Origin of the sequence: Vibrio sp. MMG023, assembly GCF_021654215.1 — a bacterium.
Taxonomy (GTDB): Bacteria; Pseudomonadota; Gammaproteobacteria; order Enterobacterales; family Vibrionaceae; genus Vibrio; species Vibrio jasicida.
In genome coordinates this window covers 115,344-230,686 of sequence record NZ_JAKFZP010000006.1, presented here as the reverse complement: position 1 = coordinate 230,686, position 115,343 = coordinate 115,344, and the positions used below count along the sequence as shown (strand labels likewise).

Sequence of the window (115,343 nt, the reverse complement as noted above, 5' to 3'; positions counted from 1 at the left end):
CGCGCAGTTGATATCCACACTAATGAAATCGTTGCAGAAGTTGCTGAACACGGCAAGAAAGTGATGGTCGCGAAAGGCGGCTGGCACGGTCTTGGTAACACGCGTTTTAAATCTTCAGTAAACCGCGCTCCTCGTCAGAGAACGCTAGGTACTAAAGGTGAAATTCGTGAAATCCGTCTAGAGCTATTGCTATTGGCTGATGTTGGTATGCTTGGTCTACCTAACGCAGGTAAATCAACCTTTATCCGCGCAGTATCAGCAGCAAAACCAAAAGTAGCAGATTACCCATTTACTACGCTAATCCCAAGCTTGGGTGTAGTGAGTGTCGTACCTGAGAAAAGCTTTGTAGTTGCTGATATTCCTGGTCTAATCGAAGGTGCCGCTGACGGTGCTGGTCTAGGTATTCGCTTCCTTAAGCACCTAGAGCGTTGCCGCGTATTACTGCACATGATTGATATCATGCCGATCGATCAGTCAGACCCAATTCAAAATGCCCTAACCATCATTGATGAGCTAGAGCAGTACAGTGAAAAACTTGCTGGTAAACCTCGTTGGTTAGTCTTCAACAAGACTGATCTTATGCCGGAAGAAGAAGCGAATGAAAAGATCCAAGAGATCTTGGATGCGCTTGGTTGGGAAGATGAGTTCTTTAAGATCTCTGCAATCAACCGTAACGGCACTAAAGAGCTTTGCTACAAGCTAGCTGACTTTATGGAAAACCTACCTCGTGAAGAGGAAGAAGTTGCTGAAGAAGATAAAGTGAACTTCATGTGGGATGATTACCATAAAGATGCCATCGCTGGTAAAGATGTGATCACTGAAGAAGATGACGACGATTGGGATGACTGGGACGATGAAGAAGACGACGGTCACGTTGTTTACGTCCGTGACTAATCGCTAGTTATTTCATTAAGCCGCAATGTATATTGCGGCTTTTTTTGTATCTAAATCATGTTTAGACGATGTGTTTTACGGCACAATAATAAAATATACCCAAGTGACTTCAAGATGTAGGATTCAGAGCGGGGTCAATGACACCCTCCCAAGGGGGAGGTTACTTGGGTATAAATGGACTTAGGAAGTATTTATGACATCGGAAGCTATGCCGCCTGAAGAAGCTATGGCGGCGTCCAATCAAAGAGCCATTTCTCGGCTCGTGGCTCAAGCCGGGCAAATGTTATTAGCACACGGTGCAGAAAGTACGCTGGTGAGCGATATTATGCAGCGCATTGGGTTTGCGAGTGGCGTTAGCGATGTTGCTGTTGCACTGTCTGCCAATGCCTTGGTGGTCACAACGGTGATGGACGATCATTGCATTACTACCACAAGAAGCTGTGCCGATCGTGGAATTAACATGCGTGTCATTACGCAAATTCAGCGTATCTGTATCATGATGGAGCGCGGTTTACTCGATGTGAAAATGGCACAGAAGAAACTCAATACCATCAGCCCAGAGCGCTATAACCGCTGGTTAGTCGTATTTATGATTGGTCTTTCTTGTGCTGCCTTTAGTCATCTAGCTGGAGGAGATTGGGGAGTCTTCGGCATGACGTTCCTCGCCTCTGCTGGTGGTATGATCGTCAGACAAGAGATTGGGCATCGACATTTTAATCCTCTACTTAATTTCGCCGCCACAGCATTCGTCACAACGCTGATTTCCGCTCAAGCCGTGATCTTTGAAATTGGTAATTTACCTACGGTAGCAATGGCATCTTCGGTCCTGATGTTAGTACCGGGCTTCCCTCTGATTAACTCCGTTGCAGACATGCTTAAAGGCCACATCAATATGGGCATCGCGAGATTTACCATGGCAAGTCTACTGACATTAGCAACTTCACTTGGCATCGTAGCAGCGATGGAAGTCACCGGTATTTGGGGGTGGATGAGCTAATGAGTGTATTTGAACTCGCACTTGGCCTGCTGAATGATATGTTTTTTGCGGCGATTCCTGCAGTGGGTTTTGCCATGGTGTTTAACGTGCCACAGCGCGCTTTAGTTTATTGTGCCGTAGGTGGTGCGATTGGTCATGGCAGTCGCTATTTGATGATGCACTTTGGCTTGCCGATTGAGTGGGCGAGCTTTTTTGCTGCGACCCTTGTTGGCTTAATCGGCGTACATTGGTCGCATCGCTTTCTTGCTCATCCCAAAGTTTTTACTGTTGCAGCTTTGATCCCAATGGTGCCCGGTGTATTTGCCTTTAAAGCCATGATTGCTATGGTGGAGATAAACCACTTGGGTTATTCGCCAGAGTTAATTGCGACATGTATGGAGAACTTTCTTAAGGCGATGTTTATTATTGCAGGCTTAGCGGTTGGCTTGGCGGTTCCGGGGCTGTTATTCTATCGCCGCAGACCCATAGTATAAGGACCCAATATGATCATCAGCATGATTGCCGCGATGGCAGACAACCGTATCATCGGTAAAGACAACCAGATGCCTTGGCATCTTCCGGCAGACTTTGCATGGTTTAAGCGTTGTACAATGGGTAAGCCTGTTGTGATGGGACGTAAAACTTATGAATCAATCGGACGTCCTTTACCTGGCCGTTTGAATATTGTCATCAGCCGTGATACTTCACTTTCCATTGAAGGTGTCACGACTGTTACGTCGATTGAGCAGGCGCTTGAGGTTGCTGGTGACAGTGAAGAAGTGATGATCATTGGTGGTGGCGCGATTTACGCTGCATGCTTGGCAATAGCAAATAAGCTATATGTCACTCATATTGAAGCTGAAATCGAGGGTGATACTCAGTTCCCAGATTGGGGGAATGAGTTTAAAGAAACATACTCTGAAGCGTATCAAGCGGATGAAAAAAATGCGTATAACATGCGTTTCACCGTTCTAGAAAAGTAACCAGCTAGAATAAGAGAAGCACCGTCAATACGGTGCTTTTTGTTTTCTAGTCCGCTAATTCGAATTGTTAACTGAGTGCTTCTTGGGTGAAAACTTGCTTATCTTCCCAGCGAATCATAGTTAATGAGCCACCCCAAACACAGCCCGTATCAAGGCCAATAATGCTCTCTTCAATGTAGCCTTGCAGTGCTGCCCAGTGACCAAATAAGACCGCTTTTTCTAAAGGCACACGTTGTGGCAGTTTAAACCAAGGAACAAGCTCATCTTCTGAAACTTCTTGTGGTGGAAGTTTACAGTCCATATCCAAGCGGCCATCGGGAAAGCAAAAGCGCATACGGGTAAATGCATTGATGGTATAGCGATAGCGATCTAAGCCTGATAGAGATTCCTCCCAAAGATCAGGTTGGTTGCTGTACATATTTTCCAGTAACCAATGCAGTTGCTCACTCTGAATTATCGCCTCGACCTCACGTGCACATGCTCGAGCCGTCTGTAGATCCCATAAAGGTGAGATGCCCGCATGACACATAACGAACTCATCGTGTTCCGCCATGAGTGGTTGCTGTGCTAACCAAGTGAGTAGATCATCTTTATCTGGTGCGGAAAAGATAGGTGCGGTTTTATCTTTGTCCTTCACCTTCTTTAAGCCTTTAGAAACCGCCATTAGGTGCAGATCGTGATTGCCGAGGACAACTTTAGCGCTGTCGCCAAGGGATTTAACAAAGCGCAGTGTTTCTAATGACTTCGGCCCTCTTGCCACCAGGTCACCAGCAAGCCAAAGTTGATCGTGTTGAGTTGAGAAATTAACGTGTTCTAGTAACTGTTGCAGTTCATCGAAACAGCCTTGAATGTCACCAACGATGTAGGTAGCCACTGACTCTCCTGATTAATTTAGGACATTGGGAACAGCAAGTCGGAAAGGGTCTATTTCGGTGAGAAACTCTTGTCCCTTCTCATCCAACATCATGTAGTGTCCTTGCATGACACCTACTGGAGTTTCTAATGCAGTACCGCTACTGTAGGTGTATTCATCATTGCTAGGAATAAAGGGCTGTTGTCCGACAACACCTTCGCCTTCTACCGTCATTTGTTTGCCATTTGAATCCGTAATTAACCAGCGACGACTGAGTAATTGTACGGTTTGTTGGCTGAGGTTTTTGATGGTGATGACGTAGGCGAAAATAAAACGTTGCAGTTCTGGGTTGGACTGTTCTTCAATGTATTTGGTGTGAACTTGAATCTTGATGCAAGGTTGAATGACGTCCATGTGCACTCCTCGAAAAACGGATTATCTCAATAATAATAAGCCAAACCGCGAAGGGTTTGGCTCATCGTTTGAGTTATTGGTGCTGCGGGTTATCCGCAAGCCAGTTCGCCATGGCGACAAACTGTTGTAGCGTTAGGTTTTCTGGACGCATACTTGGGTTTACGCCCAACTCTTCCAATACTTCTGTACTCAATAGCGACTTGTAGCAGTTACGAACGGTCTTACGACGCTGGTTAAAGCCTTCGCGACATACGCGCTCCAACAAACGCAAATCTTTCGCAGGGTGCGGAAGGACTTCGTAAGGCACTAAGCGTACGACTGCTGAATCAACTTTCGGTGGCGGTACAAACGCTGTTGGTGGTACTTCTAGAACAGGTACAACTTTACAGTAGTACTGAGCCATTACCGTTAGGCGGCCGTAAGCCTTGCTGCCTGGGCCTGCGGCTAAACGGTTTACCACTTCTTTTTGAAGCATAAAGTGCATGTCTTGAATGTCTTTATGGAATTCAAATAGGTGGAACATCAATGGTGTCGAGATGTTGTATGGCAAGTTACCGAAGATACGTAGCTTGTTGTTTGGCTTCACTAACTGCGTGAAGTCAAAGCGCATAGCATCGCCTTCATGAATAGTCAGTTTGTCAGCTAACTCTGGATGGTTGCGTAGACGTTCTGCTAGATCTCGGTCGAGTTCAATAACCGTGAACTTGTCGACTTCGCGACCCACAGGTTCTGTAATTGCACCAAGGCCTGGACCGATCTCAACAAGGTTCTGGCCAGGTCTTGGGTTAATTGATGATACGATACCGTCAATAATGTATGGATCGTTCAGGAAGTTTTGACCAAAACGTTTACGCGCTTTGTGTCCTAAATGGACATCATTTCTCATTGTTTCTTCTCTACCAATTCTATCGCATGCGTGAGCGCTGTTCGGAAGCTCCCTGTATCCGCTTGACCTGTCCCTGCCAGTTCTAATGCAGTACCGTGATCCACCGAGGTTCTTATAAATGGTAGACCAAGTGTAATGTTTACTGAACGACCAAAGCCTTTGTATTTTAATACAGGCAACACTTGATCGTGGTACATACCTAAAACAGCATCAGCATCGTTTAAATACTTTTCATTGAAAATGGTATCTGCCGGCAAAGGGCCAATCAGATTGATTCCTTTTTCTTGTCGAATCTTTTCCAATGTCGGAGTGATGGTTTCGATCTCTTCGCGACCTAAACAGCCATCTTCTCCCGCATGTGGATTTAGCCCGCAAACATAGATGTTTGGTTGCGAGATGGCAAATTTTTCTACAAGATCTTTATGAAGAATATCGATGATTTTTTCTAATCGCTCTTCCGTAACGGCTTTTGATACGTAAGCCAGAGGAATATGCGTGGTGACGAGTGCCACTCGCAGTCCTTCAGTCGCTAACATCATCACGACCAATGGTGTATTGGACTTTTCAGCAAAGAATTCAGTGTGACCACTGAATGCAACACCTGAGCGATTTATCACCCCCTTATGTACAGGGCCGGTGACAATAGCATCAAATTCATCATTCATACAGCCCAAAGCGGCTCTTTCTAACGTTTTTAATACGTAGTGGCCGTTGGCTTCATTAAGTTGACCTGCAACCGCGGTTTCAGCGATTTCAATGTGGTCTACGATTAATGTGCCAGCTTGTTGCGCTTTTGGTGCTTCTTCTGGATTGTAATCAAACAGTTGAACGTCTATGCCGAGCTGTTTAGCTCTTTCTGCTAAGACATTCTTGTCTGCACAAACGACGATTTGGTGCGCCCAGTCTTCCTTTGATAAGGCCAGCACCAAATCAGGGCCGATCCCCGCAGGTTCCCCTGCGGTTACGACGATTCTTCGAATCGAATTAGTTGCCATCATTGTTATCCACGATTTCAACAAACGCGCTTGCTCGTAGTTCTTGCATCCATGCGCCTGCTTCTTCGTTAAACTTACGGTTGAAAAGAATGCGGTAGGCTTTGTTTTTCATTGCTGAGTCAGTGCGGTCAACTTGACGACGGTCTAAAACTTCAACAATGTGCCAGCCGTGTACAGTTTTGAATGGTTCACTGATTGAACCTACAGGCAATGTTTCAACTTGGTGTTTAAATTCTGGTACGTATAGGTCTGGTGTTTGGTAGCCCAGTTCACCGTCTTGTGCTGCAGAACCTGGATCTTGGCTGTATTGTGTTGCCAATTGAGCAAAGGTTGCTTCACCCGCTTTAATGCGACGAATGAATTCATTTAGCTGCTTCTTCGCACCATCATCACTTAGGATAACGGTCGGTTTGATCAGAATATGTCGAGCATTGACTTCTGTGACCGCGACTGTTTCTAGGCCTTTTACATCTTCTACTTTTAGGATGTGGAAGCCAATACCGCTGCGGAATGGACCAATGATGCTGCCTTTGTTTTGCATTTTGATTTGGTCTGCGAAGATAGTTGGCATTTCTTCTTTACGCATCCAACCCCAGTCACCACCTTGCAAGGCTTTTGGACCTTTTGAGTAGGTGTAGGCCATTTGCGAGAAATCCGCACCATCTTTCAATTTTTTCACTAATGCATTCGCTTCTGCTTCGACTTCTGACTTGTCTTTATCGTCAGAGAAACGCAATTGGATATGACCGATTTTGTATTGAACGGTTGCATTGGTTTCTGTTGCAAGTTGTTCTGCTAGGCTATCGACTTCCGCTGGGAGAATGTTGATACGACGACGTACAAGTGCATTACGAGCTTCAGACGCGGCGATCTCTTTACGAATTTGTTCGCGGAATTCAGAGTAGCTTAACCCTTCAGCTTGGACAGAGGCGGCAAGTTGCTCAACGCTTTGGTTGTTGTTACGAGCGATTTCTGCAATCGCTTGATTCAAGCGGTTGTCATCAATTCGTACGCCGATACGTTCAGCCTCTTGACCTTGAAGCGTATCAATGATCAGTTTCTCAACCACTTGGTCTTTCAACACGCTTGCTGAAGGTAAGCTCTTACCGCTCTGACGAGCATTAGCTTGAAGTGTTTTCATTGCAGTGTTGATGTCGCTTTGTAAAATCACACCGTCGTTGACGATAACAGCAACCTGATCAAGCTCTACAGGTGCAGCATTAACACCTAAAGAGAATAGGGTTGTGAAGATGATTGATTTCCAAATTTTCATTTAAAATTCCGTCAGTATTATAGAGTTGAGCGTCTTACTAGTAGTTAAGACGCTCAATTCGATTAATTGTTCAAATAGAATGGACGACCGTATTTGATCGCGTTGTCCGAACCATCAAGTTCTTTTTCTGCGGTAATCGCACGTTGATTGGTGGCAAAGCCTTGAATACCGAAGTTAACGCTGATGTTGTTTTCGTATTCTGGAGAAGCACCGTCGCTTCCGATTGCTTTGTCATCCCAGCCCAATAATTGGTTTGAGTAAGTTAGACCGAAGTACCAACAATCTGATTGGTAGCGGAGGCTGGCAAGCCATTCCATATCGATGTTTTCGTTTAAGTCGTAGTAGTACTGGCCGCTTGCCGACCAACTCGGGTTGAATTCATACGCGGCTACGATACCTGCTTGTGAAATACCTTTACGAGTGATTGTGTCGAGGTTTTCGAGAATGATCGTATCTTCAATGTATTCACGAGTAACGTAACGGTAGTTACCTTGAATGAAGCCACCGTTAAATTGGTATTCCAGAGTGCTGTTCGCCAACTGCATCGAGCTCAGGTCGATGTCATACTGGATACCACCGTGATAGAACAAGTAATCGTTGTAGTTGAAATCAGTTTCAACCGCCCATGATGAGTAGTTTGAGGTCTCATCCGGTAGGCTCGGATTATTGCTGATCTTGGTTTTCTTATCGAAGTAGTAGATCTGACCAAACGAAACGTTAAGACGTTCTTTGTAATCATCATCAAAGAAACGCGTACTTGCACCGTAGCTTAACTGGTTTGCTGACGCGATTTTATCGATACCACTGTATTTACGACTGCGGAATAGACCGTAGTAGTCAGTTTGCAGTAACGTCGTATCGTAGTTGTAGATGTTAGTTTGGTCTTCATCTGGTACATACAAATACTGAAGCTGTGGTTCCAATGTTTGTGTGTAGCCTTCTATCCAGCTGGTATCACGCTCCAAGTACATCTGAGCATGTGTGCGGAATTCTGGAATAACACGCGATACGGTCTCATCGAGTTGATTTCTTAGATCGGTGTCTGTTAAGCCACTCAGATCTTGGGAGTAGTAGGTCGATAATACGCGAGCTTCTGTGGTCCATGTCGCCCAAGAGTTTGATAGAGGAATCGTGAGGCCTGGCTCTACGTGCACACGAGTCGCGTCAGGCTTCGCTGTATCGTCAGTGTCAAAACGGCTGATCTGGCTCTTCACGTCAAAGTTGACGTAGTTACCCAAAAGTGGGGTGTAGTAGTTCAAGTCCAGCTGCGGCAATAGACGGTACGGTTGGTTTTCTTCTTTCAAAAGTATCTGGAAATCTCGGACAGACAAAGAGGCGTCCCAGAAGTCTGAACGGTACTGTACTTCGCCTTCTTGAAGCAATTGGCCGTCTTCTCGGTTACCAATGTCAGAATCCAGGTCACGGAAGTAGTCGATGTCACTCACTTTTGAGTAATCAACACTGACCACCCACTGTTTGTTGATGATGCCATCGTGTTTGAATTGGTAACCCCAACGAGATTCGTCCTCGTAGCGTTTGTCGCTGCTCATGTACTCGCCTTTGATTTCACCTTCACCCCAACCTTCGGTTAGGTAACGGAAATCAGAGTCAAGCTTGGTGCCACGTTTCTGCATGTAGAGCGGAGTAAGTGTCATGTCGTATTGCGGCGCGATATTCCAGTAGAAAGGAAGTTCAACTTCCATACCGTCGCTAGAGCCGTATGACATGGATGGGAATAGGAAGCCCGTTTTACGCGTGTCACCAATTGGCATCGTCATGTACGGCACGTAGAAAACAGGGACGTCCATGATCTCAAAACGTGGGTGATGTAACGTTGCCGTCTCTTCATCTTGATCAACATCGATGCCCGAAGCAACTAAGCGCCAAGAGTTGTCACCTTGAGGACAAGAGGTAATCGAACCATCTTCAAGTTCGTACACTGACTGACCAGTACGGGCGATGTACGCAGCGGTACCGCGACCTTGTTGGCACAAGAACTGGTAGTTGGTGTTTTCAAGCGAAAACGTATCTTGATTGATGTCGTTGGTAACACGATCTGAACGTGCTTTAACCTGACCGTCATTGAAGGTTACATTGCCTTCTGCCACGACCACGTTATCTTGTTGATGAAGCGTTACGCTATCGGCGGTGATTTTCTTTGGACCTTGCGTAACTTCTACGTTGCCAGAGTACTGAGCCTTATCGCCATTGATGGCTTGTAGACTATCAGCTTGAACAACCACTGGGGAATTAAGCGCGTCCTCCTCACCACTTGTCTCGACCAAACATTGATCTGTGGTGGGCATTTCCTGCACACTATCATGGATATTCGCTTCAGCTTGAGTGGTGGGTACAAACAAGGCGGTGCTGATAGAGGCCGCTAAACATGTGCGGGAGAAATGTTGCATTGAATTGAACTTTCCTGTGTCACTACTACTCGATGGCTATAGGGCTTGTTGTACCCTCGCTATATAGCCAAATGAATCAACTATAGTTTGCAATTATCCCAGAGCATGGATTCGCTGTGGCATAATGCCAATATAAAATAGCTGCAAAGATAAGCAGGCGAAATAGCCTGACCGTAATAAAACTAATTCCATTATCATAAAGGAAATCGTTGCGTCCGGCACTATAAGACCGCCGTCGTCGATAAAAATTCATTGATAGAGAACACATAATGCATATTTTTGGCAAAATCTTGGGTGCCTTTTTTGGCTTGTTACTCGGTGGCCCATTCGGTTTATTGTTTGGTCTATTTATCGGTCATCAATTCGATAAAGCACGTCGTTTAAGCCAAGCGGGTTTTTCGACGGGGGGCTTTGGTAAAGGTCCTAGCCAGGCACAACGTCAGGAAGAATTTTTTAAAGCTGCATTCGCAGTTATGGGACATGTGGCTAAAGCCAAAGGTCAAGTCACCAAAGAAGAGATTCAACTAGCGTCTGCGATGATGGACCGTATGAGTTTACATGGCGAGCAACGTCGTGCGGCACAAGAAGCGTTCCGTGATGGTAAAGAGAGTGATTTTCCGCTTGAAGATGTATTGGTTCGCGTGAAAATCTCTTCAGCAGGGCGTTTTGATTTATTGCAATTTTTCTTGGAGCTTCAGATCTCTGCTGCGTTTGCTGATGGCTCGATTCATCCGAGTGAACGTAATGTCCTGCATAAAATTGCCCGCGGTTTAGGTTTCTCTTCAGAGCAATTAGAGCGTCGCCTGCACATGCAAGAAGCCGCGTTTCGTTTTCAAAGCCAAGGTGGTTTCCATGGCCAGCAGCAGGGACAATACCAATCAGCTGGTTGGCAACAAGCTTCACAAGCGGATCAGTTGGCTGATGCCTACAAGATTTTGGATGTTAACTCAGATGCGGACAGTAAAACGGTGAAGCGTGCTTACCGTAAGTTGATGAATGAGCATCACCCAGATAAGTTGATGGCGAAGGGCTTACCACCTGAGATGATGAACGTCGCAAAAGAAAAATCGCAAGAAATTCAAAATGCTTACGATCTGATAAAGAAAGTGAAAGGTTTTAAGTAGTCGGACGTTTTCTATCAAGCTTCAAAAACAAAAAGGGCACTCAGTGCCCTTTTCTCGTTCTTATACTCAGCGTTTGGTTTACTGGTGTCCTTTTGCTTTTCGGTTATGGGAAGCCCAAAGCGTATTAGCCTATTAGTAACTTCTTTAGTTAGCTTGATTTAAGGTCCAATCGTATTCGTATTTCACTTTGCCAGAGAAGTTTTTGTATTGTGGTGCGTACTTTGCAATGTGTTTGAAGATTTGTTTTTCTCCACCAAAGTCCGTTGCAAACCAATCATAAATAGAAGACAGCTGTGCCGTGTTACCTTGGATAGATACGCCTTTGCTGCTGTTGATAAATGTTTTAGCGGCACTATCCAGTAGAGCTTGCGTGTTGTCAGCAGTGAATGCTTGAGACTGCAGGTTAGGGCATCCTAAGCTGGCACAGTTAACCGCGTAATGGGTTCTTGGGTCATTCCAAATCGGGCGCAAAATACGATGCTCAATATCGTTTAAAGTCAGATCCTTCCCATTGACCACGACCACATCATCCCCCCAAGGACCAAAGCTAAATAGCCCACCAAGTTTGGTAATCGACTCGACAGGATAGTTATCTAGGATTAAGTTGACAGTGATGGCGTTGTAAAGGTTTACCCAGTAGGCGTATTGCTCCGCTTGGTTGTACTGTAGAGGGCCGAGTTTTGCGAGCCTTTGGATGTACTGCTTTAACTTCGCTTTGTCGGAGGTCGTGACTTTGCTATAGCGAAACAAAGTATTCTCACCTTGTTCAACTAAATAAGCATCGAGCAGTTGTTGCCACTCTTGATGAGAAATCTTGGTTTGGCTAGCTTGATTCGATTGTTTCCAATACGGCCACAAATCCGATTTAGGTGCGGAAAATGTTGAGAAAGAAACGAGAGCACACAAGAGCAATAACAGACGCTTCATAGAGATACCTTTGGGTTAAAACCTTATTGATATTGTAGACCTGCATAAGGCGAAGTTTCTTTCTTGAGGCAATGAAAATAAAAGAAAAAAGGCTGGCATAAGCCAACCTTTTATTTGTTTAAATTGCGATTTTAATTAGCTTAAGAAGCTCGGGATCTTCGCTTCGTACTCGGCAATCTTATCTTCGTGTTGAAGGGTTAAACCAATGTTGTCCAAACCGTTTAGTAAGCAGTGACGACGGAACGAATCGATTTCAAAACCATATTCTTTGCCGTTGGCACGAACCACATTCGCTTCTAGGTCCACTTCCACTTCTGCGCCTTCGTTAGCCTCAACAAACTGGAAGATTTCATCCACTTCTTGTTCAGTCAAACGAACTGGCACCATTTGGTTGTTGATCGAGTTACCGTAAAAAATATCGGCAAAGCTTGGTGCGATCATCGCTTTGATGCCGTAATCCGCTAGTGCCCACGGCGCGTGTTCACGAGATGAACCACAACCGAAGTTTTCACGCGCTAGCAGGATAGAAGCGCCTTTGTAGCGAGGAGCGTTCATCACGAACTCTGGGTTCGGTTGTTCGCCAGCATCATCTAGGAATCGCCAGTCATGGAATAGGTGCTTACCAAACCCTAGGCGAGAGACCTTTTGTAGGAACTGTTTTGGAATGATGGCATCAGTATCTACGTTCGCTGCATCTAGAGGAACAACTAAGCCTGTGTGTTGTTTAAAACCTGACATCTGTTCTCTCCTTAACCTAATCCAACTCACGAATATCAACAAAGTGACCAGCAATTGCCGCTGCCGCTGCCATCGCAGGGCTAACCAAGTGGGTACGGCCATCACGGCCTTGGCGACCTTCAAAGTTACGGTTTGAAGTAGACGCACAGCGCTCATGAGGCCCCAAACGGTCGTTGTTCATTGCTAGACACATCGAACAACCCGGTAGGCGCCACTCAAAGCCCGCTTCTTTAAAGATGACGTCCAAGCCTTCCGCTTCTGCTTGCGCTTTTACTTGCTCAGAGCCAGGAACGATTAGCGCTTGAACGTGAGACGCGACTTTGCGACCTTTCGCCACTTCTGCGGCTGCGCGCATGTCTTCAATGCGAGAGTTGGTGCAAGAGCCAACGAAGACTTTATCGACGTTGTAATCAGAAAGTGCTTTGCCTGCTTCTAGGCCCATGTATGCCAATGCTTTTTCAGCAGAAGCTTTCTCTACTGGGTCGGTAAAGCTTTCTGGTGCTGGGATCGGTTGATCTACCGCGATCACTTGGCCTGGGTTAGTTCCCCAAGTGACTTGTGGCTTAATGTCTGCTGCGTTTAGCGTCACAACTGCATCAAACTGGGCATCATCGTCCGTTTTCAATGTCTTCCAGTATTCTACTGCTGCATCAAAATCGGCACCTTGAGGTGAGAATTTGCGGCCTTTGATATACTCGAATGTGGTTTCATCTGGCGCAATTAGACCGGCTTTAGCACCTAGCTCAATCGCCATGTTACACACGGTCATACGGCCTTCCATTGAAAGGTCTGTGATCGCTTCACCGCAGAATTCAACCACGTAGCCTGTTCCGCCAGCAGCTGTGGTTTCACCGATGATCGCAAGTACGATGTCTTTAGCGGTGATACCAGGAGTTACTTTGCCTTTCACTTCAATCTTCATCGTTTTAGCGCGGGCTTGTTTTAGCGTTTGAGTTGCTAATACGTGCTCAACTTCAGATGTACCAATACCAAAAGCGAGAGAGCCGAATGCACCGTGTGTAGCAGTGTGCGAGTCGCCACAAACAATGGTCATGCCCGGCAGGGTAATACCAAGCTCTGGGCCCATGACGTGCACAATGCCTTGGTATTTGTGGTTGATGTCGTAAAGCGTAACGCCAAACTCTTCACAGTTTTTCGATAGCGTTTCCATCTGGATACGAGCCATCTCACCGGATGCGTTGATGTCTTTGGTGGTTGTCGAAACGTTGTGGTCCATGGTGGCAAAAGTTTTGCTGACCTGACGCACTTTGCGACCTTTTTCACGCAAGCCGTCAAATGCTTGCGGAGACGTCACTTCATGTACCAAGTGACGGTCGATGTACAAGATTGGGTTTTCCCCTTCTGCTGCGACGGCAACGTGTGCGTCGTAGACTTTTTCGTATAGTGTTTTGCCCATTGTTTGCTTCCTTTCCTCGTTGCCTTTGCCGCAATAACTGCGTTAGCGACACCCATTTATCCAGTTATTTAGCGAACTAAACGCCTTAAGATAAATGGGCTTGCTGCCTTGCTATTGCACCAATGACTTAGAGGAAAGCCATTGGTTGACCGAGGATTTAGTATTTATTATGAATCTGTTTTGTATTAAGAGTTTAAGATGTACTCAGCGATTTTATCGCCCATCTCAGACGTCGAAAGTGCTGGGTTGTCACCAGCAAGGTCACCCGTTAGCTCACCCGCTGATAGTGCTTTTGAAACGGCCGTTTCGATGTCTTGTGCCGCCGTTTCTTCACCTAGGCTGTAACGCAGCATCAGTGCAGCAGATAGGATTTGTGCCACTGGGTTAGCGATGTTCTTACCTGCGATATCTGGCGCACTGCCGCCTGCTGGCTCGTACAGACCGAATTTGCTTTCGTTTAGGCTCGCTGATGGCAACATACCCATAGAGCCAGTGATCATCGCGCACTCATCAGAAATGATGTCGCCGAAGATGTTTGAACATAGCATTACGTCGAACTGTGCTGGGTCTTTGATAAGCTGCATGGTTGCGTTATCAATGTACATGTGTGACAGCTCAACATCTGGGTAGTCTTTTGCGATTTCTTCGACCACTTCACGCCATAGGATTGAGCTTTGTAGAACGTTCGCTTTGTCGATTGAGCACACTTTCTTGCGACGTAGACGAGCAGACTCAAAAGCGATTTTTGCAATACGTTCGATTTCGTAGCGGTGGTACACCTCAGTGTCGAACGCTTTCTCTGTTGGACCTTCACCTTCACGACCTTTTGGTTGGCCGAAGTAGATGCCGCCCGTCAGTTCACGGACAACAACGATATCAAAACCACGACCGGAGATGTCTGCACGTAGTGGTGAGAAAGCTTCAAGACCTGAGTGGATTTGCGCTGGGCGTAGGTTACAGAACAGTTGGAAGTGTTTACGTAGCGGCAGTAGGGCACCGCGCTCAGGTTGGTCGTTTGGTGGTAAGTGTTCCCACTTAGGGCCGCCAACTGAGCCGAATAGGACTGCATCAGACTCTTCACACGCTTTCACGGTGCTTTCTGGAAGTGGGCAACCGTGATTATCAATCGCAATGCCGCCCACATCGTGCTCGTCACGCTCAAACGCAATGCCGTGTTTCTTTTCGATTGCATCTAGCACCTTGTGTGCTTGCGCCATTACTTCTGGGCCGATGCCGTCGCCTGGTAAAACGGCAATTTTGTATGATTTGTCTGTCATGGTAATCCTTTAATTTTTCTAAATTTTTGAGTTTGTCTAAAACGAATTTGGTTGGAGCCTGAGTTGTGAGGCTCAAGCTCCAATGAATTAATCATTAAACCGTCGCAATTCTCTTTTGCTTCATCTCTTCAATCTTATCGGCACGATGAATGCTGTTGATAACGTGTAATAGCGCTTGGCCAGATGCTTCTACGATATCGGTAGAAACACCGGTACCGTGGTACTTACGACCTTTGTAGTTAGCGATGATGTCTGCTTGACCAAGACCATCTTCACCTTCGCCTTTTGCCGTTAGGTCGAACTTGTCTAGGACGATCTCGTAACCTGTCACGCGGTAGATACATTGGTATAGCGCATCAACTGGACCATTACCGACGGCAGCTTCACACATTTCTTCATCGCCACATTGCATTTTGACGCTGGTGGTTGCCATTACGCTGCCAGATTGCACGCTTAGGTAGTTCAACTTGTAGAAATCGTCTTCTTCGCGCAAGTTCGAGAAGTGCATTAGCGCTTCTAGATCGTAGTCGAACACCTGACCTTTACGGTCAGCAAGCTTCAAGAAGTCTTCGTACAACGCATCTAGGTTGTACTCTTCTTCTTTGTAGCCCATCGCGTCCATGTGGCTCTTAACCGCAGCACGGCCACTGCGACTGGTTAGGTTCAATGCTTGGTTCTTAAGGCCAATCGACTCAGGCGTCATGATCTCGTAAGTGTTTTTGTTCTTTAGCATGCCATCTTGGTGAATACCGGAAGAGTGGCTGAATGCGTTAGCACCAACGATTGCTTTGTTGCTCTGGATTGGCATGTTGCATAGTTGACTCACCAACTTACTGGTTCGGTGGATTTCGTCGTGTTTTAGACCCGTATGCACACCCATGAATTCTTGGCGCGTTTTTAGGATCATCGCGATTTCTTCAAGAGAACAGTTACCCGCACGCTCACCGATACCGTTGATGGTGCCTTCTACTTGGCGAGCACCCGCTTGAACAGCGGCGATAGAGTTAGCAACCGACATGCCCAAGTCATCGTGACAGTGAACAGAGATGATCGCTTTGTCGATGTTTGGTACACGGTTGAATAGAGTTTCAATGATGCCACCAAACTCACTTGGTACAGTGTAGCCAACGGTGTCTGGAATGTTGATGGTGCTTGCGCCAGCATCGATGGCTGCTTCAACCATGCGGCACAGGTTGTCGATTGGCGTACGACCTGCGTCTTCGCAAGAAAACTCAACGTCATCGGTGTAGTTACGCGCATGTTTTACGGCTTTTACGCCCATTTCTACAACATCGTCGTAGCTACGGCGTAGTTTGTCTTGAACGTGAACAGTCGAAGTTGAGATGAAAGTGTGGATTCGAAATGCGTCCGCGACTTTTAGCGCTTCAGCAGCAGCATCGATATCTTTCGCAACGGCACGCGAAAGGGCACAAACTCGGCTGTTTTTGATGTGTTTTGCAATGGTTTGTACGGATTCGAAATCACCTGGAGAAGAAACAGGAAAGCCCGCTTCGATAACATCAACGCCTAGCCTTTCCAGCGCATAGGCAATCTGCAGTTTTTCTTTAACCGTCAAGCTTGCTGACAACGCTTGTTCGCCATCACGCAATGTGGTGTCGAATATAATGACCTGATCGTTCATGTTTGCTTCCTTCATGATTTCTGCACTTTTCGCGCAATTTAATCGTTTACTTCCGGTATTTAGATATAAAAAAACCCGCATTTGCATGCGGGTTTCTTAGAAATTGGTGTGGTTATTTTTCTTCCACAGCCTACCCGCGCGAATTGGTCACGATCAGGAGGAGGCTAAGCAGGATAGAAAAACGTGCTGACATAGTTGTTAAGCATTCCACAAAATTAAGTTAACAAATTAGTACCGCACTCAATGGAACACGTCAACCCTAAAGTCCATTTTTTATTCATATCGGATGAGTGGATTTCTGTTAATGGCTTTTAGGAGGACTCAGACGTTGGCGGTTATTCGCAGCGTGAATCGTTTTTATTTTGCTCAGAGGGTGCGACTTTTCAGTCTCATAATAGCTTTAAATGCAGGTGTTTATTGCGCTTTGATACTAAGTGTAACAGTTTGTTTTTAATCTGATTAATTGTTTTTTGTTTCTTTGTTCTTTTCGAGCAAGTTCTTAATATTAGTTTTGTGAATGCCTTACGGTACATTAAGAGAAGGATTTAAAATGGAGGGCATATTAGTCAAGGAAGGTGAGTTATGTTCTATAAATCTCGGGTTGCACTGGCGATCAGTAGTACTTTGGTTTTGTCAGCCTGTGGTGGTGAAGACTCTAATCAACCAACGGTTACCGACAATGTGTTAACCGTTAAGGTGATTGATGGTTACATTCAAAGTGCGCAAGTATGGTTAGAAAGAAAAGACAGCGTTAACTACATTTTGGAAGATGGAGAAGTGAGTGGTACCACCGACGAAACTGGTACGGTATTTCTGGATCTCACACATATTGATGACATTAACAACTACCAACTCATTTCCTTCGCAGAAGCTGGGATTGCGATCGATTTGGATCATGGTAAGCCGATAGCTAAAGATCTGCTTATGACAGCTTATCAAGGCCGTGTTGTGACTCCTTTAACAACATTGGTTGAAGCTAAAGTGCGTATGGGATTGGCCAGTGCCAGCGAAGTCGATGCCTATCAGCAAGCAGTAAGCGAGGTTGCACAAGCTCTTGGGGTAAGTGAAGCTGCGGTGGTGGCTGACTATGTAGCTTCTCAAACTGAAGAAGCGAAGAAGGTGAAAAAAAGCGCCGTCTCTTTAGTCGCTTCTGGCGCAATGCCTGCTTCTGTTCAAGAGCTTGAACAAGCTCAAAACATCATCTCAGACTCAGAGCAAGTGAACCTCTTGGTTGAGAACGCGGCTGATGATCATATCGTAATTAAAGATCCTGAAACGGACGAGCTGACGCTGGTTTCTACTCATGACAGCGATGGCGATCTTGTCATTGATGCGCTTGATGCTTTTCCCAATGATAATACTGAATGGTATGACAGCGACGGTGACAAAGTAGGGGATAACCAAGACCTTTTCCCTCTCGACCCAAATGAGAACAAAGACACGGATAAAGATATGGTTGGTGACAATGCTGATGCCTTCCCTAACGATCCTTTAGAAACAAAAGACAGTGATAAAGATGGTGTCGGTGATAACAGTGATGTCTTCCCAACTGATGCATCCGAATCTAAAGACAGTGACAAGGATGGCGTTGGTGACAATAGCGATGCTTTTCCAAATGATCCATCAGAATCTAAAGACAGCGACAAAGATGGCGTTGGCGATAACAGTGATGCCTTCCCAAATGATGCTTTAGAGTTTAAAGACAGTGACAAAGATGGTGTTGGTGACAACAGTGATGTCTTCCCAAGTGATGCCTCTGAGTCGAAAGATAGCGACAAAGATGGTGTTGGCGATAACAGTGATGTCTTCCCAAGTGATGTCACAGAGTCTAAAGACAGCGACAAAGATGGCGTTGGTGATAACAGCGATGCATTCCCAAGCGATGGCACAGAGTCTAAAGACAGTGACAAGGATGGTGTTGGTGACAATAGCGATGCTTTTCCAAATGATGCATCAGAATCTAAAGACAGCGATCAAGATGGTGTTGGTGACAATGCCGATGCATTGCCAAATGACCCAACAGAAACGCTTGATACCGATGGGGATGGCATCGGTAACAATGCAGACAACGATGATGATGGCGATGGTTACTTAGATAGTGAAGACAACCAGCCTCTCGAAGCTCTAAATGTACCGAATACTTTAGCGCAGTGTATTGCCTCTTTGCCGGAAGGCCAGTTTGCAACAGTGGCTGTTGATGAAAGGCGAGATAGTAAGCTTTATGCTATTGAGCGTGAAATGATAAGCGGTGATATCCAACAGTTTTCTCGAGCAGAAGTCTTACTCGGTCAGCAATCTGGACTACCTAATGGATTGCTATCGGATCGAACTTTCCATGTTACCCAAGCGACTCTTGACTTTGGTGGGGCCGTTAGAGAATGGAGTCCGATTGCGGAGTTAGAGTATACCGATGTCGAAAGCGGTATACATTATGGTTTCCATGAAGCTTATTATCGTTGGTGGGGCTTTGTCCCGACGATTCAACAAGCTCATGACGTGGTACTTGATATCCCATTTGTTGTTGACTATGTGCGTATTAATAAATGGAACCCTAGTGCAGAATCACCAACCTTTAACCAAGATGCCAGTGCTCTGTTCTATAAAGGAAAAGACATTTTAAGTGTGGATGCTAATCTCATTGAAGTTTGTGTTTCTGGATATGAGGGCAATTATGCTCTTGTGAATAATGATGGAGATGATGAACCTGCGGCAGTCTATGTCTCGGAAGCAACGACTAATTACACCGCTAGCCAAGATCTGGTGGTGAAAAGTGAGCGCTCATACATGGAATATGCAGATGAGGCCAAAGTGACGCCTGTTTGGGGGTGGACGAACTACACCAAACAATTGGAAGGCTTCATTATCAATAATCAAGCCTATGGTAAAGACCCTGTGCTCTCAAGAATTCCTGAAGGCGAATTTGCTACTTTTGAACAATGTTTAGCGTCGCTGGAGCAAGGAGAGTATGTTGCTGAAGTTGGAGATGTTAATACTTATCGAATGCTGCGCTCTCGTTTCAATGAATTTGATGAGTATGTGGAACAGGAAGCGAATTACGAGTGGCACCTATTAGTGAATGAAAACTATCAGTGGAATGACATGAATGTTCGTCTGGAGCAACTGTTTGCGATTTTACTCGATAGTACCGCCTGGTTTAAAGAGCACTACCATCGTGGTCAAAACGGAGATTGGCTGGGCGTAGAAGGGTATGAGCCGAATAGTGATGTTGATATTAAATGGGGTTCTCGAACGACTAAGCAACTAGCGTGGAGCGAAAATGCTTATTATCGAATTCCTAATGTTACGTACAGTCAATTCTCAATCCATGATCCTTCCACTCAGTATGGCAGCGATAGTGATGACGACCAGCTCGTTGATTGGCGCACTGGTAACGTGATGTACAGCCAAACCTACGCGGGCAAGAAAACGATTAATTACGATGTGGACGGCCAGCAATATCAGGCTGAGGTATGCCAGCAGTTTAGCTACAGTACTTCGGAGTACTTTGATGAAGCAGGAACAAAGCTCAACGATATGACGGAATGGCAGCGACAAATCGATAGTTATGATAGCAAAGGTATTGTCCAAAGAGAGAGAAGCAACAATACTTGGTCTACGGAGGTTTGGAACCGAACTTCAACCAACCATTAACGAGTCGAAAAGCGGTTACTTTGGTAGCCGCTTTTTTTGCACACTTATTAGTGCGTGGAAAATTGTACTCGAGCAAGTCTTAATCATGAGAAGAGTAATAGAGAGAGAAGTTTTATACCGCACGCTTTGCGAGCTATCACACAAAGGGGTTAATTGATTAGCCTAATTCCATTAGAGCGTTTTATAGTAGAGCGGTTGCATGGATGGATTTTACAAGCAAATAGGTTGAGGATTGATGGATTTCGCGAAACAACTCGGACGTTCGACACTGGCGATAGCGGTACTTTCTCTGTCTGGCTGTCAGCTGCTTCAGCTTGGATCGGCTGAAGCAACGGCTTCTTCTGTGATGAGAAATGATCATGCCCAAAGTGTCATGGTGATTAATCATCAAATGGATCAGTATTTAAGTGAAGATGGGCGCGAGTCCTTTTTAAATCAAATGCTGGTGGCATTGGAATCAGATAACCGCGATAAGTTTAAAGGTAAAGACCCGGACACTTACACATGGTGGAAGATTCGTGTTCAGCCAAATCAATGGAAAGAGGCTGAAGTCAGCCGTCCCGTCGTTGAGGGTGTGGACACATCAAAAACGTTAGAGTTTATGGATGTCTCTTATCGTTCGAAAACCACACTTAACTTGCGATCTAATCCTAGCTTAGATGGAGAGAAGTTGGGGGAGCTAACAAAAGGTGAAGTGTTTAACGCGATTGCCAAAGTGGAAGGAGAACCTTGGTTGTTGGTTGAACAAAAAGGCCTGATCAGAGGTTATGTCCATAAAGACTATGCTCGCAGCAATGTCGTGAATCGCGATATTCTTTCTATCAAACCTAACCCTCTGTTAAGTGACGAAACTTCATCGGTAGATAAGCCAAAAGATAACGAGTTGTTCGGTAGTTACACCTGTCGTGATCTCAGTTACGAACTGACCAAAAATGGCAATATCACCACAGGCTCGCTTCGAGCCTGTCGCAAGCAGAGAAAAATCTGGTATATCGATGCGCCAGCTGAGAGCTCGGATCGATCGTAATTCGCAACGCCTATCATTTTGAATCTTCAGTGATACCAATATTGTGTCACTGAAGCCTATGCCTCTTCAGGCTTTTCCCCTCTCTCTCTGAAACATCATTTGTCATCAATTGTCCAAATTCTCGTCATGTAGCTGTCACTTTCAGCACCTACTTTTCATACAAAGGTATTGTCAAAGTAAAGGGAAGTAACATGCGAGCTTTAGAGACAATTTCACAGCCAATCGCCACTATCGCTAAGTTCGATTTGGCGTTTTCTAGTGTGTGCTTACAGCACCGTTTTAATCAGCAGGTCGCCAACATCAGTAAAGGGGTCTCACACAGCGGAGATGGGCACCTTTATGTTGTACTTGGTTTGTTAGCCTGGTTTTTAGATCAACAGCAAGGGCTGTGGTTTTTACTCGCTGGTCTGATTGCATTTGCTATCGAGCTCCCGATTTATTGGACGTTAAAGAACAGCTTTAAACGACGTCGGCCCGAAGAACTGAGCGCAATGCTTCCTGCTTTTATTACCCCTTCAGATCGCTACAGCTTACCTTCTGGACACACGGCTGCTGGTTTTGTGATGGCGACCATCATCAATCATTTTTACCCAGAGCTTGGAACTTTCGCCTTTGTGTGGGCGAGCTTAATTGGCACGTCGCGCGTTTTGCTCGGGGTGCATTTTTTCACTGACATCATCATTGGCGCTTTGTTAGGCGGCCTTTGTGGTTCTATTGCTTTGGCCATAGTAGGAGGCTAATGAATGAAAATCCTGTACGGTGTTCAAGGAACGGGAAATGGTCACATTGCTCGAGCGAGAGCGATGAGTGAGGCATTTAAAGCGCATGAAGTTCAGGTTGATTTTCTATTTTCAGGTCGTGAGCCAGAGAAATATTTCTCGATGGAAGCGTTCGGTGATTATCAGACGTGTCGAGGTTTTACTTTTATCACAGAGAAAGGCTCGGTAAATTACGCCAAAACGGTATTGAGCAACAATCTGATTCAGTTTTTCAAAGAAGTTCAGCAACTGGATTTGTCTCGCTATGACTTGGTTATCAATGATTTTGAGCCCGTTTCAGCTTGGGCGGCTCGTAAGCAAAACAAACCATGCATTGGCATCAGTCACCAAAATGCGTTCCGTTATCCAGTACCACTGAAAGGCGCGAGTTGGTTCGATAAGTCTGTCATTGAGCATTTCGCTCCTTCGCAGCATCATTTAGGGTTGCATTGGTATCATTTCGACCAACCGATATTACCTCCGATTGTGCATACGTTAGAAAACACCATGGATAACGACGACTTTGTTTTAGTGTATTTGCCATTCGAATCGATAGAAGACATCAGTGATTTGCTGTTTCATTTTAACCAACAGACGTTTGTTTGCTATCACCCTAACGTGATTGAGTGTGAGCGGATTGAGAATATCGAGCTGAGACCGCTGTGCCACACCAACTTCCAGCATCACCTTCAACGTTGCAGTGGTGTGATTGCCAATGGTGGGTTTGAATTGCCATCGGAGGCGTTGTCATTGGGCAAAAAACTTTTGCTCAAGCCACTCGCTGGACAATTTGAACAGCAGAGCAATGTTGCAACGTTAGAAGATCTTGGTCTAGCTACATCGATGGAGAGTCTGGATATTTCAATTGTTCGTCAGTGGTTGAAAGAGCAGCAAGCTGAAAGCGTTAAATACCCAGACGTAGCGAAAGCCATCGCATCATGGGTCTTGCAAGGTGCGTGGGACACACCAGAGAAGCTCTCTGAAGAGCTGTGGGAGCAAGTTGATTTTCCTAGCTACGTCTCCAATATATAACCCATTCATTTGTCTTTTCAATAACAGCAGTTTCTTTGCGAAGCTGCTGAATTTTTATGCCCTCAATATCATTTCTATTCACTGTGATTTTGCTGCCTCTTTAACTGATTTGTGCACTTTGTGAACCAAAGTATTGACGCTGGTTTTTGAAGTTAACTGCAAAGAATAAGTTGGGCAAATGAGTTGTGTGAGCCTTGTAGAATGTCATTAACGTGCTAAATAGGTTGTCAGAAATCTCTGATTTAGTCGTTTTATACTTTTTTATGTTTTTCTCAAGGTTATGATAATTAAAGGTTAAATACCTAATTGGCTAAAATTTAATGATTAAATATCAATCTAGTTGCGAAACCTTGATTGATTAGTTGATAGTACAGTTCAAGCCGGAAATATCCGGACGATAAATATAATACAAATTCGGTGTTCTATTCCTGAAAATGATCTGAATCCAGCCACGGTTGTTTGTGCGCACAGAGATTCTATTCGTTAAGAATTCATTGAACCAAATTGACGATTACAAAGAGGCGCACTCAATGTTAGATAAAAAAGACGCGATGAGCGCAATTGCTAGCTACCGTATGGAAAGCACATTGCGTGGTGTAGATTTAAACCTATTGACCGTATTTGATGCTGTGATGCAAGAGCAAAACATTACTCGTGCAGCGCACAACCTAGGCATGTCACAACCAGCAGTAAGTAATGCGGTTGCACGTCTAAAAGTGATGTTCAACGATGAGCTATTTATGCGTCAGGGTCGCGGTATTCAGCCGACTCAACGTGCTCGTCAACTGTTTGGTCCAATCCGCCAAGCACTGCAACTTATCCGTAATGAACTACCAAGCTCAGTATTCCAGCCAGAGTCTTCAACTCGTCTATTTAAGCTAGCGATTTGTAGCCCATGTGACATGCGTTTTGCACCTCGCATTATGGCGAACGTCAACGAGCAAGCGCCAAGCGTACAGCTTCACCTAGATGCGGAATTTGATCGTCTTCTATCTGAACGCATGCGCTACCAAGAAATCGACTTCGTAATCGACTACGCACGTTTCGATGACCAAGGTTTCTCAAGCACTGAAATCTTCAAAGATGAGTTAGTTGTGATTGCATCTAAGACGCACCCTCGTATTCAAGGTGGCGTATCCGCTGAGCAACTGATCAACGAAAAACACGCGAAACTTTCACGTGTACATGGTCAACGTAGTTTCTCTGAGCAAGCGTACCGTGAGCTTGACTGCCAAGCTGCGTACGAAGGTTCAAGCCTAAGCAACCTGCTATACGTAGTAAGCCAATCTGAACTTGTTACGATTGCACCACGTTGGATGGCTGAAAACGCAGTAAACAGCGATCAACTACAAATCCTAGATTTCCCGTTTGAAAACAAAGAAATCAGCGGTTACCTAAGCTGGCATGAATCAAGCGAGAAAGACAAAGGCCACATCTGGCTACGCGACCAGCTAATGATCACTTGTGGTGAAGTGGTTGCGCTTAAACAAGCTTAATTTATCGTCTGACTAACTGGTCAGACTGGATTTGTAATCATCAATTTTTACAATTCCTTGGCCCCGAGAGTACTCTGTCTCTCGGGGTCTTTTTATTTCTGCTAATTAATAACCGAAACAGCGACTTAAGTTGATTAAACCTTCAACAGTTAAAGACTTGCTATGCTCTCATTAGTGATAGTGCTCTCTTAATAATGATAAGTTTGATAATGGTCAGTTGCGTTTTTAGGCGTCGAGGTTACACTTGTGCGCTCAAATAGCTTACGCCTGTAAGCCAAAAGGTAATGTAGAGAATGGCCAAGTTAGATTTTCATATCGTTAAACGTATTCGTGAACAAATTGCGAAGGGTGGTACTCGTGTTGCACTCAAACATAAAGTGGGTGATGCATGGCAGGGTATTACTTGGGAGCAGTTTGGGCAGCAAGTAGATGCTTTGTCACTTGCACTTTTGGCTCAAGGATTGGGCGTTCAAGATAAGATCGGTATCTTCTCGAACAATATGCCGCAATGGACCATCGCTGATTTTGCAGCGCTGCAATTGCGTGGCGTAACTGTACCTATCTACCCAACCAACACAGCAGCGCAGTCTGCTTACATCATCGACAATGCAGACGTAAAAGTACTGTTTGTCGGTGAGCAGCCTCAATTTGACGCAGCCGTCAGCATCTTTGGCGAATGTCAGCAGCTAGAACTGATTGTCGCGATGTCGAATGACATTGAACTTGGCGAACACACGTTTGCAATGACGTGGGATGATTTCATCGCTAAAGGTGACGATAGTCATCAGAGCGAATTAACTTCTCGTTTAGAGCAGGCGCAAGAAGAAGATCTTCTTACATTGATTTATACCTCTGGTACCACGGGACAGCCAAAAGGTGTAATGTTGGATTACGCTAACATTTCGGCTCAGCTTGAAGGCCATGATGAGCGTTTAAGTTTAACGGAAGATGATGTGTCTTTGTGTTTCCTTCCGCTATCACATGTATTTGAGCGAGCTTGGACGTTCTATGTGCTCTACAAAGGCGCGACTAACTGCTACCTACAAGACACCATGCAAGTGCGTGATGCACTAAGCGAAGTGCGTCCTACCGTTATGAGTGCGGTACCTCGTTTCTATGAGAAAATTTTCTCTGCTATCCATGAGAAAGTATCCCGTGCTCCAATCCACCGTAAAGTGATGTTCACGTGGGCAGTTAACATGGGCGCGAAGATGGCGGCATGTCATCAAGAAAATCGCAAGCCATCGTTGATGCTGCGTAAGTCATACGCTCTGGCGGATAAACTGGTTCTGAGTAAGCTACGCGCATTGCTGGGTGGCCGTATCAACTTCATGCCATGTGGCGGTGCGAAGTTGGATGAGACGATTGGTCGCTTCTTTCACGCAATCGGTATCAACGTAAAGCTTGGCTACGGCATGACAGAAACGACAGCAACAGTTTCTTGCTGGGATGACCAATGCTTTAGTCCTGACTCTATCGGTATGGCAATGCCTGGCGCACAAGTTAAGATCGGTGAAAACAACGAGATCTTAGTGCGTGGTCCAATGGTGATGCGTGGTTACTACAAAATGCCAGAAGAAACCGAGAAGACTTTCGACGAACATGGTTTCTTGAAAACGGGCGATGCAGGTTACATTGATGAAAATGGCAACTTGTTCATTACTGACCGTATTAAAGAGCTGATGAAGACCTCAAATGGTAAGTACATTGCGCCTCAGGTTGTTGAAGGTGCGATCGGTAAAGACCACTTTATTGAGCAGATTGCTGTGATTGCCGATACACGTAAGTTTGTATCTGCGCTGATCGTACCGTGTTACGACTCGCTAGAAGAGTACGCAAAAGAACTGAACATCAAATATCACGACCGCGTTGAGTTGATCAAACACCACCAAGTGGTAGAAATGTTAGAGAAGCGCGTCAACGACCTACAAAAAGAGCTAGCGAAGTTTGAGCAAGTTAAGAAATTCAAACTGTTACCAAAAGCTTTCTCGATGGATGAAGGTGAATTAACACCGACTCAGAAATTGCGTCGTAAAGTGATTAACGATAAATACCAAGATGAAATTGAAGAAATGTACAACGAAAAGTCAGATAAAAAGTAACTTAAGCTGACTTAGATTTCAGATTGATGAAAAAATCCCCAGCTGGCTTGATTATGCCGTTGGGGATTTTTTTGTGCCCGTATTTCACACTTATTAATCCCCTTCTTGAAGGAGAAATTGTTCTTTTTGGTGATTTTTGGTGAAATTATTCACTTTATTTCTTCCTTTAGCATGGTCTTGATTCTAATTTGTGCTTATTGGTTAGTGCCTAATCCTAGTTTTGTTCTGATTTATAGCATCTTGTTTAAATTTTGACTCAACTCTCATTAGACCCGTTGATAATAAAACGTTACATTTGTTGTGTTACCTTGCGTTTTGTTATGACAAGCGCAGGACATAGCTGAAAAAGTGGAAGTATTTCTATTAGGCTACGAATAAGACCTAGACTATGTAAAACCAGCCCAATCCGTTGGCCTTACGGAGAGGAAAACTGGTAAGGAGAGCAATTATGACAGCAATGTTGTCAGGCGCAGAGATGGTAGTGCAATCTCTGATCGAAGAGAGCGTAGAGCAAATCTTTGGTTACCCTGGTGGATCCGTTCTGGATATCTACGATGCACTGCACGCAAAAACCGACCAAATTAAACACGTATTAGTACGACACGAGCAAGCTGCGACTCACATGGCCGATGGTTATGCTCGCGCAACCGGTAAGCCGGGCGTAGTGCTAGTATGTTCGGGTCCTGGTGCAACCAATACCATCACGGGTATTGCTACAGCGTACATGGACTCGATCCCAATGATCGTTATTTCAGGTAACGTGCCGAATAATCTTATCGGTAACGACGCCTTCCAAGAGTGTGACATTGTGGGTGTATCTCGCCCTGTCGTAAAACACAGCTTCTTGGTAAAAAAGGCAGAAGACATTCCTGAGACGATCAAAAAAGCGTTTTATATCTCGACAACTGGCCGACCTGGTCCGGTTGTGATTGATTTGCCGAAGGATATTTTGAATCCGCAAATCAAGCTTCCTTACGAGTATCCTGAAAACATCTCGATGCGTTCGTACAAACCAACGACCTCAGGCCATAAGGGCCAGATCAAAAAAGCGCTTAAAGCTCTAGTAGAGGCGAAGAAACCGGTTCTTTATATTGGTGGCGGTGCGGTGATTTCCGGTGCGCATGAGCACATTCAAACCTTATCCGATGAATTGAATCTGCCTGTTGTTAGCACTCTGATGGGTTTAGGTGCCTTTCCAGGAACGCATAAGAACTCGTTGGGAATGTTAGGTATGCACGGTACTTATGAAGCCAATATGGCGATGCATGAAGCCGACTTAATCTTTGGTATTGGTGTGCGCTTCGATGATCGTACGACGAATAACTTAGAAAAGTACTGTCCTAACGCGAAGATCATGCACATTGATATTGACCCGTCTTCGATTTCGAAAAACGTCAAAGTGGATCTTCCTATCGTAGGTTCTGCCGATAAGGTGCTCGCGACCATGGTTGGCTTGCTGAATGAGCAAAACAGCAGTAATGATACGCAAGCCATCGCTAAGTGGTGGGAAGACATCCAAGTATGGCGTGAGCGTGATTGCCTAGCATATGAGACCTCTCCGGAACGCATTAAACCGCAACAAGTAATTGAAACGCTGCACAAGCTCACCAATGGTGATGCTTACGTGGCATCGGATGTAGGTCAGCACCAAATGTTTGCCGCGTTGTACTACCCATTTAATAAGCCGCGTCGTTGGATAAACTCTGGCGGTCTTGGCACGATGGGCTTCGGCTTGCCTGCTGGTATGGGTGTGAAATTCGCGATGCCAGAAGAAGAAGTGGTGGTTGTCACTGGTGATGGCAGTATCCAGATGAACATTCAAGAATTGTCGACGGCAATGCAATACGACATTCCAGTGAAGATCATCAACCTAAATAACCGATTCTTAGGCATGGTAAAACAATGGCAAGACATTATTTACCAAGGTCGTCACTCTAACTCGTACATGAGTTCTGTTCCTGATTTTGCTGCAATTGCAGAAGCTTATGGCCACGTCGGTATCCGTATTGAAACGCCAGATCAACTTGAAGCGGGTCTACAAAAAGCGTTGGATATGAAAGATCGTTTGGTGTTTGTCGACATCAACGTAGATGAAACCGAGCACGTATACCCAATGCAGATTAAAGGCGAGGGTATGGACAAAATGTGGCTAAGCAAAACGGAGAGAACGTAATATGAGACACATTATTTCTTTGTTAATGGAAAACCAACCTGGTGCATTGTCTCGCGTTGTCGGTCTGTTTTCTCAGCGTGGTTACAACATTGAATCGTTGAACGTATCTCCAACCGATGATGAAACCTTGTCGCGTTTGAACATCACGACCAACTCTGATGAGATGCAATTAGAGCAGATTCAGAAACAACTGCATAAGCTTATTGATGTGCTTAAAGTTCAAGAGGTGACAGAGTTTGAACACATTGAGCGTGAGCTGATGATGGTGAAAGTGAAAGCGAGCGGCTTTGCGAGAGCAGAAGTGAAACGCACGGCTGACATCTTCCGTGGGCAGATTGTTGATGTGACCGCTTCTCAATACACCGTTCAGTTGGCGGGAACCAGTGAGAAGTTGGATGCGTTCATTCAAGCTATTTCAGAAGTGACTGAAGTGGTAGAGGTAGCACGAAGTGGTGTGGTTGGGGTTGCTCGCGGAGAGCGCTGTCTTAAGCCGTAATAACTGAAACCTTCTATCCAAGTCATTGGGTATTTGTGATAAGCCATCGTGAAATCGATGGCTTTTTGTTTAGAAAATAACAACTGATGATATAATTGATGGTTTCGTAAACAAAATGGGCAGTAGTACGCGTGAAAGTCAGAAGGTTAGTCGGCTCTTTGTTGGCGACAACGCTATTTTTTAGCGCGTTAATCTCTACCTATTATTATCAAAAATACCAAAGCTTGTTGGCTAATAATGTAGAAAATACGGCCAAGGAAGCACTTCATCAATTGGCCTATTCTGAACGTGAATACAATAACGTTCAGGACCAAATATCCTCCATTAGCGACCTGCTCGGTCACAGTCAAAGTCTTTATGATTATTTACGACACCCTAATCCCAAAAATTTAGCGATTCTAGAAGAGGTGTGGAGTTCAGTTGCGGTGAACCAAAAGTGGTACACGCAGATCCGCTTTTTAAACCTTGCTGGTCGAGAGAATGTTCGTATTAATTACGACTTCAAAACTCGTACTGCGGCTCCTGCTCGTAAGCTTCAAGACAAGTCCGAACGAGAATATTTTCTTTATGCGCAAAACCTTAAAGACGATCAAATTGGGTCTTGGGGTATTGAATTAGAAAAAGAAAATGGTGACTTGATTCATCCATATCGACCATCAGTTCGAATCATGATGCCTGTCGCGATGAATGGGGTACGAGAAGGGTACTTGGTATTAAATATCGACGTTCAATACCTTTCCTCCCGATTGAACTATTCACCGGTTCGAGATTTCAACATCGAACTGATTAACCAGCCCGGTTTTTATGTCGCGAGCTTACACAGTGATAAATTGTATGGCGATATCATTCCAGATCGTGATCGCTTTAATTTTGGCCTAATGCACCCAGACATTTGGCAAAATATGGGCTCAGAAAAAATGGGTTTTGGGTATGACGGTAAACACCTCATTGCGTTCAACACCATTGAGTTTGTCCCTGGTGAACCATTGCATCTGATCATCGATCTTTCTCAAGAACAACTGCTTGAACGAGCAGAAAGAGATATTGATGACTTAGCCCAAGAAGCCTTATTTGTCCTCAGTTTGATGCTGGTGTTCGCTTTGCCGATTACCACGTTGGCACTCCATTACCGCCGGCATAGTATCGAATCCAAGTTGGCACGTGCCGCGTTGGATGGCATGACCGCTGTGATGATTTCAGACACCTCACATCGCATCATGATGGTGAACCAAGAGTTTGAGAACATGATGGGCTACTCATCAAATCGATTGCGAGGCTGGAACGCTCATAATCTGATTTTCTTGCCGGAAGACATTGAAAACATCCTTTCGATTTGGAGTAAGTTGGGTGTGGAACATGTTTGGGAGGGGGAAGTTCGTTGTCGAACGAAGCTCAACCATGTATTTACTGCCATCATGCGTATCCAAGCTATCATGGCCAAATCAGGAAAAGTCAGTTACTACATTACGTCGTTGGTGGATATTTCTGAACGAAAATTGTTGGAAGAAAAATTACGTAACTTGAGTGAAAAAGACGGTTTAACCAGTCTTTGGAACCGTAGGAAGTTTGAAGAACAATTGACGCAGCATGCCAATATGTTTGAGCGTTATCCTGATACCCCCACAACTTGTTTGGCGTTGTTTGATATCGACCACTTTAAGCGCATCAATGATGAACTCGGTCATGATGAGGGTGACAAAGTGATTCTTAGTGTCGCGGAGACGTTACAAGAAGGCGTTAGAAATACCGATTTTGTCGCCCGTGTTGGTGGTGAAGAGTTTGCGGTGATCATGCCTCATACTTCGACACAAGAGGCGGAAGTTGTATTGAACCGATTGCGAGTTGCGGTAGAACAGAATTCAGAACACTCGGTGACGGTGAGTGTCGGCTACAGTGATTTAACCGCGGATCGCACTCGCACTTATAAGTGTGCTGATATTGCTTTGTATGAATCGAAAAGTGCAGGGCGTAATCGAGTCTCGATTCGCCACAGCTTTGATGATATAGCGTAACCTACGTCGCTTTGAAGGCGAATACAAAAAAATCGGGTACTTCCCGATTTTTTTATGGCTAGACTTTGTGCGATTTAAGCGGTTTCAATCGCCAATTCAATACGCTCCATTGAGCTTAGCAAGTGCTTATCAAGTAAGTCCATAGCTTCTTCGCTGTTCTTCGCAAGTACCAACTTCATGATCATCTCATGCTCATCAATGTTGAACAGTACATCCTTTTCTGAGCTTAATGTTTGCATTGCGAAGTAACGGTAACGCTTGATTTGATTGATCAGGTCACTGAAGAAGTCAAACATGTTCTTAGAGTCTGCCCCTTCCAATAGAGAAATATGGAATTGATGGTGGCGTTCTTCCCACTCTTTCCAGCAGAAAGTTTCATCGAAGTTCAGGCGAGACAATTTGTGGTATGACGTTAATACATCCAGTTCCCAGCTCTCATCACCCGCTAAAATCGCCTTCTTAAGCAGAACAGAAGAAACAACACGAAGGCTTTCGTAAAGGTCATTCAGCTCCTTTTTACAGACTGGGGCAACCCAACAGCCTTTTTGCGGTTCAAGCTTTACATACTTGCTCCAAGACAGTTGTACAAGTGCTTCGCGAATAGGTGATGCACCTACGTTGTACTTCACTTTCAGATCAGCAACTACAAGCTTTTGACTTGGTTTGAGTTCACCAGTCAGGATGTCCTGACAGATCATTTTTGCAACTTTATCGGTAAGGGTAGGACTGGACACAAGCAACCTCATGAAATTTTTATTATCGTAACGACAACTAAACAGTACGTAGTTCGGTTGTGATTGATAATACAGCGTACTGATTATGAGGGCAAGATTAAATATATAAAAAAAGAGGGCCGAAGCCCTCTTTTTTATTTAACTGATGATTGAATTCTTCAGTCTTATAGAACGTGTACAGAAGCTGTGTTCGTTGTGCCTGAAGCTACTAGAGCACCAGAAACCATAACAACGATGTCGCCTTTGCTGCCGAATTCAGCTTCAAGAGCGTATTCTTTACCCATTTTGTAGAAAGCATCTGTGCTGTCGATAGACTCAACAAGAACTGGACGAACACCTTTAGTAAGAACAAGCTGAGCAGCTGTCTTTTGGTTAGTTGTCAGTGCAATGATGTTTGCAGTTGGGAAGTATTTACGTACTGAACGTGCAGATTTACCGCCTTCAGTTGCAACGATGATTAGAGGAGCTGCTAGTTTTTCTGCTGTGTCTACTGCGCCTTTACATACAGCTTCAGTAATGCGAAGACGTGGGCTGTCTAGACGAGAACCTAGTTCAGCTTTAAGAGCAGAATCAGTACGGTTCGCGATTTGAGCCATGATAGTAACAGCTTCAACTGGGTACTTACCTTTAGCAGTTTCACCAGAAAGCATTACTGCGTCAGTACCGTCCATGATTGCGTTCGCAACGTCACCCGCTTCTGCACGAGTTGGACGTGGGTTGTTGATCATAGAATCAAGCATTTGAGTTGCAGTGATAACCATCTTACGTGCACGGTTACACTTCTCGATCATCATTTTCTGAGCGAAGATTACTTCTTCAGCTGGGATTTCAACACCTAGGTCACCACGAGCAACCATGATACCGTCAGAAAGCTCTAGGATTTCGTCGAAGTTATCTACACCTTCTTGGTTCTCGATCTTAGAGATGATGTGGATATCGTTGCCGCCGTTTGCGTCTAGGATCTCACGGATTTCTTTAACGTCAGATGCTTTACGGATGAAAGAAGCAGCTACGAAATCAACGCCTTGCTCACAACCAAATTTAAGGTCAGCTTTGTCTTTCTCAGAAAGAGCTGGAAGTTGAACAGAAACGCCAGGAAGGTTAACACCTTTGTTTTCGCCTAGTGCGCCGTTGTTAAGAACTTTACACTTAACTTCTGTTTCAGTCGTAGAGATAACTTCCATTTCAATTAGGCCGTCATCTACTAGGATTGTGTTACCAGCGTTTAGGTCTGCTGCGAAACCAGCGTAAGTTACCGCTACAGTCTCTTTGTTACCAACAACTGAAGTATCAGTTGTGAAAGTGAATTCTTGACCCGCTACTAGATCTACGTCGTTACCGCCTTCTAGCTTGATAGTGCGGATTTCTGGGCCTTTAGTATCAAGAAGGATAGCAAGTTGCTTACCTACTTTGTCCATTACTTCGCGGAAGTTCGCAATACGAGTGCCGTGCTCTGCGAAATCACCGTGAGAGAAGTTAAGACGCATAACGTTCATGCCTGCGTTTACTAGTTCAGTTAGCTTCTCTACAGATTCAGTTTTAGGGCCAATCGTACATACGATTTTGGTCTTTTTCATGGAAGATACTCTCCGGTAAGTATAGTTACAATTTGAAAGTCGGTTATTTAGTCTGAAGTTAGGCGCTTTTGATGGCATTTAGTGCCTGCCATTCACCGATTTTCCGCCTCATTATTAGAACTTCAGATTCTGAAAGTCTTTCACCAAGTTTAGTCATTTTATGACTAAAAGAACGGCGATTTTGGTTACCTTTTTGTGACTAATCCCACTTTATATGCAGAAAGTTGCAAAAAAATAACCGTCAATTCTGTAATTTTTTTTCTTTTCGGTGGCGAATTCTACCACCGAATGAATCCAATATCACTGTTTAAGAATTGTCTTAGGACAAGGTTTTAACGAGAAATATTAATTTTTTGGATCGAAATAAATGGACTTAAAAGTTTCGATTTGACTATAATAACTTTCAAGTCGAAACTTAAAATCAAAACCTAAATGTCGAAACGAAACACTCAATTAAGAAGACACGCCATTTCTAACCTAGTAAATGAGCTTGGGGAAGTCAGCGTTGATGAGCTGGCACAAAAATTTGAAACCTCAGAGGTCACGATTAGAAAGGACTTAGCTTCTTTAGAGAAAAACGGACAACTTTTGCGCCGTTACGGTGGCGCCATTGCGATTCCAACGGAAGTTATCCATGAAGAAATGAGTCCAAATGTTTCGAGTCGAAAGTTAAGTCTGGCAAAAGCAGCGGCATCACTGATCCGAGAACATAACCGAATTGTGATCGACAGTGGCAGTACAACGGCTGCGCTGATTCAGCAATTAAATGATAAACGAGGCTTGGTTGTCATGACCAACTCGTTGCACGTCGCCAATGCACTTAACGAATTAGAGAGCGAACCAACCTTGTTAATGACAGGCGGAACTTGGGATACGCACTCAGAATCCTTTCAAGGCAAAGTAGCCGAATCTGTATTACGTGCTTACGACTTCGACCAGTTATTTATTGGTGCTGATGGTATCGATTTAGAGCGCGGAACTACCACGTTTAATGAGTTAATTGGCTTAAGTAAAGTCATGGCAGAAGTGTCTCGTGAAGTCATTGTCATGATTGAGTCTGAGAAAGTGGGACGTAAGATCCCGAACTTAGAACTCGCTTGGGACCAAATTAATGTGTTGGTTACCGATGCAGAGTTACAACCAGAACACAAAGTACAGATTGAACAACATGGCGTTAAGGTTATTTGCGCCTAATCTTATGATGTAATCAGTTTCATATTTCACTTCCCTCAGGATAAAGGCCTTTGCTTGCTGCCTCTATTTGAAATCATGGCCAGGGAAGAACAAAACTACAAACGGAGATAAACACATGTGTGGAATCGTAGGTGCAGTAGCACAACGAGATGTTGCAGAAATTTTAGTTGAAGGCCTACGCCGCTTGGAATACCGCGGTTACGACTCTGCGGGCGTTGCGATTGTTGATGGTGAGACAAATTTAACGCGTATTCGTCGTCTAGGTAAGGTACAAGAACTGGCAGATGCAGTAGACGAAGCGAAAGTGATCGGTGGTACTGGTATTGCGCACACTCGTTGGGCAACACACGGTGAACCTTCAGAAGTGAACGCACACCCACACATGTCTGGTGACATCGCAGTGGTACACAATGGCATCATCGAAAACCATGAAGAGCTACGTGAACTGCTTCAATCTCGTGGTTACGTATTTGAATCTCAAACGGATACTGAAGTTATCGCTCACATGGTTGAGTGGGAGCTTCGCACTTCAGAAACGCTACTAGAAGCGGTACAGAAGACAGCAAAACAATTGGATGGCGCATACGGCACGGTAGCGTTGGATCGTAAAGACCCTTCACGCATCGTAGTGGCACGTTCAGGCAGTCCAATCGTCATTGGTTTTGGTGTGGGTGAAAACTTCCTTGCTTCTGACCAACTTGCGCTCCTTAACGTAACACGCCGTTTCATGTACCTAGAAGAAGGTGACGTAGCTGAGATCACTCGTCGTGACGTGACTGTATTTGATGCAACAGGTGGGCGCGTAGAACGCGAAATCACAGAATCAAACGCTGAACACGATGCGGGTGATAAAGGTCAATACCGTCACTTCATGCAGAAAGAAATTTACGAGCAACCAACTGCGCTGATCAACACAATGGAAGGTCGTATCACGGCTGATTCTGTTGTCACAGAGGCAATCGGTGTTAACGCGGCAGAAATCCTAAGCAAAGTTGAGCACGTACAGATCGTTGCATGTGGTACGTCTTACAACGCAGGTATGACCGCGCGTTACTGGTTCGAAGACATTGCAGGTGTAAGCTGTGACGTAGAAATCGCTTCTGAATTCCGTTACCGCAAGTTTGTAACGCGTCCAAACAGCCTATTGATCACGCTTTCTCAATCTGGTGAGACGGCAGATACGCTAGCAGCTCTTCGCCTAGCAAAAGAGAAAGGTTACATGGCGGCAATGACCATCTGTAACGTAGCGGGTTCTTCTTTGGTTCGTGAATCTGACTTTGCATTTATGACCCGTGCAGGCGTGGAAATTGGTGTGGCATCAACTAAAGCGTTTACGACTCAGCTTTCAGCGCTACTGATGCTGGTGACAGCGCTTGGTAAGCAACAAAACCGCATCAGCAAAGAGAAAGAAAAAGAGATCGTTGAAGCACTTCACGCTCTACCGAAGCAAATCAAAGCAGCGCTGTCTTTCGAAAAAGAAATCGAAGCACTAGCACCAGACTTTGCAGATAAGCACCACACTCTATTCCTAGGTCGTGGTGAGTTCTACCCAATCGCGATGGAAGCGTCTCTAAAACTGAAAGAGATCTCTTACATTCACGCAGAAGCGTACGCAGCAGGTGAGCTGAAACACGGCCCTCTAGCGCTAATTGATGCTGACATGCCAGTTGTGGTTGTTGCACCAAGTAACGATCTTCTAGAGAAACTGAAATCAAACGTTGAAGAAGTGCGTGCTCGCGGTGGTTTGCTTTACGTATTTGCAGATGAAGACGCTGGCTTTGAAGGCGATGAGACGATGAAAATCATCAAGATGCCACACGTAAGCGAAATCACAGCAGCAATCTACTACACGATTCCAATGCAGTTGCTTTCTTACTACGTTGCACTGATCAAAGGTACGGACGTAGACCAACCTCGTAACTTAGCGAAGGCGGTAACGGTAGAGTAACTAATACAAGGTGTGATTAAGATTACACTTGTTTATGTTGTGCTATGTAAGTAGCCAGAACCTAAAGCGAAGTCACATGACTTCGCTTTTTTTATGTCTGTAGACACGGTTATGATGCGCAATACGTTGACATTCACTTGTTTACTTTCTGACACGTTGAGCGGTCTGCATCACTATCGTAATCCCACTGATGCGGTTTCAATTGAACTGAAAAGGTCATTATGAAAATCAAACTCTTGGCTTTATGTATCGCGTCCTCGCTTTACCATCAATCAGTGATGGCAGAGGAAGAAACACAAGCAGAACAGCGCAAAAGCCAAACCGTATTCATCGATGAAAGCGATGACTGGTTGCAACTCAAATCTGGCGAAGTGATCAAGGGAGAATTGACCGGTACGATCAAGGAAGAAACCAATTCGTTCGATCAAGAGGTTGAATTCGACAGTGATGATCTTGGCGATCAAGAGATCGAACTGGAAGACATTGCGGTGTTAGAAACGGCAAGTTTCTTTACCATCCGGACTTCTAGTGGTGACATCTACGATGGCTATTTGTCGATTCGTGAAGACGAATTATATTTGATTAATGATGGAGAAGAATTGTCCTTCCCTGTTTCCGACGTGGTTTCGATCTATCGAGGAGCTGAGAAAGATTCTGATCATTGGACGACTGAGATCTTTTTGGGATTAGACATCAGCAAAGGCAACACTGATGAGTTCTCACTTCTTGGTGAAGTAGAAGCGGAAAGGAATACCGTGGGCTCGCGAACTAAACTGAAAGCCAAACACGAAAACTCCAAGACCAATGATGAGACCACAGCGAACAACAGTTCGTTTGATGGCTCCTACGACATTTACCTAAGTAATCGACTCTTCTTTAGGCCACTTAAGCTCTCGCTGCTCAGGGATGAGTTCCAAAACATTGATTATCAAGTTAATGCCTCGATGCAGATGGGTTACTTCATCATTGCTAATTCACAGACAGAATGGGATGTCTCCATCGGTCCCGGTTACCAGTACACCGATTTTAAAACGGTAGAGGAAGGGGAGTCTGGCGATGCGACCAGTAACACCTTAACCTTCGAATCTAACTTTGAGTATGAACTGACCGATGACATCGATTTCAGTCATACCTATAACCTCAACTGGGCGAGCAACGATGCTGGTGGTACTCGGCATACCAACGAGCTCGGTTTTGATATCGACCTTGTTGATGACCTTGATCTAAGCATTAAAGCGATTTGGGATCATGTTTCGGATACCAAAGCCGATGCGGAAGGTGTGGTGCCAGAGAAAGACGACTATAAGTTCCATTTTGGTCTGACTTACGAGCTGTAGTTTGGGTGGTTATCGGTAATCAATCGCTATTTTGGTTTATGACAAAAATGTCATCTTCGAGATAGATTGGTGTCAGGTGTGTTGTTGAATAATGAAGCTATTGAAAACAAACACACTCAAAGGTCATCAACATGAAAGTACTGAAAACCGCTCTCCTTGTAACAACAATGGCAATCACTAGCGCATCAGCATTCGCTCAACCGACTTTCACTGGTGGAAAATACATTAGCCGTGAAGAAATGAAGGCCATTTCTGTTGAGCCAACGGCAACCTCGGATGCGGCTTATCAACAAGCATTAGCTGAACTAAACTCTTTAAAAGACATGTCGTCTCATGAGCTTAATAAAGAGTTGAACATCGTAACTTTCGATGTCGCGAGAAACAGCACGCACCTGCAGGACGGAGGTTTTGTTACGGTACAAGAGCGCATGAACGAGCAGGGACAGTTGGAATATCTGGGTATTGTGAACGTGAAAGTGAACTACGCACAGCGCGACAGTAATCGATAAAAACATTGAATGAAAAGAGTATGATGCAATTTGTATCGTACTCTTTTTGCGATCGTCAATGCTGAGCGCATCCCGTTGAGATAGAGGGCTGAAATTGAAACTACTGATTGTAGAAGATGAAGTAAAAGCAGGGGAATACTTGCAAAAAGGGCTGGTGGAATCGGGCTACGTTGTTGATTGGGTTCGCGACGGTGTCGATGGTTTGTATCACGCCACCAGTGAACCTTATGATCTTATTCTTCTCGATATCATGCTGCCCAAACTTGACGGTTGGCAAGTACTCAATACGCTGCGCAGTAGTGACATTCATACCCCAGTTATTATGCTTACTGCTAAAGAGCAGATAGAAGATCGCGTGCGTGGCTTTGAGTTAGGAGCCAACGACTACGTGGTAAAACCTTATGCGTTTGCTGAGCTGCTGGCGCGCATTCAGAATGTCTTTCGTCATCATACTTCTTCTCGTGTACAGACTTCTTCTCAGACACTGCAAATTGCCGATTTAGAGCTCGATATGATGAAGCGAGTGGCAACGCGAGGCGGGCAAAGTATTACGCTAACGGCAAAGGAGTATGCGCTGCTTGAGCTTTTGATGCGTAAAGAAGGTCAGGTGTTATCACGGACCACCATTGCGTCATTGGTGTGGGACATGAACTTTGATAGCGATACGAACGTGATTGATGTCGCCATCAAACGACTGCGCAATAAAGTCGACAAGCCATTTGAAACGCCTCTGATTCATACCATTAGAGGGATGGGGTATAAGCTGGAAGCACCAGATGTTTAAACGCCCAGCCAACCTGTCTATGCAAAACAAACTCGTGCTGATGTTTGTCGGCACGACGTTGGTGGTGTACCTCGCTTTAGCCTTTATCCTCTATTACACCATCGAGCGCCATTTCTTTACTCAAGACTATAACGAAATGGTCAGCAAATATAATGCGATAGAGAAGACCATGATGGTTTCTCCTGAGTCGGCTTATTTGCTTATCGACAACAGCTCCGCTTACATGTGGGCGTTTGAGGAGGGAGAGCAGACCTACAAAAACTCAACGCTTTCTATTCCTAACAAACTGTCTCTCACGCTGAGTTCGCCGCAGATTTTGAATCAAAACAACGCAATTGAGTGGCATGAAGATTCTTTGGATATTCGAGCCTTCGCCTTTAAAGCCAAAGATGTCACTGTGGTGATAGGCACCAGCATTAACCACCATATACTGTTCCTCAATAAACTCGGGTGGATTCTATTCTGGTCGCTGGGCTTTGCGTTTTTAGCTTCTGCTCTATATAGCCGAACCATAGTAAATCGAGGTTTGAGGCCGATTCTTACCTTAAACAAACACATCCAACATATTACTCCTGAACAGTTAGATATTCGTATTGACCCTGAGACGTTGCCGATCGAGCTAAGAGAGTTAGCGATAAAGCACAATGCGATGTTGGATCGATTACAAACCGGCTTTCATCGTTTGAGTGAGTTCTCCTCTGATATTGCTCATGAGCTTAAAACGCCGCTAACTAACATCACCACTCAAAACCAAGTAATCCTTGGCGCTGCCCGCAGTTCTGAGGAGTATCAAGAAGCGATTGCTTCTACTTTGGAAGAGCTTGAACGGATAACTAAAACCATCAATGACTTACTGTATATCGCCAAAGCAGAAAACAAACTGATTCACCGACACAACGAGCGCTTCGCGGCTCATGAACAAGTGGCTCATTTGATCGAGTACTTCGAAATACTGGCGGAAGATTCAGCGCTGGCCATTACCACTTCAGGTGAGGCGATGCTGTATATGGACCGAAACATGTTTGAGCGCGCAATCAGTAACTTATTGTCCAACGCGATTCGCCATGCGTATGACGAGACGACGATTTCGGTTGATATTGAGCAGGTTGGTGAACCTGTGAAGATAACCGTCAGCAACGTTGGTGAGGCGATCCCCAAGCAAAATCTGCCGTATCTGTTTGACCGCTTTTATCGGGTCGACAAGTCTCGCCAACATTCAGGTAGCGTAGGAGCCGGGCTGGGTTTGTCGATCACTCAGTCGATTGTTCACGCCTACGATGGAAGCATCAGCGTCACTTCAGAAGATGGCCAAACCCAGTTTTGCTTGATACTTCCAGCGGCTAAAGCTGACTCAGCAGTGGAATCACTTCCTCAAGAGACGCTTTAATAATGACTTTGTCTTCGAGCTCCGACAGAGGTGGAAGTAAATCCGGAATCATTACAGCTTGGCATTTCGCAGCGAATGCAGCTTTGATGCCGTTGTTCGAATCTTCCAATACTAAGCATTGCTTGGCGTCCACACCTAAGTGGCGATAAGCCATTTGATAGCAATCAGGGTTTGGTTTGCCACGTTCTACATCTTCGGCGGTAATCACTAAATCGAACTGTGCAAGGTACTTGCTGCCTGCGAAATTGTGTTTTACCTCTGGAAGGTGAGAAGAGGTGACAATCGCGGTTAATAAGCCATGTTGTTTGATGGCATAAAACAGGGCGTCGAATCCGGGTTTGAGTGCAATGCCTTGATTTCTTAGATTATGGAAGTGTTCATCTCGCACGGCTTTATAGCGCGGCATATCGATGGCGTCTTGAAAATGCTCGGCGAGTATTCTTTCACATTCAGGGTCTTGGACACCGATGAACTGTTGGTAGAAATCATCGGTGATGGTTAAGCCTTGTTCGGTAGCGGCGTATTGCCAACTTTGTTTGTAGATGGATTCGGTATCGAAAATCAGTCCATCCATATCAAAAAGTACAGCTTTTAACATTGGGTAGGGCTCCTACGTTTTTGGGTGTAGAGCGGCTGACATTGTTATCTTGTTATACCTAAGCAACCTCGAATCCTTTTGAAGGTAGCTTGGGTATAAAATGTGGCGTTAGAATGGGCTCTCTTTGCCGAGTTCATTGCAGATCTCGACAATCGCAAGCGAGAGCCCTGACTTAATGATTTGTTGCTGACGTTGCAGTTGTAGCTGATAAAACTCAAGGTCGATGTCGTCATCTGGTTCGTTGACTTCCAGTTGCACCATGCCCATCTTCTTCACCAAATGCAGCTTTTTGATTGGATCTAGAATATTAGGGTCCGTGAACTCGTAGTCAGAAGCGTCGCTATTGAGATGGTTTTTGAGCTTAATGATGTCTTCGATGTCGTGGTAAATATCATCGGGAAGCACACCCAAGCCAAACAATAACTTCAAACGAACAGACAGATCGCCCAGCGGTCCCGAATCTTGTAACAGCGGACCGACAACCGATTGAACAGCGAAGTTATCTTTACGAAAAATTCTTTGCACTAACCCGTCGATCGAATCGTTAAAAACGTCGACTGCTGCAATGAAAAAGCCTCGTACCGATGGTGCGCTGTTTAATCGCTCAATGATCTCGGTTTCGTTGATGTTATCTGCCATATACTGAATACATTTCTAATTATTAGCTATCCCAACTCTTCATGGAGATGGATATAGAAGGGGAGCCAAGCTCCCCTAGGTAAATCAAAGTTGGTTGTAAAGTGTCTCGATTTGAGTCACTTCAGCACTGTTTTCTGCAAGACCTGTGTATGTTGCTAGCGTCTTCTTCACACCCACTTCTTTTAATGAGTTTTGTAGCTCTACGGCTTGTGGGTCAGTGTCGTTAGTGTACTTCAACGCAGCGGCAATGCCTTTCAAAAGTGTTTTATTTTCAGTGCTATACTCAATTGTACCGAGTAAAGGCTTCACTAATCTATCGTTTGCACCTAATTTGCGAATTGGTTGGCGACCTACGCGATCAACCTCATCCACTAAGTAAGGGTTGGCAAAGCGTCCTAGAATCTTCTCGATGTAGGCGTTGTGCATGTCACGGTCGAAGCCGTAACGTTTGATCAGCACTTCACCACTCTCTTGCATCGCCTGTTTTACTTCAGCATGAATGCTTGGGTCTTCAATCGCTTCACGAATAGTGCGATGGCCTTTCAAGCAACCTAAGTAAGCGGTAATGCAGTGACCTGTATTGAGAGTGAACAGCTTGCGTTCTACGAATGCCATTAGGTTGTTGGTTCTTTCCATGCCCGCGATGTCAGGGATTTCGCCCTTGAATTGCTGCTCATCCACAATCCATTCGCTAAAGCTTTCTACCGTCACCTCTAGTGGATCATCGTTCGCCGCTTCTGCTGGTGGGACGATACGGTCTACCGCTGAATCGACAAAGCCAACCAACTCGTCTGCTTTTGCGTGCAATGATTCATCTAAGTGTTTGTACACCTCACCTTTTAGGTGTGTGGTGCCACGAACCATGTTTTCACACGCGATGATGTTCAATGGTTTATCGTTACCTGCTGCAAAGCGTTTAGCAATGCCGGTAGCGATGGTTTTTGCAATGATGTCCAGTACGTTAGGGCCCACTGCTGTTGTTACCAAATCGGTTTTTACAATGCGGTCGATGACATCTTCACTGGCTGAGTTAACCGCGGTGACGTGAGTTACTGTGTCGATTTGGCACTCAGTACCGACCACTTTTACTTTGTATTCTTGCTTGTGACTCAGTTGGTCGACGAGTGGAGCGTCAACGTCTGCGAACGTCACCTCGACTTCTGCGTCTGCTAATAGTTTACCGATGAAGCCACGACCAATGTTACCTGCGCCAAAATGAACTGCGTTTTTCATAATTCTTACCTACCAATGTCTAAAATGTTGACTAAAACGAATCTAGGGTGAGGCCAACCGCATAGGGGGTGACAGCTGACCTCGGTTTGCTCAGGAGCAAATTAAAGGGAGTGATTAAGCCGCTTGCTGGCCGCCAAGGATGTTCAGAATCTCTTCCACATCGTTGGTGCTAGTTAGCTTCTCAATTGCTTCCGGCTCATCGAGCGCGTTCGTAATGGTGGTGATTACTTGGATGTGCTCATCGTTCTTAGCGGCAATACCGATAACCAGTTTCGCTACATCGTCGTCATCTTCAGTAAATTGGATACCCGATGGGTATTGGCAGATTACAATGCCGGTTTTCTTCACGCGGTCTTTCGCTTCAACGGTGCCGTGAGGTACTGCGATAGATTCGCCTAAGTAGGTTGAAACCAGTGCTTCACGTTCAAACATTGCGTCTACGTACTCTGGTTCTGCGTAGCCTAGTTCAACCAGCTTGTTACCTGCAAAGCGAATCGCTTCTTCTTTGTTGGTTGCTTTCAAACCTAGGTGAATGTTTTCGCGCTGAATTTGGAATACCGATGGTTGCTGTTGTTCAAAGCTGTCATCGTTCGCAGCCATGACCGATACTTTTACCATCTGGTCGTCATTGGCTGCGGATTGTTTTTGAGCGGCTAGCAATTTAGTTACTAGCTGGTTGTACATTTCGCTGTCTAGGAAGTTCGTCAATGAAATGTGGTGTGCGTTTGGAGCATGCTTACGTGCACGATCCGTTAGGTCTTTATGAGTAATCACGATATCTGCACTCTCTGGTAAGCTATTGATAGCAAGGTTGGTTACGTGGACGTTCAGACCCGCGTCTTGAACTTTTTTGCGTAGCATGCTTGCACCCATGGCGCTTGAGCCCATGCCCGCATCACAAGCGACAATGATGCTTTGTACTGTCGCTAGGTCTACGTCACCTTTGCTTTGGCTGTTTACCACCGCATCGTTTTTAGATGCAGATTTCATGTCTTTCATTTGTGATGTTGCTTTCTCTAGTGCTGCTTCATCACCGTCTTCTTCTGTTGACGTTTGAGTCTTCATTAGCAGTGCTGCTACGGCGAATGACACGCCTGTTGCTGCTGCGATGGACGCTAGAACACCAACGATTGAGCCTTTCTGAGTCATCAACAAGATTGCAAAGATTGAACCTGGTGATGCTGGAGAAACAATACCTGCGTTAAAGATAGTTAGAACGAATACGCCAGTCATACCGCCTGCGATAGCCGCAAGGATTAGGCGAGGGTTCATTAGGATGTATGGGAAGTAAATCTCGTGGATACCGCCGAAGAAGTGGATGATTGATGCACCACCTGCCGTTTGACGAGCCGTACCTTTACCAAACACCATGTAAGCTAACAGGATACCTAGACCAGGACCTGGGTTTGCTTCGATTAGGAAGAAGATCGATTGACCGGTCTCAGACGCTTGTTGGATACCTAGTGGAGAGAAGATACCGTGGTTGATCGCGTTGTTTAGGAACAGGATCTTCGCAGGTTCAACGAAGATTGAAGTCAGTGGTAGTAGATGAGCAGAAACTAGGAAGTTAACGCCTGCCGCCAAGCCACCAGAAAGAATTTTTACGAATGGACCGATAAAGATGAAAGCAAGGATCGCACATAGCATGCCGATGATGCCCGCAGAGAAGTTGTTAACCAACATCTCGAAGCCACTTTTTACTTTACCATCGATGTAGTTATCGAATTTCTTGATAGCCCAACCGCCCATTGGGCCGACCATCATTGCACCCATAAACATTGGGATGTCTGTGCCGACAATCACACCCATTGTTGTGATTGCACCGACTACCGCACCACGATCGCCACCAACTAATTTACCACCGGTGTAACCGATAAGTAGTGGCAGCAAGTAGGTAATCATTGGGCCAACCATAGAGGCTAACGTTTCGTTTGGTAGCCATCCAGTTGGGATAAATAGAGCAGTGATAAAGCCCCACGCGATAAACGCGCCGATGTTTGGCATTACCATGTTTGACAGAAAACGACCAAAATTTTGTATCTTGATCTTGGCATCTGGTGATATCATAACAATTCCCCGTTCGATGTTCTGATGAATCTTGTTGTAGTAAACGGTTCGCCAAAACCGTTTGTTTGATTGCTTAGTACCCAATCAATTTACCACACATTTTCCAATTGGAACTGACAACGGGTTTTTCGTGATCTACGCCCGCATTTCTTAGGCTGAGAAACGGTTTTTAAGTGACCAAGTTCAACTTATTAACTTGTAACTTAATAACAAAAAGCCACTTTCAAATCTGTCAATAAAAATCTTAGTGATCAATTCGATCTTCTGACAAATTTAAAATCAAAATACTTTGTGACTTTGATCACCTTTGATTTCTTTTGAAATTCAAATTAAATACCAGTAACGATCAATGTCACATTTTGTGTTGATTTGGTCTGGATATGAAATGTGATCTGAGTCGACCTTGGTGTTTTGTGAAAGTTTGTGACAGGATTGGTGTGATCAATGTCCTTGCGACTCTTCGATAGAATGTATTTATAAGAGTCTCTTCGGCATACTTCACGAAGTGTTCTTATCTAATTGATAGAAAAGTAAAAGAGAGTCGCTACACTGCTTTTTATTGACTCACAACTCTCTTCTTACTCACTGCTCTTACTTATGGTTGCTATTAGCATGGTAGGTGAGGTACTCATGAGTTTGCTCGCGTCCCATATACCTTGCCAACGTCTTTTCTTGAACATCGCGCAAATCCACCGTAATCAACCCATCTAGAGCGTTATTGAATGCAGGGTCGACATTGAAGCACACCAGTTTGCCATTGAGGCTTAAGTACTGACGCAGCAAAACGGGGACACCTTTCCCTTCATCAATTCTGGCAATAACGCGTGATAATAACTGTAAGTCCCCCAGAGCGGTAAGCATGCTGGTGTTCCAGTCACGGTGGTGCTCAGGAAGTGGGTTAGAAGGTGTGACGTACTCTGCGCAATTGTTGTCGTAGTGGTGCAGTGTCATTGATTGAGCCAGCAATTGGCGTGCAGTATCGCTATAGTCGTTACTAATGCTTACCGGACCAAATAGGTGAGTGTAATCAGGGTTTTGATGCACGAAGGTTGCGATGCCTTTCCAGAGCAGCAGTAGTGCGCTCATGCTCTTTTGATATTGCTGCGCAATCACTGAGCGCCCCATTTCGATGGATTTACCTATTTGGTCGATAAAGCGTTGGTCATAGTTAAACAACGTTCGTGAATACAGGCCTGCTACGCCGTGCTTTTCAATCAGTTGATCAACTAGACCTAAACGATACGCGCCCACCAAGCATTGGTTTTCTCTGTCCCACACAAACAGATGCAGGTAATTATGATCGAAATGGTCAATGTCTATTGCTAGTCCCGTCCCTTCACCAACCTGTCGAAAATTGAGCTCACGTAGGCGACCAATTTCATGCAGTAGGGAAGGGATATTCTGCGACTCCGTGCAGTAGACATCGAACTCACCACTTGTTAGCAGCTTGGACTCTTTTGGTAAGCTGTTCAGCTCTTCAAGCAATTCGCCTACGGGTAACCCTGCCGCTATTGGAGAGCGTTGTTCTGATGAAGCAGAGGGTTTTACCGATTGGGTTTCACGATTGAGTAAGTAAGTGTTGAGCCGTAAATAGTTCACCACTTGATCATCGTTAAGTGTGTGTAGCTCTTTGAATTTGATCGCTTGGCCAAAAGATAAATCGATAGTTTGTGCTTGTTTGTTCAGTAGCTCCCGCCCGAGCATTAGGGTACGCAAAAGTGGATGGATTTTCCCTGCCATATAGAAGCGTTTCGAGTTCTGACCACTGATGAACACTGGAACTGTTGTTGCTTTGTTTTTTCGGATTAGGCTGCTTACGCTTCGACTCCACGCTTTGTCTTCCAAGCGTTGCTGTTTGGTATCGACTAACTGGGAAACCTCGCCGGCAGGAAAGACAAGCAATAAGCCGCCATTCGCGAGGTGTTTATTGGCAGCCCTCAGGGCCTTCATATTCGATTTGACGGCGTCTTTGCCTTCAAACACATCAACACCAATAAAGAGCTGATCTAACTCCGGCACGGTTTTAAGGTATTGATTGGCTAGGATTTGGATATCTTCTCTGACCATCAAGAGCAGTTCAGCCAAGATCACGCCTTCCACACAACCAAGCGGGTGGTTCGCCACAATGACGGTGGCTCCTTGTTTAGGAACTGAATCGAGTGAACCATGAGCAATGCGATAGTCGATACCTAAGATATCCAGCGTGAAGCGAAGAAAAGTTTTGGTATCGGCATTAACGGGCCGTTGAGCGTAGAACTTATCCAGCTGGTTTAAACCGGTTGCCCATTCAGCAACGTTTTCACCAATACCAAAAGGCGTTTTACGGGGGAGACGAAAAGGGGTTGAACTATCCATATTTACCTCAGCGTATAAGTTGCTGATTGGATAGTAGAAATTACAGATGACAGTTCAGAGGCAAAAACATGAGCCTTTGGTGACAAAGTGGTGACGCTTTGTTGACCAAAGGCGAAGCATAATGAAGGTGGTATTGGGAAATTTAAGCTTTATTACCAGCAAACATGAGGATACTAAGAGAGTTGAGTGTTTCACCCAGGCTTTCTAGCGAGCTCAGCACCTGCTTAGTGGGTTCGTTTTCTAGCAGTATACGTCCATCAAAACCTTTGCCCGTGCACGATTCTTCTGAACAAGCCTGTGCATTTTCTTCAATGGTGTTTTCATTAGTGACTTGCTCTTCAGCTAATGATTCTTCAGCTGCAAACTCGTTGGCACTGACACAAAAGCTGGAGATCAGCAGTCCACAGAGCAATATTAATTTTGTTTTCAACATACTGATAAACTCAAAAATAAAACACCGTTCGATTTTATGTTATCGAGCTCATCATTTCGAGCGATATGACACAAATTTAGCTTTCGGTCGCTATTTTATTGCCATAACTAGACTATCTTATCGACATAACAAATTGATTGATTGAGCGAAATTAGGAGTATGAATGGAGCGAATTACCAATAAGTCGTCAGTATGGCTGGGGTTAAGCCTGATCATTGGTCTTGGTGTCCTGGGCTTTTTTATCCAACAGACGGCGATTAAGTACAAAGCTTACGAGCGAGTGGTTACCGTGAAAGGGCTATCTGAACGTGAGTACCCCGCGGATACGGTGATTTGGCCGATTCAGTTTACCGTAGCGAGTAATGACATGCCGACGATGTTTGATGAGATTGATCAACAGACGAAGCTAGTACTCGATTTTCTCGCAGCAAAGGGACTGGATGAATCTAACTTCTCGTTATCCTCTCCAGCCGTAACAGACCGCAAAGCACAGCAATATGGCAACGAACAGGACATTGAGTATCGTTACTTAGCCAATCGAACGGTGACGGTCTACAGCCAGAACATTGATGTCGTTAGAGCGGCTATCAATGAAATCGGTGAGCTAGGCAAACAGGGTGTGTTGCTTAACCAAGATCCTTATGCCAATCGCATTGAATACAGTTTTACTAAGCTTAATGACATCAAGCCTGACATGATTGAAGAAGCGACTAAGAACGCTCGTGAAGTGGCAGAGAAGTTCGCGAAAGATTCACAAAGCTCGCTTGGTAAAATCAAACGTGCGACGCAAGGTCAGTTTTCCATTTACGATCGTGATAGCAACACGCCTTATATTAAAAAAGTACGCGTTGTTTCAACCGTTCAATATTACTTGTCCGATTAACTCTACGTCTTACTATCCACTGAATAAAAAAGTAAAAGCCAGTCATTTGATTGGCTTTTTTAATGCTCAATCAATTGCATTCTAGTTACCGCTCTTTTTCTTATTTGTGCAAGTGATCTTTTATAAAACTAAGTTCTTATTTGTTCGGCCGTGAAGTTGATAAAAGTCAATTCAGATAGGGGTTTAGAGGCGTAATTTTGACCGCACTTATTCGCTAGAAGGAATTGCTAGAATGGCTTACAAACATTACCTAAGAGAATTGCTTGGTTTAGCAATTGTGGTTTCTGTGGTGTTCGGTGCATTGAGTGTGTTGTTGGATTTATGTGCCTTGGTGGCGTTTTGTGAACATCAAGAAGATACGGCTCAATTGTTTTTCCATGAATCGTTTTATTTTGTCGCGTTCTTGATCCCCCCTTATTTTCTGTGGAGAGCGATCAATCGCCCAGACTTAGTCTCTGCAACACAAGAGTATCAAGCCTCAAGGTGCGAGCTAGAACGTTCGTAAAACTAATAAGCTTAGTGGCTTAAATGAAGCGCGTTTCCAAAAACAAAAAAAGCTCGTAGATTTCTCTACGAGCTTTTCGAAATTTGGTGGCCCCTCCCAGACTTGAACTGGGGACCAATCGATTATGAGTCGACTGCTCTAACCACTGAGCTAAGGGGCCTTAATAGGTCAACGATTATAGGGGAAGCGTTGCAAGGTGTCTAGCCACTAGGTAGGGCAATTGCGCTTAGTTTTTATTCACTTAGCTTCACCGATAATAAAAAAGGTGACACTCGGTCACCTTTTTTGCTTTTAATCGCTTCGATTACTCGTCTAGGAAGCTACGCAGAGTTTCTGAGCGGCTTGGGTGACGCAGTTTACGTAGTGCTTTCGCTTCGATCTGACGGATACGTTCGCGAGTAACGTCGAACTGCTTACCAACCTCTTCTAGAGTGTGGTCAGTGTTCATGTCGATACCAAAGCGCATACGAAGAACTTTTGCTTCACGTGGCGTTAGGCCTGCAAGTACGTCTTTTGTTGCCATTTTCAGGCTTGTCGCAGTTGCAGAATCTAACGGCAGTTCTAGCGTTGTATCTTCGATGAAATCACCTAGATGCGAATCTTCGTCGTCACCGATTGGTGTCTCCATAGAGATTGGCTCTTTAGCGATTTTCAGTACTTTACGAATCTTGTCTTCTGGCATTTGCATGCGCTCTGCCAGTTCTTCCGGTAGCGGCTCACGGCCCATCTCTTGTAGCATTTGACGAGAGATACGGTTTAGCTTGTTGATCGTTTCGATCATGTGTACCGGAATACGAATCGTACGTGCTTGGTCCGCGATTGAACGAGTGATTGCCTGACGGATCCACCACGTTGCGTAAGTCGAGAACTTGTAACCACGACGGTATTCAAACTTATCTACCGCTTTCATCAGACCGATGTTACCTTCTTGGATTAGATCCAAGAACTGTAGACCACGGTTGGTGTATTTCTTAGCGATAGAAATTACTAGACGTAAGTTCGCTTCAACCATCTCTTTCTTCGCACGGCGAGCTTTTGCTTCACCGATAGACATACGACGGCTGATGTCTTTAATGTTTTGAACGTTTAGAGAAGTCTCTTCTTCAATCATTTTTAGCTTCATGATTGAACGACGGATTTCTTCTTCGCTACGTTTGATTTTTTCAGCGTAAGGCTTATCAGATGAAAGAATCTCATCTAGCCAAGCTTCGCTTGATTCATTGCCTGTAAATAGCGCGATGAATGATTTCTTCGGCATTTTGCCGTATTCAACCGCTGACTTCATGATCAAACGTTCTTGAGTACGAACGCGATCCATCGCAGTACGAAGCTCGTTCACGAGGTGATCGAACTGTTTTGGTGTTAGACGGAATTCTCTGAATACGTCTAGCATCAATTCGTTTGCAACGGTTGCTTTCGGGCTTTCGTAGCCGTGTTCGTTGATCGCAAGCTGAAGGTTTTGGTACGTACTGCGTAGCTGGTTGAATTTCTCAAGCGCTAGCTCTGGGTCAATACCTACATCTTCTTCAGAATCATCTGAATCGTCATCACTTTCTTCATCTTCTTCTGCGTCTTCTTCGTCTTCTTCTTCTAGTTGAGATTCAGACAATTCAGAGCCGATGTGCGTTGCTGTTGGAGCAGCAGTGTCATCTGCGTCAGGGTCAACAAATCCAGAGATAAGGTCAGTTAGACGAAGTTCTTCTGCTTGAACTTTGTCAAACTGCTCAAGAATGTATGGGATAGTGCCAGGGTATTCAGCAACAGACGATTGAACTTGGTTAATACCTTCTTCAATACGTTTTGCGATGTCGATTTCGCCTTCGCGAGTCAGTAGCTCTACAGTACCCATTTCACGCATGTACATGCGCACTGGGTCTGTTGTACGACCAATTTCACTTTCTACGCTAGAAAGTGCAGCGGCTGCGGCTTCGGCAGCATCTTCATCGGTAATGTTTGTGTCATCGTTCAGTGCTAGATCATCGGCATCAGGAGCAGTTTCAACTACTTTGATACCCATATCGTTGATCATCTGAATGATGTCTTCTACCTGTTCTGAATCTACGATTTCAGCAGGTAGGTGGTCATTTACTTCGGCGTAGGTCAGATAGCCTTGTTCCTTGCCTTTAATAACAAGTAACTTTAGCTGTGACTGCGGATTTTGATCCATAGACGGTATCCAACTTCGTAATCTGGTGAAGGAATCAGTATGCGAAATGCAAACCACTTACTATAGCAAATTTAATTGTTGCTGACTAATTAATCAGGGTTACGCTTTTAAATCTAGCATTAAAGCTAGCAGCTCCCTTTTCTCTTCGGCTGATAAACCGACACTTCTTGCTTTGGCCTGCAGGTTTTCAATTTGCTTTTCTACGCACTGGGCAATTATTTTGTCCAGTGAGTCTAAAAATATTTCTTCAAGGTTGTCTTCTACGAGCGGAATATCCCAGCTCGCCAGACGAGACAGAAGGGTCTCATTTTGGCTATTTCGCCAATGCTCTAATAATTGGCCTGTGTTGATATGGGGATGTGCCTGACATTTATCAAGTACATCAACAAATAAACTTAGGCCTGGTATGGATAAATCTCTCACTGAGGAAAGATCCGGTACCATTTGAGCATAGCTCGGATTTTGAATAAGTAGAGCGATAACCTCGCGCATCGGAGTTCGTTTGATCTCTTTGTGCGGCTGAGGTCGAGTTTCATTGCTCTTCTTACGTGGTTGACGTAAGCGGTTATCAAAACCAGTGCGTTCATCAAGCAGCTTTTCGAGTAACTCCTGAAAGTAGGGATCAGGTATCTTGTCGATAAGTGCACTTGCGTAGGCACGCAGTGCCGACTTACCTTCATTATTGCCCAAGTTGATTTGGTGCAATTCAATCAGGTTATCAAACAGATAGCTCGAAAGCGGTGTCGCTTGTTCGATTTGTTGTTCGAAGGCTTGTTTGCCGTATTTACGAACGTAGCTGTCCGGGTCTTCGCCATCAGGTAAGAACAAGAACTTCAATGTGTTACCTGTTTTCAGGTATTGAAGTGCGTTTTCCAGCGCGCGCCAAGCGGCTTCTTTACCTGCGCGGTCGCCATCGTAACAACACACAACGGTGTTGGTCTGACGAAACAGCATTTGAATGTGGTCGCCAGTCGTTGACGTGCCCAATGAAGCGACAGAGTAATCTACGCCATATTGCGCTAACGCGACAACATCCATATACCCTTCAACCACCAAAATTCGTGGTGGTTCACGATATGCCTGTAAGACTTCATAAAGGCCGTATAGCTCTTTACCTTTATGGAAGATTGGCGTTTCCGGTGAGTTGAGGTATTTCGGGGTGCCGTCGCCCAATACACGACCACCAAAACCAATCACTCGGCCTCGTCGATCTCGAATTGGGAACATAATACGGCCACGGAAGCGGTCGTAACGGTTACCTTTTTCGTTTTCAATCAACATGCCGCCTGTAACTAGCATGTCTTGGTTATCTTTGTTCTGGCCGAAGTTCTTACGGACTAAGTCCCATTCATCGGCCACATAGCCGATGCCAAACTTCTGGACGATTTCGCCAGATAATCCACGATCTTTTAGGTATTCAATGGCAACTTTGCTTGCTGGTAGCTTGAGTTGATTACGATAAAACTGAGAAATACTGCCCATTAAATCGTAAAGGCTACGTTTTTCGCTGCTGCTGGCTTGTGGTCCTGATTGAAACTGACCGCCACCACCGCTGCGTTGTTCGCGAGGAACATCTAACCCGAGGTAAGACGCCAGTTCTTCAATAGCTTCGACAAACTCTAAGCGCTCGAACTCCATAATGAAGTCGATGGCATTGCCATGCACGCCACAACCAAAACAGTGATAGAACTGCTTTTCTTGGCTGACACTGAATGAAGGGGTCTTTTCGTTATGGAAAGGGCAGCAAGCGCCGTAATTTTTACCTTTTTTCTTAAGTTTCACGCGCGCGTCAATGATGTCGACAATATCAAGTCGAGCTAGAAGGTCATCAATAAAACTGCGTGGGATGTGTCCAGCCATAAAACCTAACAAAAAAGAAAAATCATGATTGGTGTGAATGAGTTATGGAGAAAAGCATGCATACGACCGTGCGTTATTCCATTCATTCAGATACAAACAAGCCGTGCGTTCCAAAGGATAGCACGGCTTGCTGCAATTGGGTGGGGTGTTAAGCCAATTTAGCGCGAACTAAACCGCTCACTTTACCCATATCTGCACGCCCTTGAATTTGCGGCTTCAGAACGCCCATTACTTTGCCCATGTCTTGCATGCCAGCTGCACCAGATTCAGTAATCGCGTTCTCGATAAGAGCTGCTACTTCTTCGTCTGTCAGTGGTTGAGGCATAAAATCCTCAAGAACTGTAATTTCTGCTCGTTCAGCATCAGCAAGATCTTGACGATTTGCTGCTTCAAACTGCGTAACAGAGTCGCGACGTTGTTTAACCATTTTGGTCAACACAGCAAGAATGTCGTCGTCGTTCAGAGTGATCTGTTCGTCAACTTCACGTTGCTTAATTGCTGATAAGGCTAAACGAATAGTACCAAGGCGCAATTTGTCCTTGGCTTTCATCGCTAATTTTTGCTCTTCTTTGAGTTGTTCAATCAGAGCCATAACTAAATTCCTTTCCGGAGCTCAGTTATTAGTACAGGCGAACGCGACGAGCGTTTTCGCGAGCTAGCTTCTTAGCGTGACGCTTTTGAGCTGCTGCTTTAGCGCGTTTGCGAACTGTAGTTGGTTTTTCGTAGTGCTCACGACGACGCACTTCAGAAAGGATACCTGCTTTTTCGCAAGAGCGCTTGAAACGACGTAGAGCAACGTCGAACGGTTCGTTTTCACGTACTTTAACTACTGGCATATGCCTTTCACCTCAGGGGTTATTCGTTAACGCTGGATTTCAGTAAACCAAATCACAATTATTTGGTCTATTACCAGCTTGATCAAAAATGGTGCGGAATTTTAATCCGATCACATAAGCTTTGTAAAGCCTTTTATCGCTTATTGTCTGTACAAAATTTGTTTGAAGCACCAAGGCAAGGTAATATGACGCCCAAATTTCCTCTATACAGAAAGCCCACTGAGAAAACCATGCGCATTATCGGTATTGAAACCTCATGTGACGAGACTGGCATCGCGATTTATGACGATGAAAAAGGTCTGCTATCACACCAGCTTTACAGCCAAGTAAAACTTCACGCGGATTACGGTGGCGTGGTGCCTGAGTTGGCTTCACGTGACCATGTTAAGAAAACTATTCCTCTTATTAAAGAGGCGCTAAAGGAAGCAAATCTGACACCTAAAGACATTGATGGCGTTGCGTACACCGCTGGGCCAGGTCTTGTTGGTGCCTTGCTCGTTGGTGCAACGATTGGTCGTAGTATTGCTTACGCTTGGGGTGTTCCTGCGGTTCCTGTGCACCATATGGAAGGTCACCTACTGGCACCTATGCTAGAAGACAATCCACCACCATTCCCGTTTGTTGCGGTATTGGTATCGGGCGGTCACTCAATGATGGTGGAAGTGAAAGGCATCGGCGAGTACAAAATCCTAGGCGAGTCGATTGATGATGCAGCGGGTGAAGCGTTTGATAAAACCGCGAAGTTAATGGGCTTGGATTACCCTGGTGGTCCACTACTGTCTAAACTGGCAGAAAAAGGCACTCCGGGTCGCTTTAAATTCCCACGCCCAATGACCAACGTGCCAGGTTTGGACATGAGCTTTTCTGGTCTCAAGACTTTTACTGCTAATACCATTGCGGCAAACGGTGATGATGAGCAAACACGTGCAGATATCGCTTTAGCATTTGAAGAAGCTGTGTGTGCGACACTAGTAATCAAATGTAAGCGTGCTCTAGAACAAACTGGCATGAAGCGTATTGTGATTGCGGGTGGTGTAAGTGCTAACCGTCGTCTGCGTGCTGAACTTGAGAAGCTGGCGAAGAAAGTCGGTGGTGAAGTTTACTACCCACGTACGGAATTCTGTACCGACAACGGTGCGATGATCGCCTACGCTGGTATGCAGCGCCTGAAGAATGGCGAAGTGTCGGACATGGCTGTGGAAGCGCGCCCACGTTGGCCAATCGACCAACTGACGCCAATCGCGTAAGTAAGCTTCTACTGAAGGTTTGAAATAGATTCACCACGATAAAGGTCTCTGCTTATAAGAGGCCTTTATTTTTACCTATTGGACTGAAAGGCTTTGCGTAATTAATGTTAAAGCCTGACTGATGCGAGCAGTTCTATATCGTTTCAGTGATAGGATGATGTGCAAGAATAATAAATGGATATAACAATGAATAAGTTTGAAATTGAAGGTCAGAAACTTGCTTACTTAGATAAGGGTGAAGGCCCTGTGTTGCTATTTGGACACAGTTATTTGTGGGATTGCCAAATGTGGGCTCCGCAGATTGAGGTGCTAAGCCAGTCATACCGTTGTATTGTGCCAGATCTTTGGGCACACGGTGAGTCAGATGCTGCACCAGCTTCAACCCGTTCTTTGGTGGATTACGCTCAGCACATGCTGGCATTGATGGATCATTTGGAGATCGAACAGTTCTCTATTGTTGGTTTGTCTGTTGGCGGCATGTGGGGTGCAGAGCTGACTGCTCAAGCTCCGCAGCGTGTGAAGTCATTGGTGTTGATGGATACCTTCATTGGGCTTGAACCTGAAGTGATGCACAAGAAGTACTTTGCGATGTTAGATACGATTAGCCAAGTGCAAGCCGTACCAGCGCCAATTATTGAGGCCGTCACTCCGCTGTTTTTTGCCAATAATGCCGAGCAAGTAAACCCTGAGCTAGTCGCTTCATTCAAACAAAGTCTGGAAGCTTTACAAGGTGAGCGTGCAGTCGAAGTCGCTCGTATTGGACGCATGGTGTTTGGCCGTCGTGATGTGATTGAAGATTCTGAGATGTTTGCATTGCCAACGTTGATTGCGGTTGGTCGTGAAGATAAGCCTCGCCCAGTGTTTGAATCTTACTTGATGAATGATTGTATTACGGGCAGCCAATTGATTGAGATCCCAGAAGCAGGGCACATTAGCTCATTGGAGCAACCTGAGTTCGTTAACCAGATGCTGTTAGACTTCTTAAATAAAGTGCACGCTTAGATTTTCAAGCCATATTTAGATAAAGAAAACTCGGTTTTAGGCCGAGTTTTTTTCTATCAGTTTCTTCTCACCAATCTTTGGTTCTTCGCCAGAAAGTAATCGGCGGATGTTTTGATGGTGTTTAAAGACGATTAAACAGCACAACATTGCTACAGGTAAGGTGTATTGAGGTTTGAACATCCAAGTGTAAAACGGCGTCACTAAAACGGTGACTAAGGCAGCTAAAGAAGAGTAGCGGAACAAGACGGCGATCCCCAGCCATGTCAGCATAACAAGACCGGTTAAATCCAGACCGATAGGGGCGATTGCACCAAGTGCTGTTGCGACACCTTTCCCCCCTTTAAAGTGGAAGAATATTGGGTACATATGGCCGAGACAGGCTGCAATCGCGATGACACCAAGAATGATCGGATCGATACCGAGGAAGTACCCTCCCCAAACTGGTATGGTGCCTTTGAGCATGTCACAGAGTAAAACGGCTACGGCAGCCCCTTTGCCGCCAATGCGTAACACATTGGTTGCACCAGGGTTATTAGAGCCAACTTTACGAGGGTCTGGCAGCCTTAACAAACGACAAATGAGTACCGCACTGGAGATCGATCCCAGCAAATAGGCGGCCATTGTCATTATCAGTGCCAGTGCGTCCATAGAAGTCCTTGATGGATTGGAATTTAATGCTCAGTTCCTGAGTAATTGCTATCATACCGCGATTCGGCTTTGAGCAAAAATACTCTCTGCGATAGAGCTTGCATTATGGGATTTCTTGTATATAAAGAGTCTTCGCAGTTTATACCCAAGTGACTTTTGCCACCAATTGACGTGGTTAAAGGCCGCAGTAGGTTGCTTGGGTATAGAATAGTACGATCAAATTGCCCGTATCGGGTATCCGACCTCTGTAAAAGAAGGACATAAGATGGCTCTGGATAAAGTTTTTATTGAACAACTAGAAGTAATCACCACCATCGGCGTTTACGATTGGGAACAGCAAATTAAGCAAAAGCTGGTTCTGGATATCGAAATGGCGCATGACAACAAACCGGCGGGTAAAAGTGATGATGTTCAAGACGCATTGGACTACTCGCAGGTAAGTGAAGCGGTGCTTAATCACATCGAAAATGGTCGTTTCCTTCTAGTTGAACGAGTGGCAGAAGAAGTGGCTGACATCATCATGCAGCGCTTCTCTGTGCCTTGGGTAAAAATTCGTTTGGCAAAACCTGGTGCCGTTCCTCAAGCACGCGCGGTAGGCGTTGTGATTGAGCGAGGCCAGGCATGATAAAAGCTTATATCGGTGTCGGTACCAACATAGATAGGGAGCGGCATTCGTTGGCGGCTTTTCAAGAGTTGCAGCAACTTGGAACGGATCTCCACGTATCACCGATATATGAATGCGAGCCAATTGGCTTTAGCAGTCAGAACTTCTACAACTTCGTGATTAGTTTTTTTACGGAGTTGTCACTCGAAGAGTTGAGTCAGCATCTACGCGAGATTGAGTTTAAGTGGGGTCGTGAGGAAAATGCGCAAAAGTATCAGGATCGAACCTTAGATCTCGATATAGTCTTGTTCGGTGAGTGCATTTCGCAACAAAAACCTGAGTTACCTCGCAGTGATATCTACAAATATCCTTTTGTAACAAAGCCCCTGTATGATCTCGAACCTCATCTAGTGATCCCCGGCGATGGGCGTACTGTCGCTGATATTTGGCAGGCGATGCAGCCCGTTGATTCACTCAAACCCGTTTCTTTTTCACTTTAATTTTGAGTTGTTTACATGAGTTACTTTGAAGCCTTTATTTTGGCTCTGATTCAGGGTCTGACAGAGTTTTTACCAATTTCCAGCTCTGCTCATTTGATTTTACCTTCCGCTATATTTGGTTGGGAAGACCAAGGTTTAGCATTTGATGTTGCCGTTCACGTTGGTACGTTGATGGCTGTGGTGATTTATTTCCGCCAAGAAGTGATCACGCTATTCCAAGCGTTGTTTGCCTCGATCTTTAAAGGCGACCGCAGCAAAGAAGCCAAATTAGCTTGGATGATTGTATTGGCTACGATCCCGGCATGTGTCTTCGGTCTATTGATGAAAGACATCATTGAGATTTACCTACGCAGTGCGTATGTGATCGCGACGACGACGATCATCTTTGGTTTGTTGCTGTGGTGGGTGGATAAGAACGCAGAGCAAATCGCGGATGAATACCAAACGGGTTGGAAGAAAGCACTGTTTATTGGTATTGCTCAAGCACTTGCGATGATCCCTGGTACTTCACGCTCTGGTGCAACCATCACCGCGGCGCTTTACTTAGGCTTTACCCGTGAAGCGGCGGCTCGTTTCTCATTCTTAATGTCGATACCAATCATCACTTTGGCTGGTGGCTACTTAGGGATGAAGTTAGTAACCAGCGGCGAACCTGTGCATGTTGGCTTCTTACTTACGGGTATCGTGACTTCATTTATCAGTGCGTATATTTGTATCCACTTCTTCTTGAAGATGATTTCACGCATGGGCATGACACCATTCGTTATCTACCGTCTGATTCTAGGTTTTGGCTTGTTTGCTTTCTTGCTGACGGCTTAAACCCAATCCGAATGAAAACGCCCGCTTTCTATAGCGGGCGTTTTTGTTTGTTCGTTATGTACCTATCGGCTTATTTTCCAAGCGTAACTCTTACTGCTTCAACGCGGCGCTTCTCTTGTTCATCGCGAATAGTTGGGCCTTTGAAGCCGTCTTTAATGATAGCTTGTACATCGACAGATGCCGCAGCTTGGTAAGCTTGCATAAACAGCTCTGCTTGCGGGTAAGGTTGGTCTTCTAAGCCTTTTCGACCTGCATGATCGGCTTGGCAACAGATTAAAATATCTTGCAAACGTTCTGACTTACGCCACACATCAAACTTGTTGAGGATTTTGATGATGGTTTGTGGTTTAAGCTCGGCGGCTCGGTGGATGTTAGAGTGTTGCTCACAGACTATTAATGCTAAGTCACGAAATTCATTAGGAACGCGCACGCGAGCACACAGCTTTTTAATCAACTTTAAACCCGTGTGACAATGCATTTTGTGACTCGGCCATTCGCTTTCTGGCGTGACGCCTTTGCCTAAATCATGTACTTGTGCGGCAAATCGAACCGGCAATGAATCACTCAGCTTTGCTGCTTGCTCGGCCACCATAAGAGTGTGAATACCTGTATCGATTTCTGGATGCCACTTTTCTGGCTGAGGTACGCCAAACAGGACATCAATTTCTGGCAGGACGATGGCTAACGCACCGCACTCTCTTAAAACAGATAAGAATACGTCTGGGCGGGAAGTAGAAAGCGACTTATGCCATTCTTGCCAAACACGTTCTGGAGTAAGGGTGCTCAACTCGCCAGATTCTGCGATCTCGCGCATTAGTTGGATGGTTTCCCCTGCCACGCTAAAGCCCAAATGCGCCAACTTCGCCGCGAAACGAGCCACACGCAGAACACGTAGAGGGTCTTCAACAAAAGCTTCCGATACATGACGTAGCACTTTCGCCTGCAAATCTTGTTGACCACCATAAGGATCATATAGATTGCCGTCATTATCCATCGCCATGGCGTTGATGGTGAGATCTCGTCGGATAAGGTCTTCTTCTAGCGTGACGCTTTGATCAAAGAAACATTCAAAGCCAGTGTAACCCGCGCCAGATTTTCTTTCGGTTCGTGCAAGGGCGTGCTCTTCTTTAGTCTTGGGATGAAGAAAAACAGGAAAGTCTTTCCCGACAGCCGTGTAGCCTTGGCTTTGCATCATTTCTGGTGTCGAGCCGACAACCACCCAATCTTTGTCATAACTGTCGATTCCGAGCAAATGATCTCGAACTGCACCACCAACTAAATAAACTTGCACGGATTACCTCTTAATTTATGGATATGACGTTGGACATTGTAGCAAGCAATGGTACTTTTCTTCACATCTAAAAGAACTTAGCGCTTTGTTTAAGTCTAATAAGGAATATCCCGATTTGATTGCGGGAGGGTTTTAGCTGGAGATCCTAATGTATAAGGACTTTTTCGGGTTTGTTGAACTGCCATTTTCGATTGTTCCAAACTCGCGTTATCTGTATCTGAGCCAACGTCATAAAGAGGCGATCACGCATCTTCAGGCGGGGTTAGGCGATGGTGGTGGTTTTGCCATGCTGACAGGCGAAGTAGGGACAGGCAAAACCACCGTCGCGAAAGCCATGTTGGCGAATTTGGATGAGAACACCAAAGCAGGCTTGATTCTTAATCCAACCTTTTCTAGCCGAGACTTGCTTGAGGCTATTTGTGATGAGTTCAAAGTGACTTATCCGCAAGATGCGACGCTCAAGCAGCTTAACCAAGCGATTCATGAGTACTTGCTGCGTAACCATAAATTAGGTTGGACGACGTTATTAGTGATTGATGAGGCGCAGCACCTCGCCGCTGATGTCCTTGAGCAGTTGCGTCTACTTACCAACTTAGAAACGGACACCAGAAAGCTGCTTAAAGTGCTCTTGGTTGGCCAGCCAGAGCTACAACGCTTGCTGCAAACGACGCAGCTACGTCAGCTTGCACAGCGTATTACTGGTCGTTATCACTTATTGCCGTTGGATGAAAAGGAAACCGCTGACTACATTGCGTTTCGTTTGCATACCGCAGGTGGTGACCAGCAGTTGTTCGATCGCAGTTCGACTAAGCTGATTGCCAAGTATAGCCACGGCATTCCACGCCTTATCAACCTTGTGTGTGATAAGTCACTGAGCATGAGTTACTACAAGGGCAATGTAGTCGTTGATCGACAGACAGTACATCAAGCGTGTGAAGAGGTGATGCAGTTCCAAGCCGAGATTTATCAGCAGGATAAGCCAATTCGCCGTAGCTTTGAATGGCCTGCATGGGGCTCGGTTGCCATTGGTGTGTTTGCGGCATTAGGGGTTGGTTGGGCAGTGACGCACAATATGCCTATGAAGGTGCCAACAAATACTGTACCTACGGTTGCTGCTCAAACGCCAATACAACCAGCGGTTGTTGCCCCAATTGTTAATGAGCAATTGACCAATGAACAGCGTGAACAACTGTTAGCACAAACCCAATCAAATTTAGCCGTTAACGATCTTTACAAACTATGGGGCTACCGCGCTTCAGTTCGCGACAATCTTTGTTTATCTGAGCCACAATCAACAATGCGTTGTGAGCGAAAGATGGCAACATGGCCGTTATTGGTTCAGCAGAATCGTCCAGTGATATTAGAACTGAATTATCAAGGGGAAGTGGGTTACGTCATTTTGTATGCGATTGGTGACGGTAAGGTGGAAGTGCTCAATGGTAAGGAGCGCCTACGCCTACCTATATCGTGGCTAAAACCACTGTGGCAGGGCAATATCATCGAGTTATGGCAAGCGCCTCTAAAAGATACTCTGCGTCTTGATATGGAAGGGCCTGCAATTGAAGTGTTGGACAAGTTGCTGGCAGAAGCGGTAAATGAACAACCACTAAGTACAGACATTTATGATGGTGCAATGAAAGAGCGTGTGGAACTCTTCCAGCGCTGGCAAGGCATTGGTGTGGATGGCATTGCAGGTCAACGTACATTAGAGCGCTTACAACAAAGCGCGCAACCTGATGCTCCAGCCTTAGCGCAAATCAATGAGGAGGAAGCATAATGCCGATGATGAAACACATTGGGCTTTTTCTACTGCCTGTAAGCCTAACCGCTGTTGGCGTCGCTTGGTATATGGACCTTTTGACGCCAGAAATGCAAGCCCCCAGGGTTGACCAAGAGCCGATGACGGTTCAAGTGCCAGCTCAAGCTCCTGAGCCTGTTAAGTTAAGACCAAACTTTGAAACGCTTGACTACCCTGAGGTGACTCAGCTTGCTCAGCTGCAACGTGAGTGGCCAAGCGCAGAGTTATCGAGAAGTATGGGTACCTTTGTCGGGCAAGACTATGTGAGTAATGAATCAGTGCCGGGTGAGCAATCATTACTTTCTGTGCCAGAGAAAACAAAGCAGACTTCGCAAACGAAAGTTGGGCAGGATGATCTCGGACTGTCGTTAGATGATCTCGACTTGTCTTCGTTGTCCCCTGATTTAGCGATGAAAGTTGAAAATGCGATGGCGAACAATGATCAGCCTACGCGCTCAGAAGCTCAGATGAACGATCTTGAGCATGATGCACGCCAATGGCATGGCCGCTTGCCTGCATTGAATTTACAAACGCACATGTATTCAAGCGATACTAAGCGACGTTGGGTGAAGATCAATAACGTTGAATACCACCAAGGTGATGTGGTGGATGGTCAAATCACGTTAAAAGAGATCCAACCACAAGCTGTGATCGTCGAGTTCCAAGGGGAACAGATCCGAATTCCTGCATTATATGAATGGAAAGGGTAACGATCTAACCCGAATCTAATAGAAGCCAGTGAAGTTATTCGCTGGCTTTTTTGTCTCTTCTACAAGCTTCTCCCTATTGGTTTGGTTAATGATTTCCAAACCGTCAAAGAAACAAAATATACCTTACACCAGTGCTTAAAAGGGCTTCGATATTGCTGATGGATTGATCATGCTTATCGGGTCAGGGTTGTGTAAAAAAACACCATATTGACGAACTTGGCAATAAGCATTTGGTCAACGTTAGACCTCTATAAAATTACAGGAGTCTATACGGAACGTATGCGTATTCTTACTTTTTCTTTGAGCTTGGTTGCCGCGGTGAGCTATGCCGCAAAGCCTGAACCTTTTCCGATTACGCCAGATAATACTGGTGAGCATTTTATGGTAAGCGCAACCAATCCTTATGTGAGCAGTGCTGGTTACACGATATTGAAGCAAGGCGGTAACGCGGTTGATGCCATGGTGGCGATGCAGATGGTGATGTCGGTCGTTGAACCGGATATGACAGGTATCGGTGGCGGTACATTTGCTTTGTTTTACCAGCACGATAAGCAACAGTTTCTTGCGCTTGATGGTCGAGATGAAGCGCCTTCTAGTGCGAACCCGAATATGTTTGTAGAAAACGGAGAAGTACTCAGCCGCAATGACATTCTTGGCCCTCGTTCTATTGCTGTTCCGGGAACCTTACGATTGCTCTATTCCACACATGAGCAATACGGCAAGCTTGCGTGGTCTGAATTGATGAAGCCTGCAATTGAATTGGCAAGCGAAGGTTATGCTATGAACAGCTACACCTACGATATTGTCGTACGCGAGCAAGCGCGGTTGAAACAAGACTCAGAGATAAAAGCACTGTATTGGCAAGGCGATGAGATTAAGCCGACAGGCACGTTGATGAAGAACCCTAAGATGGCCGAAACGCTAAAACAGATCGCTCGACAAGGTGATGAATACCTCTATGGCGGTGAGTTTGGTAAGCACATCGTTGAGACAGTCAACAGCCGTATTGGCGACCAACATGAGAAGCTGTCTTTGTCGGACTTCAAAAACTACCAAGTTAAGCAACGTGACATCATTGAGACCGAGTATCGAGGCAATAAGGTTGTGTCATTTGGTTATCCGGCTTCTGGTGGAGTGATGGTCGCACAAAGCCTTAAGTTGCTTGAACCTTATGGTCTCTCTCAAATGGTGAAAACAGATGTTGAACCTTGGCGTTTGATGACGGAGGCAATGCGTGTTGCAAAAGCCGATCGCATCGCTTACGCCGGTGACCCTGATTATATAGAGACTCCGATTGAGCAACTGTTGGATAACGATTATCTCGATGAAAGACGAGAATTGATTCCAGATTATGGTGTGGCAAAAGATAGTCCGAAAGCTGGACAGGTAACGCCAATGCAGTATGCGCAATACCAAGGCTTTGAGAGCAAAGATACCGGGCATATTTCCATCATTGATAAAGAGGGCAATGCCATTGCGATGACCAGTACCGTTGGGACTGGAATGGGAGCGGGTGTGATGGTCGATGGCGTGATTTTGAATGCGCAAATGGCAAACTTCTCTCCCATGCCAACAGTCGATGGTAAACCGACGCAAAATGCCATTGAGGCAGGTAAACGTCCGCGATCAGCCATCACGCCTTTAATGGTCATGGACAGCAGCAATGACTTACGTTTGGTTGTGGGCTCTCCTGGCAGTTCGCAAATCCCAGGTTATGTTTTAAAGACCCTTGTAGGGGTTCTCGACTGGAACTTGTCTGCGCAGGAGGCGATTGATCTACCGAATATTCAATACGGCACCAAGATTGACCGAACTAAGCCCTACGATCCGACTGGCTTGTTGGTGGAGAAGAAGACCTTTGCAGAAATGCTCGTTCCGGAGTTCATGGAATTAGGTTACCCAGTGCACGTAATACCTGTGGTGAGTGGGTTGAATGCGATTGAAGTTAAGGATGGCAAGATTTACGGCGCAACGGATAGACGACGAGCATCCAGTTCTATGGGGGAGTAACAAGGTATCTCGTTAAACGAAGCCAACAAAAAAGCCAGTCGAGTACGACTGGCTTTTCTTTATCCGTTTAGCTGAAAGCGATTATGCCCAGCCTGCTGGTGATTTCTTTCTGCGTGGCATGATATGCGGAAGAATCAAACCAAACAGCAAACCAAGACCTGCAACACCACCACCGTAAGTGAAGTACTTAAGTAGCATGTCGTCTTTTTGGGTGTCTAGCTTAGCGCGAAGCTCGCGGTTCTCTGTTTCTACAGAAGTCAGTTGGTCACTGATCTCTGAGTATTTCTTCTCAAGGTCAGAGATTTGCTGGTTACGCGTTTCCAGTGACGTCACTAGGCCCGCTTTCTCTGTGTCTGAGTTTTGACGAGCGTTCGCAAGTTGAGACTTCACTTCTTTCAGTTCTTTCTCAATGCGAGGCATACGAATTGCCATGCTCTCTTGGTTTGTGACGAACTTGCTTTGCACCCAACCAGTGCGGCCGCGGTCGTCTCGAATCTGTGTGTAACCTGTGTCTTTATTTGCTTGCAGCAGTTGTACTTTAGAGCCTGCGTTAACACTACCCATAATGCGGTAAGTGTTGTTTGGACCAGAGTGCATAAAAGTGAATAGGTCATCAGAAATATAACGGTCTGCCGCTAGTGCCGCTGGCGCTGCTAGCAAAGTAAACAAAACCGTGATGAATAGTTTTTTCACAATAAATCCCTTAACGATTTTCTTGGATACAGCTTTGGCACCGAATGATTGGAGCCGGAAATAGACGAATATTATGCAGTTTCAAACTTCGGTGCAACAAAGAAGGGAGGCAAAGCCTCCCTTTCTGTGCGTTTGAGTCAATAATGACAAAGCGCTTACAATCTATTGACGGTCTGTCTTACGAGAACATCGCTTGGATGCCGTAGAAGAATACGACTGCCAATAGTGCGCCTGCTGGTAGGGTAACAATCCATGAAGCTACGATGTTACGTACTACGCCTAGGTTTAGTGCTGCGATACCGCGAGCGAAACCAACACCTAGAACCGCACCAACCAGTGTCTGAGTCGTTGAAATAGGTAAACCAGTACCTGACGCTAGAACAACCGTACATGCTGTAGCAAGCTGCGCTGCAAAACCACGGCTTGGTGTTAGTTCAGTGATGCCTGTACCAACGGTTGCCATTACTTTGTGACCAAGTGTCGCAAGACCAACGACGATACCAAAACCACCTAGAGGAAGAATCCACCATGCGATGGTGCTCTTACCTGTGATTTCACCCATGTGCTCAACCGTTGAAACAACCGCAGACAGTGGACCGATCGCGTTCGCTACGTCGTTAGAGCCGTGTGCAAATGCCATCGCACACGCAGTGATAACCATCAGTACAGAGAAGATACCTTCAACACCTGCGAAGCCGTGGTCTTCTTCACGGTTAGCGAATTTCTTCTGAATGTAGAAGTAACCGCCAGCCATTACTGCTGCTGAGATTACCGCTGCCCACATCCATGCTTCACCGTTACTTAGGTGAAGGCCAACGTGTTTCAGGCCTTTTTTGATGGTTACAAGTGCAATCACCATTGTCGTGATGAACATGTAAACTGGAACGAAACGTTTTGCGTTGAATAGTGGGTTCTCGGTATCAAAAATCAGGCGTTGGGCACTGACAAAGATAACGTAAGCAAAGAAACCTGAGATAACCGGCGTAATAATCCAGCTGCCAACAATGCCTTGAACACTTGCCCAGTCAACCGCTTCAGTACCTACAGACACACATGCGAAACCGATGATTGCACCGATGATCGAGTGGGTCGTAGAAACAGGCCAACCCATGTATGACGCAAGTAGTAGCCATGTACCAGCCGCTAGAAGCGCAGACATCATGCCAAATACAAGAACATCAGGTTGATGTGCGAATAGAGAGGTTTCGATAACACCTTTACGGATCGTATCGGTAACTTCACCACCTGCAAGGTATGCACCCGCAAATTCAAAGATCATTGCGATAATGATCGCTTGTTTAACGGTTAGTGCTTTCGAGCCGACTGAGGTGCCCATTGCGTTCGCAACGTCATTTGCACCAATACCAATAGCCATCAAGAAACCGAAAGCTGCTGCAACAATAATCAGGACAGTGCCGTAGTTAGCGAGGATATCCATCGTAATACCTAGTTGTTTTATAACAAGCGGAGCAAAATTTAGCGCGCATCAGCCCATAAGACGGTGAATCTCGTCATCGTCCATCTGACTTGCATTCGTAATGCTCTTCGTTATGTCGTTAACTTATGATTTAAGATCGAGATAGCATGACTTCCAAACGAGCACCTACGCGCTGCGCTTGGTCGGCAATACCACCTACCCATTCAAGAATCTTGTACAAGAACATGACGTCGATAGGGTTCATGTCAGGTTCAATCGCCATCAATTGTTGGCGTAATTCAATCTGCATGGCATCGGTGTCATCTTCGATAACATCTAGTTGATTAATCATTTCAGCAACTAGCGTTACTTCACGGCCTTTAAAGCCAGTTTCAAGAAGTTCATCAAGTTCATTGATCACTTTTTGCGCCTGGTCAGCCGCATCAAGACATCGTTGAACGTAAGCGAGGAAATTTGATTGGAGAGCCTCTGGAATGACAAGTTGACGGCCATATACACGGCCAGCAATGTCTTTTGCCAGGTTAGCAAGTTTGTCCTGTTGAGTCAGAAGCTCAAGCATGTCAGTACGATCGACTGGCATGAACAAACCGCGAGGCAGTTTTAGACGGATTTCACGTTTCAGAACGTCTGCTTCTTTCTCTAGGTGAGAAATTTGAGCGCGAATTTCTGCTGCTTTTTCCCAGTCACCCTTTGAAGACACTTCAAAGAACTTAACCAAGTGTGAACAACATTCGTTGACACAGACAACGTGGCGTTGCAAAGGCTTAATTGGGGACTTTGCAAATAACCCCATAATTGTATTTACTGGCATGGTCATTCAACCTAATAGCTATAACCTTAAAAAAACATACACCATTTCTTGGCGAAATGTTGAACGATGGCTATAAAGGCGCGCATGGTAACGCATTAAATCACTCTTTAAAACTGTTTTAGATCATCATTCCGGTGATATTTCTTTCTTGCCGTGTGAGAAATTAGGCAATATCCTGTTTCTATCTGCTTTGAAAGGTATAGCTATGGAAACCGAGATAGAACTGAAGTTTTTTGTTTCTCCTGAATTTTCAGAAACTTTAAGAGCAAAAATTTCTGAAACAAAAGTACTTCAGCACAGTTGTCGTGACTTGGGTAACACCTATTTTGATACCGCTGATAAATGGTTAAGACAGCACGACATTGGTTTAAGAATTCGCCGTTTTGATGACGTTTTTGTCCAAACTGTAAAAACAGCAGGACGCGTTGTAGCGGGCCTTCATCAAAGACCAGAATACAATGCTGAGCACACCAGTAATGAGCCAGAACTCACGCTTCACCCTTCTGACATTTGGCCAGTAGGTAAAGACGTTGCGACGCTGCAATCAGAATTGACCCCTCTATTCTCTACCAACTTCACTCGTGAGCAGTGGCTGATTGGTATGCCTGATGGCAGTCAAATCGAAGTGGCTTTTGACCAAGGTGCTGTAATTGCTGTTGATGCCGAAGGGGAAGAGAAACAAGATCCTATTTGCGAAGTTGAACTGGAACTGAAATCAGGTCAAACCGATGCACTGTTTACTCTTGCTCGTAGTCTATGTGAAGCCGGCGGTATGCGCTTGGGTAACCTGAGCAAAGCCGCAAAAGGTTACCGCTTGGCGAGTGGCTATGCAGGGGATGAAGTGAAGCCTTTGTCTTTAGTCGATAGTAGTAAGACAGATACCGTAGAGTACTGCTTTATTAACTCGTTAGAGCATGCGCTTTCTCATTGGCATTACCATGAGCAAATTTTTACTGAAAGAGACAGTGTTGAGGCTCTGCGCGAAATTGGTAATTCAATTCGTTTTATTCGTCAGACTCTGACTATCTTTGGCGGTATGGTGCCGCGTCGCGCCAGTGCGATTTTACGCCAAGAACTAAAATGGTTGGAAGAAGAGTTAGAGTGGCTAGACGAGCACGCGCATTTAGAAGAGCTGTTAGATGATAAAGGCAATGTGTTACGTAAACTGGATGCTCGTAAGTTCTTAGTTTCTGAGTTGACGCAGCAACTAGAAGAGCTGCCTGGTCGTGAAGAGACCCTTCAACTCCTCAGTTCGGCACGTTACACCGGTCTGCTATTGGATTTGAGCCGTTGGATTCTCACTCGTGGTTGGCAACCTTTCTTAGACGACAAAGCTCGTGAAAAAATGTCTGCGAATATCCAGCCGTTTTCTGTCACGCAATTGGATCGCACTTGGGCGGAGCTGATGGAAGCATTCCCAGCGGAGCGTCAGCTGTCAGGACAAGAATACGTTGATCAACGTTACCGTCTATTACGAAATCTCTATACGGGTATCGGCTTTGCGAGTTTGTACGATTCGGAAGAACGTAATAGTTTCCGACTGCCATGGGCTGATTTAGTGCATGGTATTGATGACTTGCTGATGTTGAACCATCTATTGCCATTGGTTGGTATGTTAGAAGGGGAAGAGCAAGAGCAACTGGAACGTTGGTTACATCGTCAAGAGCGTTCTATTTTGCACGCGATGGATCAGACGCGAGCCATCAGCGTGGAAGTTGAGCCCTACTGGCAAGAGTAAGATCAAACAATAAAAAATAGGACCTTAGGGTCCTATTTTTTTGTCTGCTGCTTTTGTTCTTGAAGCTCTTCTTCAATCACTTGTAGCCGGTTCAAAATCTGTTCTTGTCTGTCTAGCACCTGCTCTAACAGCTTTTCTTTATTTTTGGAGCGATGATCTTGCTGTCTGGTTGGCGCAGTCAGAATCGATGTAATCAAACCAGAAATCATACCGAAGATACCGACACCACAGATGATGACTAGTACAGCCAGTAGTTTGCCGCCTGTCGTCACCGGATAATGGTCACCATAACCAACTGTTGAGATGGTCACAAATGCCCACCACAATGCATCTGTTCCCGTTTGGATGTTTGCCTCAGGACTTTGTCCTTCAATAAACAGCATGGCACTGGAACCAAGAGTTATCAGAACCACCATTAGCAATAAGATAGAGGCTAGAGTGGTTTCTCGGCGGTTTTGCTTGAGCTGTAAAAGAATGAACTTTGAAGAGCGTAAGACCAAAATGACACGCAAGATGTGAAACAGTCGAGCGAAGCGTAAAGGCTCAACCATTGGGATACTCGCCACAAAATCGATCCAGTGATGCTTAAGAAATGACCTGCGATCTGTGGCCCGGATCAAATCTATGGTGAGCTGTAATAGAAAAATACTACAGATTATAAAATCCAGACCGATAAGAACTTGACGGGTTTCGTTATCAAGCGGGAAAAACAACAGGCCAGAGATCACAAATAGTGCCATAAAGGACAATATTAGTGATAGCAGCCCCATCGGTTTGGTGCTGTCTTTGATATCATGGTTTTTCATACGAAGCTCGAAATAAATCGCGCAGGCAATGTTAAGTGCGCGCATAAGTATAAGTAAGACTATATAAGACTCGGTGGAGAACTGACAATGGAAAAGCTGGCATTTAAGCCGTGGGAAAGGGTGATATCCGACATCAAGCTCGTTCCGAAAATGGTCATGTTGATGGTATTTAGCACCATCCTAATTGTGGCGAAGCAACTGTGGGATGCGAGCACATTCTACGATTCATTACTAGCGGCAACTCAGAACGAACAAGTTGCCCAGCAGCATTATGAAGCGTATCTCACTCAAGTTGCTTGGCAAACAGCGATCTTAATTGTGGTGTTTGTGGTACTACTGTTGGCCGCTGCGCGCGTGATGTTGCGTCAGACGCAATACCTTAATGAAGCCATCAAATTAATGGCAAGTAAGAACCTTTCTGTTCCTTTTGGAATGGATTGTAAAGACGAATACGGCGATGTGGCTCGTGAACTTGAGACCACTCGTCGCCAACTGCATGATGTCATTCAAATGCAAATCAACTCTTCGGAAGAGCTTTCTACTCTCACAGAGGTGATGACATTGAGCATGTCCGAGACGAAAGAGTCAGCACAAGAAGAGTTTAATGAAATCGACCAGCTTGCGACGGCCATGAGCGAGATGTCTTCAACCGTACAAACTGTAGCTGAACATGCGCAAACAGCGTCAACTTTAACCGAGCAAGCTTCAACTCAAGCGGTGACTGGCCAGCAGTTCTTGCAAAAAACCGTGTCTAAAATGAGTGAACTCTCTTCTGATATCGCGTCTTCGGCAAGTGCCGTTAACCAAGTAGAAGAACGCGTAGAAGCGATTGGTAGTGTAGTAGGGACCATTCAAGGTATCTCAGAGCAAACTAACCTACTTGCGTTGAACGCAGCGATTGAAGCGGCGCGTGCAGGTGAAGCAGGTCGAGGTTTTGCCGTGGTTGCGGATGAAGTTCGTAACCTTGCCCAGCGTACACAACAAGCGACCGTTGAAATTCAAGAAATGATCACACAGCTTCAATCGAGTGCTGAATCTGCCGTCGAATTGATGGAAAAGAGCGTGGTTGAAGCAGCTGAAGGGGTTGAGTTGGTGTCCAATGCAGGCTCTGAACTGGATGGCATCGTTGGTCAAGTGACACAAATCAACGACATGAACTTCCAGATTGCGACGGCTTCAGGTCAACAAAGTAGCGTCGCAGAAGAAATGAGCCAAAACCTCACTAACGTTCGTGAGTTGGTGGAAGCATCTGTTGTTGTTGTGACGGAGTTGCTTGAAACGTCTGAAATGATGCAAAGTAATGCCGAAGAGTTAGATGAGAAGATTAAATCCTTCCAAGTCTAAGTCTAACAAGCTTTGATAAAACGCCCACAAACCTTTTGTGGGCGTTTTTATTTGTGCTAACTCTGGTATAAATAAGTGATAACACCTAATCACAGTGCTTTTCAAACAAGGAAGAAAAATGCAGCTGCCTTCGTCACTGATTTCTGTCGCGGATTCTGCGGTTCAAAACGCCGAGCAAGCGGGATACTTTCAACAATGGCCAACCGAGATTGCTGAGCAATTTCGTTTTGTGTCTGGGTTAAGTAAGTTCATAACCGAAGCGATTCATCGTGATGAGACACTCGCACAAAACTTGCCAAGCATGCTGGCAGAAAGGAGTCGACAACAAGCCTATCGTGTACGCCTCGCAGAGCTTCTGGCGGAATGCCAAGATGAAATGGCTGGACACCGTGTGCTGCGCCAATTTCGCAACCGTGAAATGGTCTACATTGCGTGGAAAGACTTCACCCACACTTGGACGCTAGAAGAGTCACTTAGTCACTTATCACAATTGGCAGAAGCGATGATCTTCGAGACCTACCAATGGCAATATAAGATTTGTTGCAATGAGTGGGGAACCCCAACTAATGCCGAAGGCGAAGCGCAACCTATGCTGATCATTGGTATGGGTAAGTTGGGTGGTGGCGAGCTGAACTTTTCTTCCGATATCGATTTGATCTTCACCTATCCAGAAAATGGTGAGACGCAAGGTGCACGTCGTAGTATTGCCAATGCACAGTTCTTTACCCGTTTGGGTCAACGCATCATTAAAGCGCTCGACCAACAAACCTTTGATGGTTTCTGTTACCGTGTTGACATGCGTCTACGTCCGTTTGGTGAAAGTGGCCCCTTGGTCATGAGCTACGCAGCGCTCGAAGATTATTATCAAGAGCAAGGGCGCGACTGGGAACGTTACGCGATGATCAAAGCACGCGTCATGGGTAGCGAAATGTATCCGCAATACCAAGAATTGCGCCAGATGCTGCGCCCATTTGTGTTCCGCCGTTATATCGACTTCAGTGCGATTCAATCTCTGCGTCGAATGAAATCGATGATCAGCAGTGAAGTACGTCGCCGTGGTTTGAGTAACAACATTAAATTAGGCGCTGGTGGCATTCGTGAAATTGAGTTTATTGCTCAAGTATTCCAGTTAATTCGTGGTGGTCGAGAGCCTTCTTTGCGAGGTCGTGGTTTACTAGAAACCTTGAATGCCATTGGTGAATTAGGCCAGTTAACCCCATCAGAAGTCGAGAATTTAGAAACGGCCTATAAATACTTACGTAAGCTGGAAAACTTGCTGCAAGCGATGGCCGATAAACAAACCCAAACCTTGCCTGATTGCGATGATGAACGCCTAAAACTGGCCATTGCGATGCGATTTGATGCTTGGGATGATTTGATGGCTCAAACTCAACAGCATATGGCTAACGTACATAAGGTGTTTGATAACTTAATTGGTGATGACGAAGAGGACGAGACGGAAACCATCGCACGTCATTTCCATGAACTTTGGGACATGGCGACCAAGCAAGATGTGCTTGAACATGTGTTGCAAGAAGACATCAAAACGGAGAACTCGGAAGCGTTTGCTAAAACCATCATGCAGTTTAAGGCAGACTTAGCGAAAAAAACGCTTGGCCCACGTGGGCGTGAAGTCTTAACTAAGTTAATGCCGAAAGTCTTCGATGCGGTGTTCGCCCATCCTGATGCACAGTTTGGTCTGCCACGAGTTCTGCATTTGCTGCATAACATTTGCACGCGCACTACGTATTTAGAATTGCTGGATGAGCACCCAGCCGCATTGGTGCAATTGGTGCGTCTGTGCACTGCAAGTCCGATGATTTCCGAGCAGCTATCGCGTTACCCAATACTGCTTGATGAGCTGATCGACCCTCAGCACCTTTATAACCCAATCCCACTCGACAGCTACCGAACGGAGCTGCGTGACTTCCTTGCTCGTATTCCAGAGGATGATATGGAACAGCAAATGGAGGCGTTGCGTCAGTTCAAGCAGATTTGCATCCTCCGCATTGCTGCAGCAGACATTGCTGGTGTGTTACCAGTGATGAAAGTAAGTGACCACTTAACTTACTTAGCTGAAGCCATCGTAGAAGCCGTAGTGAACCAAGCTTGGCTACAAGTGTCGGAAAAGTATGGTGAACCAACACACGTAAAAGATCGTGAAGGTAAAGGTTTTGCTGTGATTGGTTATGGGAAAGTCGGTGGTTGGGAATTGGGCTACAACTCAGATCTCGACATTGTGTTTATGCACGATTGTCCGGTGAATGTGTATACCGATGGTAAGAAAGAAATCGACGGTCGTCAGTTTTACCTTCGTTTGGCACAGCGCATCATTCATATTTTCTCGACCCGCACTGCATCAGGCATTCTGTACGAAGTGGATACTCGCTTACGTCCTTCTGGTGCATCAGGATTACTGGTAAGCCCGACCGATGCATTTGACGATTATCAACATCAAGATGCGTGGACTTGGGAACATCAGGCGTTAGTACGTGCTCGCATGATTTATGGTGACGAACCATTAGTGATAGCTTTCCATAACACGCGCCATGATGTGCTGTGTAAATCGCGTGACCAAGATACGCTGAAGAAGCAGGTGGTCGATATGCGTGAGAAAATGCGTGACCACTTGGGTGGGAAAAAATCCGGTCGTTTTATGCTGAAGCAAGACAACGGCGGTATTACCGATATTGAATTTCTCGCTCAATACCTTGTGCTCAACTACAGTCACAGTAAGCCGAAGCTGATTCGCTGGTGCGATAACGTGCGTATTTTTGAAACCCTGATTGCACAAGGTGTCATGGAAGAAGATCAAGCGATGCAATTGACGCGCGCATACACATCAATGCGCGATGAGATTCATCGTCGAAACTTGCTCAACTTGGATGCCGATGTGGCGGAAGAGAAATTTGTTGCAGAGCGAGAGTGGGTGAAGCAAGCATGGAATCAATGGTTTGCCTAAGCAGAAGTAGTGCACAAGGTTCAGCCTAGAAAAAGGCTGTGTTAAACTCACCACGATTTAATTTTTGGAGACCAATAATGAAACCAATTCTACCTGATTACAACAGCGCTGGTGTGCTAATCATCGGTGATGTCATGCTAGATCGTTACTGGTATGGCCCGACTGGACGTATTTCTCCTGAAGCGCCAGTACCTGTTGTGAAAGTAGAAAACAATGAAGAGCGTCCAGGTGGTGCTGCGAACGTCGCAATGAATATTGCTTCACTTGGCGGTCACGCTCACATTGTTGGTCTAACCGGTATGGATGAGCCAGCGAAAGTGCTGACTGAAACCCTGAACTCGCTAAAAGTAAAATGCGACTTTGTGGCGCTTCCTGAATACCCAACGATTACTAAACTGCGTGTCATGAGCCGTGGTCAACAGTTGATTCGTTTGGATTTTGAAGACAAGTTCGAGAACACAGATGCAGAGCCTGTATTGTCTCGCATGGAAGCCGTGCTACCAAGCGTGAAAGCGGTCATCATGTCTGACTACGCAAAAGGTTCGCTTGAGCATGTACAGGCGTACATCCAAAAAGCACGCGCAGCAAACATTCCCGTATTTATTGACCCTAAAGGGGCGGATTTCGAACGCTACCGTGGCGCAACCCTTCTGACTCCAAACATGAAAGAGTTTGAAGACGTTGTGGGCAAAGTGAAATCTGACCAAGAGTTAGTAGAAAAAGCGCTAGCTTTAGTTGAAGAGTTCGAATTTGAAGCTCTGTTGGTGACACGCAGCGAAAACGGCATGACATTGATTCGCCGTGGTGCAGAGCCATTCCACCTACCGACACAAGCGAAAGAAGTGTATGACGTAACAGGTGCGGGTGATACGGTTATTTCTGTATTAGCAGCATCGGTAGCCGCTGGTAAATCGTTTGAAGAAGCTTGTGCACTAGCAAACGCAGCCGCAGGTGTTGTGGTTGGTAAATTAGGTACATCAACACTATCTGAGATTGAATTGGCTGAAGCTATTCACGGCAGTCAAGATACAGACTACGGCGTGATTTCAGAGCAAGCGCTGATTGAAGCCGTGAAGAAAGCACGTGCAAAAGGCGAGAAGGTTGTGATGACCAATGGTTGTTTCGATATTCTACACGCAGGTCATGTTTCTTACCTAAATCATGCTGCTGAGTTAGGTGACCGCCTAATCGTTGCAGTGAATACTGATGACTCAGTGAAACGCTTGAAAGGCCCAGGTCGTCCAGTGAACCCAACAGATCGTCGTATGGCAGTCTTGGCGGGTCTTGGCGCGGTTGATTGGGTTGTACCGTTCAGTGAAGACACACCACAGCGTTTGATCTCAGAAGTGCTGCCTAGCTTATTGGTGAAAGGTGGTGATTACAAACCAGAAGAGATCGCGGGTGGTAAAGAAGTGATCGCTGCAGGCGGTGAAGTTCGTGTACTGAACTTTGAAGATGGTTGTTCAACCAGCGAGATCATCAACGCTATCAAAGGTGGTAAGGGTTAATACCTTGCTCGCCAAACTGATTACTACAAACTGATTATTAAAGGTCGCTTTCGAGCGGCCTTTGTTGTTTTTGGAGGAGTGCATCTAACCACAAATGTATTCCAGACCTCCCTCTTTTCAAGGGGGAGTTAGAGGGGCGGAATACTCGGTCTGATTGAAAACCAGTGTCGTCAATTAGATCGAGAAGCAACCCCTTCCTAATCCTCTCCTTCGAAGGGAAGGGGCCTAGAGCGCACTTGGCTTGATTACTTAGCCCCCAAAAAAACGCCAGTTGAAATCAACTGGCGTTTTTCGTGTTACTTAGACGTTTATTTTGCTGGCTTAAGGCCCGCGTCTACATCTAGGATGTCTTGCTCACTTAGCGTACCAACTGCTTGGCGTAGCTGAAGACCTGCAAGAATGTAGTTGTAACGTGCATCTGAAAGGTTTTTGTTTGCATCGTAAAGACGACGAGTTGCGTCTAGCACGTCAACGATAGTACGAGTACCAACATCGAAACCAGCTTCTGTTGCTTCAAGTGCAGACTGTGCAGAAACCACAGATTGTTCGTACGCTTTTAGTGCGCCGATAGAGGCGTTAATGTTGTTGTTTTGTGCTCTCACTTCTTTCACAACACTACGGTATTCAGCTTCTAGGTTTTCACTAGCAGCAACGTAGCTGTATTCCGCTTGTTTCACTTCAGATGTTGTACGACCACCTGTGTAAAGTGGCACGGCTAGGTTTACACCAACATTGAAGCCATCGGCTGTATTATCGTTAATGCTTTCCGCAGTATCAGCGTAGTTGTAACCACCGTCCAGAGATAGCGTTGGTAGGTGACCAGAACTCGCTAGCGAAATATTGTCACGCGCAATGTCTTGTGAAATACGTGCTGATAAAAGGCTTAGGTTGGTTGTTTTTGCTTCTTCTACTAGTGTTTCAGCTGGTGTGCTTGGACGACTTGCAGAGAAACGAGCAGTATCAAGAACATTTAGGTTTTTGTGTTCTTGGCCTGTAATTTCACGTAGTGACTCGTAGCTGTTGATCAGATCGTTTTCTGCTAGAACTTCATCAGCCAATACTGCATCAAATTGTGCTTGTGCATCATGTACGTCAGTAATTGCCGATAGGCCAACTTCAAAACGTTGTTTAGTTTGCTCTAGTTGGCGACCAACCGCGGCTTTCTCTGCACGGACAAACACTAGGTTGTCTTGTGCACGCAGTACTTCAAAGTAAGCTTGAGAAACGCGAAGGATCAAACCTTGTTGCGTTGCTGCATAAGTTGCATCTGATTGACGTGCCGTTTTCTCTGCAGTGTCTAGGGTTATCCAAGACGCGCGGTTGTACAGCTCTTGTGTAAAGCCAACGCCAGCAGATAAGACGTTTTGGTCCGTCGATACTTTACCACCTAAGTCTTGATCTCTGTCGCCACGTGTAATGTCATAACCCGCGGTTAAGTTGATTTGTGGTAGTAGGGCACTGCGGCTAGAGTTGATTGCTTCAAAAGCTTGATCACGCTGCGCTGCTACGCTGAGCAATTGTGGGTCATTTTGTTTTGCTAAGTCATAAATTTCAGCAAGGGAGTCTGCCCATGCTGCTGTGCTCATACTGCCTAGCGCTGCACTGATAAATAGTGGAAGCAGTTTTTTCATTTTCCATTCCCGCGGTCAATAGATTGGTTAATTCTCAGTAGTTTAACTCAATTTGGACGATATTTACTCTAAACTTTGCACTTTTTTACACGTAATTATCCACCTGTGCAATAAATTTTTGAGAAAGGCTTAAAATAATTTATAACTATTGTACAAAAAGTTGAGCCAAGTCCTTTGAGCAAGCGAATAACAATGAGTAAACTACAAGATTCACTCAGAGAGGTGTTGAATGCAACAGTGTGACAAGCAACAAAATGATTTTACTCCCCAAGATGTGGAAATAATCTCAAAGGAAACCGTGTTTAAAGGTTTCTTTAAAATGGTGAAATACCGTTTTAAGCATAGGTTATTTGCTGGTGGTTGGAGTGGGATTGTCGAACGAGAAATGTTCGAACGTGGTCATGCTGCGGCCATGCTCCCGTATGATCCTGTGACTGATCAAGTTGTGATCATTGAACAGATCCGAGTTGGGGCATTGGAACATTCATCTCCTTGGCAATTCGAAATTGTTGCAGGAATGATAGATCGTGATGAGTCCGCTGAAGAAGTGATTCGTCGAGAAGCAGAAGAGGAAGCAGGGATCCAAGTGGGACGCGTCACCTCGGTTACTTCTTATTACCCTTCTTCTGGTGGTTGCTCGGAAAAATTAGATGTGTTCATTGGAGAAGTGGATGCAACTAAAGCGCATGGCATTCATGGTTTAGACTATGAGAATGAAGATATTCGTGTTCATGTACTGAGTCGCGAAACTGCGTATCAATGGGTGAAGGATGGAAAATTCGAAAATGGTGCTTCTATCATTGCATTGCAATGGTTACAACTTAACCATCAAGAATTGAAATCACAATGGGGAGTTTCCCCAATCGGTGGAGAATAAGTAATGGCACAAGTAGCGGTAAAACAGCGATACCATGTTGACTTAGCGGGCCTGATGAGAACTTATGAGACCAACTACGCTAAGCTCAATGCTTTGCTGCCTGCTTCTGCCGAAGTTGGTGATATTCGTTGTTATCAAGCAGCGAACATGGTTTACCAACTGACCGTGAATGAAATCACAAAATACACCACAGTTGTTGAGATATGTCAGAGTGATGAGATGCCGGTGTTTCCTTTACCGACGATGTCTGTCAGGCTTTATCACGATGCAAGAGTTGCTGAAGTATGCTCAAGCGGAGAGTTCTCTCGCATCAAAGCTAAATATGATTATCCCAACGACCAGTTGATGCAGAAAGATGAAAAACATCAACTTAATACGTTCCTTGGTGAATGGCTGACGTTCTGTTTACGAAGTGGCATTAGTCGATCGCCACTTGCCTTCAATTGATTGTCACGTCACTAAGGGAAAATAACAAAAAATTAAATAGTGGACGAATCAGGTTTTCATTTTGCAATCATCTAGTGACAGCATAAAGCTTATACAAATCACGGATACTCATCTGTTTGCCGCAGATGAGGGCAGTTTGCTGAGCGTAAGAACCGCCGACAGCTTTGAAGCCGTGGTGAAAGAAGTTCTTCATCGTCAAGTGCAGTTTGAATACATCTTGGCGACGGGTGATATTTCACAAGATCACAGTGCCGAGTCTTACCAGCGTTTTGCCGAGGGTATTGCGCCGCTGGAGAAAGCGTGTTTTTGGTTGCCTGGCAATCACGACTTCAAACCAAACATGGGGACGGTTCTACCATCACCTCAAATTCAATCTGTTGAGCACCTTTTGCTGGGTGAACATTGGCAGTTGATCTTGCTAGATTCACAAGTTGTGGGCGTGCCTCATGGGCGTTTAAGTGATCAGCAACTTTCCCTATTAGAAGAAAAGTTGTCTGACTACCCAGACCGACACACACTTGTGTTATTGCACCATCACCCGTTGTTAGTTGGTAGTGCTTGGCTTGACCAGCATACACTGAAGGATGCTGAAGCATTTTGGCAAGTTGTAGACCGTTTTGAGAACGTAAAGGGCATTTTATGTGGTCATGTGCACCAAGACATGAATGTTCTTTATAATGGTATTCGAGTGATGGCAACGCCTTCAACCTGTGTGCAGTTTAAGCCGAACTCCGATGACTTTGCGTTAGACACAGAGTGCCCAGGGTGGCGAGAATTAGAACTTCACCCGAGTGGTGACATTTCTACTGAGGTTAATCGCCTGACGGATGGGCAGTTTCAGCCAGACTTTACCTCAAACGGCTACTAACCAAATATCACGCCCGAACTTTATGTTCGGGCTTACTTTTTCTTCTGTGAGGCTTTTATGAGCAAACCGGCGCTACTACTGTATATCCATGGTTTTAACAGTTCGCCACTTTCAATGAAGGCGAATTTGATGAAAGAGTACTGTGAACAGCAGCGCCCAGACATTAAAGTTGTTGTGCCTCAATTGCCATGCTTTCCACAACTTGCCGCTCAATGTCTATTAGACATTGTTGAGCAATATAAAGATGACTATAACATTGGTTTAGTGGGCAGCTCTCTGGGGGGCTACATGTCTACGTGGTTGAACGCGCAATTTGGTTTTCGTGCGGTCGTGGTTAACCCTGCGGTGAAGCCTTATGAGCTGTTGGTTAACTATTTGGGGGAGCAAACTAACCCATACACGCACGAAACCTATACACTTGAAGCTTGTCATATTGACGAGCTGAAAGCTCTTGATGTAAAAAGCATCGCGTCGCCTCAATCCTTCTGGCTGTTACAGCAAACAGAAGATGAGGTTCTGGATTATCGCCAAGCGGTAGAGAAATTTACCGATGCTAAGAAAACCGTAGAAGAAGGCGGTGATCACAGTTTTATTGGCTTTGAGCGTTATCCTGCTCAAATCATTAAATTCTTAAATTTGTGATTTCTAGAGCGATTGGAATAGGCTCATAGTTTTTATTGATATATCCAACCGTTTCTTGACATAGCGGGTATGCTTTCCGACTATGTTTTGCCGAAAAGATCTTAGGGGTGTAAAGCCCTGACTACTTTGTTATGCATGACCGATCAATGAGAAGGGTGCTGACGGGGTAGCTTTTTCGTTTCTCGAGTATCGCTCACCCATCGGTGAGGCTCGGGTTACAAGTAAACTTTGAGAACAATTCCGTATTATGACTGAACAATATAATGCTGGTGCCATTGAAGTACTGAATGGCTTAGAGCCAGTACGTCGCCGACCAGGGATGTATACGGATACAGCGCGCCCAAACCACTTGGGCCAAGAAGTTATCGATAACAGTGTCGATGAAGCGCTAGCCGGACATGCCTCAAAAGTACAAGTCATCCTACATGCTGACCAATCACTAGAAGTGATCGATGATGGTCGAGGCATGCCTGTTGATATCCACCCAGAAGAGAAGGTTTCAGGTGTTGAACTGATCCTATGTAAGCTTCACGCGGGTGGTAAGTTTTCCAATAAAAACTACCAATTCTCTGGTGGTCTACACGGTGTAGGTATCTCAGTAGTAAACGCACTGTCCAAGCGTGTGGAAGTGACCGTACGTCGTGATGGTCAAGTGTATGAGATTGCTTTTGAGCACGGCGATAAAGTTTCTGACCTAACGGTAGTCGGCACATGTGGTCGTCGTAACCGTGGTACCAGTGTGCATTTTTGGCCAGATGCTAAGTACTTTGATTCTGCAAACTTCTCAGTAACTCGTCTGGTGAATAACCTGCGTGCGAAAGCAGTACTTTGTCCTGGCCTAGAAATTACTTTCACAGATAAAGTAAACAACAAAGACTACAAGTGGTTCTACGAAGATGGTTTGAAAGACTATCTAGCGGAAGGTGTGAAAGGTTATACCGTTCTGCCAGAAGAACCATTTACTGGTGAATTCTCAGCCGAAACAGAAGCAGCAAATTGGGCCGTAATCTGGCAGCCAGAAGGCGGCGAGATGATCACCGAGAGTTACGTGAACCTTATCCCGACGGCGCAAGGTGGTACACACGTAAACGGCCTTCGCCAAGGTTTGCTCGACGCCATGCGTGAGTTCTGTGAATTCCGTAACTTGTTGCCTCGTGGCGTAAAACTAACTGGCGATGACGTCTTCGACCGTTGTTCATACGTCCTATCGGTTAAGATTCAAGATCCACAGTTTGCCGGTCAGACTAAAGAGCGTTTGTCTTCTCGTCAAACCGCTGCGTTTGTATCTGGTGTAGTGAAAGATTCATTCAGCCTTTGGTTGAACGAAAAACCACAACTTGCAGAGCAACTTGCTGAAGTTTGTATCGCGAACGCGCATCGTCGTATGCGTGCGAGCAAAAAGGTTGTACGTAAGAAGGTAGCATCTGGTCCTGCACTGCCTGGTAAGCTAACGGATTGTTCAGTACAAGACTTAAACCGCACAGAAATCTTCTTTGTAGAGGGTGACTCGGCGGGCGGTTCTGCCAAACAAGCTCGTGATCGTGAGTTCCAAGCGGTGATGCCACTGCGCGGTAAGATCCTAAACACGTGGGAAGTCTCTGCAGACCAAGTTTTGGCTTCTCAAGAAGTTCATGACATCTCGGTAGCTTTGGGGATCGACCCAGACAGCGACAACCTAGACAGCCTTCGCTACGGTAAGATCTGTATCCTTGCCGATGCGGACTCGGATGGGCTGCACATCGCAACCCTTCTATGTGCTCTATTTACTCGTCACTTCCGTGCGCTGGTTGAAGCTGGTCACATCTACGTTGCGATGCCGCCTCTGTATCGTATCGACTGCGGCAAAGAAGTTTTCTATGCCCTAGATGACGACGAAAAAGATGGCGTACTTGAGCGCTTGTCGAAGAAGAAAGCCAAAATCAACGTGCAGCGATTCAAAGGTCTGGGTGAGATGAACCCACTTCAGTTGCGCGAAACAACCATGGATCCAAATACGCGACGTCTGGTTCAGTTAACCATCGATGATTCTGCGGCGACCATGGAAATGATGGACATGTTGCTTGGTAAAAAACGAGCAGATGACCGTCGCACTTGGCTACAAAGCAATGGCGATATGGCAGAGGTTTAACGGATGTCTACAGAAATCACTTATGATGGCGTTGAACAGTTGCCAATGCGCAAGTTCACTGAAGACGCTTATCTGAACTACTCGATGTACGTAATCATGGATCGCGCATTGCCATACATTGGCGATGGTCTGAAGCCGGTTCAACGACGCATCATTTACGCAATGTCGGAGCTTGGTCTTTCGGCATCAGCGAAATATAAAAAATCAGCACGTACCGTTGGTGACGTACTGGGTAAATACCACCCGCACGGTGACTCTGCATGTTACGAAGCGATGGTACTCATGGCACAGCCATTCTCTTACCGTTACCCATTGGTAGATGGTCAAGGTAACTGGGGTGCGCCAGATGATCCGAAATCATTTGCGGCAATGCGTTATACCGAAGCGAAACTGTCTAAGTTTGCTGAGGTATTGCTAGGCGAACTGGGTCAAGGCACGGTTGAATGGCAACCTAACTTTGATGGCACGATGAAAGAGCCACAAATGTTGCCTGCGCGTCTGCCTCATATCCTGCTAAACGGTGTAACTGGTATCGCGGTTGGTATGGCGACGGATATTCCGCCTCACAATGTTCGTGAAGTGGCAGATGCAACCATCCACTTAATCGACAACCCGAAAGCTGAACTGCCTGATGTGATGCAGTTTGTGAAAGGTCCAGATTACCCAACGGAAGCAGAAATTACTTCACCACAAGCGGATATCGAGAAGATTTACCGTAACGGTCGCGGTAGTATCAAGATGCGTGCGGTATGGCACAAAGAAGGTTCTGATATCGTCATTACTTCTCTGCCACACCAAGTATCGGGTGCGAAGTTACTAGAACAAATCGCGAACCAAATGCGTGCGAAGAAGCTACCAATGGTAGACGACCTTCGTGACGAATCGGATCACGAGAACCCAACGCGAATCGTCGTTGTGCCTAAGTCAAACCGCGTTGACTGTGATTTGTTGATGAATCACTTATTCGCTTCAACGGATCTTGAGCGCAGCTTCCGCGTTAACTTGAACATGATCGGTCTCGATAACCGTCCTCAAGTGAAAGGTCTGGTACAAATTCTGTCTGAGTGGATTGAGTTCCGTCGTACTACTGTTCGTCGTCGTCTACAATATCGCCTAGACAAAGTGATGGCTCGTTTACACATCTTGGAAGGTTTGTTGGTTGCTTACCTAAATCTAGATGAAGTGATTGAGATCATTCGTACTGAAGACGACCCAAAAGCGGTCTTGATGGAACGCTTTGGTATTACTGATATCCAAGCGGATGCGATTCTAGATACTAAACTTCGTCATCTAGCAAAACTAGAAGAGATGAAGATTCGCGGTGAACAAGACGAGCTAGAAAAAGAACGTGAGAAGCTAGAACAGCTGCTTGGTTCTGAGCGTCGTCTGAACACACTACTGAAGAAAGAGATTAAAGCGGACGCAGAGAAATACGGTGATGACCGTCGCTCTCCATTGGTTGAGCGTGCAGAAGCAAAAGCGTTGACTGAGCGTGACCTAGTACCAAGTGAGCCAATCACAGTGGTGCTTTCAGAGAAAGGCTGGATTCGCCATGCGAAAGGCCACGATGTTGATGCAGAAGGCTTAAGCTATAAATCTGGTGATAACTACCTTGCGCATGCTCGCGGTAAGAGCAACCAACAAGCGGTGTTCTTCGGTAGCGATGGCCGAAGCTACTCATTAGAGTCACACTCACTACCATCAGCGCGAAGCCAAGGTGAGCCGATTACTGGCCGCCTGAACATCACGGCTGGTAGCAGTATTCGCCAAGTGATCATGGGTGAAGATGAGCAGCTATGGCTGGTGGGCTCTGACGCGGGTTACGGCTTTGTATGTAAAGGCTCTGAGCTACTGTCTAAGAACCGCAGTGGTAAGGCTCTCGTGACACTTCCTGCTAACTCTGAAGTGATGACGCCGAAGACGATTGCGGATTTGGATTCGGATGAAATTCTCGCAATTACCAACCAAGGTCGTATGCTGTTGTTCCCGATTAAAGACCTGCCGCAATTGGCGAAAGGTAAAGGCAACAAGATCATCAATATTCCAGCGGCGAAAGCTAAAGAGCGCGAAGAGGTTCTGTCTCACTTGATGGCATTGCCACAAGGTGCTTCTCTGACGTTGTATGCCGGTAAGCGCAAGTTGGGATTGAAACCCGCGGACTTAGAAAACTTCCGTGGTGAACGTGGCCGCCGAGGTAGCTTATTGCCGAGAGGCTTGCAGCGCGTAACGCGTATTGAAGTGGATATGGGGGGAGCCTCAGACACTTCAGAAGAGCCAAGTGATAGCGAGTAACACACAAACAAAAATCCCAGCCAATGGCTGGGATTTTTTTATGCTTCTTGTTTGTCTTCGGCGATGGTGACTTTTACGTTCATCTCTTTACCCTTGCGGATAATCCCAACGTCGACTGACGTTCCTGGTCGCAAGTCAGTGACAATGTCCATCACGCTTTGTCGCCCTTGAACTTTGGTGCCATTGATACTGATGATGATGTCTTGTTTCTCAAAGCCAGCAGCACTTGCAGGGCCATTCGGATCAATGCCAAGTACGACAATGCCACCAATGTGTTCATTGCCCAATAGACGAGCGGTCACGGCGTTAATATCTTGGCCATCAATACCGATATAGCCACGGATTACTCGGCCATCTGCGATGATCTTCTGCATGATCTTGTTGGCGAGCGGTGCCGGAATGGCAAACGAGATACCGTAGGTTTCAAGGTCTGTCGCTTGTTGGAATGACGCGGTATTGATACCGACCAGTTCACCTTGGGTGTTCACCAATGCACCTCCGGAGTTACCCTCGTTGATTGCTGCATCGGTCTGAATAAAGGCTTGTCGACCATCACTGATTGATGAACGACCTGTCGCAGAGATAATGCCGAATGTTGTGGTTTGTCCCAAGTTGTAAGGGTTACCAATAGCCAGTACAACATCGCCCACCTGAGGCTTATATTCAGAGTTCAGAGGGATAACCGGTAGGTTAGAGCCTTCGACACGCAAAATCGCGATATCTGTGCGTTTGTCAGTCCCCACCAACTGTGCGGCTGCCACTCGGCCATCTTGAAGTGCGACAACAATTTGGTCTGCTTGCGCCACTACATGATAGTTCGTGATGATGTAGCCTTTCTCACTTACGATCACGCCGGAACCCAAGCCTTGTGTAGAAAGCTTGCTGCGGTCGTTTTCAACGTATTTTCGGCTGTAGATATTTACTACGGCAGGTGCGGCTTTTCTCACGGCTTGATTAAAAGACACTTCAAGTGAGGCGATATTACTCGGTTGTGTATCAACGAGGGCGTCAGGAATGACATTGCTACGCAAAGAAGGGACAGCGAGCAACACTATGACGGCAGTTGCTAAGCCTAAAAAGACAGAACGTAACAAAAAGCTAAGCATAACCTCTCCATGATTGGGCGCCCGATTGGGATAGAAAAGAGAAGGATAGCACTACATTGAAAAATAACAAAAGGGCAAGACGTGATTGCCTTGCCCTTTTAAAAAACCATGACATACAAGGTAAAGTATAGGAGTGTTCTCGAATAAAACGGAGAAGCACTCATCGCTCTTGTTGATGGATTATCGAATAACTAAGTAAACCGTGCGGTCTCCACGTTGAACATTGATTGCTAACACGCCTTTGTGCTTCTCAACGATGGCGCGCAGCTCCGCTAAGTTCTTCACGCGTTTGCGGTTCACACCAATGATGATATCGTCTTGCTCAAGTTGGTACTGTGCTGCAGGTGAGTTCTCGACCACGCTGGTCACCTTGACCCCTTGAATCTTATCGTTTGGTGTCGTGTTACTTAACTCGGCACCTTTTAAGCCCTCATGCAACGTTTCAGCCTTCGCTTTGATATTGGTAGACTCGCCTAAAGTGACATCAAAACTCTTGCTCTTACCGTCACGAATCACACCAAGTTCAATTTTTTTGCCAGCACCTAGTGTTGCAACTTTGGCGCGAAGTTCAGAGAAGGTATCAATTGATTTACCATTGACGGAAACAATCACGTCTCCGGCTTTCAAGCCTGCTTTATCAGCGGCACTGTCTGGGACCACTTGACTAACAAAAGCGCCTTTGCTTGACTCGTAACCTAGTGCTTCTGCCAATTCTGAAGTGACTTCACCACCCTGAACGCCCAACATACCGCGTTTCACTTCACCAAACTCTAGAATTTGATCCGTTAGGTTTTGCATCATGTTGGATGGAATGGCAAAGCCGATACCAACATTACCGCCATTTGGGCCTAGGATTGCGGTATTAATACCAATCAGTTCGCCATTGAGGTTCACTAATGCGCCGCCAGAGTTACCGCTATTGATAGCCGCATCGGTTTGAATGAAGTTCTCAAAGTTCTCCACGTTTAAGCCGCTTCGGCCAAGTGCAGAAACAATACCAGAAGTGACCGTTTGTCCTAGACCAAATGGGTTACCAATTGCCACGGTAAAATCACCCACACGCAATGCGTCTGAATCTGCCACTTTAATTTGAGTTAGGTCTTTCGCCTTTTCTAATTTAAGCAAGGCAATGTCCGACATTTCGTCACCGCCAACCAATTCTGCGTCGTACTCTCTACCATCGTAAAGGCGAACTCTAATATCATCTGCGCCTTTTATTACGTGGTAGTTTGTTACTATCTGACCTTTCTTCGCGTCAATGATCACGCCTGAGCCCAACCCTCGGAATGGACGTTCGCGAGTTTGTTCTGTTGGAAATTCAGGGCCAAAGAAAAATTGAAACTGTTCTGGAATACGGCTGGTTTGCACCTGTTTGCCCTCTACCGCAATGCTGACGACCGCAGGGGTCACTTTTTCTAGCATAGGTGCAAGGCTTGGTAATTGCTCACCATCAACACTTAAAGGAAGTGCTGCCGTAGCTGAGATTGGGGTGATGATTGAACTTAAGCTTAAAGATAGAACGGTTAACGCAAGCAACGGTTTTTTCATCCAATAACTCCTCTTGAAACCAGTCTGCCAAAAAGAAATATCCTAACCATTATGTGTTTAAGTATTGGTCTGGATAATCGAAACGGGGTGGCAGGTCACTGCAAGTTAGAGATGAGTTGCTTAAGAAAAGTTCAAAAAGGGTCAACACAAATTGATAAGAAATGAATATGTATTGACCCAATAGGAAGAAGAGAGAAGATTAAGAGGCTTTTGCTGTGACGGCTTCAGGTGCGTCGATGATCTCTTTTTCTTTATCTTTCAAAAGGCCGGTTGCGCCATTGGCATAGTCTTTTGGTTGTTCATTGACTTCAGATGGTTGCTCTTCAATTTGCTCTGAAGACATCGCCGTTTTCTTGTCGAATGGGTTGTCTTGCTCAGGCAAGTTTGGCAAGAGTTCTGATGAAGTCTTTGCCATATGTTGGTACAGCTTAGTGTAATCTTTACCTAGCGTATCCAACATTTCTGCGGTTTGTGCAAAGTGATCGACCAGCTCTTGACGTTGTTGCTCTAGTTCAAATTTGGCTGCTTCTAGCTCTTTTTGCACAGACTTTTGTTTTTTGTATTCGGGGGTGGTTAGTCTACTAATGACTACGCCTACGATTGTACCGACCAGCAAACCCACAATGGCATAAATCCAAGGCATAACTGCTCCTTATAGTTGTTTTAACAAGTCTTTTACTACTTAGTTACACGCGGTGCTTGTCCATGTTACTATGGCTTGAACAGCCGATAAAGAAAAATAGCGGTATGTCTTCGGGGACTGATATCCACATCTCTCTATTCCTAATACTGACCCCGAGGTGACAAAATTTCTCTGTACCTCTGATACGACCCAGTGCCATGACACCATTAAAACGATACCAACAAGACATAGCCAAGCATGGATTCCAACGTGATGAAGCGCAATATAGCGCGGTCGTCGCTTTAGATGAACTTTACCATGCCATCGCCGACTTTCAGTCAGCACCTATTCCTCAGCTTAGCACTTGGCAAAAGTTACTAGGTAAAAAAGTCGAAATGCCAGAACCTCCTAAAGGACTGTACTTTTGGGGAGGTGTAGGGCGCGGTAAAACTTACCTTATGGATGCCTTTTTTGACGCCTTACCAACAGAAAGGAAAATGAGGGTGCATTTTCATCGCTTTATGTACCGAGTACATGATGAATTAAGGCGTTTAGGTGATGTAGAAAATCCGCTTTCTAAAGTGGCAGACTTGTTTAAGAAAGAATCAGATATTGTTTGTTTTGATGAGTTTTTCGTTTCAGACATTACCGATGCAATGATCTTAGCGACGTTGCTTCAAGAGATGTTTAAACGTCAAATGATTTTGGTCGCGACCTCGAATATTGAACCTCAAAATCTATATCGCAATGGTTTGCAACGAGCACGTTTCATGCCTGCAATTGCCATGATCTTAGAGCGTTGTGATGTGCTCAATGTCGATAGTGGTGTGGACTACCGTTTAAGAACCCTAGAGCAAGCTGAGATTTACCATTACCCACTTGATGAACAAGCGTCCGTTAACCTTAATCAATACTACCAACAGCTGATTGGGGAAAGAAAAGCCGCAACGAATACGATTGAAGTGAATCATCGCGAAATTGCAGTGACTGAGGCCAGTGATGGTGTATTGCATGCTTCTTTTGCTCAGTTGTGCCAAACTCCGCGTAGCCAAAATGATTACATTGAACTGTCTCGAATCTACCACACCGTATTGCTTGCGGACGTGATGCAGATGGACCGTAAAGTCGATGATGCAGCAAGGCGCTTTATTGCGTTAGTCGATGAGTTTTACGAGAGAAACGTGAAATTAATCATTTCCGCCGAAGTGGCGATGGAGGCGCTTTATAGCGATGGGCTACTGGAATTTGAGTTTAAGCGTTGTTTGTCTCGATTAACTGAGATGCAGAGTCGCGAATACCTAGCGAGAGAGCATCTGGCGTAAAAAACAGCAACTCATCTTAAAAAAGTGAAGAAAAAATTAGTGATTTGGCGCAAAAAAAGGTGATTTTTTCTTCGCTCTTCTCTATAATCCTGCGACCCACCGTTACTGCAGACCTGAATATCGAAGTTATTTCGGCATAGAAGGTCGAGAGAACCAACGACTCGAAGGGGTGATGACTGGGCTCTTAGACAGTGTGGGAACACAATACTGTGTTCCTTTAAAGTTTAAAATTTAATTAACGGGTTATTATTAGCATGAAAACTTTCGTTGCTAAACCAGAAACTGTAAAACGCGACTGGTATGTTGTAGACGCAGAGGGTAAAACTCTTGGCCGTCTAGCAAGTGAAATTGCATCTCGCCTACGTGGCAAACATAAAGCTGAGTACACTCCTCACGTTGACACTGGTGATTACATCATCGTTATCAACGCTGAGAAAGTTGCTGTAACTGGCAACAAAGCTAAAGGCAAAGTGTACTACCGTCACTCTGAATTCCCAGGTGGTCTAAAATCTATCACTTTTGAAAAGTTGATCGATCGTAAACCTGAGATGGTTCTTGAGCTAGCAGTTAAAGGCATGCTTCCACGTGGTCCTCTAGGCCGTGCTATGTACCGTAAGCTTAAAGTTTACGCGGGCGCTGAGCACAACCATGTTGCTCAACAACCACAAGTACTAGACATCTAATTGGGGATTTCGAAAATGGCAGAGAATCAATACTACGGCACTGGCCGTCGCAAAAGCTCAGCTGCGCGTGTTTTCATCAAACCAGGCAGCGGCAACATCGTAATCAACAAGCGTAGCCTTGATGAGTACTTCGGTCGTCCAACTTCTCGCATGGTTGTTAAACAACCTCTTGAGCTAGTTGAACTAACTGAGAAGCTAGACCTATACGTTACTGTTAAAGGTGGCGGTATTTCTGGTCAAGCTGGTGCTATCCGTCACGGTATCACTCGCGCTCTTATGGAGTACGATGAGTCTTTCCGTCCTGCTCTACGTGCAGCTGGTTACGTTACTCGTGACGCTCGTTGCGTTGAACGTAAGAAAGTTGGTCTACGTAAAGCACGTCGTCGTCCACAGTTCTCTAAGCGTTAATTTCCTCTTACTGGAAATTATGCTTTTCCAGAGTTTCTCTGGATACTGTGTACCAAAGCTCGGCTATATGCCGAGCTTTTTGTTTTTATAGCCTTCTGTTTTTATAACCTCAGTTAAACGTCTGTTTTTTGTTTCCCGTCGCTTCAGCATCTCTCCTTAATATCCTGGCAACATTTGTTTGTCTTATGTACTGCTTTATGCAATTTATTCGTGCTACAAATCGCACATGATAAAAGTGGAGAGTACCTTCACATTCTTGAAATATCTTTCTGCTTAATCCGCTGAAAACAACCGAAATAAAAGGCGTTAGCTCTTGTTTTTAGTCGTTATTCGTTTCGCTTTCTTGTTACAAATCACATCTATTTTTTATAATTTTGCCGCTTTTGTGACGGCGTGGGCGATTTGCCTCACAAATGTTACAAAAAGGTAGCTTTATCTTGTCAAAAAGTAGGGTTTTCTTTATCATTTCCCCCCAATAAATAGAACTAAATTCATAATTTGTTAGCCATGCTCTTATAAGCGGAATAATAACGATCCAAAGGGAGCAAATGGGAGAATGTTTGGATGAGCAACGCGCCTTTAAATAACGGTCGCAGGCGTTTTCTAACCGCTACAACGGCAGTTGTTGGTGGCTTAGGGGCAGCTGCCGTCGCCGTTCCTTTTATCAAATCATGGAACCCGAGTGCCAAAGCGAAAGCTGCTGGCGCGCCGGTGGAAGTGGATATCAGTAAAATTGAACCAGGCCAAATGGTCCGTGTTGAGTGGCAGGGTAAGCCTGTATGGGTAGTACGCCGAACTCAAGAAGTGGTCGATAATCTTAAGAGTATTGATGGTCAGCTTCGTGACCCGCAATCAGAAATGGAACAACAACCAGTTTATGCTCAGAACGAGTACCGCTCGATCAAACCTGAGTATTTTGTGGCGGTTGGTTTCTGTACTCACTTGGGCTGTTCACCTACTTACCTACCAGATACGTTCTCAGAACAAGTACAAGGCGTTAAGTCGGGCTTCTTCTGTCCTTGTCATGGTTCTAAGTTTGATATGGCTGGTCGAGTGTTCCAGGGTGTTCCAGCGCCACTGAACTTGGTCGTTCCTAAGCACATGTACTTGAGCGACACCAAGCTCATGATCGGTGTTGATGAGGGAGATGCATAATGCAAGCGATATTAGACTGGGTAGAAAAACGTATTCCAGCGATGAATGCTTATAAAAAGCACTTGTCTGAATACCCAATGCCAAAGAACTTCAACTTTTGGTACCTTTTCGGTTCCTTGGCAATGTTGGTACTTGTTAACCAGATTCTTACAGGTATTTGGCTAACGATGAACTACGTTCCGTCTGGCGATGGCGCGTTTGCTTCTATTGAATACATCATGCGTGATGTTGAGTACGGTTGGCTATTGCGTTACATGCACTCAACTGGCGCTTCGGCGTTCTTTGTCGTTGTGTACCTACACATGTTCCGTGGTCTGATCTACGGTTCTTACCAAAAGCCTCGTGAGCTACTGTGGATCTTCGGTATGTTGATCTTCTTGGTTCTAATGGCAGAAGCGTTCATGGGTTATCTACTACCATGGGGTCAGATGTCATATTGGGGTGCCCAAGTAATCATTTCTCTATTTGGTGCGATTCCTGTTATTGGCGACGACCTAACGCTTTGGATCCGTGGTGACTACATCATCTCAGGTGCAACACTAAACCGTTTCTTCGCACTACACGTAATTGCACTACCTATCGTTCTGCTTCTTCTTGTTGTGCTACACGTACTGGCCCTGCACGAAGTCGGCTCTAACAACCCTGATGGTATCGAAACGAAGCTACCAAAAGGCTCTATGGGTGACGATTACAATACGCAATTTAAGTTCCACGAATACTACACGAAGAAATACGACATCATCGACTCAATTCCTTTCCACCCATACGGTACGGTTAAGGACCTTGTTGGTGTTGCTGGCTTCTTGTTCTTCTTCTGTTATGTATTGTTCTTCAACCCAGAAATGGGTGGGTACTTTCTTGAGCCGCCTAACTTTGAGGCAGCAAACCCATTGAAGACACCTGAGCACATTGCTCCGGTATGGTACTTCACACCGTTTTACGCAATCTTGCGTGCGGTTCCAGACAAACTGTTGGGTGTAATCCTAATGGGCGCGTCTATTGTGGTGCTGTTTGTTCTTCCTTGGCTGGATCGCTGTAAAGTACGTTCGTACCGTTACCGTAGTAAGATCCATCTATTTAATATTATTCAATTCACTATCGCCTTTATTGCTCTGGGTATTTTGGGTGCATTGCCGGCAACGCCGTTGTACACGATTCTGTCTCAGATCTTTAGCTTGTGTTACTTCATGTTCTTTGTATTGCTGTTCTTCTACAGCAAAAATGAAGCAACCAAACCATTACCAGAGAGGGTGACATTCAAATGAAGAAGTGGATTGTAATTCTATTTGCTATGCTGCCGTCTCTTGCTATGGCAGCGGGTGCCAACGTTCCGTTAGATAAGGCGAACGTGGACTTAACGGATAAGGCTTCGCTGCAAAATGGCGCGAAGCTATTCATGAACTACTGTTTTGCTTGTCACTCAACGCAATACCAGCGTTACGAGCGTGTTGCGACAGACTTGGATATTCCGATTGATCTAATGAAAGAAAACCTGATCTTCGATCCAGAAGCAAAGGTTGGTGATCTAATGGTAAATGCAATGCCTGCGAAGCAAGCGGCTGACTGGTTTGGTGCTCCGCCACCAGACTTAACTTTGGTTGCTCGAGTTCGTGGTGCAGATTGGCTATACACTTACCTGCGTTCTTTCTATGTTGACCCATCTCGTCCATTTGGGGTGAACAACATTGTATTCCCAAGTGTTGGTATGCCGCATGTGCTTGAAGAGCTTCAAGGTATTCCTATGCCAGTTTACGGCACTAAAATCGTAGATGGTGAAGAAGTACAAGTCGTTGTTGGCACACAAACCAGTGGTACTGGTGAGCTAAGTTCTGGCGAATACGACAAAGCAGTCGGCGACCTCGTGAACTTCTTGGTGTACTCCGGTGACCCTGTTCAACTAGAACGTCATGCAATTGGCTGGTGGGTAATGGGCTTCCTAGTTCTATTAACTATCGTTGTCGTGTTGCTCAAGAAAGAGTATTGGCGTGATGTGCATTAATTGTGCTATCATACCGTGCTAATTCCCAATTTTAATTGACGAATAATGGAGGCTAGCGCCTCCATTATTTTTATTTGTAAGTGTACTGGAGGGCTCCATGGCTGTAGCTGCCAATAAACGTTCTGTGATGACTCTTTTCTCGAGTGCATCAGATTTGTATAGCCATCAGGTTCGCATCGTACTAGCTGAAAAAGGCGTAAGCGTTGAAGTTGAGCTTGTAGATGAAGCAAACCTTCCTGCTGAGCTTGTAGAGTTAAACCCATACAAATCAGTGCCAACTCTTGTTGACCGTGAGCTAGCTCTTTACGATTCAAAAATCATCATGGAGTACCTGGACGAGCGTTTCCCTCATCCACCTCTAATGCCTGTTTACCCAGTAGCTCGTGGTAACAGCCGTTTGATGATGTACCGTATCGAACGTAACTGGTACTCACTCGCTGAAAAAGTGGTTAAGGGTAACGCGGAAGAATCAGAAAAAGCGCGTACTAAACTACGTAATGATCTTCTGACTCTAGCGCCTATCTTTGCTGAGTACGAATACTTCATGAGTGAAGAGTTCAGCCTAATCGATTGTTACCTAGCACCACTATTGTGGCGTCTACCTCAACTAGGTATTGATCTTGTTGGCCCTGGCTCAAAAGAAATCAAGGTTTACATGAACCGCGTGTTTGAACGTGATTCATTCCTAGCTTCTCTAACAGAAGCTGAACGTGAAATGCGCCTAGTTCGCTAATTAACAGTTCAGTTTACTTGTTATGGATATTGCTAAAATGACTGCTCGCCGTCCGTATATGCTTCGTGCATTTTACGATTGGCTAGTAGACAACGACTTAACTCCGCACTTGGTTGTAGATGCAACTATGCCAGGTGTGCGTGTACCAGTTGAGTTTATTCAAGATGGTCAAATCATCTTGAATATTGCTCCACGTGCTGTTGGTCATCTAGAGTTGGGTAATGATGCGATTACCTTTCAAGCCCGCTTTAGTGGTCGCCCGCATTCCGTTATCGTGCCAGTGTATGCTGTTCAAGCTATCTATGCTCGCGAGAATGGCGCTGGGACTATGTTTGAGCCTGAAGAAGCTTACACTCACATCGAAGAAGAAGGGATTGTTGAGGAAGATGTATCTCCAACGTTCTCTACCGTAAGCGATGAGCCTTCTGAGGCTGCGGAAACCGAATCGGAAGAGGAAGAAACGCCTCGCCCGAAAGGCAGACCAAGCTTAAGAGTTATCAAATAAAAAAAGCAGCGTTTACGCTGCTTTTTTCTTTTCATTTATCTACGCTGCAACACTAATTCACGTCAGTTTCTTCTATCGGCGTTGCTTTTGTTGTGGTATTCAAGTCACTGACTTCAGCTTCTTGGCTTTTCACCACTTCGGACTCTTCTACTTCGAGTGGTTTTTCATCGCCGTATTGGAACCCTTTAATGACTTGTTTTACTCCAGAAATGTTTCGTGCGATATCAGTTGCTTTCTGACTTTGCTCAGGTGTCACGTAACCAAATAAGAATACGTCGCTGTCTTCGGTAATGACTTTTACTTTCACACCGTTTAGATCGCTGTCAGTCAACAAGGCGGATTTTACTTTTGTGGTAATCCAACTGTCGTTGCTGATTTGAGTTACGCTCAGTGGCTCTTTCTGTTTAATTTGATTATGGATGTTCTCAACGCCATCAACTTCACGTGCTCGATTTTCAAACTCATTGATGAGCTCTTGAGTCGGTGCTTGTCCCATTAGAACAACCGTTCCGTTGTATGCGCTAGCGACGATACGAGCCTTGCCTTTGAAGGGGGCTTTGTTACCGATGGCCGCAACTTCGAATTCGATGTTGTTGTCTTGCCAAATCTCTTTGGTGGTTCGCGTATCAGTGACGATATTGGCAGTTGTCGCTGCCCCGGCAATAAATAAACCTGCACAACCACTCATACTGAGTGCTGCACATAAAATGACAAGACTACGTATCATAATTCTAAACTCTCAATCTGGATTATTCTTCGTGAGCTGGGAAAAGCACTTGGTCGATTAGATCGCACAGGCAGTGAAGTGTCACCATATGAACTTCATGAATGCGCGCTGTACGGTGGGATGGAATACGAATTTCAACGTCGTGCTCACCCAGTAGACCAGCCATCTCACCACCATCTTTACCCGTAAAAGCAATGATCGTCATGTCGCGAGTTACTGCGGCTTCCATTGCTTTAATGACGTTTTTGCTGTTGCCACTGGTTGAGATCGCCAACAAGATATCGCCCGGTTGACCAAATGCGCGTACTTGCTTAGAGAAGATCTCTTGGTAGTGGTAATCGTTCGCTACTGCAGTCAATGTTGTGTTGTCTGCTGTTAAAGCCATTGCTGGAAGGCTAGGGCGTTCAGTTTCGAATCGGTTCAAAAGGCAAGAGACAAACTGTTGCGAGTTCGAAGCACTGCCACCGTTGCCACAGCATAGGATTTTGTTGCCATTGAGCAGGCTCGACACCATTGCTTGAGCGGCGTGAGTGATGGCATCTGGCAGCGCTTCTGCTGCCGCAATTTGAATTTGAATACTTTCTGTAAAACTGTCTTTAATGCTGTCTAGCATCGTTTATCCTTCAGAGATTGCATTTTGTATCCAGTTAATGTCTCTGCCACTGTCGTGAATGGCGACCACATCAAACCGATAATCTATATTTTGAGCCATACGATTTTGCTGGCTTAGCCAAATTTGGGCTGTTTTGACTAGTTTACGCATTTTTGCGCGGGTGACCATCTCTGCTGCTGAGCCAAAGCGATCATTATTACGATATTTGACCTCAACAAAGACGATAGTTTCACCTTGTTGGAAGATTAAATCAATTTCGCCGACTTTGGTCAGAAAGTTTTGAGCTATAAAGCGTAAACCCTGACGCTGCAAATATTGCTTCGCCAGGGTTTCGTATTGATCACCGATTTGTCGCTTGCTAAAGAGCCCCACGCTCGGCCCAGTCTAGCTCGCGTTGCACAACACAGTTGTTGTCAATGCTAAGTACGCCTGTTTGGCCGCTTACTGAGTAACCCGGCAGAAGCTTCATCTGTGGTAACTCACCAATGAGCTTATAGGCGTCCATACCAAGTGCTTCTAAACGTTTTTCCATGTTGGATTGATCTGACCATAACTCGTTCATTTCTGCCATAACGGTAGGGTCAGGGTTGATCAACATTGGAATGTCACTGTAAGCCACACCAGATAGATCTTCATACGTTGCACCACCACTGTTACTGCGTGAATTTGAGAACAGTTTTGGTGGCTTCGCATCTGGGTTAATCGCTACTTCAATAAAGGGCTTAATCAGTGTTAGCTCAGAGCTTCGTGCGACAATGTAAACCGCATCGACATCACGACGACTGCGTGGTGGGCTCTCTAAAGAAATACGCATGAGTGACTGCATTTGGGCTATACGCTGCTGGCTCTCTTGTAGACCGAATACATTGTTAATGTTCTTCTGTAACTGACGTTTATCGCCAAAGTAGCTCGAAGCCACTTTATTTGAGCTGTACTTGCGCCACTCTTCATTGAAGGCTTCAACCACACGCTGACCGTAGGCGCCATTCGGGGCCAAGATCATTGGGAATTGGTAGCCCTGATTGAAAAGGTACTTCGCCGCTTGTGCGACTTCTTGCTCTGGAGACAGTGCTAGGTAACACATGTCTGTTCCTGGTTGAACTTCTTCTGGGATGTTCAATGCCAGTGCTGGGATCTTCACACCAGTTTCAGAGCCATCTAGTGTTGCTTGCAGTTTCTCAACGTTTTCTTTCTGTAGTGGTCCCACAACAAAGTCGATATTCTCATTGATTAAGCGCTGTTTGATTTGGTCTGCACTGTACGCGTGAGTATCAATTACGGTTAACGTTGCACTTGGGTCGCGTACATCATCATTCATCATTGCGAAGATGAAACCATCACGGATCAACTGAGCTTGCGGTGCAAATTTACCGGTTAGTGGTAACAACAGCGCCGTATTGTTTGGTTTCACAATATCCAGCGACAAGATATTTTGGATTTCTGCTGGCGTATAAACCGCAGCTGGGTGTGATGGATTTTCGTCTAACCAGCGCTCTAAGGTGTTTTGTAATTGAGGTAAGTTACTTGAAAGTGTTTTGGCGTAGATAGCTAATTGCAGCCACCCGTCCAGCACATCTTCATTTGGCGCTGTTTGCAATGACGTTAATTCGTTTTCAGAATAGCTGCCAAAATTCATCCAAATTCGGCTAGAGATCTCACGTTGTTCTGCGGATGAAGCATATTGACCTTGAGCTACGAGCTGACGGTTTGCTTCGAACGGTTGGTTCAGACTTTGATAAGCGTCAGCACGCAATTGGTAGTAGTCTTTCCACTGCTCACTTGGCAGCTTCCACCATGATTGGAAGTTCAACGTTTGCAGCAATTGAGAGTAATTGCCTTGCTTTTGTTGTATGGTCGCTCGAGCCAGTTGCCATTCAGCTTGTTGAACTTCGGTCAATTGCTGGCGGCCAAGTCGCTTGATAAGCAACTCTGCTTGATCCAATTCGTTGGCTTGAATCGCCGCTTTTGCAGCCATGATCAACCAGTCGTTTTGTAGGCTACCTTCCGTGCTATCAGCTTGAATCATGTAGTTCTGAGCAGACTGTGTAGGCTCTAGTGTAATGTCTACGCTATCTGGTTGGCGCGGGCCTGAAGAACAGGCGGCGAGCGTAATTGCCAGTGCAACAGGAGTGAGTAAGCGTGGTACACTGAGTCTCTTATGGTTCATCATTGCCGTGAGTTCTCTATAATTTTGTACAAAATTGTCTCTATATTAATCGTTGAAGTGATCGTAAACAAATGACAGATAAAAATAAGTTGCCGAATGAGGGGCCAACTCTCTACATCGTACCGACTCCAATCGGAAATTTAGCGGATATCACTCAACGTGCTATCGAAGTTCTGTCGAATGTGGACATCATTGCCGCTGAGGATACTCGACATACGGGCAAATTACTGTCTCACTTCAATATCCAAACCAAAACTTTCGCGCTACACGATCATAACGAGCAGCAAAAAGCACAAGTTTTGGTTGAAAAGCTACTATCAGGTCAGTCAATCGCTTTGGTGTCTGACGCTGGTACGCCGCTAATAAGCGATCCAGGATACCACTTGGTAACAAAATGTCGTCAAGCGGGCGTTAGAGTTGTGCCTCTTCCTGGTGCGTGTGCGGTCATCACTGCGTTAAGTGCTTCTGGTTTGCCATCGGATCGTTTTAGCTTTGAAGGCTTTCTACCACCGAAAAGCAAAGGCCGTAAAGACAAGTTCTTAGAAATTGCGTCAGTGGAACGCACTTGTATCTTTTATGAATCACCGCATCGCATTTTAGACTCTCTACAAGACATGTTAGACGTTCTTGGCCCAGAACGAGAAGTCGTGTTAGCTCGTGAGTTAACGAAAACCTTTGAAACTATTCAGGGAATGCCACTTGGCGAACTAATTGAATGGGTGAAAAGTGACGGAAACCAACAACGTGGTGAGATGGTACTCCTTATTCACGGTCACCGTGATTCAAGCGAAGAATCGCTACCAGACGAAGCGACCCGCACTTTGGCTATTCTGACGAAAGAACTGCCGTTAAAGAAAGCTGCAGCATTAGCCGCAGAAATCTACAGCCTGAAAAAGAACGCACTTTATAAGTGGGGCTTAGAGAATCTCAACTAGAAGTCCGTAGAGCGTTGGCGCTTCGGTAGTTTCCTTTAAGCGCCGTTAGTTTTCAGAGTTATCTAGATAAGATTAAGAAGGGGAGTCGTTAACGCGACTCTCCTTTTGTTGTTTATGAGTGGAGGAGTTTTTAATCTTACATAGACAGGGGTAAGAAGTGCGTTGTTAATGTAACTGTGCATTTATTTTCCCACTTTAACTTTCAAGGCCATCTTTCGGAGCATCATGAGCTCGAGTTCCAAACCTTAGTGCTCCATTTTTCTTTCTCTCGGAGCGAAGCGTTTCCATTCGCTGCTGTCTTTTTGAGCACTTAACCCGCCGTTTTCAGCAATTCTGTGATCTCACTAGACTCTGAGTAGATAACTCTATACAATCCGCCCTCGGAGCTGACTGGGTAGTCGCTGCTTTGTTGATGTCCTTCGGGAGACTGACGTTGAGGTCCCTTTGGGAGACTGACGTTGACGTCCTTCGGGAGACTGACAAAGGGGAGGAAAGTCCGGGCTTCATAGAGCAAGGTGCCAGGTAACGCCTGGGGGGCGCAAGCCTACGACAAGTGCAGCAGAGAGAAGACCGCCGATGGCCTTAGGGCACAGGTAAGGGTGAAAGGGTGCGGTAAGAGCGCACCGGACGACTAGTAATAGTTCGTAGCAGGGTAAACTCCACCTGAAGCAAGACCAAATAGGCCTCCACATTGCGTTGCTCGCGTAAGGAGGCGGGTAGGTTGCTCGAGCCAGTGAGTGATTGCTGGCCTAGACGAATGGCTACCGCCGCGCAAGCGGAACAGAACCCGGCTTATGTGTCGGCTCCACCTATTCGAGACCCATCACTACTTCGGTAGTGATGGGTTTTTTGCATTTTATTGACGCAAACTATGTCATTACCAATAAACTTGGCGCTGAATCACGTCTAACTTTAGACTTGAGGTGGCGATGATGTGGGAAATCAGTACACTAAAGAATCGCTTCAAGATCATTCAACGAGAAAGCTATGACCGAAACATTTCAACATATCTCAGTGTTATTAAATGAATCCATTGATGGCTTGGCTATCAAACCCGATGGTATCTATATCGATGGAACATTTGGCCGTGGCGGTCACAGCCGAACTATCTTGTCGAAATTAGGCGAAAACGGCCGCTTGTACAGCATCGATCGCGACCCTCAAGCGATTGCTGAAGCAGGCAAAATTGACGATCCTCGTTTTACTATCATCCATGGCCCATTTTCAGGCATGGCGCAGTATGCAGAAGAGTACGATCTTGTGGGTAAAGTCGATGGTGTATTACTAGACCTTGGCGTTTCTTCTCCACAGCTTGATGATGCTGAACGTGGCTTTAGCTTTATGAAAGATGGCCCGTTAGATATGCGTATGGACCCGACTTCTGGCGTTCCAGTTTCACAATGGTTGATGGAAGCTGATCTTGATGATATCACTTGGGTGATTCGTGAGTTTGGTGAAGACAAACATGCACGTCGCATTGCCAAAGCTATCGTGGCATACCGCGAAGACGAAGAAAACGAGCCGATGGTTCGCACTGGTCAGCTAGCGAAGCTGATTTCGGACGCCGCACCAAAGAGCTTCAAAGAGAAAAAACACCCAGCAACCCGTGCTTTTCAGGCTTTTCGCATTTACATCAACAGTGAATTAGAAGAAATTGATACTGCACTAAAAGGCGCGGCAAGCATTTTGGCTCCAGAAGGTCGCCTATCGGTCATCAGCTTCCATTCGTTGGAAGACCGCATGGTGAAACGCTTTATCCGTAAAGAGAGCAAAGGCCCAGAAGTGCCACATGGCATCCCAATGACGGAAGAACAAATCCGAGCATTGGGCAGTGCAAACATGAAAGCGGTGAGCAAGGCGATTAAGCCAACGAAGCAAGAAATCGAACTCAACCCTCGCTCTCGTAGTTCAGTACTAAGAATTGCAGAAAAGCTTTAATTATTATGACGAAAACCACTCCTAATCTTGCTAAGTTGATTGCGACGGATTTAATTTCCGTTGGTCGCTGGTCGTTATTGTTGATGATTTTAATATTCTCATCGGCAATGGGAGTGGTCTTTGCCACCCATCATGCGCGTCAAGCGATCACTGAAAAAGATCATACATTGGTTGAGCGAGAGCGATTGGATAGCGAATGGCGCAACCTAATGTTGGAAGAAACAGCCCTCGCGGAACACAGTCGCGTTCAAGACTTGGCAAAGAAGGATCTTGAAATGAAACGACCAGATGGCGATAAAGAAGTGGTTATCACGCTAAAATGATTGGAAAGAAAGCCAAATCGAAACAAGGAAATTCGCGCAAGCCAGCAGCCAAAGAAAAGAAAGTGGTTGCTGCAAAGTCGCAACCCACCAAAGAAGCAAAAGAACCTCAAGAAACAGACGTTGTTGAACCCGAATCCTTTTTGATTCGCTGGCGCTTTCAGTTACTGCTGTTTTTCGTCTTTTGTGCATTTGCCCTACTCGTTGGGCGCGTTGCCTACATTCAAATCATCGAGCCTGATAACCTTATCAAGCAAGGTGACCTTCGTTCAGTCCGTGTTAAAGCCATTCCTTCTGCGCGCGGTATCATCTCTGATCGTAATGGCGAACCTCTTGCCGTTAGTGTTCCTGTTGAGGCTGTATGGGCCGATCCAAAAACCATCTTCAAAGAGGGCGCGCTACAGCAAACCAAAAGTTGGTATGCATTAGCTGACGTTCTTGGTTTGGACCGACAAGGTCTGATCAATAAGATCAAGAAAAATGAAAAGCGTCGCTTTATCTACCTTCAGCGTCAGGTAAGCCCTGCGATGGCTAACTACATTCGTGAACTCAAACTACCCGGTGTAGGCTTGAAATCTGAATCTCGTCGTTACTATCCTGCAGGTGAGGTTAGTGCTCACTTAGTCGGTGTTACGGGGATTGATGGTCATGGTCTAGAAGGTGTAGAGCGAAGCTATGATGAATGGTTAACTGGTGCTGCAGGCAAGAAAACCATTCGTAAAGACCGCTATGGCCGTGTTGTTGAGAATATTGCTCTTGAAGAGAAACAAGAAGGTAAACCGCTACAACTGACTATTGATCAGCGAATTCAAGCTGTTGCTTATCGCGCAATTAAACAAGCGGTTGCTGACCATCGCGCAACATCTGGTTCTGTAGTGGTGCTTGATGTAAAAACGGGCGCTGTGTTGGCGATGGTGAACGCGCCATCTTATAACCCAAATAATCGTAGCGATTGGCAAAGTTACAAAATGCGTAACCGAGTAATCACCGACTCTTTAGAGCCGGGCTCTACAATTAAGCCATTCGTTGTTTTAGCCGCCTTAGAAAATGAGGTCGCAGATAAAGACACCATCGTCGATACTGGAAACGGTATTCTTCAATTGGGTGGCAGCCGTGTTCGTGATGCACCAAAGGTAGGAAAAGCGAGCTTAACGACCATCTTGAAGAAATCGAGTAATATCGGTGTGACCAAGTTAGCTATGCGTATGCCAGTAGAAGCATTGCTTGGTTTATACAGTTCTGTTGGTTTGGGAGAACTTTCTGGCTTGAACTTAGTCGGTGAAGTTGTGGGTATTTTCCCGAGTCGCTCGCGTTGGTCGCCAATTGAACGTGCCACCATCGCCTTTGGTTACGGTTTATCGGTGACCCCAATTCAGTTAGCGCATGCTTACGCAACCTTGGGTAACTTAGGTAAATATGAGCCGATTCATATTATCGAAAGTAACGACAACGATATGGCTCGCCAAGTTGTTAGTCAAAAAAATGCACGCCTTGTACTCGATATGCTGGAAACGGTAACGCAAAAAGGCGGTTCAGCCCGTCGTGCTGCGGTTCCGGGCTATCGAGTTGGCGCCAAAACGGGTACGGCTCGAAAAGCAACCGCTGGTGGCTATAGTGATGAGTACATCAACTACACGGCCGGTGTTGCTCCTGTGAGCGATCCAAGACTTGCATTGGTTGTTGTAGTTAATGAACCGCAAGGTGATGACTACTATGGCGGTTCAGTTGCTTCGCCAGTCTTTTCTGAAATCATGAAAGGCGCGCTGCAAATTCTGAATGTTGCCCCTGACGAAAACAAATTCCAACAGTAGGCTTCGATGTTTACTGAGAAACAAAATCTAGAAAGCTGAGCTAAAGCTCGGAGAACAAATATGACCAAAGCCATCAGTATGGACGCGCTGCTTTCCAATTGGGTTGATTGCCCAAGTTTGTCGTCCGTTCTTGTCTCTGAACTGGAACTCGATAGTAGACGAGTTCAGTCCGGCACTACTTTTGTTGCCATCATTGGCCATGCTGTCGATGGACGTGATTTTATCGCGAAGGCCATCCAGCAAGGTGCTAACGCGGCGATCGCTCAAGCCTGTGAGCGAAAAGCACACGGTACGATTGAGATTGTTGATAATGTTCCAGTGATTTACCTCGATGCACTGGATAAGTGCCTTTCTCAAATCGCAGGTCAGTTCTACCATTATCCCAATATGGAGCTGATTGGTGTCACTGGCACCAACGGCAAAACTACCATCACTCAGCTTATCGCCCAATGGATTGATTTGGTCGGTTCCAAAGCGGCGGTAATGGGGACAACAGGGAATGGCTTTCTAGATGATCTGCAAGAAGCCGCAAACACCACAGGCAACGCAGTTGAAATCCAAAAGACCCTATCCTCGCTCGCCGAGCAAAAAGCACATTACACTGCGCTTGAAGTTTCCTCTCATGGTCTGATTCAAGGTCGTGTTAAAGCATTGTCTTTTACCGCTGGTGTGTTCACCAATCTGAGCCGTGATCACTTGGATTATCATGGCACGATGGAAGAGTATGCAAAGGCGAAGCTGATGCTGTTTACCACTCACCAATGCGAGCATGCGATCATCAATGTCGATGATACAGTGGGAGCTGCGTGGGCGAAGCAATTATCGAATGCCATAGCTGTTTCACTCAAGCCGAATTCAGAATTCCTACAATCCGTATTTGCTACTGACATTGTTTACGCAGAGTCAGGCATTACGATTGAGTTTGATGGCAAGTTTGGTGAAGGAATACTTCATGCGCCGCTGATTGGCGAGTTCAATGCAGCAAACCTGATGTTGGCATTCACAACGTTACTTAGTCTCGGTTTTAGCAAGCAAGATTTGCTGGCAACGGCAGGCCAATTGCAACCCGTACTTGGTCGTATGGAACTTTTCCAAGCTGACGACAAGGCAAAAGTCGTGGTGGATTACGCCCACACGCCTGACGCGCTAGAAAAAGCGCTGCAAGCATTGCGTGTACATTGCCAGGGGGAGCTTTGGGCTATTTTCGGCTGTGGTGGTGACCGTGATGCTGGTAAGCGCCCAATGATGGCGGAAATCGCTGAGCGTTTGGGTGACAAGATAGTGCTTACCGATGATAACCCTCGCAGTGAAGACCCTGTGCTGATCATGAAAGACATGCTGGCCGGCCTAATAAAACCTGCTGAGGCGATTGTGCAGCATGACCGTTTTAAAGCGCTGTCTTACGCACTGGAACATGCTTCTCCGCAAGACATTATCCTTCTGGCAGGTAAAGGTCATGAGGACTACCAAATTCTAAACTCTGGAACCATCCATTACTCTGACCGCGAGTCAGCCATGACGCTATTGGGGCTTTCATCATGATCACAGTAACGCTTTCTCAAGTCGCGGATATGACTGGCGGTGAACTGGTTGGCAATGACCTATCTATTGAATCTGTTTCTACCGACACTCGAGCGATCGAACAGGGTGCTCTTTTTGTTGCTTTGGTTGGAGAGCGTTTTGATGCTCACGATTTCTGCCAACAAGCGGTGGAGTCAGGGGCGGGGGCACTGTTAGTGCAAAAGCAACTTAATGTGAATGTCCCTCAAGTTGTTGTTACCGATACTAAGATAGCGTTAGGTGAAGTCGCATCTTGGGTACACAATTCGTGTCAAACACCGACAGTGGCGATTACGGGCAGTTGTGGCAAAACTACAGTAAAAGAGATGGTTGCAAGTATCCTGCAGTTGAAAGGCAAAGTGCTGTTTACCGCGGGCAACTTCAACAATGACATTGGTGTTCCGCTTACGTTATTGAGATCGCAACAAGACGATGATTACGCTGTGATTGAGCTTGGGGCCAACCATATTGGTGAGATCGAATACACGACTCAACTGGTTCATCCTAACATTGCGTTAGTCAACAACGTAGCCGCCGCTCACTTAGAGGGATTCGGTTCGATTGATGGCGTAAAACAGGCTAAAGGCGAGATTTATCAGGGATTGCCTGCGGGCGGTGTTGCGATTGTGAACCTCGATAGCAATGGTGGTGAGAAGTGGGACCATGTTCTTGCCGATAAGCAAGTCATCACATTTTCTCAAACGAACACAGATGCTGACTTTTATGCAACAAATGTTGTAATGAACGCCGCCGGCGAAGCAAGCTTTAACCTACATCTCGCAATAGACTCACAAGAAATTGAACTGTCTCTGGGTATTATAGGTCAACACAACGTTGCGAACGCGATTGCGGCTTCTATCATTGCGTTACAAATGGGCGCGACGTTAGAAGAAGTTCGTGATGGCCTTAAACATTTAAATAAAGTGAAAGGTCGAGTCGAAGTTGAGGAACTCAGCGATAAAATCAAGCTAATTGATGACAGCTATAACGCGAGTGTTCCAGCGATGAAGGCCGCGGTGGACTTGCTTAGTGCATTCCAAGGTGAGCGTTGGTTGATTTTAGGCAATATGGCGGAGTTGGGTGAGGAAAGTCTTGCACTTCATCGTCAAGTCGGGGAACATGCTGCCCCACAAAAATTTGAACACGTTCTCACGTATGGTGCAGACACGAAGGTCATTAGCGAACTTTGTGATGGCATCCATTTCGAGACACATCCAGAGATGATTGACTACATCAAGCAGCATCTAGACCAAACCGCACCTCAACACCATACAATGTTGGTGAAAGGAGCGAACGGTGCTCGTATGTTTGAAGTCGCTGCTGCTTTGAAGGAGTATTATTAATGATTATTTGGCTTGCCGAGCTGCTACAGCCATACCTGTCTTTTTTCCGATTGTTTGAATACCTGTCGTTTCGAGCAATCCTTAGTGTACTTACTGCTTTAGGTCTGTCTTTATGGATGGGGCCTATCATGATCAAGCGTCTACAGATGCTACAAATTGGTCAGGTTGTCCGTAACGAAGGTCCAGAGTCTCACTTTAGCAAGCGTGGTACCCCTACAATGGGGGGGATCATGATTTTGGCTGCTATTTCAATCACTATTCTTTTATGGACTGATTTATCGAACCCATACGTGTGGGCGGTGCTGACGGTACTGCTTGGTTATGGGGCGATTGGTTTTGTTGATGACTATCGTAAAGTCGTTCGTAAGAATACCGACGGCCTGATTGCTCGTTGGAAGTACTTTTGGCAGTCGCTGATTGCATTTGTTGTGGCGTTTGCGCTGTACGCTTACGGCAAAGATACCGCAGCTACTCAACTTGTTGTGCCATTCTTTAAAGACATCATGCCGCAACTTGGCTTGATGTACATTATCCTCACTTACTTCGTTATTGTGGGTACTAGTAATGCGGTAAACCTAACCGATGGCCTAGACGGCTTGGCTATCATGCCTACGGTTCTGGTTGCGGCTGGCTTTGCTGTGATTGCTTGGGCAACAGGTAACATTAACTTCTCTGAATACCTTCATATTCCATACCTCCCACACGCTTCTGAGCTGGTTGTCGTTTGTACTGCAATCGTTGGTGCGGGCCTTGGTTTCTTGTGGTTCAACACTTACCCAGCACAAGTATTCATGGGCGATGTTGGTTCACTTGCTCTAGGTGGCGCTCTTGGTACTATCGCTGTACTGGTTCGTCAAGAGTTGGTACTGGTGATCATGGGGGGTGTGTTTGTAATGGAAACGCTATCGGTAATTCTACAGGTCGGTTCTTATAAACTACGTGGTCAGCGTATTTTCCGTATGGCACCGATTCACCATCACTACGAATTAAAAGGTTGGCCAGAGCCCCGCGTAATCGTGCGCTTCTGGATTATTTCTATGGTTCTTGTTCTGATTGGTCTAGCGACTCTGAAAGTGCGTTAATCGCACTTTCCAAGAACAAGACAAATTGCGTGATCAAATATGGAACGTTGGCAAAACATACATAAGGTCGTCGTCGTAGGGCTCGGTATTACCGGGCTCTCTGTCGTTAAACACCTCACAAAAACTCAACCGCAACTGACGATCAAAGTCATTGATACGCGCACTAACCCTCCGGGGGCTGAGCGTTTGTCAGAGCAGGTAGAACTCCACAGCGGTGGTTGGAATACCGAATGGCTTGCAGAAGCTGACTTAGTCGTGACTAACCCAGGCATCGCCTTAGCGACACCAGAAATACAATCGGTTCTTGCGAAAGGAAAGCCAGTTGTTGGTGATATCGAGCTCTTCGCGTGGGCAGTCGATAAACCTGTTATTGCGATTACCGGTTCTAATGGTAAAAGCACGGTAACAGACCTAACAGGCGTGTTAGCAAAAGCTGCCGGGTTAACGGTCGGTGTTGGTGGCAATATCGGGGTTCCTGCTCTCGATTTGCTAGAGCAAGACGCAGATTTGTATGTACTTGAACTATCTAGCTTCCAACTAGAAACCACATCAAGCTTGAAGCTTAAAGCGGCTGCGTTTCTAAACCTTTCGGAAGATCACATGGATCGTTATGAGGGCATGGCGGACTACCGACAAGCTAAACTGCGCATTTTTGATAACGCGGAGCTGGCAGTAGTTAACCGTGATGACCAAGAAACTTTTCCTGATACTGATACGCCGTTGGTGACGTTTGGTAGTGATGAGCAGGCTTACGGACTTGAAGTTGACGGTAACCGTACTTGGCTGCTTGATCATGGTCAGCGCGTGATTGCCAGTGATGAATTGAAGTTGGTTGGTAAGCACAATCTGGCTAACGCTCTCGTCGTACTTGCTCTGCTTAAAGCGGCGGATGTGGATTATCACAAATCCTTGAATGCACTGAAAACTTACACTGGTTTGACACATCGATGCCAAGTGGTTGCGGATAATCATGGTGTAAAATGGGTGAATGACTCCAAAGCAACTAATATTGCGAGCACTATGGCTGCGCTTTCTGGCTTAGAATCAATGGGTAAATTGTATTTGTTGGTTGGTGGTGTTGGTAAAGGCGCAGATTTCACAGCATTAAAGCCGATCTTAGCGACGCTTAACTTGCAGCTTTGCTGCTTTGGCAAAGATGGCGATGATTTTATGCCACTGCATGAATCCGCAACTCGTTTCGACACCATGGAAGATGTGATTCAACAGATATCTTCGCAGTTAAATACGGGCGATATGGTGATGCTATCTCCGGCATGTGCTAGCTTTGATCAATTCGACAACTTTATGGCAAGGGGTGACGCATTTGCGGCTCTTGCTGAGAAATATGCATAATTAAAGGTCACACACTTCGTGGGTTTAGGTAACGTTAAACGCAGCATTGGCACTTGGCTTAAGCATCCTGCTCCAGAGGCGCTCTTTGACCGTCAACTCGTATGGATTGCACTGGGTTTGATGTTAACCGGTTTGGTGATGGTGACATCAGCATCATTTCCAATCAGCTCACGTCTGACGGATCAGCCATTTCATTTTATGTTCCGTCATGCCACTTTCTTGGTGCTGGCGATTGGTGTGTCTGCCGTCATTCTTCAAATCCCACTAGAACAATGGTTTAAGCGAAGCCATTACTTATTGTGGATCTCGTTTGGTTTACTCATCATCGTATTATTGGCTGGTAAGTCGGTAAACGGTGCATCGCGTTGGATCCCGCTGGGACTGTTTAACTTGCAACCGGCCGAAGTCGCGAAGCTCTCGCTATTTGTCTTCATGTCCGGTTATCTGGTGCGTAAGCAAGACGAAGTTCGCCAAACCTTCTTTGGCGGTTTCATGAAGCCCATCATGGTGTTTGCCTTCTTCGCCGTGTTGCTTCTAGGGCAGCCCGATCTAGGTACCGTGGTTGTAATGCTGGTGACACTGTTTGGCATGCTGTTCATTGCTGGAGCCAAGCTGACTCAGTTTTTAGCGCTCATGATTGCTGGTATTGCTGCCGTGGTTGGCTTGATTTTGGTCGAGCCATACCGTATTCGTCGTGTTACCTCATTTCTCGACCCTTGGGAAGACCCATTTGGTAGCGGCTATCAGTTGACTCAATCTCTCATGGCGTTTGGTCGTGGTGAATGGTTTGGGCAAGGCTTAGGCAACTCGATTCAAAAACTGGAATATCTTCCAGAAGCGCACACCGACTTCGTGTTTGCGGTACTGGCTGAAGAGCTGGGTTTTGTTGGCGTCGTGTTAGTGCTAATGCTGATTTTCAGTTTGGTGCTAAAAGCAGTTTATATCGGCAAACGTGCTTTTGAAGAAGGCGAAATGTTTGGCGGTTACCTCGCATTTGGTATTGGTATTTGGTTTGCTTTCCAAACGCTGGTTAATGTTGGCGCAGCGGCCGGTATCGTTCCAACCAAAGGTCTTACTCTGCCGCTGATCAGTTATGGTGGTTCGAGTTTAATCATTATGTCTGTAGCGGTGTCTATATTGCTGCGTATCGATCATGAATGCCGTTTGAAGCACGGCCAGAAAGAACTAGAAAAACAAATTGATGAAGAAAAATAAACGTTTGATGGTGATGGCTGGTGGTACTGGCGGTCACGTGTTCCCAGGTTTAGCGGTTGCAAAACAACTGCAGGAGCAAGGCTGGGAGATCCGCTGGTTAGGTACTGCGGATAGAATGGAGGCGGATTTAGTGCCGAAACATGGCATTGAAATCGACTTTATCAAAGTAAAAGGTCTACGAGGTCAAGGCGTTAAGCGTCTTCTTGTGGCACCATTTCAGATTATTAATGCCATCAAGCAGGCTCGTGCTCACATGAAACGCTGGCAGCCAGATGCCGTGCTTGGTATGGGTGGTTACGTGAGTGGCCCTGGTGGTATTGCTGCTTGGATGAGTGGTATTCCTGTTGTCCTGCATGAACAAAATGCTGTCGCGGGTTTAACTAACCAGTGGCTGTCGAAAATTGCCAAAAAGGTATTTCAAGCCTTTCCTGGTGCTTTTCCAAAAGCAGAAGTTGTTGGCAACCCAGTTCGTGAAGACGTGACTCAATTAGAAGCGCCAACTGAGCGGATGCAAGAGCGACAAGGTCCGATTCGGATTTTGGTGATGGGGGGAAGCCAAGGCGCACGAATTCTTAACCAAACTCTGCCAGAAGTGATGGCTAAATTGGGCGAAGATTACTGTATTCGTCATCAAGCGGGTAAAGGTGCTGCTGAAGAAGTGAATACAGCGTACCAAGCCAATGGTGTTGTGAATGCAGAAGTAACCGAATTCATCGACGATGTAGCAAATGCTTATGCATGGGCTGACCTTTTGGTTTGTCGTTCAGGTGCACTTACTGTTTCTGAAGTTTCAGCTGCCGGTGTTGGTGCCATTTTTGTGCCGTTTATGCATAAAGACCGCCAGCAAGCATTGAATGCAGACCACTTGGTGGATTGCGGTGCGGCTAAGATGATTGAACAACCAGATTTAACCGTTGAGTCATTGACTCAACAGATCCAACAATTGGATCGACAAGCTTTACTTACAATGGCTGAGCAAGCACGCAGTGCAGCAAAGTTAGATGCGGATAAAACAGTCGCACAAGCCATTGTCGCTTTGACCGAAAAGCGTTAACGAATTATTGAGAATAGAATTGATGACAATCCAACATACACAAGACTTAGCTCAGATTCGCGCAATGGTGCCAGAGATGCGCCGCGTGAAATCCATCCACTTCATCGGTATTGGTGGTGCGGGCATGAGCGGCATTGCAGAAGTGCTGTTGAACGAAGGCTACCAAATCACGGGTTCTGATTTATCAGAGAACCCAGTGACGGAGCGTTTAGTATCAAAAGGTGCAACCGTGTTTATCGGTCACCAAGCCAGCAATGTGGAAAAAGCCAGTGTGGTTGTGGTTTCAACAGCAATCAACGAAGAAAACCCAGAAGTCATCGCGGCTCGCGAATTACGTATTCCAATTGTACGCCGTGCAGAGATGCTTGCCGAGCTAATGCGATTCCGTCATGGTATTGCCGTTGCAGGCACGCACGGTAAAACGACGACGACTGCGTTAGTGACACAAATCTATTCTGAAGCAGGTTTAGATCCAACGTTTGTTAACGGTGGTCTAGTTAAGAGTGCTGGCACTAACGCGCGTCTAGGTTCTAGCCGAATTTTGATTGCAGAAGCGGACGAGAGTGATGCGTCATTTCTGCATCTACAACCTATGGTGAGCATCGTCACGAACATCGAAGCAGACCATATGGATACGTACGGCGGCGATTTTGAAACTTTGAAGCAAACCTTCATCGACTTCCTTCATAATTTACCGTTTTACGGTCAAGCGATCGTGTGTATAGATGATCCTGTGATTCGCGAGCTGATTCCACGTATTAGCCGCCAAGTGATCACTTACGGTTTTTCTGAAGATGCCGATGTACGTATCGAGAACTACCACCAAGAAGGCCAGCAAGGCAAGTTCACCGTGGTTCGTGAAGGGCGTGCGAATCTGGATATCACACTAAATATCCCAGGTCGCCATAATGCACTCAATGCGTCAGCCGCGATTGCCGTAGCGACAGAAGACGACATCACTGATGAAGCTATCTTAAAAGCAATGGCGGGAACCCAAGGTACAGGTCGTCGTTTTGATCATTTAGGCGAGTTTGATACTGGAAACGGCCATGCAATGCTTGTTGATGACTACGGTCACCACCCAACAGAAGTGGATGTAACGATCAATGCAGCGCGCGCCGGTTGGCAAGACAAGCGTCTTGTTATGATCTTCCAGCCACATCGTTACAGTCGAACTCGTGACCTTTACGATGATTTTGCTAACGTGCTGGAGCAAGTTGATGTACTGATCATGCTCGATGTCTATGCGGCGGGTGAAAAACCGATCGCTGGCGCTGATGGTCGTGCTTTATGCCGAACGATTCGTAGTCGTGGGAAGGTAGATCCAATTTTTGTGCCTGAAATAGAGCAATTACCGTCAGTTTTAGCTAACGTTATACAAGACGGCGACCTGATCTTAACTCAAGGTGCCGGTGATGTTGGTAAAGTCGCTAAGCAATTGGCAACGCTTGAGTTGAACATAAATAATATGCTCGGGTAATCACGAAAATTGACGCAAAGCACAGAGAAAGACATAGATCTCGATTTTGCGTCAAGATCGTTGTGATTTATCGCTATCAGTGTTTGATAGTTTACAAGAGCTCAGTATAATCCCAAGGTTAAAGTCAATACTTTTGCCGATGTGTACTCACACGGTGAAAAGTACAAGACAAAAGTCAGGAAACAAAGACGTTGTTGAATATTGCACTGAATGAAGAGCGACTTAACACGGAGACTAACCGTGGTCGCCAAGAGAAAATCTTGGGTGTGCTATTTTTCGTTGTCGTCGTGACCTTAATCAGTTCTGTTTTGTACTCAGCGATCAGTTGGATGTGGGATGACCAAAGGTTACCTCTCTCCAAAATCGTGCTTCAAGGAAAACTGGAGTACGTCACCGCAGACGATGTTCAAGCAGCGTTTAGCAAGATTGATCATATCGGCACGTTTATGTCGCAAGACATCGATGTGTTGCAGCAAAGTGTTGAAGCCTTACCTTGGGTCGCGCATGCCGCGATCCGTAAGCAATGGCCAGACACGGTAAAAGTATTTTTGACAGAACATCGCCCTGTCGCCATCTGGAATGGCATCGAGCTGTTAGATAACAACGGTTTGGTATTTGAAGGCGATGTCGGCCTGCTAAAGGAAGAGAAAGTTAAGTTATATGGACCCAATGCAACTGGGCCGGAAGTCTTGCAAACCTACCGCGAACTCCGACCTAAGTTCCAACAATTGGGTTTGGCTATATCGTCTCTGGTTTTAAATGAGCGACGAGCTTGGCAAATCATCCTTGATAACGGTATTCGACTAGAGCTTGGTAAAGAGTCTCTGGATGAGCGAATAGAGCGCTTTTTCTCGCTTTATAACAAGCTTGGCAGTGACACTCAAAGAATCAGTTATATCGATCTTCGATACGATACGGGAGCCGCGGTTGGTTGGTTTCCTGAACATGAGTTAGAACAAGAGAGTACAGATGACTAAGGCCGCTGATGACAACATTATTGTTGGTCTGGATATAGGCACTGCAACCGTATCAGCTCTAGTGGGCGAGATTCTACCTGATGGCCAAATAAATATTATTGGTGCTGGTAGCAGCCCCTCACGTGGCATGGATAAAGGCGGCGTGAATGATTTGGAGTCGGTTGTAAAATCAGTACAACGCGCAATTGATCAAGCTGAGCTAATGGCGGAATGCCAAATCAGCCGAGTATTCATTTCGTTGTCTGGTAAACATATCGCAAGCCGAATTGAAAAAGGCATGGGCACGATTTCTGATGAAGAAGTGTCTCAAGAAGATATGGATCGTGCTATCCATACAGCCAAATCGATTAAAATCGGTGATGAACAACGAATCCTTCATGTGATTCCACAAGAGTTCACCATCGACTACCAAGAGGGCATCAAAAACCCACTTGGTTTATCTGGAGTGAGAATGGAAGTAAGCGTCCATTTGATCTCATGCCATAATGATATGGCACGCAATATTATTAAGGCCGTAGAACGTTGTGGTCTTAAGGTAGAGCAACTTGTGTTTTCTGGGCTTGCTGCGAGTAATGCAGTAATTACCGAGGACGAAAGAGAGCTTGGGGTTTGTGTGGTGGATATCGGTGCCGGCACGATGGATGTTTCTATCTGGACCGGTGGTGCGTTGCGTCACACAGAAGTATTTTCTTACGCAGGAAATGCGGTAACTAGCGATATTGCTTTTGCTTTTGGTACGCCAGTGAGCGATGCTGAAGAAATCAAAGTCAAATATGGCTGCGCCTTGAGTGAACTGGTCAGTAAGGATGACACGGTTAACGTCCCAAGCGTAGGTGGTCGACCTTCACGTAGTCTGCAACGTCAGACTTTGTCAGAAGTCATTGAACCACGCTACTCTGAGCTGATGGGATTAGTTAACCAAACTATCGACTCTGTACAAGCGAAATTGCGCGAAGAAGGCATTAAACACCATCTTGCTGCGGGTGTAGTTCTCACCGGCGGTGCTGCGCAAATCGAAGGAGTGGTAGAATGTGCGGAACGCGTATTCCGCAACCAAGTAAGGGTCGGCAAACCGCTCGAAGTCAGCGGATTAACTGACTATGTAAAAGAGCCGTACCATTCTACGGCAGTTGGATTACTTCATTACGCGAGAGACATGCAGTCTAGCGACGATAGCGATTATAATGAACCTAAGCGCTCATCTGTTACTGGCTTCTTCGGTAAATTGCGTAATTGGATACAAAAAGAGTTTTAACCTGAGTTGCAGGATAAA

98 protein-coding genes, 1 tRNA gene and 1 other RNA gene (1 of these 100 only partly in view) are annotated in these 115,343 nt (G+C 45.6%); 62 read left to right on the top strand and 38 right to left on the bottom strand.

What is annotated here, in order from left to right:
• From cgtA to folA, 4 genes are all read left to right on the top strand, one after another.
• A protein-coding gene (cgtA, locus tag L1076_RS19655) for an Obg family GTPase CgtA (protein ID WP_038866120.1) crosses the window boundary here: on the top strand, positions 1-894 show its 3' portion. 282 nt of this gene lie to the left of the window's left edge; 894 of the gene's 1,176 nt are visible here — the last part of the coding sequence; its start codon lies beyond the left edge, outside the window; it ends in the stop codon at positions 892-894.
• Between the two features lie 193 nt (positions 895-1,087).
• Complete coding sequence (locus L1076_RS19650) at positions 1,088-1,891, top strand: threonine/serine exporter family protein (protein WP_042599784.1); 804 nt, start codon at positions 1,088-1,090, stop codon at positions 1,889-1,891.
• A complete protein-coding gene (locus L1076_RS19645) occupies positions 1,891-2,364 on the top strand; it encodes a threonine/serine exporter family protein (RefSeq protein WP_038866121.1) in 474 nt (157 codons plus the stop codon). Before L1076_RS19650 ends, L1076_RS19645 begins: the two co-directional genes overlap by 1 nt.
• 9 nt (positions 2,365-2,373) lie before the next feature.
• Positions 2,374-2,853, top strand: a complete 480-nt coding sequence (folA, locus tag L1076_RS19640) for a type 3 dihydrofolate reductase (protein WP_038866123.1) — start codon at positions 2,374-2,376, stop codon at positions 2,851-2,853.
• A gap of 67 nt (positions 2,854-2,920) precedes the next feature.
• Here folA and apaH read toward each other — a convergent pair whose 3' ends face one another.
• The 6 genes from apaH to lptD form a co-directional block, all read right to left on the bottom strand.
• The gene (gene apaH, locus L1076_RS19635; RefSeq protein ID WP_042604289.1) at positions 2,921-3,727 is read right to left on the bottom strand and encodes a bis(5'-nucleosyl)-tetraphosphatase (symmetrical) ApaH; all 807 of its coding nucleotides are present in this window, start codon (positions 3,725-3,727) and stop codon (positions 2,921-2,923) included.
• Between the two features lie 12 nt (positions 3,728-3,739).
• Positions 3,740-4,120: a Co2+/Mg2+ efflux protein ApaG gene (apaG, locus tag L1076_RS19630; RefSeq protein ID WP_038866126.1), complete on the bottom strand. Its 381-nt coding sequence runs from the start codon at positions 4,118-4,120 to the stop codon at positions 3,740-3,742.
• A 73-nt stretch (positions 4,121-4,193) separates the two neighbouring features.
• A complete protein-coding gene (gene rsmA / locus L1076_RS19625; RefSeq protein ID WP_038866127.1) occupies positions 4,194-5,006 on the bottom strand; it encodes a 16S rRNA (adenine(1518)-N(6)/adenine(1519)-N(6))-dimethyltransferase RsmA in 813 nt (270 codons plus the stop codon).
• A complete protein-coding gene (gene pdxA, locus L1076_RS19620) occupies positions 5,003-6,001 on the bottom strand; it encodes a 4-hydroxythreonine-4-phosphate dehydrogenase PdxA (protein ID WP_038866128.1) in 999 nt (332 codons plus the stop codon). Before pdxA ends, rsmA begins: the two co-directional genes overlap by 4 nt.
• Positions 5,991-7,274, bottom strand: a complete 1,284-nt coding sequence (gene surA / locus L1076_RS19615) for a peptidylprolyl isomerase SurA (RefSeq protein WP_038866129.1) — start codon at positions 7,272-7,274, stop codon at positions 5,991-5,993. Before surA ends, pdxA begins: the two co-directional genes overlap by 11 nt.
• Before the next feature lie 62 nt (positions 7,275-7,336).
• Entirely contained in the window at positions 7,337-9,682 is a 2,346-nt protein-coding gene (gene lptD / locus L1076_RS19610; protein WP_038866130.1) for an LPS assembly protein LptD, read from the bottom strand.
• A 269-nt stretch (positions 9,683-9,951) separates the two neighbouring features.
• Between lptD and djlA the strand changes: the two genes are divergently transcribed.
• On the top strand, positions 9,952-10,806 hold the full coding sequence (djlA, locus tag L1076_RS19605) for a co-chaperone DjlA (RefSeq protein WP_038866131.1): 855 nt from the start codon (positions 9,952-9,954) through the stop codon (positions 10,804-10,806).
• Between the two features lie 144 nt (positions 10,807-10,950).
• On the opposite strand, the gene L1076_RS19600 is transcribed toward djlA, so the two are convergent.
• From L1076_RS19600 to leuA, 5 genes are all read right to left on the bottom strand, one after another.
• The gene (locus L1076_RS19600) at positions 10,951-11,733 is read right to left on the bottom strand and encodes a DUF547 domain-containing protein (RefSeq protein WP_237304311.1); all 783 of its coding nucleotides are present in this window, start codon (positions 11,731-11,733) and stop codon (positions 10,951-10,953) included.
• A gap of 135 nt (positions 11,734-11,868) precedes the next feature.
• Positions 11,869-12,471 carry a 3-isopropylmalate dehydratase small subunit gene (gene leuD / locus L1076_RS19595; protein WP_042599780.1) on the bottom strand — a complete coding sequence of 201 codons (603 nt, stop codon included), beginning with the start codon at positions 12,469-12,471 and terminating at the stop codon, positions 11,869-11,871.
• 16 nt (positions 12,472-12,487) lie between these two features.
• Complete coding sequence (gene leuC / locus L1076_RS19590; protein WP_039974695.1) at positions 12,488-13,888, bottom strand: 3-isopropylmalate dehydratase large subunit; 1,401 nt, start codon at positions 13,886-13,888, stop codon at positions 12,488-12,490.
• Positions 13,889-14,073: 185 nt separating this feature from the next.
• Positions 14,074-15,165, bottom strand: coding sequence for a 3-isopropylmalate dehydrogenase (leuB, locus tag L1076_RS19585; RefSeq protein ID WP_005430431.1), 1,092 nt, complete (start codon positions 15,163-15,165; stop codon positions 14,074-14,076).
• Positions 15,166-15,259: 94 nt separating this feature from the next.
• Complete coding sequence (gene leuA, locus L1076_RS19580; protein ID WP_010445640.1) at positions 15,260-16,807, bottom strand: 2-isopropylmalate synthase; 1,548 nt, start codon at positions 16,805-16,807, stop codon at positions 15,260-15,262.
• A gap of 582 nt (positions 16,808-17,389) precedes the next feature.
• Here leuA and L1076_RS19575 point away from each other — a divergent pair.
• The 9 genes from L1076_RS19575 (at position 17,390) to L1076_RS19535 (ending at position 31,554) form a co-directional block, all read left to right on the top strand.
• Positions 17,390-20,458, top strand: coding sequence for a thrombospondin type 3 repeat-containing protein (locus L1076_RS19575; RefSeq protein WP_237304310.1), 3,069 nt, complete (start codon positions 17,390-17,392; stop codon positions 20,456-20,458).
• Between the two features lie 235 nt (positions 20,459-20,693).
• Positions 20,694-21,485 (top strand): SH3 domain-containing protein, encoded by a 792-nt coding sequence (locus tag L1076_RS19570; RefSeq protein ID WP_237304309.1) that lies wholly within the window; start codon positions 20,694-20,696, stop codon positions 21,483-21,485.
• Between the two features lie 191 nt (positions 21,486-21,676).
• A complete protein-coding gene (locus tag L1076_RS19565; protein WP_237304308.1) occupies positions 21,677-22,225 on the top strand; it encodes a phosphatase PAP2 family protein in 549 nt (182 codons plus the stop codon).
• 3 nt (positions 22,226-22,228) lie between these two features.
• Positions 22,229-23,275 carry an MJ1255/VC2487 family glycosyltransferase gene (locus L1076_RS19560; RefSeq protein WP_042599775.1) on the top strand — a complete coding sequence of 349 codons (1,047 nt, stop codon included), beginning with the start codon at positions 22,229-22,231 and terminating at the stop codon, positions 23,273-23,275.
• A 530-nt stretch (positions 23,276-23,805) separates the two neighbouring features.
• Positions 23,806-24,771 (top strand): LysR family transcriptional regulator CalR, encoded by a 966-nt coding sequence (gene calR, locus L1076_RS19555; RefSeq protein ID WP_038866143.1) that lies wholly within the window; start codon positions 23,806-23,808, stop codon positions 24,769-24,771.
• 293 nt (positions 24,772-25,064) lie between these two features.
• The gene (locus L1076_RS19550; RefSeq protein ID WP_038878299.1) at positions 25,065-26,873 is read left to right on the top strand and encodes a long-chain fatty acid--CoA ligase; all 1,809 of its coding nucleotides are present in this window, start codon (positions 25,065-25,067) and stop codon (positions 26,871-26,873) included.
• 448 nt (positions 26,874-27,321) lie between these two features.
• A complete protein-coding gene (locus L1076_RS19545; RefSeq protein ID WP_038866146.1) occupies positions 27,322-29,046 on the top strand; it encodes an acetolactate synthase 3 large subunit in 1,725 nt (574 codons plus the stop codon).
• A 1-nt stretch (position 29,047) separates the two neighbouring features.
• The gene (gene ilvN, locus L1076_RS19540; protein ID WP_009843336.1) at positions 29,048-29,542 is read left to right on the top strand and encodes an acetolactate synthase small subunit; all 495 of its coding nucleotides are present in this window, start codon (positions 29,048-29,050) and stop codon (positions 29,540-29,542) included.
• 131 nt (positions 29,543-29,673) lie between these two features.
• A complete protein-coding gene (locus tag L1076_RS19535; protein ID WP_237304307.1) occupies positions 29,674-31,554 on the top strand; it encodes a diguanylate cyclase in 1,881 nt (626 codons plus the stop codon).
• A gap of 74 nt (positions 31,555-31,628) precedes the next feature.
• On the opposite strand, the gene L1076_RS19530 is transcribed toward L1076_RS19535, so the two are convergent.
• Together L1076_RS19530 and pykF are read right to left on the bottom strand one after the other, a co-directional pair.
• Positions 31,629-32,300, bottom strand: a complete 672-nt coding sequence (locus L1076_RS19530) for a GntR family transcriptional regulator (RefSeq protein ID WP_081094899.1) — start codon at positions 32,298-32,300, stop codon at positions 31,629-31,631.
• A gap of 152 nt (positions 32,301-32,452) precedes the next feature.
• Positions 32,453-33,865: a pyruvate kinase PykF gene (gene pykF, locus L1076_RS19525; protein ID WP_038866152.1), complete on the bottom strand. Its 1,413-nt coding sequence runs from the start codon at positions 33,863-33,865 to the stop codon at positions 32,453-32,455.
• A gap of 432 nt (positions 33,866-34,297) precedes the next feature.
• Here pykF and L1076_RS19520 point away from each other — a divergent pair, with 432 nt between their 5' ends.
• The 6 genes from L1076_RS19520 (at position 34,298) to L1076_RS19495 (ending at position 41,024) form a co-directional block, all read left to right on the top strand.
• Entirely contained in the window at positions 34,298-35,059 is a 762-nt protein-coding gene (locus L1076_RS19520) for a DeoR family transcriptional regulator (protein WP_038866154.1), read from the top strand.
• Between the two features lie 115 nt (positions 35,060-35,174).
• Positions 35,175-37,007: a glutamine--fructose-6-phosphate transaminase (isomerizing) gene (glmS, locus tag L1076_RS19515; RefSeq protein ID WP_237304306.1), complete on the top strand. Its 1,833-nt coding sequence runs from the start codon at positions 35,175-35,177 to the stop codon at positions 37,005-37,007.
• A gap of 221 nt (positions 37,008-37,228) precedes the next feature.
• Positions 37,229-38,344: a DUF481 domain-containing protein gene (locus L1076_RS19510; RefSeq protein ID WP_237304305.1), complete on the top strand. Its 1,116-nt coding sequence runs from the start codon at positions 37,229-37,231 to the stop codon at positions 38,342-38,344.
• A 131-nt stretch (positions 38,345-38,475) separates the two neighbouring features.
• Entirely contained in the window at positions 38,476-38,853 is a 378-nt protein-coding gene (locus L1076_RS19505) for a DUF3316 domain-containing protein (RefSeq protein ID WP_237304304.1), read from the top strand.
• Between the two features lie 94 nt (positions 38,854-38,947).
• A complete protein-coding gene (locus L1076_RS19500) occupies positions 38,948-39,637 on the top strand; it encodes a heavy metal response regulator transcription factor (RefSeq protein ID WP_005437415.1) in 690 nt (229 codons plus the stop codon).
• Positions 39,630-41,024 carry a heavy metal sensor histidine kinase gene (locus tag L1076_RS19495; protein ID WP_237304303.1) on the top strand — a complete coding sequence of 465 codons (1,395 nt, stop codon included), beginning with the start codon at positions 39,630-39,632 and terminating at the stop codon, positions 41,022-41,024. Before L1076_RS19500 ends, L1076_RS19495 begins: the two co-directional genes overlap by 8 nt.
• Here the strand turns inward: L1076_RS19495 and L1076_RS19490 are convergent.
• The 6 genes from L1076_RS19490 to L1076_RS19465 all read right to left on the bottom strand — a co-directional run bounded on the left by L1076_RS19490 (position 40,978) and on the right by L1076_RS19465 (position 48,349).
• Positions 40,978-41,622, bottom strand: coding sequence for an HAD family phosphatase (locus L1076_RS19490; RefSeq protein WP_237304302.1), 645 nt, complete (start codon positions 41,620-41,622; stop codon positions 40,978-40,980). The two genes, L1076_RS19495 and L1076_RS19490, sit on opposite strands and share 47 nt — an antisense overlap.
• A gap of 108 nt (positions 41,623-41,730) precedes the next feature.
• Positions 41,731-42,261: an MltR family transcriptional regulator gene (locus tag L1076_RS19485; protein WP_005437418.1), complete on the bottom strand. Its 531-nt coding sequence runs from the start codon at positions 42,259-42,261 to the stop codon at positions 41,731-41,733.
• Positions 42,262-42,345: 84 nt separating this feature from the next.
• Complete coding sequence (locus tag L1076_RS19480; protein ID WP_104025946.1) at positions 42,346-43,494, bottom strand: mannitol-1-phosphate 5-dehydrogenase; 1,149 nt, start codon at positions 43,492-43,494, stop codon at positions 42,346-42,348.
• Between the two features lie 114 nt (positions 43,495-43,608).
• Entirely contained in the window at positions 43,609-45,561 is a 1,953-nt protein-coding gene (locus tag L1076_RS19475) for a PTS mannitol transporter subunit IICBA (RefSeq protein ID WP_063344050.1), read from the bottom strand.
• A gap of 591 nt (positions 45,562-46,152) precedes the next feature.
• Complete coding sequence (locus L1076_RS19470) at positions 46,153-47,916, bottom strand: GNAT family N-acyltransferase (protein ID WP_237304301.1); 1,764 nt, start codon at positions 47,914-47,916, stop codon at positions 46,153-46,155.
• A gap of 142 nt (positions 47,917-48,058) precedes the next feature.
• On the bottom strand, positions 48,059-48,349 hold the full coding sequence (locus tag L1076_RS19465) for a hypothetical protein (protein WP_237304300.1): 291 nt from the start codon (positions 48,347-48,349) through the stop codon (positions 48,059-48,061).
• A 163-nt stretch (positions 48,350-48,512) separates the two neighbouring features.
• Here L1076_RS19465 and L1076_RS19460 point away from each other — a divergent pair, with 163 nt between their 5' ends.
• Together L1076_RS19460 and L1076_RS19455 are read left to right on the top strand one after the other, a co-directional pair.
• Positions 48,513-49,232, top strand: coding sequence for an SIMPL domain-containing protein (locus L1076_RS19460; protein ID WP_038866172.1), 720 nt, complete (start codon positions 48,513-48,515; stop codon positions 49,230-49,232).
• 232 nt (positions 49,233-49,464) lie between these two features.
• Positions 49,465-49,737 (top strand): hypothetical protein, encoded by a 273-nt coding sequence (locus L1076_RS19455; protein ID WP_038866173.1) that lies wholly within the window; start codon positions 49,465-49,467, stop codon positions 49,735-49,737.
• A gap of 84 nt (positions 49,738-49,821) precedes the next feature.
• Here the strand turns inward: L1076_RS19455 and L1076_RS19450 are convergent.
• The 5 genes from L1076_RS19450 to rpsU all read right to left on the bottom strand — a co-directional run bounded on the left by L1076_RS19450 (position 49,822) and on the right by rpsU (position 54,600).
• Positions 49,822-49,897 (bottom strand) — tRNA-Ile (locus L1076_RS19450).
• A gap of 144 nt (positions 49,898-50,041) precedes the next feature.
• The gene (gene rpoD, locus L1076_RS19445) at positions 50,042-51,904 is read right to left on the bottom strand and encodes an RNA polymerase sigma factor RpoD (RefSeq protein ID WP_038866174.1); all 1,863 of its coding nucleotides are present in this window, start codon (positions 51,902-51,904) and stop codon (positions 50,042-50,044) included.
• A gap of 99 nt (positions 51,905-52,003) precedes the next feature.
• On the bottom strand, positions 52,004-53,764 hold the full coding sequence (dnaG, locus tag L1076_RS19440) for a DNA primase (RefSeq protein ID WP_038878269.1): 1,761 nt from the start codon (positions 53,762-53,764) through the stop codon (positions 52,004-52,006).
• Positions 53,765-53,912: 148 nt separating this feature from the next.
• The gene (locus L1076_RS19435) at positions 53,913-54,356 is read right to left on the bottom strand and encodes a GatB/YqeY domain-containing protein (protein WP_042605348.1); all 444 of its coding nucleotides are present in this window, start codon (positions 54,354-54,356) and stop codon (positions 53,913-53,915) included.
• A 28-nt stretch (positions 54,357-54,384) separates the two neighbouring features.
• Complete coding sequence (gene rpsU / locus L1076_RS19430) at positions 54,385-54,600, bottom strand: 30S ribosomal protein S21 (RefSeq protein ID WP_001145625.1); 216 nt, start codon at positions 54,598-54,600, stop codon at positions 54,385-54,387.
• Between the two features lie 230 nt (positions 54,601-54,830).
• Here rpsU and tsaD point away from each other — a divergent pair, with 230 nt between their 5' ends.
• Complete coding sequence (gene tsaD / locus L1076_RS19425; RefSeq protein ID WP_038866177.1) at positions 54,831-55,847, top strand: tRNA (adenosine(37)-N6)-threonylcarbamoyltransferase complex transferase subunit TsaD; 1,017 nt, start codon at positions 54,831-54,833, stop codon at positions 55,845-55,847.
• 186 nt (positions 55,848-56,033) lie between these two features.
• On the top strand, positions 56,034-56,849 hold the full coding sequence (locus L1076_RS19420) for an alpha/beta fold hydrolase (RefSeq protein ID WP_237304299.1): 816 nt from the start codon (positions 56,034-56,036) through the stop codon (positions 56,847-56,849).
• Between the two features lie 36 nt (positions 56,850-56,885).
• On the opposite strand, the gene plsY is transcribed toward L1076_RS19420, so the two are convergent.
• Positions 56,886-57,497 carry a glycerol-3-phosphate 1-O-acyltransferase PlsY gene (gene plsY / locus L1076_RS19415; protein ID WP_038866181.1) on the bottom strand — a complete coding sequence of 204 codons (612 nt, stop codon included), beginning with the start codon at positions 57,495-57,497 and terminating at the stop codon, positions 56,886-56,888.
• A gap of 265 nt (positions 57,498-57,762) precedes the next feature.
• Here plsY and folB point away from each other — a divergent pair, with 265 nt between their 5' ends.
• From folB to L1076_RS19400, 3 genes are read left to right on the top strand one after another with little or no spacing between them, the layout of a single operon-like run.
• A complete protein-coding gene (gene folB, locus L1076_RS19410) occupies positions 57,763-58,122 on the top strand; it encodes a bifunctional dihydroneopterin aldolase/7,8-dihydroneopterin epimerase (protein WP_038866183.1) in 360 nt (119 codons plus the stop codon).
• A complete protein-coding gene (gene folK, locus L1076_RS19405; protein ID WP_038866185.1) occupies positions 58,119-58,601 on the top strand; it encodes a 2-amino-4-hydroxy-6-hydroxymethyldihydropteridine diphosphokinase in 483 nt (160 codons plus the stop codon). Before folB ends, folK begins: the two co-directional genes overlap by 4 nt.
• A gap of 15 nt (positions 58,602-58,616) precedes the next feature.
• On the top strand, positions 58,617-59,420 hold the full coding sequence (locus L1076_RS19400; RefSeq protein ID WP_038866187.1) for an undecaprenyl-diphosphate phosphatase: 804 nt from the start codon (positions 58,617-58,619) through the stop codon (positions 59,418-59,420).
• A 70-nt stretch (positions 59,421-59,490) separates the two neighbouring features.
• On the opposite strand, the gene L1076_RS19395 is transcribed toward L1076_RS19400, so the two are convergent.
• Positions 59,491-60,711, bottom strand: coding sequence for a multifunctional CCA addition/repair protein (locus tag L1076_RS19395; RefSeq protein WP_237304298.1), 1,221 nt, complete (start codon positions 60,709-60,711; stop codon positions 59,491-59,493).
• A 148-nt stretch (positions 60,712-60,859) separates the two neighbouring features.
• Here L1076_RS19395 and L1076_RS19390 point away from each other — a divergent pair, with 148 nt between their 5' ends.
• The 3 genes from L1076_RS19390 (at position 60,860) to ggt (ending at position 65,229) form a co-directional block, all read left to right on the top strand.
• Positions 60,860-62,488 carry an ExeA family protein gene (locus L1076_RS19390; protein WP_237304297.1) on the top strand — a complete coding sequence of 543 codons (1,629 nt, stop codon included), beginning with the start codon at positions 60,860-60,862 and terminating at the stop codon, positions 62,486-62,488.
• On the top strand, positions 62,488-63,219 hold the full coding sequence (locus L1076_RS19385) for a general secretion pathway protein GspB (RefSeq protein WP_063344045.1): 732 nt from the start codon (positions 62,488-62,490) through the stop codon (positions 63,217-63,219). The genes L1076_RS19390 and L1076_RS19385 overlap by 1 nt, the downstream gene beginning before the upstream one ends.
• A 279-nt stretch (positions 63,220-63,498) precedes the next feature.
• Entirely contained in the window at positions 63,499-65,229 is a 1,731-nt protein-coding gene (ggt, locus tag L1076_RS19380) for a gamma-glutamyltransferase (RefSeq protein ID WP_237304296.1), read from the top strand.
• Positions 65,230-65,310: 81 nt separating this feature from the next.
• On the opposite strand, the gene L1076_RS19375 is transcribed toward ggt, so the two are convergent.
• From L1076_RS19375 to L1076_RS19365, 3 genes are all read right to left on the bottom strand, one after another.
• On the bottom strand, positions 65,311-65,922 hold the full coding sequence (locus L1076_RS19375; RefSeq protein WP_038866196.1) for a TIGR04211 family SH3 domain-containing protein: 612 nt from the start codon (positions 65,920-65,922) through the stop codon (positions 65,311-65,313).
• 178 nt (positions 65,923-66,100) lie between these two features.
• Positions 66,101-67,360 carry an inorganic phosphate transporter gene (locus tag L1076_RS19370; protein WP_038866198.1) on the bottom strand — a complete coding sequence of 420 codons (1,260 nt, stop codon included), beginning with the start codon at positions 67,358-67,360 and terminating at the stop codon, positions 66,101-66,103.
• A 130-nt stretch (positions 67,361-67,490) separates the two neighbouring features.
• Positions 67,491-68,171, bottom strand: a complete 681-nt coding sequence (locus L1076_RS19365) for a TIGR00153 family protein (RefSeq protein ID WP_038866436.1) — start codon at positions 68,169-68,171, stop codon at positions 67,491-67,493.
• 205 nt (positions 68,172-68,376) lie between these two features.
• Between L1076_RS19365 and L1076_RS19360 the strand changes: the two genes are divergently transcribed.
• Positions 68,377-69,909 (top strand): inorganic triphosphatase, encoded by a 1,533-nt coding sequence (locus L1076_RS19360; RefSeq protein ID WP_045422070.1) that lies wholly within the window; start codon positions 68,377-68,379, stop codon positions 69,907-69,909.
• A gap of 32 nt (positions 69,910-69,941) precedes the next feature.
• Here L1076_RS19360 and L1076_RS19355 read toward each other — a convergent pair whose 3' ends face one another.
• Positions 69,942-70,760: a potassium channel family protein gene (locus L1076_RS19355; protein ID WP_039974721.1), complete on the bottom strand. Its 819-nt coding sequence runs from the start codon at positions 70,758-70,760 to the stop codon at positions 69,942-69,944.
• 42 nt (positions 70,761-70,802) lie between these two features.
• Between L1076_RS19355 and L1076_RS19350 the strand changes: the two genes are divergently transcribed.
• The 3 genes from L1076_RS19350 to hldE all read left to right on the top strand — a co-directional run bounded on the left by L1076_RS19350 (position 70,803) and on the right by hldE (position 76,529).
• Positions 70,803-72,059: a methyl-accepting chemotaxis protein gene (locus L1076_RS19350; protein ID WP_038866204.1), complete on the top strand. Its 1,257-nt coding sequence runs from the start codon at positions 70,803-70,805 to the stop codon at positions 72,057-72,059.
• A 118-nt stretch (positions 72,060-72,177) separates the two neighbouring features.
• A complete protein-coding gene (gene glnE / locus L1076_RS19345) occupies positions 72,178-75,021 on the top strand; it encodes a bifunctional [glutamate--ammonia ligase]-adenylyl-L-tyrosine phosphorylase/[glutamate--ammonia-ligase] adenylyltransferase (RefSeq protein ID WP_237304295.1) in 2,844 nt (947 codons plus the stop codon).
• 77 nt (positions 75,022-75,098) lie between these two features.
• Positions 75,099-76,529: a bifunctional D-glycero-beta-D-manno-heptose-7-phosphate kinase/D-glycero-beta-D-manno-heptose 1-phosphate adenylyltransferase HldE gene (gene hldE, locus L1076_RS19340; RefSeq protein ID WP_237304294.1), complete on the top strand. Its 1,431-nt coding sequence runs from the start codon at positions 75,099-75,101 to the stop codon at positions 76,527-76,529.
• Between the two features lie 308 nt (positions 76,530-76,837).
• Here the strand turns inward: hldE and tolC are convergent, their stop codons facing one another.
• Entirely contained in the window at positions 76,838-78,160 is a 1,323-nt protein-coding gene (tolC, locus tag L1076_RS19335; protein ID WP_039974723.1) for an outer membrane channel protein TolC, read from the bottom strand.
• A 229-nt stretch (positions 78,161-78,389) separates the two neighbouring features.
• Between tolC and nudF the strand changes: the two genes are divergently transcribed.
• The 6 genes from nudF (at position 78,390) to parC (ending at position 85,414) form a co-directional block, all read left to right on the top strand.
• A complete protein-coding gene (gene nudF, locus L1076_RS19330; protein ID WP_038866210.1) occupies positions 78,390-79,037 on the top strand; it encodes an ADP-ribose diphosphatase in 648 nt (215 codons plus the stop codon).
• A 3-nt stretch (positions 79,038-79,040) separates the two neighbouring features.
• Entirely contained in the window at positions 79,041-79,484 is a 444-nt protein-coding gene (locus tag L1076_RS19325; protein WP_038878249.1) for a DUF1249 family protein, read from the top strand.
• Between the two features lie 61 nt (positions 79,485-79,545).
• Positions 79,546-80,352 (top strand): 3',5'-cyclic-AMP phosphodiesterase, encoded by an 807-nt coding sequence (gene cpdA, locus L1076_RS19320; protein WP_038866216.1) that lies wholly within the window; start codon positions 79,546-79,548, stop codon positions 80,350-80,352.
• A gap of 57 nt (positions 80,353-80,409) precedes the next feature.
• Positions 80,410-80,994 (top strand): esterase YqiA, encoded by a 585-nt coding sequence (gene yqiA, locus L1076_RS19315; RefSeq protein WP_054756205.1) that lies wholly within the window; start codon positions 80,410-80,412, stop codon positions 80,992-80,994.
• 247 nt (positions 80,995-81,241) lie between these two features.
• The gene (gene parE, locus L1076_RS19310; protein ID WP_038866219.1) at positions 81,242-83,122 is read left to right on the top strand and encodes a DNA topoisomerase IV subunit B; all 1,881 of its coding nucleotides are present in this window, start codon (positions 81,242-81,244) and stop codon (positions 83,120-83,122) included.
• Positions 83,123-83,125: 3 nt separating this feature from the next.
• Complete coding sequence (parC, locus tag L1076_RS19305; RefSeq protein ID WP_038866220.1) at positions 83,126-85,414, top strand: DNA topoisomerase IV subunit A; 2,289 nt, start codon at positions 83,126-83,128, stop codon at positions 85,412-85,414.
• A 38-nt stretch (positions 85,415-85,452) separates the two neighbouring features.
• Here the strand turns inward: parC and degS are convergent, their stop codons facing one another.
• The 3 genes from degS to zapG all read right to left on the bottom strand — a co-directional run bounded on the left by degS (position 85,453) and on the right by zapG (position 88,711).
• On the bottom strand, positions 85,453-86,520 hold the full coding sequence (gene degS, locus L1076_RS19300; RefSeq protein ID WP_038866223.1) for an outer membrane-stress sensor serine endopeptidase DegS: 1,068 nt from the start codon (positions 86,518-86,520) through the stop codon (positions 85,453-85,455).
• Positions 86,521-86,700: 180 nt separating this feature from the next.
• Positions 86,701-88,068: a Do family serine endopeptidase gene (locus L1076_RS19295; protein ID WP_038866225.1), complete on the bottom strand. Its 1,368-nt coding sequence runs from the start codon at positions 88,066-88,068 to the stop codon at positions 86,701-86,703.
• 199 nt (positions 88,069-88,267) lie between these two features.
• Entirely contained in the window at positions 88,268-88,711 is a 444-nt protein-coding gene (zapG, locus tag L1076_RS19290; protein ID WP_038866227.1) for a Z-ring associated protein ZapG, read from the bottom strand.
• Positions 88,712-88,908: 197 nt separating this feature from the next.
• Between zapG and zapE the strand changes: the two genes are divergently transcribed.
• The 8 genes from zapE to sspB all read left to right on the top strand — a co-directional run bounded on the left by zapE (position 88,909) and on the right by sspB (position 95,495).
• Positions 88,909-90,012, top strand: a complete 1,104-nt coding sequence (gene zapE / locus L1076_RS19285; protein WP_054756203.1) for a cell division protein ZapE — start codon at positions 88,909-88,911, stop codon at positions 90,010-90,012.
• A gap of 254 nt (positions 90,013-90,266) precedes the next feature.
• Positions 90,267-90,695 carry a 50S ribosomal protein L13 gene (rplM, locus tag L1076_RS19280; protein ID WP_005436093.1) on the top strand — a complete coding sequence of 143 codons (429 nt, stop codon included), beginning with the start codon at positions 90,267-90,269 and terminating at the stop codon, positions 90,693-90,695.
• 15 nt (positions 90,696-90,710) lie between these two features.
• Positions 90,711-91,103, top strand: a complete 393-nt coding sequence (rpsI, locus tag L1076_RS19275; protein WP_038866232.1) for a 30S ribosomal protein S9 — start codon at positions 90,711-90,713, stop codon at positions 91,101-91,103.
• A 564-nt stretch (positions 91,104-91,667) separates the two neighbouring features.
• Positions 91,668-92,258 carry a ubiquinol-cytochrome c reductase iron-sulfur subunit gene (petA, locus tag L1076_RS19270; protein ID WP_038866234.1) on the top strand — a complete coding sequence of 197 codons (591 nt, stop codon included), beginning with the start codon at positions 91,668-91,670 and terminating at the stop codon, positions 92,256-92,258.
• Positions 92,258-93,523, top strand: a complete 1,266-nt coding sequence (locus L1076_RS19265; RefSeq protein WP_038866236.1) for a cytochrome bc complex cytochrome b subunit — start codon at positions 92,258-92,260, stop codon at positions 93,521-93,523. Before petA ends, L1076_RS19265 begins: the two co-directional genes overlap by 1 nt.
• Entirely contained in the window at positions 93,520-94,257 is a 738-nt protein-coding gene (locus tag L1076_RS19260) for a cytochrome c1 (RefSeq protein WP_042599749.1), read from the top strand. The genes L1076_RS19265 and L1076_RS19260 overlap by 4 nt, the downstream gene beginning before the upstream one ends.
• Positions 94,258-94,354: 97 nt before the next feature.
• The gene (gene sspA, locus L1076_RS19255) at positions 94,355-94,990 is read left to right on the top strand and encodes a stringent starvation protein SspA (protein WP_005436105.1); all 636 of its coding nucleotides are present in this window, start codon (positions 94,355-94,357) and stop codon (positions 94,988-94,990) included.
• Positions 94,991-95,012: 22 nt separating this feature from the next.
• Positions 95,013-95,495, top strand: coding sequence for a ClpXP protease specificity-enhancing factor (sspB, locus tag L1076_RS19250; RefSeq protein ID WP_038866241.1), 483 nt, complete (start codon positions 95,013-95,015; stop codon positions 95,493-95,495).
• A gap of 52 nt (positions 95,496-95,547) precedes the next feature.
• On the opposite strand, the gene L1076_RS19245 is transcribed toward sspB, so the two are convergent.
• Genes L1076_RS19245 through L1076_RS19230 form a run of 4 tightly spaced genes read right to left on the bottom strand, consistent with a single transcriptional unit; the run spans position 95,548 to position 99,005 of the window.
• Positions 95,548-96,222, bottom strand: coding sequence for a BON domain-containing protein (locus L1076_RS19245; RefSeq protein ID WP_038866243.1), 675 nt, complete (start codon positions 96,220-96,222; stop codon positions 95,548-95,550).
• A gap of 22 nt (positions 96,223-96,244) precedes the next feature.
• The gene (locus L1076_RS19240) at positions 96,245-96,835 is read right to left on the bottom strand and encodes a phosphoheptose isomerase (protein ID WP_038866245.1); all 591 of its coding nucleotides are present in this window, start codon (positions 96,833-96,835) and stop codon (positions 96,245-96,247) included.
• Positions 96,836-96,838: 3 nt separating this feature from the next.
• Positions 96,839-97,207: a YraN family protein gene (locus tag L1076_RS19235; RefSeq protein WP_038866248.1), complete on the bottom strand. Its 369-nt coding sequence runs from the start codon at positions 97,205-97,207 to the stop codon at positions 96,839-96,841.
• On the bottom strand, positions 97,194-99,005 hold the full coding sequence (locus tag L1076_RS19230) for a penicillin-binding protein activator (protein WP_039974726.1): 1,812 nt from the start codon (positions 99,003-99,005) through the stop codon (positions 97,194-97,196). The genes L1076_RS19235 and L1076_RS19230 overlap by 14 nt, the downstream gene beginning before the upstream one ends.
• Positions 99,006-99,073: 68 nt before the next feature.
• Between L1076_RS19230 and rsmI the strand changes: the two genes are divergently transcribed.
• From rsmI to ftsA, 14 genes are all read left to right on the top strand, one after another.
• The gene (gene rsmI / locus L1076_RS19225; RefSeq protein ID WP_038866251.1) at positions 99,074-99,937 is read left to right on the top strand and encodes a 16S rRNA (cytidine(1402)-2'-O)-methyltransferase; all 864 of its coding nucleotides are present in this window, start codon (positions 99,074-99,076) and stop codon (positions 99,935-99,937) included.
• A gap of 382 nt (positions 99,938-100,319) precedes the next feature.
• An RNA gene (gene rnpB, locus L1076_RS19220) (RNase P RNA component class A) lies at positions 100,320-100,748 on the top strand.
• 176 nt (positions 100,749-100,924) lie between these two features.
• Positions 100,925-101,875 (top strand): 16S rRNA (cytosine(1402)-N(4))-methyltransferase RsmH, encoded by a 951-nt coding sequence (rsmH, locus tag L1076_RS19215; protein WP_038866252.1) that lies wholly within the window; start codon positions 100,925-100,927, stop codon positions 101,873-101,875.
• 5 nt (positions 101,876-101,880) lie between these two features.
• Positions 101,881-102,198 (top strand): cell division protein FtsL, encoded by a 318-nt coding sequence (ftsL, locus tag L1076_RS19210; protein WP_038866253.1) that lies wholly within the window; start codon positions 101,881-101,883, stop codon positions 102,196-102,198.
• On the top strand, positions 102,195-104,006 hold the full coding sequence (locus L1076_RS19205; RefSeq protein WP_096030829.1) for a penicillin-binding transpeptidase domain-containing protein: 1,812 nt from the start codon (positions 102,195-102,197) through the stop codon (positions 104,004-104,006). The genes ftsL and L1076_RS19205 overlap by 4 nt, the downstream gene beginning before the upstream one ends.
• 60 nt (positions 104,007-104,066) lie before the next feature.
• Positions 104,067-105,548 (top strand): UDP-N-acetylmuramoyl-L-alanyl-D-glutamate--2,6-diaminopimelate ligase, encoded by a 1,482-nt coding sequence (murE, locus tag L1076_RS19200; protein WP_054756197.1) that lies wholly within the window; start codon positions 104,067-104,069, stop codon positions 105,546-105,548.
• Positions 105,545-106,909 (top strand): UDP-N-acetylmuramoyl-tripeptide--D-alanyl-D-alanine ligase, encoded by a 1,365-nt coding sequence (gene murF / locus L1076_RS19195; RefSeq protein WP_054756195.1) that lies wholly within the window; start codon positions 105,545-105,547, stop codon positions 106,907-106,909. Before murE ends, murF begins: the two co-directional genes overlap by 4 nt.
• A complete protein-coding gene (mraY, locus tag L1076_RS19190; protein ID WP_038866256.1) occupies positions 106,909-107,991 on the top strand; it encodes a phospho-N-acetylmuramoyl-pentapeptide-transferase in 1,083 nt (360 codons plus the stop codon). The genes murF and mraY overlap by 1 nt, the downstream gene beginning before the upstream one ends.
• Before the next feature lie 39 nt (positions 107,992-108,030).
• Positions 108,031-109,344 carry a UDP-N-acetylmuramoyl-L-alanine--D-glutamate ligase gene (murD, locus tag L1076_RS19185; RefSeq protein ID WP_237304293.1) on the top strand — a complete coding sequence of 438 codons (1,314 nt, stop codon included), beginning with the start codon at positions 108,031-108,033 and terminating at the stop codon, positions 109,342-109,344.
• Positions 109,345-109,362: 18 nt separating this feature from the next.
• Positions 109,363-110,559, top strand: a complete 1,197-nt coding sequence (ftsW, locus tag L1076_RS19180) for a cell division protein FtsW (protein WP_038866261.1) — start codon at positions 109,363-109,365, stop codon at positions 110,557-110,559.
• Positions 110,546-111,613 (top strand): undecaprenyldiphospho-muramoylpentapeptide beta-N-acetylglucosaminyltransferase, encoded by a 1,068-nt coding sequence (gene murG / locus L1076_RS19175; RefSeq protein WP_039974732.1) that lies wholly within the window; start codon positions 110,546-110,548, stop codon positions 111,611-111,613. Before ftsW ends, murG begins: the two co-directional genes overlap by 14 nt.
• Before the next feature lie 22 nt (positions 111,614-111,635).
• A complete protein-coding gene (gene murC / locus L1076_RS19170) occupies positions 111,636-113,093 on the top strand; it encodes a UDP-N-acetylmuramate--L-alanine ligase (RefSeq protein WP_038866265.1) in 1,458 nt (485 codons plus the stop codon).
• 191 nt (positions 113,094-113,284) lie between these two features.
• Positions 113,285-114,070 carry a cell division protein FtsQ/DivIB gene (locus L1076_RS19165; RefSeq protein ID WP_038866267.1) on the top strand — a complete coding sequence of 262 codons (786 nt, stop codon included), beginning with the start codon at positions 113,285-113,287 and terminating at the stop codon, positions 114,068-114,070.
• Complete coding sequence (gene ftsA, locus L1076_RS19160; protein WP_038866269.1) at positions 114,063-115,325, top strand: cell division protein FtsA; 1,263 nt, start codon at positions 114,063-114,065, stop codon at positions 115,323-115,325. The genes L1076_RS19165 and ftsA overlap by 8 nt, the downstream gene beginning before the upstream one ends.
• The last annotated feature ends 18 nt before the right edge of the window (positions 115,326-115,343 follow it).

Excerpts from the sequence above, each read along its gene's own strand:
- L1076_RS19650 (WP_042599784.1), top strand. The coding sequence starts at position 1,088 with ATGACATCGGAAGCTATGCCGCCTGAAGAAGCTATGGCGGCGTCCAAT.
- L1076_RS19645 (WP_038866121.1), top strand. The coding sequence starts at position 1,891 with ATGAGTGTATTTGAACTCGCACTTGGCCTGCTGAATGATATGTTTTTT.
- folA (WP_038866123.1), top strand. The coding sequence starts at position 2,374 with ATGATCATCAGCATGATTGCCGCGATGGCAGACAACCGTATCATCGGT.
- apaG (WP_038866126.1), bottom strand. The coding sequence starts at position 4,120 with ATGGACGTCATTCAACCTTGCATCAAGATTCAAGTTCACACCAAATAC.
- rsmA (WP_038866127.1), bottom strand. The coding sequence starts at position 5,006 with ATGAGAAATGATGTCCATTTAGGACACAAAGCGCGTAAACGTTTTGGT.
- pdxA (WP_038866128.1), bottom strand. The coding sequence starts at position 6,001 with ATGGCAACTAATTCGATTCGAAGAATCGTCGTAACCGCAGGGGAACCT.
- surA (WP_038866129.1), bottom strand. The coding sequence starts at position 7,274 with ATGAAAATTTGGAAATCAATCATCTTCACAACCCTATTCTCTTTAGGT.
- lptD (WP_038866130.1), bottom strand. The coding sequence starts at position 9,682 with ATGCAACATTTCTCCCGCACATGTTTAGCGGCCTCTATCAGCACCGCC.
- djlA (WP_038866131.1), top strand. The coding sequence starts at position 9,952 with ATGCATATTTTTGGCAAAATCTTGGGTGCCTTTTTTGGCTTGTTACTC.
- L1076_RS19600 (WP_237304311.1), bottom strand. The coding sequence starts at position 11,733 with ATGAAGCGTCTGTTATTGCTCTTGTGTGCTCTCGTTTCTTTCTCAACA.
- leuD (WP_042599780.1), bottom strand. The coding sequence starts at position 12,471 with ATGTCAGGTTTTAAACAACACACAGGCTTAGTTGTTCCTCTAGATGCA.
- leuC (WP_039974695.1), bottom strand. The coding sequence starts at position 13,888 with ATGGGCAAAACACTATACGAAAAAGTCTACGACGCACACGTTGCCGTC.
- leuB (WP_005430431.1), bottom strand. The coding sequence starts at position 15,165 with ATGACAGACAAATCATACAAAATTGCCGTTTTACCAGGCGACGGCATC.
- leuA (WP_010445640.1), bottom strand. The coding sequence starts at position 16,807 with ATGAACGATCAGGTCATTATATTCGACACCACATTGCGTGATGGCGAA.
- L1076_RS19575 (WP_237304310.1), top strand. The coding sequence starts at position 17,390 with ATGTTCTATAAATCTCGGGTTGCACTGGCGATCAGTAGTACTTTGGTT.
- L1076_RS19570 (WP_237304309.1), top strand. The coding sequence starts at position 20,694 with ATGGATTTCGCGAAACAACTCGGACGTTCGACACTGGCGATAGCGGTA.
- L1076_RS19565 (WP_237304308.1), top strand. The coding sequence starts at position 21,677 with ATGCGAGCTTTAGAGACAATTTCACAGCCAATCGCCACTATCGCTAAG.
- L1076_RS19560 (WP_042599775.1), top strand. The coding sequence starts at position 22,229 with ATGAAAATCCTGTACGGTGTTCAAGGAACGGGAAATGGTCACATTGCT.
- calR (WP_038866143.1), top strand. The coding sequence starts at position 23,806 with ATGTTAGATAAAAAAGACGCGATGAGCGCAATTGCTAGCTACCGTATG.
- L1076_RS19550 (WP_038878299.1), top strand. The coding sequence starts at position 25,065 with ATGGCCAAGTTAGATTTTCATATCGTTAAACGTATTCGTGAACAAATT.
- L1076_RS19545 (WP_038866146.1), top strand. The coding sequence starts at position 27,322 with ATGACAGCAATGTTGTCAGGCGCAGAGATGGTAGTGCAATCTCTGATC.
- ilvN (WP_009843336.1), top strand. The coding sequence starts at position 29,048 with ATGAGACACATTATTTCTTTGTTAATGGAAAACCAACCTGGTGCATTG.
- L1076_RS19530 (WP_081094899.1), bottom strand. The coding sequence starts at position 32,300 with ATGAGGTTGCTTGTGTCCAGTCCTACCCTTACCGATAAAGTTGCAAAA.
- pykF (WP_038866152.1), bottom strand. The coding sequence starts at position 33,865 with ATGAAAAAGACCAAAATCGTATGTACGATTGGCCCTAAAACTGAATCT.
- L1076_RS19520 (WP_038866154.1), top strand. The coding sequence starts at position 34,298 with ATGTCGAAACGAAACACTCAATTAAGAAGACACGCCATTTCTAACCTA.
- glmS (WP_237304306.1), top strand. The coding sequence starts at position 35,175 with ATGTGTGGAATCGTAGGTGCAGTAGCACAACGAGATGTTGCAGAAATT.
- L1076_RS19510 (WP_237304305.1), top strand. The coding sequence starts at position 37,229 with ATGAAAATCAAACTCTTGGCTTTATGTATCGCGTCCTCGCTTTACCAT.
- L1076_RS19505 (WP_237304304.1), top strand. The coding sequence starts at position 38,476 with ATGAAAGTACTGAAAACCGCTCTCCTTGTAACAACAATGGCAATCACT.
- L1076_RS19495 (WP_237304303.1), top strand. The coding sequence starts at position 39,630 with ATGTTTAAACGCCCAGCCAACCTGTCTATGCAAAACAAACTCGTGCTG.
- L1076_RS19490 (WP_237304302.1), bottom strand. The coding sequence starts at position 41,622 with ATGTTAAAAGCTGTACTTTTTGATATGGATGGACTGATTTTCGATACC.
- L1076_RS19485 (WP_005437418.1), bottom strand. The coding sequence starts at position 42,261 with ATGGCAGATAACATCAACGAAACCGAGATCATTGAGCGATTAAACAGC.
- L1076_RS19480 (WP_104025946.1), bottom strand. The coding sequence starts at position 43,494 with ATGAAAAACGCAGTTCATTTTGGCGCAGGTAACATTGGTCGTGGCTTC.
- L1076_RS19475 (WP_063344050.1), bottom strand. The coding sequence starts at position 45,561 with ATGATATCACCAGATGCCAAGATCAAGATACAAAATTTTGGTCGTTTT.
- L1076_RS19470 (WP_237304301.1), bottom strand. The coding sequence starts at position 47,916 with ATGGATAGTTCAACCCCTTTTCGTCTCCCCCGTAAAACGCCTTTTGGT.
- L1076_RS19465 (WP_237304300.1), bottom strand. The coding sequence starts at position 48,349 with ATGTTGAAAACAAAATTAATATTGCTCTGTGGACTGCTGATCTCCAGC.
- L1076_RS19460 (WP_038866172.1), top strand. The coding sequence starts at position 48,513 with ATGGAGCGAATTACCAATAAGTCGTCAGTATGGCTGGGGTTAAGCCTG.
- L1076_RS19455 (WP_038866173.1), top strand. The coding sequence starts at position 49,465 with ATGGCTTACAAACATTACCTAAGAGAATTGCTTGGTTTAGCAATTGTG.
- rpoD (WP_038866174.1), bottom strand. The coding sequence starts at position 51,904 with ATGGATCAAAATCCGCAGTCACAGCTAAAGTTACTTGTTATTAAAGGC.
- dnaG (WP_038878269.1), bottom strand. The coding sequence starts at position 53,764 with ATGGCTGGACACATCCCACGCAGTTTTATTGATGACCTTCTAGCTCGA.
- L1076_RS19435 (WP_042605348.1), bottom strand. The coding sequence starts at position 54,356 with ATGGCTCTGATTGAACAACTCAAAGAAGAGCAAAAATTAGCGATGAAA.
- rpsU (WP_001145625.1), bottom strand. The coding sequence starts at position 54,600 with ATGCCAGTAGTTAAAGTACGTGAAAACGAACCGTTCGACGTTGCTCTA.
- tsaD (WP_038866177.1), top strand. The coding sequence starts at position 54,831 with ATGCGCATTATCGGTATTGAAACCTCATGTGACGAGACTGGCATCGCG.
- L1076_RS19420 (WP_237304299.1), top strand. The coding sequence starts at position 56,034 with ATGAATAAGTTTGAAATTGAAGGTCAGAAACTTGCTTACTTAGATAAG.
- plsY (WP_038866181.1), bottom strand. The coding sequence starts at position 57,497 with ATGGACGCACTGGCACTGATAATGACAATGGCCGCCTATTTGCTGGGA.
- folB (WP_038866183.1), top strand. The coding sequence starts at position 57,763 with ATGGCTCTGGATAAAGTTTTTATTGAACAACTAGAAGTAATCACCACC.
- folK (WP_038866185.1), top strand. The coding sequence starts at position 58,119 with ATGATAAAAGCTTATATCGGTGTCGGTACCAACATAGATAGGGAGCGG.
- L1076_RS19400 (WP_038866187.1), top strand. The coding sequence starts at position 58,617 with ATGAGTTACTTTGAAGCCTTTATTTTGGCTCTGATTCAGGGTCTGACA.
- L1076_RS19390 (WP_237304297.1), top strand. The coding sequence starts at position 60,860 with ATGTATAAGGACTTTTTCGGGTTTGTTGAACTGCCATTTTCGATTGTT.
- L1076_RS19385 (WP_063344045.1), top strand. The coding sequence starts at position 62,488 with ATGCCGATGATGAAACACATTGGGCTTTTTCTACTGCCTGTAAGCCTA.
- ggt (WP_237304296.1), top strand. The coding sequence starts at position 63,499 with ATGCGTATTCTTACTTTTTCTTTGAGCTTGGTTGCCGCGGTGAGCTAT.
- L1076_RS19370 (WP_038866198.1), bottom strand. The coding sequence starts at position 67,360 with ATGGATATCCTCGCTAACTACGGCACTGTCCTGATTATTGTTGCAGCA.
- L1076_RS19365 (WP_038866436.1), bottom strand. The coding sequence starts at position 68,171 with ATGCCAGTAAATACAATTATGGGGTTATTTGCAAAGTCCCCAATTAAG.
- L1076_RS19360 (WP_045422070.1), top strand. The coding sequence starts at position 68,377 with ATGGAAACCGAGATAGAACTGAAGTTTTTTGTTTCTCCTGAATTTTCA.
- L1076_RS19355 (WP_039974721.1), bottom strand. The coding sequence starts at position 70,760 with ATGCGCGCACTTAACATTGCCTGCGCGATTTATTTCGAGCTTCGTATG.
- L1076_RS19350 (WP_038866204.1), top strand. The coding sequence starts at position 70,803 with ATGGAAAAGCTGGCATTTAAGCCGTGGGAAAGGGTGATATCCGACATC.
- glnE (WP_237304295.1), top strand. The coding sequence starts at position 72,178 with ATGCAGCTGCCTTCGTCACTGATTTCTGTCGCGGATTCTGCGGTTCAA.
- hldE (WP_237304294.1), top strand. The coding sequence starts at position 75,099 with ATGAAACCAATTCTACCTGATTACAACAGCGCTGGTGTGCTAATCATC.
- tolC (WP_039974723.1), bottom strand. The coding sequence starts at position 78,160 with ATGAAAAAACTGCTTCCACTATTTATCAGTGCAGCGCTAGGCAGTATG.
- nudF (WP_038866210.1), top strand. The coding sequence starts at position 78,390 with ATGCAACAGTGTGACAAGCAACAAAATGATTTTACTCCCCAAGATGTG.
- L1076_RS19325 (WP_038878249.1), top strand. The coding sequence starts at position 79,041 with ATGGCACAAGTAGCGGTAAAACAGCGATACCATGTTGACTTAGCGGGC.
- yqiA (WP_054756205.1), top strand. The coding sequence starts at position 80,410 with ATGAGCAAACCGGCGCTACTACTGTATATCCATGGTTTTAACAGTTCG.
- parE (WP_038866219.1), top strand. The coding sequence starts at position 81,242 with ATGACTGAACAATATAATGCTGGTGCCATTGAAGTACTGAATGGCTTA.
- parC (WP_038866220.1), top strand. The coding sequence starts at position 83,126 with ATGTCTACAGAAATCACTTATGATGGCGTTGAACAGTTGCCAATGCGC.
- degS (WP_038866223.1), bottom strand. The coding sequence starts at position 86,520 with ATGCTTAGCTTTTTGTTACGTTCTGTCTTTTTAGGCTTAGCAACTGCC.
- L1076_RS19295 (WP_038866225.1), bottom strand. The coding sequence starts at position 88,068 with ATGAAAAAACCGTTGCTTGCGTTAACCGTTCTATCTTTAAGCTTAAGT.
- zapG (WP_038866227.1), bottom strand. The coding sequence starts at position 88,711 with ATGCCTTGGATTTATGCCATTGTGGGTTTGCTGGTCGGTACAATCGTA.
- zapE (WP_054756203.1), top strand. The coding sequence starts at position 88,909 with ATGACACCATTAAAACGATACCAACAAGACATAGCCAAGCATGGATTC.
- rplM (WP_005436093.1), top strand. The coding sequence starts at position 90,267 with ATGAAAACTTTCGTTGCTAAACCAGAAACTGTAAAACGCGACTGGTAT.
- rpsI (WP_038866232.1), top strand. The coding sequence starts at position 90,711 with ATGGCAGAGAATCAATACTACGGCACTGGCCGTCGCAAAAGCTCAGCT.
- petA (WP_038866234.1), top strand. The coding sequence starts at position 91,668 with ATGAGCAACGCGCCTTTAAATAACGGTCGCAGGCGTTTTCTAACCGCT.
- L1076_RS19265 (WP_038866236.1), top strand. The coding sequence starts at position 92,258 with ATGCAAGCGATATTAGACTGGGTAGAAAAACGTATTCCAGCGATGAAT.
- L1076_RS19260 (WP_042599749.1), top strand. The coding sequence starts at position 93,520 with ATGAAGAAGTGGATTGTAATTCTATTTGCTATGCTGCCGTCTCTTGCT.
- sspA (WP_005436105.1), top strand. The coding sequence starts at position 94,355 with ATGGCTGTAGCTGCCAATAAACGTTCTGTGATGACTCTTTTCTCGAGT.
- sspB (WP_038866241.1), top strand. The coding sequence starts at position 95,013 with ATGGATATTGCTAAAATGACTGCTCGCCGTCCGTATATGCTTCGTGCA.
- L1076_RS19245 (WP_038866243.1), bottom strand. The coding sequence starts at position 96,222 with ATGATACGTAGTCTTGTCATTTTATGTGCAGCACTCAGTATGAGTGGT.
- L1076_RS19240 (WP_038866245.1), bottom strand. The coding sequence starts at position 96,835 with ATGCTAGACAGCATTAAAGACAGTTTTACAGAAAGTATTCAAATTCAA.
- L1076_RS19230 (WP_039974726.1), bottom strand. The coding sequence starts at position 99,005 with ATGATGAACCATAAGAGACTCAGTGTACCACGCTTACTCACTCCTGTT.
- rsmI (WP_038866251.1), top strand. The coding sequence starts at position 99,074 with ATGACAGATAAAAATAAGTTGCCGAATGAGGGGCCAACTCTCTACATC.
- rsmH (WP_038866252.1), top strand. The coding sequence starts at position 100,925 with ATGACCGAAACATTTCAACATATCTCAGTGTTATTAAATGAATCCATT.
- ftsL (WP_038866253.1), top strand. The coding sequence starts at position 101,881 with ATGACGAAAACCACTCCTAATCTTGCTAAGTTGATTGCGACGGATTTA.
- L1076_RS19205 (WP_096030829.1), top strand. The coding sequence starts at position 102,195 with ATGATTGGAAAGAAAGCCAAATCGAAACAAGGAAATTCGCGCAAGCCA.
- murE (WP_054756197.1), top strand. The coding sequence starts at position 104,067 with ATGACCAAAGCCATCAGTATGGACGCGCTGCTTTCCAATTGGGTTGAT.
- murF (WP_054756195.1), top strand. The coding sequence starts at position 105,545 with ATGATCACAGTAACGCTTTCTCAAGTCGCGGATATGACTGGCGGTGAA.
- mraY (WP_038866256.1), top strand. The coding sequence starts at position 106,909 with ATGATTATTTGGCTTGCCGAGCTGCTACAGCCATACCTGTCTTTTTTC.
- murD (WP_237304293.1), top strand. The coding sequence starts at position 108,031 with ATGGAACGTTGGCAAAACATACATAAGGTCGTCGTCGTAGGGCTCGGT.
- murG (WP_039974732.1), top strand. The coding sequence starts at position 110,546 with ATGAAGAAAAATAAACGTTTGATGGTGATGGCTGGTGGTACTGGCGGT.
- murC (WP_038866265.1), top strand. The coding sequence starts at position 111,636 with ATGACAATCCAACATACACAAGACTTAGCTCAGATTCGCGCAATGGTG.
- ftsA (WP_038866269.1), top strand. The coding sequence starts at position 114,063 with ATGACTAAGGCCGCTGATGACAACATTATTGTTGGTCTGGATATAGGC.